This window comes from Nocardia abscessus NBRC 100374, from assembly GCF_000308455.1.
Taxonomy (GTDB): domain Bacteria; phylum Actinomycetota; class Actinomycetes; order Mycobacteriales; family Mycobacteriaceae; genus Nocardia; species Nocardia abscessus.
In genome coordinates this window covers 1-115,343 of record NZ_BAFP01000031.1, presented here as the reverse complement: position 1 = coordinate 115,343, position 115,343 = coordinate 1, and the positions used below count along the sequence as shown (strand labels likewise).

Genomic DNA, 115,343 nt, shown 5'->3' with positions numbered 1-115,343 from the left:
ACAATCGACTTCGAGCATTCCTCGTCGGCGAACCTCCGCCCGACGAACCGCCCGTACCGTGGCACGCGCTTATGCAGGAGACCACTGGTCGCGGGATATCGGTGAGTCGGGTCCGTGTCGTGAGCGTCCCACACTCGGACTACCACCGTTGGTTGCTGTCGGTGACCGGACGCAACATTCAGTCCGGGGAGGACATCCGGTACTTGCCCCGCCACGCGGCCGGGAAGGTGCCACCGGATGACTGGTGGCTGTTCGATGACGAACGAGTCGTCTACAACCTCGTCGATGCTGATGGCAAACCGGCAGGTGCGGCGATAACCACAGATCCAGGAGTTGTGGACTACTGCCGAAGTGTCCGCGACCGTTTGTGGGAGTTGGCGACGCCGTACGCGGAGTACGCCCGCACGTGACCGACTCCATTCACCAGCAGCGCGAAGCTCTCGGAAATCGGCTCCGGGAGCTTCGACTCAACGCGGGATTGTCCGGCGCAGAGTTGGCCCGGCGAAACGAGTGGCACCAAACCAAGATCTCCAAGATCGAGTACGGACGGATCAAACCGTCACGCGATGACATCCGCGCCTGGTGTGAGCACTGCGACGCCGTAGATGAGGTGCCGGACCTGGTAGCCAACCTGGAGAACATCAACGCCGCATATCTGGAATGGCGGAAAGTGCTCGGCACCGGCACTCGACGACGTCAACATGCGCTGGTGAGCCTGAGCGAGACATCTCAAATCGTACGAATCTACAACCCGTTCTTCATCCCCGGGTTCTTGCAGACCGCCGAATATGCGACGGGAACGCTACGGAACGTCAGCCAGTTCTACCAAATACCCAACGATGTAGAGGCGGGGGTCGCCAAGCGGCTGGAGCGGCAACAACTTCTCTATCGAGGAAACCGGCGGTTCCACTTCCTCATCGGAGAGCAAGCGTTGCACACAACGGTCAGCGGTGCCGATGTGATGGTCGGTCAGTTGGACCGGTTGCTCGCTGTAGTCGGGCTACCCAGGGTGACGCTCGGAATCGTGCCGGCCGTGGCGGAACTTCCATTCGCTCCGACGAACTTTTCAGTGTTCGACAACAAAATAGTGCTCGTCGAAGCGATAACCGCAGAACTCACTGTGACCCAGCCGAGGGAAATCCAGCTGTATCACCGTGCGTTCGACACTCTTTCCGGCCTGTCGGTCACCGGCCACGCTGCGCGGGAACTGATAGGCGCAGCGCTTCGCATACATGGGGATAGATCGATCGAGGACCACTGAGGCTGGCTCAACTAGACCTTGCGGCCAACGAGACAGCGGTCGAAGTTCCGAAGATCAGGAGGACGTTCTACGGTGCTCTACCTTCAGCATGAGCCGCCGGATTGGGTGGCCCTGTTTCGTGATTGCAAGGCTGAGGCTTTTCACCTGGAAGTGAAGGACGCCTACGCTGTGCCCACGGAGTCCGACCGGTTTCGGCGCTTCCTCGCCGGAGAGCCCGCCTTGCCGGACGAACACAAGAACCGATGGAACGATCCGGTCGAGGAAACGACCGGTCGGGGAGTAACGGTGAGCCGGGTCCGCGTTGTGACGGTGCCGCACACCGACTACCACCGCTGGCTGTTGAGTTCCTAACGGATGTCAACTCGGTGGAAGGCTCGTAGCCTTGGTTGTTGACGGGCCGATCGGTGGAGCGCTGCGCGACTCCTTGTGTCGTCGGCCCGTCCGCGCACTGGTGATGCGGCGGGCGGCGCGGATCTCGGCCGGGACGGTGTATCGGTTAGCGACGATCTGACGGCCTTGTTCGGGTGTGAGTGGGCTGCCGTCGACGTCGCGGATGACGTAGTGCTCGCTGCGGCGCCAGCAGGCGGCGATGCGGGTGAGCAGGGTCGTGGAGAGATGGCAGACCGCGGAGTTGTGGTGTTTGCCGGTCTCGGTCATGAGCCGGTGGTATTTCGCCGCCAGCGATGGATCGCTGCGCCGGGCCTGTTCGGCTGCCATGAACAGTGCTTCGCGCAGGCAGGCGTCTCCGGATTTCGTTGGACCACCGTGTCTTCCGCTCAAGCCTGAGGAATCGAGCTTTGGCACCAGTCCACTGAAGGAACGGATCGCGGCCAGGGAATCGAAGCGGTTGGGGTCACCCAGACGTCCCAGGATCTGGGCTGCGAGAATCGGGCCGACCCCGGGCGCCGAGCAGACGATGCCGCCCGGGTCGGCCTTGTCCAGCAGTGCCGCGATACGGGTTTCGAGTTCCTTGATCTCGTCGGTGAGCTGCAAAGCCAGCCGGGCCTCGATCGCGATGTCGTCGGCCAACTCCGGGAAGTCCAGTCCATCGGCCCAGAGGTCGAGCGTTTCCCGGGCTGCGGCTATGAGCTGGTCGGCTTTCTCCTCGCGCCAGCTGCCGCGAGAATGGCGAGTGAGGAATCGTGACAGCCGCGCCCGGCCCAACCGGATGACTACGTGCGGGTCGGCGTAATGCGCGAGGAACCGCAGTGGGGTCTTGTTGGCCAGGTCCGCGCCGAGTGCCGCGTGCCAGCCTGGTCCGAGGAGTTCGAGCAGCGCATCCAATCGCGCGAGGATGCTGGTGCGGCGTTTGACCAAGTTGGAGCGCAGTTTGACCGCTCTGCGCATCGTGTCGCCGGGCCCGAGCCCGGTCGCGGTGTGCATGCCCTCGGGATGCAGAAGCGGGATCCGGGCAAGGATTTTCGAGTCCAAGCGGTCGGATTTGGTGTGTTTGCAGTAGTAGTCGCGCAGATCGGCAGATTGTTCTGGCGGCACCAGAACCACAGTGGCGCCCTGACGGCGGAACCAGGCCGCCAACGGCACCCAGGCGTTGCGCGTGGGCTCCATGATGATGGTGATCGACGACGAGTCCGCCCCGGCCGGCAGCATCGACCACAGTCGCTGCAGGTCGCTGGTGGTGGTGCGGAACTTGCGACCTGACCATAGGAATTTGCCTTGCTCATCGGCCAGGCTGGCCTGGTGCGCTGCCCGACAGGCGACATCGATACCCAGCCGCAACTCCAACGATCCAACTCCCGTCGCTCGACGATCTCTGTCCCATGTCCGGCGTGGGAAATTCCGTCGCGGGAGTCGATGCAATACCAGACATTCACCAACAGGGATCTCCGCATCACGCCTGCACAACGGCAGATGCCGAGTCGCCGGGTTCCTAACAGGACGCATCTCACCCGGCGATGGCCCTGCAAGCCCCGCGATCAACAGGCAAGGAGCACAACCCCACTCGGTCATTGAGCGGTAGCAAGCAGGCGCCGGAGTCTCGAATTCTCACCCAGCCGGCCGTGCCGGACGAGAGCTTCGAGACCATCACCAAGTTTGAATGTCGGTCACCGATACCAATACAGCGGCCGGTGAGGATATCCGGTACGTACCCCGGCATCTCGCAGGCGAGGTGCCACCCGATGATTGGTGGCTCATCGACAACGAGCGGGTTGTCTACAACTTGATCAACGAGAACGGGAAGCCAGCGGGGCTGGCCGTGACCACCGATCCGGGGATCGTCGGCTACTGCCGGAGCGTGAAGCAACGACTATGGGAACTGGCGACCCCGTACGCGGAGTACGCCGACCAGTGACCAACGTTCACGATGCGCGGGAAGCTCTCACCAGCGCGACCACCGGTTCCACTTCCTCATCGCCGAGCAGGCGCTTTACACCACCGTCGGCACCGACGCCGTCATGATCGGCCAGCTCGACCGGCTGGCCTCGATCCCGGGGATGCCGCGTGTCACGCTCGGCATCGTTCCAGCCCTGGCTGAGGCGCTGGTGGTGTCCACCAACTTCGCCATGTTCGATAACCGGCTTGTCATGGTGGAAGGAACAGCCGCGGAGTTGATCATCACCCAACCGCGAGAGATAGCAACCTATGGCAGGGCGTTCAAAACGCTCGCCGGGCAGTCTGTCACTGGTGAAGCCGTGCGGAAGCTGATCAGGACAGCGCTCGACCGGCGTCAAGCTCAGAGACGACGTCGTCTATCGGCATCGACGGAACATGACGGTGGCTGATTGTGACTCCGGTCATAAAAGCCACGGTGCTGCTCGCCGCTATCTGGGCACTTACCTGAACGTTTGGAACTGCTCCCGAAAGTGCGTACTTGTCGTTGTCGCCGGGTGGGCAAACACTCGGTCCTTGTCACGTGGCCATGAGTCTCACGTACAGCGCGCGATTGGAGTCGCATGAGTGATCAGAAAACCGCGGTATCCGTGCTCGGCACGGGTTCGATGGGTTCCGCCCTCGCGGAAGCCTTCCTCGCGGCGGGACATCCGACCACCGTGTGGAATCGCAGCCCGCAACGGGCGGCTGCGCTGGTGGCCGCGGGCGCGCACCAGCAACTCGCCGTCGCCGATGCCATCGCCGCCAGCCCGCTGATCATCACATGCTTGACCACGTTTCAGGCGACCCGCGACAGTCTGACCGCTGCCGAGACCGAGCTGAACGGGCGAGCCCTCGTCACGCTCAACAGCGGCACCCCTGCCGACGCGCGGGACTTCGCGCGGTGGGCGACCGGCCGAGGGGCGCGTTTCCTCGGTGGCGCGATCAAGAACGTACCTTCGGCTGTCGGAAAGCCGGACACACTGCTGTACTTCGGCGGCGAACAGGACGTCTTCGACGAGCACAGGGAAACACTGCGAGTACTCGGTGGTGACCTCGTCCATCTGGGCGACGAACCGGACCTGGCCGCTCTCTACGAATCCGCCGTCGGCGCCACCCTTCTCCCCGCACTGCTCGGATTCTTCGAAGGCGCTGCGGTACTGTCCGCGCGCGGTCTGGCAGCGCGCACAATGGTGCCCTATTCGATCAAATGGCTCCAGATGATCGAGTCACTGCTACCGGTCATGGCCGACGAGATCGACAACCGGGACTTCACCCGGCTCGGCTCATCGATCGCGCTGTTCCACACCGCGATCGGCAACGACGAGCAGCTCGGCGCGGAGTCGGGCGTCGATATGTCCTGGCATGCTCCGATGCACGACCTGCTGCATCGAGCGGTAGCCGACGGCCTGGGCGAGCAGAGCATCACAGCGCTGATCCAGCTACTGGCACCCGACCGCCCGCGGAACAGTATCCACGGAGCCTGACATCCGCGCCCGGTCCGGGATACCGCCTCTCGCGCCGGATCAAAAGTGTTGTCGCTCAGTGATGTTGATGCCCCTGAAAACAGGGGCACACTCGGGAAGCTGACAACATGTGGATCATGACCGCTCGACGACTTCCTTTTCTCGCCGCCGCGCTTCCGGCCGTGGCGATGGCGCTCGGCTCCGGCGCCACCGCGACCGCGACCCCTCCGCTGTCGCCTCCGGTGATCGAGGAGGTCTTCTCGGTGCCCGGAACCGTGTCGGCGAAATTCCACAACCCGAACGCCGAGGGCGTGTGCTGGGTGTACAACGACGACACCGGCGAGATCTTCGGCGGCAACAACCCCACATCGTTCGCCATCGCGGACGGCAAGATGGTCCAGTCGTCGCTCGGCAACGGAAGTCTGCCCGCCGGACAGATGCGTGTACGTGGCGCATGCGCCTGGGAGCGCCCCACCGGTGATCCCCGCCACGGCTACACGTCGATGACAGACGTCATCACCGTCGACGTGATCGGCAAGCCGAGCACGGGCAGCTTCGGCTGAGCATGTGCCGACGAGTCCCGGCGCCCGATCGACTGGACCGTCTTCCGCCTGATGGTCCACAAGCATGGAATTACCATTCGCAGAGCGTCAGCGACGGCATGACAGCCCGGGGTATCCGGTGCTACGGCAGGGATAGTGCGTACTCAGCGCTGTAGCGTGCAGTTCTCACTACAATCGATCCCATGACCGCAGCGTTCGACTACGAAGATCTACATCGTCTGGTTGATCGGCTCACGCCGGACCAGGCGCATGCGCTGCGGGCTGTCGCGTTGCAGTTGGTCGTCACCGATACCGCCGACCGAGGCCCCGCCACCGACCCTCCGGGCGAGCGGCGTCGACGCCTCTCGTTCGCCGGCGTGATGCACGCCGAGCCGGATCTCGCGGCAAGGTCGGAAGAGTTGCTCCGCGAAGAACGTGGTAGACAAGCCGAGTGATCGTCTGCGACACAGGCCCGCTCGTCGCCGTACTGAACCAGAATGACGCGGATCATCGGCGCTGCCTCGATCTCCTCGAGACCCACCCCGGGCCTCTACTGGTCCCAGGTCCAGTTCTCGCAGAAGTCTGCTACTTCTTGGAAACGCGGGTCGGACCTACGGTCGAAGCCAGGTTCCTGGAATCTATCGCCAATGAGGAAATCGAGCTTGTCGATCTCACCCGGGCCGATCTACGGCGGATGGCCGAGCTGGTTCGGAAGTACGCCGACTTCCCGCTCGGCGCGGTCGATGCCGCGGTCCTGGCCGTCGCCGAACGACTGGACGTGAAGGAAGTCGCGACATTGGATCGCCGACACTTCAGCGCGGTCCGAACCCATCACTCGGTTCCTCTTCGACTGCTGCCCGACTGACCGACGGTGTCGGTGGCTCTCGGCCACCTGGTTGACTGACACGTGTGTTCCATCTGATGTTCCACGAGCCGTGCATTCCGCCGAATACCGGTAACGCGATTCGGTTGGTCGCGGGGACCGGGTGTCATCTGCATCTGATCGAGCCGCTGGGGTTCGAGCTGTCGGAGCCGAAGTTGCGCAGGGCCGGGTTGGACTACCACGATCTGGCGTCGGTGACGGTGCACGCGAATCTGGCGGCGGCGTGGGAGGTGTTGCGCCCGGAGCGGGTCTTCGCGTTCACCACGCAGGCCCGCACGCGGTTCACCGACGTGGCCTACCGCGAGAACGACGTGCTGCTGTTCGGGACCGAACCCACCGGGCTGCCCGCGGAGGTTCTCGCGGACCCGCGCATCACCGACCGGCTGCGCATCCCGATGCTGCCCGGCCGCCGCTCCATGAACCTCTCCAACGCGGCCGCGGTAACCGTCTATGAAGCCTGGCGTCAGCTCGGCTTCCCCGGCGGCGTCTGATCCACCCCGCTTCGCGAATAATCTGCGAGACAGGGCGATCGACGCTCAGTCGTCGATCTCGAATCGTTTGAAGCGGGAGGTCGCGCCCGCGGTCAGGCGGACAGCGGACTTGGGGACTCCGTAGTGCTCGGCGAGCAACTCGATGGCCGCTTTGTTGGCCTTGCCCTCGACGGCGGGAGCCCGCACGTACAGGTGCAGGCTGCCGTCGTCGAGGGTTTCCACCAGCGGGCCCTTACGGCTGTTCGGCTTGATCGTCGCCCTTACCACCGTCGGCACGTTTGCCTCCTGTGCTGGTTTCCGCGCCTGCCGAGGCGCTGCTCGCGGGCTCCGCGGGAGCCGGTGCCGATTCTCTCGCGCCCGACGCGGGCTTCCCACGGCGCACAACCCGGACGATGCCCCACAGCACAGCGGCCGCCACCGCGAGGAAACCGAGCCACGGAATCGCCTTGCCACTGAACACGACCGCGTCCTGCAACCAGTCCACCAGGGAATTCCAGCCCGAGACGATGCCGTCCCAGAAGCTGTCGGGGTCGTCGTCGGACTTCTTCTGATCGGTGGTGATCTCGATGGTCAGCGTGGACAGAGCCACTTGGTCGTCGAGCCGCCGCTTCTGCGCGGTGAGGCTGTCCAGCTCACCCTGGCGGCTGGACAGCGCCTGCTCGGCGGTGATCAGGTCGGAGGTGTTGGTGGCGCCTGCGATCAGCGCGCGCAGCCGCTCGACCGAGGCTTGCAGCGCCTTGATCCTGGCGTCCAGGTCCTCCCACTGCATGGTGACGTCGTCGCGGTTGGTGCTGACCCGGGTGACCTGCCCGATCCCGTCGAGGTCGGCGATGAACGCGTCGGTCTTGTCCGCGGGCAACCGGACGACGAGGGTAGCGCTGGCTCTGGTGTCGTCGGTGCCGGGCTGCTCGGTGCGGCTGTCGACCCGCCCGCCCGCCACACGCACCCGCTCGATGACCGTGCCCGCCGCGGCGACCGGCGCGTCGGCGGTGATCTCGACGCTGCCGGTGACCACCTCCTTGCGATCGGACATCGGTTCACCGCCGGAGTTGTTGTCCCGTTTCGGCGGCGCCTGCTCGTGCAGCCCTGGCGGCACGAGCGCGGAGGCGGGCCCGGGGACGGCCACCGACGTCCGGTCCCGAGCGGGTTTCGCGTCCTCGTCACCGCAGCCGGCGAGCAAGATCAACCCCAGCACGCCGACACACAGCACAGCAAGCTTCCTCATGCCTGGCACAGTAGCCGTTTACGCTGCGCGGACACCCCCGCATAACAGTTCTCTAGAACGCTTCTAACACTTCTCTAAAGCACTCGCTCAACGGAAGTCGCGCGACTTGGACACCATCCGCAGATCCATCCGCTGCAGATGTTCGGCGACCACGCTGACCACGCCCTCGGCATTCTGCACCCGGCCGCGGATGAGCAGGGCGGCAGCGCCCTGGGCGAGGCTCCGGTAACGCCGCCACAGCCCCAGCGAGCAGACGATGTTCACCATGCCGGTCTCGTCCTCCAGGTTGAGGAAGGTGACGCCTTCCGCGGTGGCGGGACGCTGCCGGTGCGTCACCGCGCCGCCCACCAGGACACGGGAGCCGTCGGGCACCTGCAGCAGGCTCGAGGCCGGAAGGACACCGAGGGCATCCAGGCGTGGGCGCAGGAACTGGGTCGGATAGCTGCCGGGTGAGACTCCCGTGGCCCAGACGTCGGCGGCGGCGGTCTCCAGATCGCTCATCCCGGGCAGGGTGGGCGCGGTGGTGGCCGCGCCGGTACCGGGCAGCCGGTCCGGGCGCTCGCCCGCGGCCGCGCCCGCCGCCCAGAGCGCTTCGCGGCGGGTGACGCCGAGGCTGCCGAGCGCGCCCGCCGTGGCGAGGGATTCCGCTTGGGCGACAGTGAGTTCCACCCGCCCGGTCAGGTCGAGGAAGGACGTGTAGGGCCGCTCACCCCTGGCGGCGACGATCCGTGCGGCGAGATCCTCGCCGATCTGCCGGACCGCGGCGAGACCCAGGCGCACCTCGGTGCCCTCCGCCTCCAGGGTGGCTTCGGCGCGGCTGGCGTTGACATCGGGGCCGTGCACCGCGACCCCGTGCCTGCGCGCGTCGGCGACCAGGGACTGCGGCGAGTAGAAACCCATCGGCTGGGCGCGCAGCAGACCCGCGCAGAAGGCGGCGGGATGGTGCAGTTTGAACCAGGACGAGTAGTACACGATCGAGGCGAAGCTCTGCGAATGGCTTTCCGGGAAGCCGAAATTCGCGAAGGCGTAGAGCTTCTCGTAGATGCGGTCGGCCACCTCGCCGGTGATGCCGTGCCGTTCGCGCATGCCCTGATAAAGCCGGTCTTTGAGGCGCTCCATGCGTTCCGGAGACCGCTTGGAACCCATGGCGCGGCGCAGCTGATCGGCCTCGACGGCGGTGAAGCCCGCGACGTCGACGGCCATCTGCATGAGCTGCTCCTGGAACAGCGGCACGCCGAGCGTGCGCTCCAGCGAATTCTTCAGCGCCGGATGGTCGTAGGCGATGTCCTCCACGCCGTTGCGCCTGCGGATGTAAGGGTGCACCGACCCGCCCTGGATCGGACCGGGGCGGATCAGCGCCACCTCGACCACCAGGTCGTAGAAGCTGCGTGGTCGCAGCCGGGGCAGGGTCGCCATCTGCGCGCGTGACTCGACCTGGAAGACGCCCACCGAGTCCGCGCGCGAAAGCATCGCGTAGACCTCGGGTTCGGCCAGGTCGAGCGAGTGCAGCTCGACGGTCTCGCCCTTGTGCTCGCGCACCAGGTCGATCATGTAGTGCAGGGCGGAGAGCATGCCGAGGCCGAGCATGTCGAACTTCACCAGATCGATGGCGGCGCAATCGTCCTTGTCCCATTGCAGGACGCTGCGACCGGACATGCGCGCCCATTCCACGGGGCAGACGTCGGCGATCGGCCGGTCGCAGATCACCATGCCGCCGGAGTGGATGCCCAGATGCCTGGGTAGCCCCTCGATCTCGGCGGCCAGTTCCAGCACCTCGGCGGGGATGTCGGTGTTCGTCTCGGCGCCGACGCCCGTCCAGCGGCTCACCTGCTTGCTCCACGCGTCCTGCTGGCCGGGCGAGAACCCCAGCGCCCGTGCGGCATCGCGCACCGCGGACTTGCCGCGATAGGTGATCACGTTGGCCACCTGCGCGGCGTACTCGCGGCCGTACTTGCGGTAGACGTGCTGGATCGCTTCTTCGCGGCGGTCGGATTCGATGTCGACATCGATGTCCGGCGGACCGTCGCGCTCCGGGGAGAGGAAACGCTCGAACAGCAACTGGTTGCGTACCGGGTCGACGTTGGTGATGCCGATCGCGTAGCAGACCGCCGAGTTGGCCGCCGAACCTCGGCCCTGGCAGAGGATGTCGTTGTCCTTGCAGAAGCGGACGATGTCGTGCACCACCAGGAAATAGCCGGGGAACTCCAGGTCGTTGATCACCGCGAGTTCGTGCTCGATCTGCCGGTAGGCCTCCGGGTTCTCCTCGGGGGAGCCGTAGCGCGCCGCGGCGCCGGTCAGGGCGAGTTCGCGCAGCCAGGATTGCTCGTCGTGCCCCGCGGGCACGTCGAACGGCGGCAGATGGGGGGCGATCAGCTGCAGATCGAAAGCGCATTCGCGGGCCAGGGCCGCCGCGTTCGCCACCGCCTGCGGGCAGTCGGCGAACAACCGCGCCATTTCCGCCCCGGATCGCAGGTGCGCGCCGCCCGCGGGGGCCAGCCAGCCCGCCATCTCGTCCAGGCTCTGCCTGGCCCGGATCGCCGCGAGCGCCATCGCTCGGCGGCGCTGGCTCGGGGCGGCGAAGTGCGCTCCGGTGGTGGCGAGCACGGGCAGGCCGAGGCGGTCGGCCAAGGTGATGAGGTGGGCGTTGCGCTCGTCGTCCTCCGGGACGCCGTGGTGGGTGAGTTCCACGCTCACCCGGTCGGCGCCGAAGCGGTCGGTCAGCTCGCGCAGCGCGGCCTCCGCCCGGTCCAGCCGGGTGCTTCCCGCGCGCAGGTCGAGCTCGAGGGCCTGGCGCAGGTGTCCCTTCCGGCATCCGGTCAGGATCTGCCAGTGTCCTTCGGCCGCCGCGGTGAGCGTATCGAGGTCGTAGCGCAGGATGCCTTTCTCTCCCGCGGCCATGTGGGCGGCGGCGATCTCGCGGGACAGCCTGCGGTAGCCCTCCTGGCCACGGGCCAGCACCAGCAGGTGCGGCCCGGCCGGGTCCGGCGCTCCGGTGCGCGGCGCCGAGTCGGGGGCGGCGGCGTGCCCACGCTCGGTGCCGGGCACGCGCGGCTCGAGTGCCGTGCCGAGGGACAGTTCGGCGCCGAAGACGGTGGGCATCCCCCATTCCTTGGCCGCCTCGGCGAAGCGGACGGTGCCGTAGAAGCCGTCGTGGTCGGTGAGCGCGATCGCCGCCAAGCCGAGCCGCACCGCCTCCTCCACCAATTCCTCCGGATGACTCGCCCCGTCCAGGAAGCTGTAGGCCGAGTGCGCGTGCAGCTCCGCATACGGGACCGACGGCCCCTCGGCGCGGCGCACCGGCTCGGGCCGGTACTCCTCGCGTTTACGCGACCACGCCGGGCTGTCGCCGCCGTCGCCCGGATACCTCGCGTCGGGGTTCGTCCGCCCGGACAGCACCCGCTCCATCTCCGCCCAGCTGGGCGGACCGTCGCTCCAGCCCACGACTTCTCCTCCTCGCCTCGAACATACATTCGAAGACAGAGGAAGTACAGGCAGGTCAGGACGCCCGAAGCCGCTCGACGGACCCGGCGGCCAGGGCGGCCTCGACGCCCTGTAGACGACCCCGAATGAGCGCGCCATAGGCATCGGAAGCCAGCACGTCGAGATGCCCGCGAGCGATGGCCAATTGCATCCGGGCCACTTCGAACTCGCCGACCCGGCGATGACTGTCGGCCAGATTCAGATAGAGCGACGGCAGGAAGCCGCGCAGGCCTTCATCCAGCGGCACGCCGGGCCCGAACACCGCCGCCAGCGCGCGCTGATCCCAGCGCAGCGCCTCGGCGGCATTCTCCTGAAGGTCGGCGAGATGATGCGCGACCACACAGCGTTGCAATGCTCCGCCGTGTTCGCCGAGTTCGACCCAGAGCTTTTCCAACGCCCGTCGCCCCGCCGCGGGGTCGACGCCACCGAGCCGCACCGCGGCAAACACCTCCGCCATCCGATCGTCCGACATGCGCCGAGTATCGCACATATGTTCGAACGTTTCGAGCGTTGTTCGATGCGTTTCGTACACCCGGAAAACCGCACGCCCGTGCGGTTCTCGAACGCATCCACCACACCGGACGACGCGCCGCGGCGGCCGGCACGGGCATTCTCGACCTGTGACCAGGACTACTTGGCAGTTAACTTACTTCGGAGTAAGTTCTTGGCCACCAGACCTGCAAAGGAGCAGCGATGACCGACGCAGCCGCTGAGCCCGCCCGGCGCCGCAACCGTGACCTCACCGGACGGCACGTCCTCATCACCGGAGCGTCCTCCGGCATCGGCCGGGCGGCGGCGGTGGCCGTCGCGAGCAAGGGCGCCGCGGTGTTCCTGCTCGCGCGCCGCGGCGACGAACTCGCCGCCGTGGTCGACGAGATCAGGGCCGCGGGCGGCTCGGCCCACGGGTACGCCTGCGACATCACCGATTCCGACTCCGTCGACCACGTCGTCGAGACCATCCTGGACGAACACGGCCAGGTGGACATGCTGGTGAACAACGCGGGCCGCTCGATCCGCCGCGCCATCCACCGCTCCACCGACCGGCTGCACGACTTCGAACGCACCATGGCCGTCAATTACTTCGGCGCGCTGCGGCTGACGCTGGCCCTGCTGCCGCAGATGCGGGAACGCAAGTTCGGGCACATCGTGAACATCAGCAGCGCGGGGGTGCAGATGGCCACGCCGCGATTCTCGGCATATCTGGCCAGCAAGGCGGCGCTGGACAAGTTCACCGAGGTGGCGGCCGTGGAGACCATGGCCGACGGCGTCACGTTCACCACCATCCACCTGCCGCTGGTGCGCACGCCGATGATCGTCCCGAGCGGCGATCAGGGCCCCGCCGAGTCTCCCGAGTGGGCGGCGGCGACCATCGTGCGCGCGCTGATCGAACGGCCCAAACGCATCGACGTTCCGCTGGGCACCATCGCCGAGTACGGCGCCCTGCTCACCCCGAAGATCCGCGACCGCGTCCTGCACCGCTACTACCGCTCCCTGCCCGACTCCCCCGCGGCCAAGGGCGAGCAAACCGCGCTCGACGACGAAACGGCCGAACCAGCTGATGTGCTTCCCCCGCGACGGCCCCGGTCGGCCGCGCGGCGGGTCACGGGCACGGCCTTGCGGCGCGCTGCCCGATGGGTGCCCGGCACGCATTGGTGAACCCGGCGGTCTCGCACCGAGAAGCCAGGACGAGCGTGTAAGCCGCGCGTTGGGCGCTAGCCGGACGCGGTCAGCCCGCCAGGAACGGCCGGACGGCCGCGGCGAACTCCCGGTAGCGGTCGCGATGGATGCTGTGACCGCAGGTGAACATAGTCACCGTGCAGTCGGCGAGACCGGCCCGCAGGACGGCGAGCTTGTCCGGATCCCCCATGCCGCCCGGTCCGCCGCACAACACCAAGGTGGGTGCGGTGATGTCGGAGAGCCGGTCCCACCACTCCGGGTTCGGCTTACGGAACTGCTCGAGCGCCGTCTTCGTCATGGATCGGTCGAACGCGAGCACCGCGCGTGGGTGCCGGACCAGGCTGGAGGTGGCGTGCCACAGTTCGGGCACGGTGGGGAAGCGACGGGTCAGGCGCAATTCCTCGGCGCCGGACTGCAACGGGAGCGGACACTCCTCGATGACCAGCCTGCGCGCCAGCTCCGGCCGCTCCTGCGCCACGCGCGACACCGCGTAGCCGCCGAGCGAATGCCCGACCAGGTCCACCGAGGGCAGCTCCAGCTGGTCGCAGAGGCGCAGCAGATCGTCGCCGAAATCGTCGAAGAGATAGGAATCGGTGTGCGAGCTGCGGCCGTGTCCGCGGAGGTCGGGGATGATCACACGACGTCCGGATTGCACCAGGACACGCGCGAACCGGTCCCAGGTGTGCCCGTCGCCGCCCATGCCGTGCACCAGCAGCACGGGGATGTCGCTGACCGCGCCCACACCCGAATCCCGATAGGCGATCCGCACGTCACCGAAAGCCACTTGGCCCACCGTCAGATCCACGACGAACGAGAATACCGGCTGTTATGCACTCGACCTGCGCGGTGTAGCACGGATCACCTGCCGGTGAAAATGCGGTACGAGTGGCGCTTGCACCCCGTAATCAGTGAACTCCCGCGCGGCCGAGGATGTTTCGAGCGGCTCGGTAAATGCCTGGCGTGGGAGCGAGCTCGGAACAATACTCGCGGCATGCCCTCCTTCGCCGATTTCGACCGTCGCGACTACCGCACCGTCGACGTCGCCACGGGATACGACGGGTGGGCGTCCACCTACGAGCAGACGGTCCTGGACGAGATGGATCTCGCGCTGCTCGGCCGACTGCGACTGGACCTCGGCCGAGTGCGGCGCGCGGCCGACCTCGGCTGCGGCACCGGGCGAACCGGAACTTGGTTGCGCGAGCGCGGAATCCCGCACATCGACGGGGTCGACGTGAGCCAGGGAATGCTGGCGTTGGCCACCGAACGCGGCGCCCACACCACGCTGACCCGCGCGGACGTGCGGGCCACCGGCCTGCCGGAGGGCGCCTACGACCTGGTGATCGCCTCGCTGATCGACGAGCACCTCCCGGAGTTGGCGCCGTTCTACGCGGAGGCGTGGCGCCTGGCCGCACCGGGCGCGCGCTGCGTTCTGGTCAGCTATCACCCCCAATTCATCATGGTGTCCGGAATGCCGACGCACTACACCGATCCCTCCGGCGAGCCGGTGGCGATCAGCACGCATCTGCATCTGATCAGCGAGCACCTGTCGGCGGGTCTGGCCGCCGGGTGGACCCTTACCGAAGTCGCCGAGGCGGTGGTGGACGACGCGTGGCTGGCGCGCAAGCCGAAATGGGCCGCCCTGCGCGGACATCCGTTCACCTTGGCGACGGTGTGGTCACGCCAGGAGTGACTGGAGCCGATCACCACCCACTCGTCACTGCGCGTCGGCGGTCCCGCGGAGGATCGCGAGGTATCCGTGCCGGTCGTGCAGGAGAGTCGCAAGACCGGACGGTGACGCGGCAGCGCTGGTTCCCGACGCCGATTCCGTTCAGCGACAAGCCTGTACCGGCCGAGAGCAACCCGAGCTCGGCGGGTGTGTAGCAGCGCGATGCGGTCGAACAGAGCCGACGCTTACCGATCACACGATCCTGCTGGGGCCGGTCAATCGTAAAGGCCCTCGGCACACCATGTTTCGTCGTGATAGACCAGCAGCAGGACCTTGTCGGCAGCGGGGGCGTCATCGAGTTGGACCTGCGCGCGGGCGGTGAACTCCGTGTCGTCCGAATCGGGCGCCCACCAGCGCTCGTCCACCGGCCACGGTCCCGCCCAGCCGGTCAGCCGCCACTGTCTGCTTCCCCAGCGCAGCAGGGCGGGGTCGGCGTCGAACATGGCGCGATCGGTCACTTTGACGAGCGCGCCGTCGGCGGCTTCCAGCCGCACCGGTGGACGGTTCAGCAGGAGCACGGCGGGGGCGGGCTCGGGCAGCCGGCCCGGCCAGGGCTGCGCGGGGTCGGCCGCGGGGACGAGTTCGTCACCCAGCGCGACCATGGTGATGCGTTCGGCGGGTCCGCGGCCGCCGCTGAGCACGCCGACCCGCACCGCTTCCCCGCCGAGCAGCCCTTGCACCCGGATCAGCGCCCGGCGGGCGCGATCGTCCTCTTCCCCGGCCCCGCCCCACAACCCGAGTTGCAGTGCGCCCGCCGTGACCACCTCGACAGGTTCCAGCCGCAGCACGGTGATCGGCGCGGTGGGCCGCGCGCCGTCGCGCCGGGTGAGCCAGCCGTCCAGCTGCCAGCGCACCCGGTCCGCCGTACCCTCCGGCGTGAGCGGCTCCGCACAGCGCCAGATCCGCGAAAGATCCTCCCCCGCCGCGGTTTCCGCGTGCACCGAGAGCCTGGTGCAGGCCAGCCCGGCGTCCGCGAGCGCGCTGTGCAGCCGGGTGGCGAGCAGGCGCCCGGCGAAGGCCGCCGCATCGACCCGCTCGATCGGCGGATCACAGCGGTACTCCACCACCAGATCCGGCGGCGGTTGCCGCGCGGAGGGCGGACGCTCCGGCTCGGCCCTGGCACAGCGATACGCCAGCACCGCGTCGGTCCCGAACCGGGAGGCGACCTCCGCCGCGGTAAGGGCGGCGAAATCACCGATCCGGCGCAAGCCCAAGCGGTGCAGCAGGTCGACCAGGTCGGCGCGTTCCGGGGCGGCCAGGCTCGGCTCGACCGCGAGTTCCCCCACCGGCAGCGGCGCGAGAAACCGCGCTCCGGCGCCCGCGGGCACGACAGCGGCGCGCCGGGCGGCGATCACCGCCGTGGACAGCTCGTCGGCGATCCCGATCTGCGCTTCCGCCCCGGCCGCGGCCACCGCGTCGACCAGGCGCTCGGCCGCCGCCTCCTCGGACCCGAAGTATCGCGCCGCACCGCGCGCGCCGAGCACGAGCAATCCGGGACGCAGCACCTCCACGCCGGGCACCGTCTCGGCCACCGCCGCGACCACCGGTTCGAACAGCCGCGCGTCCCGATCCGGGTCTTGCTGCGCGAGAAACAGCTCCGGGCACCTCGCCTGCGCCTCTCTGCGCTTCAGGCCGCGGCGCACCCCTTCGGCTCGCGCGATCGCCGAACACGCCACCACCCGGTTGGCGAACAGCACCGCCACCGGCCGCGTCGCGGGCAGCCCCGCCATCGCCGCCGCGGCGACCGCGGGCCAGTCCGGGCACCACAGGGCCAGCACCCGCTTCGACCCCGGCCGGATCACGGCGACGCGCTGCCTTCCTCAGCCGCGCTCACGACACCGCCTCCTGGGTATCGATGGCTTCCACTGGCCGAGCCGCCTTTTCGCGCAGCACCCATTCCACGCGACCCGCATTCGGGCACAGATCCAGCCGTCCGCGCCGGGGTGGTCCCGCCTTGCCCCGCACCTCGACGGTCAAGCCGAGCGAGCGCAAGCGTCCGCGCCCGCGGCCGAGACCGGTGTAACCCGCGACGCGGGCGTCGAGCTGGAGGGACGCGCCGGGCCAGCGACCGTCGGCGACCACGAGGGTGGCGCCCTTGTTGCGGGCGCGAGCCGCGATCACCCGGCTGCGGGCGGGCGCGACGGCGCCGCCCCCGAGCCCGAGCACGACCAGATCGAGCCCGTCGAGCAGCACCGCGGCCACCTCCACCGGGTCGGGGCCGGGATCGCTGATCACGGCCAGTCGCCGCAGTTGCGCCCCCATTTCCACCGCGGCCAGCAGACCGAGCCGAGGCATGCCGACCACCGCGGCATGCCCACCGCTCTCGGTCACCGCGGCCAGCAGACCGGCCAGCAGCGAACTCGCACCCGTGTACGCCACGACGGAACCCTTGACCAAGCCACCATCGGGCAACAGCGGAGCGAGCGCCGCGGGCACCGGCAACGCCGCTCTCCGTGAACCGCCGCTGTCGAGCGGGAGCCGCTGCGCTGCCGATTCACCGCGCCCCGGTACCGCTGCCATGCGTCTACGCAGCTCATCCAGGGTGGGAGCGCCCTGCCGCCCCCCACCGCGCGGCAGCGCGTCCCGATCCACCCCTCCCTGCGACATCGCATCCGAACCCATCTCAACCACCTACTTCCCACGATGGACCCGAGGCGAAGCATGCGGAGCGGCCCTCGTGATTCGAGCGGCAGCACCGATTCAGCTATCGATCGATATCGAATATACGTTCGATACGGACTCAGTAGAAACCGACCCCCGGGTTTCGTCAAGAGTTCCGGCCGAGTGTCGCGGCCGCGTCTCCTCTTGCGCAGTGATATGGGCCGATGCGAGCTGCGACCGGGAACGCGGCGTGCCCCTGGCTACTACGTCCAGTCCCCGTTTATCGGTATGGTGGGCGGCACGCATCCGAACCGAGAGTCCGAGGGCGGGCGCGGCGCGCGATTCGTGCGCATGTCCCTGGCATGCGCGAACACGAATCAGGCCAGCTAGCCCCATTTTCCGCTACCCTCGCACCGTGACCGAACGCGCTCGTCCCACTGTCGGCCCTCAATACCTCGTCGCAGGCCGCTACCGCCTCCAGTCGAAGCTGGGTGGGGGCGGCATGGGCGCAGTCTGGTTGGCGCACGACCGCCTGCTCGACCGGGACGTCGCGATCAAGCAGGTGCTCACCACGGCCGGGCTCGACGAGGAGGAAGCCGAGGCGGTCCGCAACCAGATCATGCACGAGGGCCGGGTCGCCGCGAAGCTCTCGCACGACCACGCGATCGCCGTGTACGACGTGGTGCTCGAGGCCGGTGAACCCTGGCTGGTGATGGAGCACCTACCCTCGCGCAGCGTCGCGAAGGCACTCGCGCTGGTCGACACGCTGCCGCCGGTCGAGGTCGCGCAGATCGGCGCCCAGGTCGCCGACGCGCTGGCCGCCGCACACGCGGTCGGCATCGTGCACCGGGACATCAAACCGGGCAACATCCTCGTCGCCGACCGCGGCCCCGGCCTGGGCATGGCGAAACTCAGCGACTTCGGCATCTCTCGCGGTGCGGGCGAGGCATCCGACGAACCGGACGGCGTGATCACCGGCACCCCCTCCTACCTGCCCCCCGAGGTGGCGCGCGGAGCGCAGCCGACCAAGGCCAGCGACGTCTTCTCCCTCGGCGCCACGCTCTACACCGCGATCGAAGGGCAGCCGCCGTTCGGTTTCGACGAGGACAGCGACGTCATCGTGCACCGCGCCGCCATGGCGCAGATCATCCCGCCGACCCGCAGCGGCGTGCTCACCCAGGCGCTGCTGCACATGATGGAACCGGCGCCGCAGCGGCGGCCGACCATGGCCGAGGCGCGGGACGAAATCCTCACCGCCGCTTTCGGCCCCGGCACCGGACCGTACATTCTCGGCGCGCCCGTGCGCACCGAGGACGGAACCATCCCGGCCTGGGCCGCGCGCAATTCGGCGTCCGGGATCCGCAGCCCCCACTCCACGCCGCTCCCCCGCCCGCACCGCAACCTCGCCGGGGCGGCCGCGGCCCCGCCCGCGCAGCGCGCCAAGAACCCGCAGCCGAGCAACGCCCCCCTGGCCATCGCCGTAGGCCTCCTGATCGGCCTGATCATCATCATCGCGATCATCGTCGCCGTTCTCTGACGTCCTCGCACGTATCCGAAACGCCGCGGCGATCCGCGCGGCGCGGTCAGTCGATGCGGCGGTGGTGGGCCCAGCGGGTCAGTGCGTTGCGGTTTGACTGCTGGGTTTTGCGCAACACGTTGGAGGCGTGCGTTTCCACGGTCTTGACCGAGATGAAGAGGGCTTCAGCGATCTCGCGGTAGGTGTAGCCGCGCGCGAGCAGGCGCAGCACCTCCAGCTCGCGCGGGGTCAGGGAGTCGAGTTCGGGGTCAAGGGGCGGTTCGGGTACCGGAGACTTCCCGGTGAACGAGTCCAGGACGAAGCCGGCCAAGCGCGGACTGAAGACCGCGTCGCCACCCGCAACCCGGCGGATGCCGTCGGCCAGTTCGGCGCCCGAAATCGTCTTGGTCACATACCCTCTGGCTCCGGCCCGGATCACCGCGATCACGTCCTCGGCCGCGTCGGACACGCTCAGCGCCAGGCACACCGGCCCCGGTTCGATGCCGGCCAGCACCGCGACCCCACCCCCGTCGGGCATGTGCACGTCGAGCAGGACGACGTCCGGACGCTCGGCGTTGATCCCGGCCACCGCCTCCGCCACCCCGCCGGCCTCCCCGACCACCTCCATGTCCGCCTCCCGGCTGAGTTCCGCACGCACACCCGACCGGAAAACGGCGTGATCATCGACGAGAAAGACCCGCACGGCCACCTACTTCTCCTAACTGACCCTTGACCCCCAACCCGTACCACACCCATCCCCCACGCGCTCCGCACACACCGCACGCGCTCCGCGGAGCCGCGAGAACCCACCTGGACCGGTGCGGAACCGACGACTAGCGAGCAGCTCGAGCGGGCTCTTCGTCCGGGAGCCGGCAACCGGAGTCCGTGCGCGGCATGGTGATCCGGACTTCGGTGCCGCGGCCCGGCGTCGACACGATGTCCACCTGACCACCGCGGCGCTCGATCCGGCCGCGGATGGATTTGGCCAGACCGCGGCGGTCTTCCGGCACCGACGCGAGGTCGAAGCCCGAGCCGCGGTCGCGGACGAAGACGCTCACCTGATGCGGCTCGGCCTCGGCGAACAGGTCGATCTCCGGGACGCCCGCATGCTTGGCCGCGTTGACCAGCGCTTCCCTGCTCGCGCCGAGCAGAGCGGTGAAGTGTTCCTTGGGCAGACCCGAACCGGAGCCGTCGACGTCCATCGATACGTCGCCGACGGTCACCGGCGTCACCTTCACTCCGTGCTGGTCCTCCACCTCGCCCGCGATGGTCCGCAGGGCCGCGGCCAGGCTCGACTGCGCCGGACCGGAATCCTCGAACAACCATCTCCGCAGTTCCCGTTCCTGGCTGCGGGCCAGCCGCAGCACCTCCTGCGGGTCGTCGGCCTGGCGCTGGATGAGGGCGAGCGTCTGGAGCACGGAATCGTGCAGGTGCGAGGCGATCTCCTCGCGCTCCTCGTTGCGGATACGGGCGGCGCGCTCGGTGTTCAGCGCGCGCATCATGCGCAGCCACAGCGGAACCGTCAGCAGTCCGGCGCCGATCAGTGTGACCGCCACCGCGAGCAGCGCCGACCCGAGCGAGCTCAGGTCGATCCGCGCCAGCACCACCACGCCGAGACCGGCCACGATCAGCGTCGCCCCGGCGACGATGCGCGACCAGGTCACCACCGAGGGCCGCGCGGGCAGCCCGAGCAGCGAACGCGGCCCGTCGACGTCGTACTCCCGCCACACCAGCGCCGCGCCGACCGCGACCACGATGATCGGCGCGATCACCTTCGCCGCGGTCCCGCTGAACACCCAGGACACCGCGACCGCGAGCCCGAGCCCGAGCATGGCGAGCCCGATCGCCTGCCGACGCTCCGCACCCGACGGTTTCACCTGGTCCGTGCCGCCGGGAGTGAATATCCAGAGCAGTCCGTAGGCCATGATGCCCGCCCCGGCCAGCGCGGACAGCAGCACGAATGCCATCCGCACCTTGAACACGTCGACGCCGAGATGGTCGGCCAGACCGCCCGCCACCCCGCCGACGATCCGGCCACCGGAACGGCGGACCATCCGCACCTGCGGCGGCCCGGGAACCGGCGCGGGCGCGGGTCCCAGCCCGCGGGCAGCGTCGAACCCCCGGGTGTCGAACGCGGGAACAGACGGATACATGTCTTCGATACTGGCACGGTTACGCAGCTGCCAGCCATCGGTAATCACCCTGATCTTGCTGGTCGGCACCCGCCTCGACCAGGCCGAAACGGCCGCGCGCCACTGACCGCCGCACATAGCTGGATGATTGCTACATCGGTGGATCGGTCCAAAGTGTTCAGGCGGTTTTTCAGGGTTCCCCCCGATGCGCCGACACGGGAGTCGGGCACACCATGAGAAACATGACGAAAACGAGCTTCGGCGACCAGGTCCAGCAGATATGGCAGACCCGGCCGGTCCGATTGCCGCGACAGGGACCGGTCGCGGGCGTCGCGGCCGGGTTCGCGCGGCGCTACGAGATCGACCCGGTGCTGGTGCGCGTCGCGTTCGTGGTCTCGACGATCTTCGGCGGCGCGGGCATCGTGCTGTACCTGCTGGCCTGGCTGCTGCTGAGCGCGGTGGGCGACCAGGCGTCCGCGGCCGAGTCGCTGGTCGGCAAGGGCTCCAGCTCGCAGTCCCAGACCAAGACCATCGTGCTGATCGTGGCGCTGGCCATCGCGGTCAGCACGATGGGCCCGGTCGGCGTCGGCCTCGGCGGATCCGGCCTGATCAGCCTCGCGCTGATGCTGGCGGGCTGGTGGATGCTGCACCTGCGCACGCCCAACCCGCCGCCCGGTACCGCCGAAGCGTTCGGCGGATTCGTCCCCGACGGCGGGATCACCGCCACCGGCTACCCCGGAGCGGTCTTCCCGCCGGGAACGCCCCGGACCGTCGGCGACCTGTACGTGCCGCCGACCGCCATGTACACGCCGTACACCAAGCTGCCGGATTCGTACGTCCCCGAGGCGCCCGTACACGCCGCGAACGGCGATGCGGCAACGGTCCCGTTGAACAAGCCCGCGGCAGACGAGCAGGACCCGGCGACCGTGGTGCTGGACAAGTCGGCAACCTCCCCTGCTGGGCTCGAACCGAGCGCGTCCGCCGACGACGAAAGCCGATCGGACGCGGCTGTCCGCGACCAGGCCGGTTCGCCCACGGTCGGCGATCCAGCCGGACCGGTCACAACCGACAGCGGCCGAGCCGATTCGGCCGCACACGAACCGGCGGCCGCCCCCATCGCGAGAACGTCACCGGTCGCACTCGGCAAAGACGCCGCCGACACACCGGCGCGCACTCCGAACCCGCACCGCCCCGTGGCCGCTCACCCCGCGATCATCGGCGGTCCCACCCCACCGTCTTGGGACCCGCTCGGCGTCGCTCCGCTCGCCTGGGACCTCCCGGAACCCACCCCCGCCCGCACCGTCGTCGCCCCGCCGCAGAAGCGCCCGCGCTCACGGCTGACGCCGGTGGTGATCGGCCTGGCCATCCTGGCGGCAGCAGGCGCGGGTGCGGCAGCGGCCTCGGGCGTGGAGTGGATGACACCCGGCCGGATCGCCGCGGCGGCGCTGGCCGTGATCGGTCTCGGCCTGGTGCTCGGGGCGTTCCTGCGGCGCGGCTACGGCTTGCTGGTGCTCACCGCGCCGCTCGCCGGGTTCGTGCTGCTCGCCTCCGCGGTCGGTCCGGTCGAGTTCGACCAGGCCGCGATGGGCGACCACAACTGGGCGCCGGCCTCCGTCGCCGACCTGGCGGCGAACTACAAGGTGACCATGGGTGCGGGCACGCTGGACCTGCGATCGGTGAAACTGACCGAGAACCGCACCGTGGACCTCGACGTCCGGATGGGCGAAGCCCGCATCCTGCTGCCCGCCGACATGACCGTCCGCACCCGCTGCACGGCGACCATGGCCGAGGCGCGCTGCGTCGAGGGGATCAGCGGTCCGAATACTCCCGGCGCGCCGGTGCTCGATCTCGACATCGACGTCCGCGCCGGAAACGTGGAGGTGCAGCGTGGCTGAAACCGAGAAGAACGAGACGACCGAATCCCGCCGCGGCCCCGCCGCGTCACTGCTCATCGCGGGTCTACTGGCCCTCGCGGTCAGCGCGTGGGCCTTCGTCGGCCCCGCGTCCTGGCCCGCGGCCAGCATGATTCCGATCGGTTGGATCATCGTGCTCGCCGCGATCGTCATCGGCATCGTGCTGGTGATCTCCCCGCGCAAACGACCCTGATCACGCCGAACGGCCCGTCCATCCGGACGGGCCGTTCGGTGTTCGTCCCCGAGCTGGAGCGCTGGATATCCGAACCGCGCTCCCCTCGTCGTTGTACGACAGGAGAATCCGAATGAACCCCGGCGAACCCACCGATCAGGCGCCCCCGGCCGAGCGGACCGCACCGCCGGATCCCCGCCCCCGGCCCGCCGCCACCCATGGCTCGCTTCTGGGCCATCTGATCCTGCACAGCGCCTTCCACCGCCCCCGCTGAGCTCGTCACCCACTCGCCCGATGACGGCGCGCGGCTACCGCCCGCTGTGCGGCCGGGAGATCACTCCCACTCGATGGTGCCCGGCGGCTTGCTGGTCACGTCCAGGACCACGCGGTTGACCTCCGCCACCTCGTTGGTGATGCGGGTGGAGATGCGTTCGAGCACCTCGTAGGGCAGCCGGGTCCAGTCGGCGGTCATGGCGTCCTCACTGGAGACCGGGCGCAGCACGATCGGGTGGCCGTAGGTGCGGCCGTCGCCCTGCACGCCGACGCTGCGAACCTCCGCGAGCAGCACCACGGGGCACTGCCAGATCTGCCGGTCCAGACCCGCCGCGGTCAGTTCCTCGCGGGCGATGGCGTCGGCCCTGCGCAGCGTCTCCAGCCGATCCGCGGTGACCTCGCCGACGATCCGGATGGCGAGGCCCGGACCCGGGAACGGTTGCCGGGCAACGATTTCCTCGGGCAGACCGAGCTCGCGGCCCACCGCGCGGACTTCGTCCTTGAACAGCAGCCGCAGCGGTTCGACGAGTTCGAATTCCAGGTCGTCGGGCAGGCCGCCGACATTGTGATGGCTCTTGATATTCGCGGTGCCGGTGCCGCCGCCGGACTCGACGACGTCCGGGTACAGCGTGCCCTGCACGAGGAACTCGACTTTCGGCGCCTCGCCGTCGGCGTCGCCGTGCTCGAGCACCACCTCACCCACCGCGTCCTCGAAGGACCGGATGAATTCCCGCCCGATGATCTTGCGCTTCTCCTCGGGATCGGTCACGCCCTTCAGCTCACCGAGGAACTTGTCCACCGCGTCGACGGTCACCAGCTTGGCACCGGTCGCGGCGACGAAATCCTGCTGAACCTGCTCGCGCTCTCCCGCCCTCAGCAGGCCGTGGTCGACGAACACGCAGGTCAGACGGTCACCGATGGCACGCTGCACCAGCGCTGCCGCCACCGCGCTGTCCACCCCACCCGACAGCCCGCAGATCGCGTGCTTGTCACCGACCTGCTCGCGTACCGAGGCGATCAGCGAATCCGCGATGTTCGCCGGGGTCCACGTGGCCGGAATGCCGGCCAGCTCGTGCAGGAACCGGCTCAGCACCTGCTGCCCGTGCGGCGAATGCAACACCTCCGGGTGGTACTGCACACCGGCGAGGCGGCGCGCGCGGTCCTCGAACGCGGCGACCGGAGCGCCCGCGGTGGTGCCGGTGACCTCGAAGCCCTCCGGCGCGTCGGTGACCGCGTCACCGTGGCTCATCCATACCGGCTGAATGGTGGGCAGGCCGCCGTGCAGCAAACCGCCGTCGATGTTGAGTTCGGTGCGCCCGTACTCGCGGGTGCCGGTGTGCGCGACCGTGCCGCCCAGCGCCTGGGCCATCGCCTGGAAGCCGTAGCAGATGCCGAAGACCGGCAGCCCCAGCTCGAACAAGCGCGGATCCAGCTGCGGCGCGCCCTCGGTGTACACGCTGGCCGGGCCGCCGGAGAGGATCACCGCGAGCGGCTGCTTCTCGGCGATCTCCTCCACCGTCGCGGTATGTGGAACCACTTCGGAGTACACGCTCGACTCACGAACGCGCCGTGCGATCAGCTGGGCGTACTGTGCTCCGAAGTCGACGACGAGGACCGGTCTCTGGGTTTGTGCCACCCACCCAGTTTAGTGAGCGGCGAAACGAGCGAATCATCGGCACAGCGGCCAGCGCGGGAGCCGAGCCGACCGCCCGAATCGTCACGCGCGGCCCGGCTCGCTGGTTATCCTTCTGCTCGTGCCCTTCGCCCGCGCGATCGATGCCGACATCCATTACGAGGACAGCGGCGGGGACGGCCCGGTGGTACTGCTGGCGCACGAGTTCCTCATGGACCGCACCATGTTCGCCGCCCAAACGGCCGCGCTCGCACCGGAATTCCGGATCGTCTCCTGGGATGCCCGCGGCCACGGCCGCACCAGGGACGAGGGCCTACCCTTCACCTATTGGACCGCGGCCAGGGACGCGCTGACCGTGCTCGATCATCTCGGCGCCGAACAGGCCGTCATCGGCGGCACCGCGCAGGGCGGCTTCACGGCGCTGCGCACCGCGCTGATCGCGCCGGAACGCGTCTCCGCGCTGATCCTGATCAGCACCGAGGCCCACGGCCCCACCCCCGAGCAGTCGAGCGCCACGCAGAAGTTCCTCGAGCGGTGGTACGACGACGGCTCCCGCGAGCGCGCCGTACACCAGCTGGCTTCCTGGCTGATCGGCGATGACGAGTGGTACCGCTCGATCTGGACCCAGCGGTGGCTGGTGCGCGACCGCCGCGGCATCGAGGTCGCGGCGGGCTGCCTGCTGAGCCGGGACTCGGTGCTCGATCGCCTCCGCGAAATCTCCTGCCCCGCTTTGGTGATTCACCCCACACACAGCGGCCTGGACCGCGCGCGCGCCCAGGAACTGGCCCACGGGCTGTCCGGCGCCACGTTCATCGAGATCGCGGACGCGCGACTGGCGGTGACGATGACCCACCCCGAGCCGGTGAACCACGCGATCCAGCAGTTCCTGCGCGTCAGGACGAAACCGACCCGCGTGCGGTGAACCCGTTCACGCGCGCACGCTCAAACCGACCTTCTGGAATTCCTTCAGATCCGAGTAACCGGCCTTGGCCATCGAACGACGCAGTCCGCCAACGAGATTCAGCGATCCGAACGGATCGTCGGACGGACCGAAGAGCACCCGCTCCAGGCTCGGGCGCACGGTGTCGCCGACCGGCTCGCCACCCAGATCCCACGGATCGTCGACGTGCAGCAGCGAACCGCGCGGCACCGACGGGTGCGCGGCCGCCGACGGCCAGTACCAGCCGCGACCCGGCGCCTCGGCGGCCAGGGCGAGCGGAACGCCCAGCATGGCGGCATCCGCACCGCACGCGATCGCCTTGGCCAGCTGCCCGGAGGTGGCGACGTCACCGTCCGCGATGACGTGCACGTAACGACCGCCGGTCTCGTCGAGGTAGTCGCGGCGGGCGGCGGCGGCATCCGCGATCGCGGTGGCCATCGGCACGCCGATGCCGAGCACCTCGCCGGTGGTGGTCGCACCGGGGTAGGAGCCGTAGCCGACGATCACACCCGCCGCGCCCGTGCGCATCAGGTGCAGGGCGGTGCGGTGATCGCTCACGCCGCCCGCGACCACGGGCACGTCCAGCTCGGCGATGAAGGTCTTGAGGTTCAGCGGCTCACCGTCGCCGACGTGCTCGGCGGAGATGATCGTGCCGTGCACCACGAGCAGGTCGATGCCCGCCTGCAGCAGCGCCGGGGTGAGCGTGCGCGCGTTCTGCGGGCTCACCCGCACCGCCACGGTGACACCGGCGGCGCGCACCTGCGCGACGGCGGCGGCGAGCAGATCCGGCTGCATCGGCGCGGCGTGCAGCTCCTGCAGCAGCGCCACGGCGCGCTCGTACCCACCCTTGCCGACCAGCTCGAGCAATTGATCGATCTTCGCGCCGACATCCGCATGCCGCGCCCACAGTCCCTCGCCGTTGATCACGCCGAGACCGCCGAGGCGGCCGAGCTCGATGGCGAACTCCGGTGACACCAGGGCATCGGTGGGATGCGCGAGGAACGGGATCTCGAAGCGGTAGGCGTCCAGCTGCCAGGACAGCGAGACCTGCTTCGACGAGCGGGTCCGGCGCGAGGGGACGATGTCGACGTCGTCCAGCTCGTAAGTACGCCGGGCGGTCCGGCCCATGCCGATCTCCACCATGTCGCGCACGCGAAATCTCCTTAATATTGGCAGCGCCTGCGGCGCTGCGTGTTCGCGGCCCCTTGGTGGCTCGCGTTCCAGCGGTCGAGACTCGCGACTCCGTCGCATGCGCTTCGACCGCTGGAACGCGAGCCGGGCCGCGAACGGCGCTCGTAAGACTCGCGCCTCCAGTGGTTACTTATGGGGGCAGGTGGGCAGCACAGAACGCGCCGCCAGCTGCCGCGCAGCGTGCTCACCGCCACAGCCGGTGGGCACGCTCAATCATGCACGGACCGGTTGGTCCTGTACATGAACCTAGCGGGCTAACCCCGTCCGGTGTAGTTAGGGGCCTCGACGGTCATGGTGATGTCGTGCGGGTGGCTCTCCTTGAGGCCCGCCGCGGTGATCTGCACGAACTGGGCCTCCTGCAGGTGCGCGATCGACTGCGAGCCGGTGTAGCCCATCGCCGCGCGCAGGCCGCCGACCAGCTGGTGGATCACCTGGTTGACCGGGCCGCGGAACGGCACCCTGCCCTCGATGCCCTCGGGGACCAGCTTGTCCTCGGCCAGCACGTCGTCCTGGAAGTAACGGTCCTTCGAGAAGGACTTGGCCTGGCCGCGGCCCTGCATGGCGCCCAGCGAGCCCATGCCGCGGTAGCTCTTGAACTGCTTGCCGCCGACCAGGATCAGCTCGCCGGGGGACTCGGCGGTGCCCGCGAGCAACGAGCCGAGCATCACCGTGGACGCACCCGCGGCGATGGCCTTGGCGATGTCGCCGGAGAACTGGATGCCGCCGTCGGCGATCACCGGGACGCCCGCGGACTTGCACGCGGCGACCGCCTCCAGGATCGCGGTGATCTGCGGTGCGCCGACACCGGCGACGACACGGGTGGTGCAGATGGAGCCGGGGCCCACGCCCACCTTGACCGCGTCCGCACCCGCTTCGACCAGGGCCGCGGCGCCCGCACGGGTCGCCACGTTGCCACCGACCACCTGGATCCGGTCGCCGACCTCGGTCTTGACCTTGGTCACCATCTGCAGCACCTGCGCCTGATGACCGTGCGCGGTGTCCACCACCAGCACGTCGACGCCCGCGTCGGCCAGCGTCATGGCACGCGACCACGCGTCCTCGCCGACACCGACCGCGGCGCCGACCAGCAGGCGGCCGTCGCGGTCCTTGGTGGCGTTGGGGTACTGATCGGTCTTGACGAAGTCCTTGACGGTGATCAGGCCGCGCAGGCGCCCGTTGCCGTCGACGATCGGCAGCTTCTCCACCTTGTGCCTGCGCAGCAGTCCCAGCGCGGCCTCGGCGGTCACGCCCTCCTGCGCGGTGATCAAGGGAGCCTTCGTCATCACGTCGGCGACGCGGCGGTCCTGATCCACCTCGAAACGCATGTCGCGGTTGGTGATGATGCCCACAAGCGCACCGGTCTCGTCCACCACCGGAAGCCCGGAGATGCGGAACCTGGCGCACATGGCGTCCACCTCGGCGAGGGTGTCGGTCGGACGGCAGGTCACCGGGTCGGTGACCATGCCCGCCTCGGAGCGCTTGACCGTCTCCACCTGGGAAGCCTGGTCGGCCGCCGAGAGGTTGCGGTGCAACACGCCCATACCGCCCGCACGGGCCATGGCGATCGCCATCCGCGCCTCGGTCACCGTGTCCATGGCGGAGCTGACCAGCGGGGTGCGCAGACGGATCTCCCTGGTCAGCAAGCTGGAGGTCTCCACAGAGCTGGGGATGAGATCCGAGGCGGCAGGCAGCAACAGCACATCGTCGAATGTGAGGCCGAGCATGGCGATCTTGTTCGGATCGTCGCCACCCGTAGGAGGGCGGACTGCGATTCGTTCGCCCGGTACGGGATTACTCATTCGGATCGACCCCTCCTGGACGTCGATAGCGACCGGCGCCGGCAGAACCGGCGCCGTGACGGCTGATGGGATGGACGGTGGCGTTCGGCGGCGATGCGGTGGTGGCCCGCCGTAGCCTGTGCTCCATGGTATCTGTCCGGTGAACTCGCCGACGAAGTGAGCCCACCACCGAAACTGGCAGGCCGCATAGCTGGCGCAGACCACCCTGTTCTGCGTACCGTGGGGATGTGCGTGACCATCTACCACCTGGCTTGCCGCCGGATCCGTTCGCCGGAGACCCCTCCGACCCGTCCGCCGCGCTCGACGCCATCGAGCCCGGTGAACCGCTGGATCCCCACGAGCGCCTTGCGGTCGAGGAGGATCTCGCCGACCTCGCGGTCTACGAGGCGCTGCTGGCCCACCGCGGGATCCGCGGACTTGTGGTCAGCTGTGAAGACTGCAGGCAGGACCACTACCACGACTGGGACATGTTGCGCGCCAACTTGCTGCAGCTGCTGGTCGACGGCACGGTCCGCCCGCACGAGCCCGCCTACGACCCGACGCCGGAAGCGTACGTCACCTGGGACTACTGCCGGGGATACGCGGACGCCTCGATGAACGAGGCCTTCCACGGCGACGGATTCGACGGATTCGACGGCTGAGACCGGCCCGGCCTGAACGCACGCGGCCTCTTCGAGGGCCGCGTATCTCACGCTTGCCGCTGTGATTTTCGACGCACACCATCACGGCGCCAATCGTTTGCCGAAACCCGGCCCGCCGCCAGTACCCCTCTGATGCGCGGATTCTCGCACTGTCCGGCCCGAGAAAGACAAAAAGCCGATCGCCTGGCTGGCGATCGGTTCGTGTCTTGTTCGAAATATTCGGTCAGCGGCCGGGCGGCGTGAACGAGCCCGGGTTGGGAATGACCGGCACGCTGAAGGTCGGCGGCACGTTGTTGTCCTGCGTCGGCGGCCGCGTGGCCGGTTGCTGCGGCGGCGGCGCCACCGTCGGATTCCCGGTATCCGCGGTGGGCTCACCCGTGGGCGGCTTGACGTCCGTGGTGGGCGGCTGCTGCGGCGGCGCGGGCTCCCCGGTCGCCGGCGGTGTGGTCGCCGCAGGCGGCGGCGTCGTCACCGGAGGCGCCGTGGTCGGCGTGCCGCCACCGTTCGTGGTGCCACCGCCGTTCGTCGTGCCACCGCCGTTCGGCGCGGTCGCGTCGGCCGAGGGCGAGGGCTTGTCCGGCTGCTCGCCCGGCTGCTGCAGGATCGTCGATCCGCCGGTCGTCGAGTTGGGCTTCGTGGTCCCACTGGTGCCCGGGGTGGCACGCGGGTCGGTGGTCTTGGGCACCGTCGACCCGAGCTGGTCGGCCAGATCCTTGTTCACCTTGCTCAGCTCCGCGAGCAACCGCTCCCACTCGGTCATCAGCTCGGCGCGCTTGACCGGATCGCTGACCTGCGCGGCGTTCTCCTTGGCGCGCTCGAGGCGCACCTTCGCCTGCGCCGGGTTCTGCGTCACGAGCGTCGACGCCTCGCTCAGATCGGTGTCCGCCCGCTGTACGACGGTGGTCTGGGCCTGTTCGCTGAACACGACCTCCTTGACCCGCCACAGCGGATCACCCGGCTCGGCGTTGTACGAGAACGCCGTCATACCGCCGATGACCAGGGCCAGTGCGGCCGCGGTGCCCATGATCGGGCGTAGCAGCCGCAGTCGCCCGCCGCTGTGCGCCCCGATGCGGACCTGCCGCGCGCCGATCTCCTGGTTGACCGCGGCCACGATCGCATCCAGGTCCGGTTCGGCCGGCATCGGAGTCGTGATCAGCTCCGCCCGCCAATCCGCGAGCAGCGTCGCGAGCTGATACTCCTCGGCGCTGTCGGTGTGCACCGGACCATCGCTGGCGATGGCGTCGATCAGAGCATCGTCGCGGCGTACCGCGGCGATGTCGACCGGGCCGCTGTCACCGGACGCCTCGGCGTAGGGACCGCTGTTTCGCGATCCAAGCCGCGCCTTCCAGTCACCCCGACCGCGCTCGCCATCCCTAGCCATACATTTCACCTGCCCTCGCCACTTGTGACTTGAGTTTCGCGAGTGCCCTGTGTTGGGCCACCCGTATCGCACCCGCCGTACTGCCCACGGCGACTGCGGTTTCTTCCGCTGACAAACCCATGACCAAGCGCAGGATCAAGATCTCCCGATGCTTCTCAGGAAGCGTCGCGAGCAAACGGTTCATCTGTCTGCTCGTCTCGGATTCGAGAGCTCGTTGTTCCGGTCCCTGGTCGGTGGATATGACATCTGGTACTTCGGCCATCGCCTCCGCCTTGTTACGGGCGGCGTTGCGATGCGCGTCGGCGACCTTGTGCGAAGCGATTCCGTATACAAAGGCCATGAAGGGCCTGCCCTGGTCTTGATACCTGGGCAAGGCTGTCATCACAGCCAGGCAAACCTCCTGCGCAACGTCGTCCGCGGAGAGCTGCCCACGCTCCGCGGCTCCGATCCGCGCGCGGCAGTAGCGCACCACCAGCGGACGGACCATCTCCAGTACCTGAGCTAAAGCGGATCTGTCGCCCTGCGCAGCGGCAGCGACGGCGAGGTCCAACTCTTCGCCCGTGTGCGTCATCGTCAGAGATATTCCTGGCGTTACAAAGTGGCACGGTCCGGTGACGACCAGTGCTTCCACCGAAGGGGCGGAACGGAACTAACAATAGCGACCCGTTGCCGGGAACTGGGCAACACGGTGGTCTCCGTGATCAGCTGCCCGCCACCAAGGGGCGCAATGTCCCGCCACCACGGGCGATTGCCGCCGCGCACTCGGCCGCTTCGGCCGCCGCGTTCTCCTCGCCCGATCCGGCGCGGAGCATGGCGCAAGCCCACTGCAACGGCAGCAGCCCGTGCTCGCGGCACCGCTGGGCGACCTCCTCGGCCGACACGCCGGATCGCTCGTGCGCGCCGCGCGCCGTGTCGGCCGCGGCGACCAGCAGGCGTGACTTCACCTGGTGCCGCACCGAGGGGGATCGGTCGGCCAGCTCCAGCGCGGCCGCCGCGTGCGCCGCCGCCGACTCGGAATCGCCTGTCGCCAAGGCCGTTTCCGCGGACACCCAGCACAGGCGAATCGCCGGACGCCAGCCGGCCTCGTACCGGCGCGCCGCCGACGCGCTGCGCCGCAGCAGCCGATCCGCCAGGGCGAGCCGCCCGGTGCCCAGCGCGTCGGCGGCCAGCCCGGTGAGCGCGTCGCAGATCGCGTCGGCGCGGCTGGGCCGGTAGCCGCCCACCTCGTCCGCCGCGTCGCGGGCGGCGCCGGTCTCCGTCGCGGCATCGGCGGCGAGGATCAGCGCGGCCGCCCGGCCGTCGAACGCCGCCGCACGCTCGTGCCAGCCGAGCTGGCGGAGGAAAGAGCCCTCCGTACTTCTCGCCAGTGAGAGGAGTACGGGGTCGGTGCTGTGGTTGCATACCCTTCGCAATTCGGCGCGCGCCGCGGCGTAACGTCCTTGGCCGCCGAGCACCACCGCGCGATACCACCGGCCGAGCGGGTCGGAAGCGGGCGGCAACTCGGCGGCGGCGCGACCCGGATCGGCGCCGAAGGCGGCCTCGGCGAGGACCGCGACGTGAGGATCTCCGAGCGGAGCGGGCGCGAACACGGGCGCACTCTATCCTGACCGCCGCGCGCGCCGGGACGACGAAAGGTGATCGACGACCCGGTCGGCATCCGCTCCGCATTTCCGCGCCCAGCGGATGTTGCCATTAGGTAAATCTAGTCCCGGCAATCGCCCGGCTGCCGCGTCGGGAATTCATGCGCGTTTCGCGTAATTAACCTGCCGGCCCCGTTTCCGCCATCTTCGGATCCACGTCCCGCGAAGGCTGTCGGCGTCCGGAGTGACGGCCGGCATACGCCCGACGTCCCGGCCGTAGCGGCGCTACACCGCAAAAACAGCTGCTACCTGCGAAAACTCTCTGGCACACGGCACAAGTAGGACCAAGCCGCCTACGGCCAACCGAACAGTATCGCCGGAACCGACACGAAAAGTAAACAGTTCGGAGGTTAAATTTGACAGCGCGAGATTTGGAAAAGTGCTGCGTCGAACTATTGACGGAATTTCGCGGCTGGACCTAACGTAGCTCATCGCCACGGACGGCGCCGCGCGAAATTGCAGCGACCGCGAGGGGCGAGCCCCCCGGGTACCCCCGCCGACACGGCGTCGTGGCCCACGAACTGTTGCAGAACAACTGCTCGACAACGCTGACGAGCTCGCACCACGAGGAGTTCACCATGCCCATGCCGACCCACCTCCCGGGACCCAACGCCGATGTCTGGGATTGGCAGATGCGAGGATCGTGCCGCGGGCAGGATTCCGCGGTGTTCTTCCATCCCGACGGCGAGCGTGGCCGAGCCCGCACCGCGCGCGAGATGCGCGCCAAGGAGATCTGCCGCACCTGCCCGGTGCTCATGCAGTGCCGCACCCACGCGCTGAAAGTCAGCGAGCCCTACGGCATCTGGGGCGGGATGTCGGAGACCGAGCGTGAGATGCACGCGCGGCGCAACCGCCGCCGCATGGCCGTCTGAACCAATCTCCTCCCATCCGCACGCCAACGGGCGTCGAATCCCTAGCAAATAACGGGCCACTGCAACAGTGCTTCGGCCGAACCGCTCACGCGACACGCTGACCGGTTCATCGCCGAAGGTCGGCGTGTGGGTTCCGATCGGTCACCATCGATCGGCCGGCCGCCGTGGCGAAGGCCGGAAGCCGTGCACCCGCCGGTTCCGGCCCGGTGCGACAGCGCTCGGCGTGTCACGGCGTGTCTCTTCCCGAGATGTCCGGCGTGTCGGCGCTTTTCGCCACGCGGCGCCGACCCCGTGACGAGCTTGTGGGCACCCCACCGGAAGGGAGGTCATAGCGGCGCGCTACGGTAGTGACCGATGACACAGAATGGAGCGTTGTGACAACGCGGCCGCCAGCCGCAGAGGGCGACTCGTTCCGAAGAGATGCCTTCCCACCCCCGGTGGATTCTGCGGTTACGGCACGCGCAGCCGAAAGTATCGAGCTCGCCGCGCTTTTACATCGATGCGGCCGGGCCGACCAGGAAGCATTCGCCGAACTGTACGACCGAACGTCCGCGCGCGTCTTCGGTCTGGTATTGCGCGTCCTGCACGATCCCGGATACGCCGAGGAAACCACGCAAGAGGTCTATCTGCAGATCTGGCGGGTGGCATCGAGTTTCGACCCGGCGAAGGGTTCCGCGGTCACCTGGTTGATGACACTCGCGCACCGGCGCGCCGTCGACCGGGTGCGCGCCGAGCAAGCCCACACCCAACGCGAGGTCGCGTACGGGATCCGGGTCCTCGGCAACGAATTCGACGAGGTCACCGAAGAGGTCGAGCGCAGGTTCGAACAGCAGGCCGTCCTGGCCGGTCTCGCCACGCTCACCGAAACCCAGCGGGAAGCCATCTCGCTCGCCTACTACGGCGGGCGCACCTATGCGGAGGTAGCCACCTACCTCGACGTAGGGTTACCTACGGTTAAGTCCCGGATTCGGGACGGATTGACACGACTGAAGAAAAGTTTGGGGGTGACGTGAGATGAACGAACGCCAGATCGATCTCGCGCACACCGTCGCGCTCGGATCGATCGACGACGAAGACCATCGGGAAGTGCAGGAATTGCTCGACAACGAGGACCCCGTGCTACGCGCGGAGTTCGTCAGAGAAGTCAGAGACACGAAAGAAGCGCTCTCCGCTCTCGCCGCAGCCACGGCGGCCACTCCGCCGCCGTCGCTGCGTGCTCGCCTACTCGCGGCCATCGCCGCCGAACAGCCCCCGGTCGCCAGCTGAATCCGGCGTTCCGCCAGGCATTCCCCGCTCCGCGCGTACGGGCCGACCCGCCCGGATCATCCGGTGACCTTCGTCCCGCGGCAGATAGCGCGTCGAGCTTCGGAACACCCTCGCCTACCAGCGGTAGTCACGCCGCGGCCTGGGCTTGTCGCCAGGACGGGCAAGGCCCCCGAACCACGTGGTTCGGGGGCCTTGTCGACGGTGTGCCGCGCAGCGGCACTCCGCTCAGTGTGCGTGGCCGTGGTGGCCGTGATCGTGCTGCTCTTCGGCGGGCTTGTCGACGACGGCGCTCTCGGTGGTGAGCACCATGCGCGCGACCGACGCCGCGTTCACGACGGCCGAACGGGTCACCTTGACCGGGTCGACCACGCCGTCGGTGAGCAGGTCGCCGTAGGTGAGCGTGGCGGCGTTGAAGCCCTCCTTGCCCTCGGCCACCTTGTTGACCACCACCGCGCCGTCCAGGCCCGCGTTGGTGGCGATCCAGTACAGCGGCGCCTGCAGCGCGGTGCGCACCACCTCGACGCCGACGGCCTCGTCACCGGACAGCGAGTCGCGCAGCTCGACGAGCTTGGCGCTCGCCTGCACCAGCGCGGTGCCGCCACCGGGCACGATGCCCTCTTCCACGGCGGCCTTGGCGGCGCTCACCGCGTCCTCGACGCGGTACTTGCGCTCCTTGAGCGCGGTCTCCGTGGCCGCGCCGACCTTGATCACCGCGACGCCACCGGCCAGCTTGGCCAGCCGCTCCTCGAGCTTCTCGCGATCCCAATCGGAATCGGTGGACTCGATTTCGCGGCGCAGCTGCGCCACGCGCGCCTCCACGTCCGCCGCGGAACCGGCGCCGTCGATGATCGTGGTGTCGTCCTTGCTGACGACGACGCGACGCACCTTGCCGAGTACGTCGAGGCCCGCTTCACGCAGGGTGATGCCCAGGTCGGGGTTCACCACGGTGCCGCCGGTGACCACGGCCAGGTCGTCGAGGAACGCCTTGCGGCGGTCGCCGAAGAACGGGGCCTTCACGGCCACGGCCTTGATCGTCTTGCGGATGGCGTTGACCACCAGGGTCGACAGCGCCTCGCCCTCGACGTCCTCGGCGATGATCAGGACCGGCTTACCGCTCTCGGCCACCTTCTCCAGCAGCGGCAGGAAGTCCGGCAGCGAGCTGATCTTCTCGCGGTGCAGCAGGACGAACACGTCCTCCAGGACGGCCTGCTGGCTGTCGGGATCGGTGACGAAGTAGGGCGAGAGGTAACCCTTGTCGAACTGCACGCCTTCGGTGACGACGAGTTCGGTCTGCAGCGTCGAGGACTCCTCGACGGTGACGACGCCGTCCTTGCCGACGGTGGTCAGCGCCTTGCCGACCATCTCGCCGATCTCCTCGTCCCGCGAGGACACCGTCGCGACCTGCGCGATGGCCTGCTCGCCGGAGACCGGGGTGGCCAGCGCGAGCAGCGCCTCGGAGACCGCGTCGACGGCCTTGGCGATGCCGGAGCCGAGGACGATCGGATTCGCTCCGGCGGCAACGTTCTTCAGCCCGGCGCGGACCAGCGCCTGGGCCAGCACGGTGGCGGTGGTCGTACCGTCGCCCGCGACATCGTTGGTCTTGGTGGCGACGCTCTTGACCAGCTGCGCGCCGAGGTTCTCGAACGGGTCTTCCAGCTCGATTTCGCGCGCGATGGTGACGCCGTCGTTGGTGACGGTCGGACCGCCGAAGGACTTCGCGAGCACGACATGCCGTCCGCGCGGGCCGAGAGTGACCTTCACCGCGTCGGCGAGCTTGTCGACGCCGCGTTCCAGAGCCCGGCGAGCCTTCTCGTCGAACTCGATCTGCTTTGCCATGAGGATTCGCTCCTGTAGTGGATTGCGGCGCTCCGGACGCCTACGGGCCCGTCGCTCGCACCGCGTGATTCAGTGCCGGGATGTCGGCGCCGAACGCGTTCCGCCCCGGGTCGCGAAAGACACCGGGGCGGAACGCATGCGTGCCTGATCGGCTACTTGGTGACGACGGCCAGCACGTCGCGCGCCGACAGGATGAGGTACTCCTCGCCCTGGTACTTGATCTCGGTGCCGCCGTACTTGCTGTAGATGACGGTGTCACCCTCCTGGACATCCAGCGGGATGCGCTTCTCGCCCTCGTCGTCCCACCGGCCGGGACCGACGGCGACAACGGTGCCCTCTTGCGGCTTTTCCTTCGCCGTGTCAGGGATGACCAGGCCGGAGGCCGTCGTCGTCTCGGCCTCGTTGGCCTGGACGAGGATCTTGTCCTCGAGCGGCTTGATGTTCACGCTCGCCACGTTGAGCCCTCCACTTTCAGGGGATTCGGTCGTCCGGGACTGTTGCCCCGGACTCATCGGTTGGTCACGGTGCTGACCCTGCGCATAGCCCCGTCGTCGCGGGTGCCGGGACCCCTGCCCAGTGGTCAAGCTGCTGGCACAAGCACTACACACAGTGCCGACTAGCACTCTATACATGAGAGTGCCAGCGCTCAAGGGTGGGCGGTGCCAACTTTGCGCGGCGCGCCCATTCAGCCTCCGGCTTGGCGATAAGTTCGGAGAAACAGTAACGTTCGGATAACGGATTGTGACACTATTGACGACGGTCGCTGTCCGGCCGCCACGTTCCTCGCCCGCGCGGGCGCGGGCGAGGCCGCACACAGGTACCACAGCGCCGCCGAAACACGCAGCGTCGCAGCACGATCGTCTCGCACTACCAGCTTCACCAGAGAGCAATACACACGTGATCCATGGCCGGTCCCCGCGACCCACCCGGACGAGGGGCCGGTTCGTTTCCCGGTCCGGGTCGCGCGTCATCCACACGGCGGTCCGGCAGTCCATTCGAGATGGTCGGCGACACCATGACCATCCGCTCGAAGGGAGGTGAACATGCGAACATCCCTCGGCATCTCGGCCGGGGCGGAGGTGGTGTGCTCGGCGTTGGTCGCCACCGCTTCCAACGGCGCGCAGAGCTTCGATTACCGCGTCGTCTCCGCCGACGCGGCCCATTCCGATCTCGGTGACCTGGTGGCCTCCTCGATCGAGCTGATGACCACCCAGCTGCCGACCACGCAGCCGCCACGCGAGATCATCGGTCCGATCGGCGGGCGGTTCGCGGGCGCGCCGCGTGATGCCGAACCGATGACCGGTCATCCGCCCACCAGTGTCGCGGTCGCCTACCGCACCAAGGAGCAGGCGCAGATAATCCGTTCGGCCACCGGCAAACAGCGCGACCTGCGGCTGATCCCGGAAGCCACCGCCGCCCTGACCTACCTGAAGCACACCGGCCTGCTGGACCGCTACGACACCGTCGCCATCGTCGACCTCGGCGCCTCCGGCCTCAGCGTCACCGTCGCCGACCGGACCGAGGAATCCGTGCTGCGTTCCGATCGCACCGCGGTCGTCAGCGGCAAGGTTATCGATGACCTGATCTACCACCATCTGGTGGACATGCACTTCGCCCGGCGCGGCACCCGGCCCAACCGCGGCATGCTGACCAACCGGGGACGCGCGGCGAAGGAGCATCTGTCCATCGCGCCCGCGGTCACCATCGACCACGTCGCCGGGCGTCCGCTGAAGCTGACCAGGGCCGACTTCGAAGAGTTGATCGCCGACCTGCTGCGCGACCTGGCGCTGTTCGTCACGGCCGCGTTCGCCCGCGCGCCCATGCCACCGCAGGCGGTCGCGGTCATCGGCGGCGGCGCCAACATCCCGGCGGTGCTCGACACGCTCACCGCCGCGCTGGAGGTCCCGGTGTTCACCGTGCCGGACCCCGAGGCGGTGACCGCGAAAGGCGCGGCGCTGATCGCGGATTCGGTGCAACCTTCGGTGTTCCCGGTGAGCGCGCTCGGCGGCGACGCGCCGGCGGGGACGGTCACCAAGGTGTTCGGCACCCTGGCCGGAGCCCTCGTGGTCGTCGGCCTGATCGTCGGTTACGGCGTGAAGACGTTCGCGCCCACCTCGGACGACGAGGTCTCCCCCGCGGGCACCACGAGCAGCGCTTCCCAGCTGCCGCCCCCCACATCCGCACCGCCGTCGACCGCGGCGGCCACCACGCACGGCCACACCGTGGACAGCGCGGGCAGCGCGCCGACGACCACCGAACGCGGGCCGCAGAGCGCGACCGCCGTTCCGCCGACCACGCAGGTGATCACGCCCACGCAGCCCACACTGCGGCCGGACCCGAACCTCCCGCCGATACCGTTCCCCGAGCTACTCGGTCCGCTGTTCGGCAATCCGAATGCGGCGCAGACCGGTTCGCCCGAGCCGCCGTCGAGCCGCACACTGTCGCCGACCGGGCCGAGCGCCGCGGCTCCCGGCACGAACTCGGCACCGAATCAGGCGCCCGCGCGGTCGAGCCTGCCGCCTCCGCCGCGAGAGAACTCCGGGTCGGCGTCGAACCCGGGACTGTTCCTCCCGAACTGAGCCGGCCACAGTTCGATTGCTCCGACAAGCCCACGAAGGCGTGCCGGGACATCACCGGCCGCTCGCCGGGATCGAGCAGGTCAGCGGACCATGCTGACCGACACCGGCAGACCGGGATCGGTAGCGACCGTCAGCGGCGAAGGCGCCGCGCCGCCCGCGATGACATGCGCGCCCAGTGCGGCGATCATCACCCCGTTGTCCGTGCACAGCCGGGGCTTGGGCACCCGAAGGGTCAAACCGGCCGCGGCGCAACGCTCCTCGGCCATCGAGCGGATCCTGGAGTTGGCCGTCGCGCCTCCGCCGAGCACCAGCGTGCCGACACCGACGTCCTGGGCCGCGCGAACCGCCTTCATGGTGAGCACATCCGCGACCGACTCCTGGAACGAGGCCGCGATATCGGGAATGGGCAGATCCTCGGCGGCGACGCCGTCGCGCTGGGCTGCCTCCACGTAGCGGGCCACCGCGGTCTTGAGTCCCGAGAAGGAGAAGTCGTAGCGCGGATCGCGCGGCCCGGTCATACCCCGGGGAAAGGCGATGGCGCGCGGATCACCGCTCGCCGCGGCGGCATCCAGGGCCGGACCGCCGGGGAAACCCAGCCCGAGCAGGCGCGCCACTTTGTCGAACGCCTCGCCCGCCGCGTCGTCGACGGTGCTGCCCAGCTCGACGATCGGCTCGGCCAGATCCGTGACGTGCAGCAGGTGGGTGTGCCCGCCCGACACCAGCAGGGCGACGCACGGCGGCATCGGCCCGTGTTCCAGGGTGTCCACCGCCACGTGCCCGCCCAGATGGTTGAGCGCGTAGAAAGGCACGTCCCAGGCCGCCGCATACGCTTTCGCGGCGGCGACGCCGACCAGTAGCGCACCGGCCAAGCCGGGGCCGATGGTCACCGCCAGCGCGTCCGGCTTCGCGATCCCCGCCGCCGACAGCGCGCGGCGCATGGCGGGCACGATCGCCTCCAGATGGGCGCGCGAGGCGATCTCGGGGACGACGCCGCCGAAGCGCGCGTGCTGCTCCACGCTGGAGGCGACCTCGTCGGCGAGCAGTTCGCACGTGCCGTCGGGGTGGCGGCGGACGATGCCGACTCCGGTTTCGTCGCAGGAGCTTTCGATGCCCATGATGATCACGACAGCACCTCGTCCGGGGTGCGCCAACGCCGGTCCTCGGTGCTCAGGGCGGGCCTGCGCATCGTGTACGCGTCCGCGCCACTGGGGTGGTAGTAGTTCTTGCGCAAGCCGATGATGTGGAAGCCGTGCTTGGCGTACAGCGCGATCGCGGGCGCGTTGTCGGTGCGGACCTCCAGGAACACCGGTCCACCGCGCCTGCCTGCCTCGGCGAGCAGCGCCTCCAGCAGCAGGGTGCCCACACCCGCGCGGTGGCAGCGGGGATCGACGCCGATGGTGTGCACCTCGGCCTCGGGGTGTTCGGCATCACCCAGCAGGGCGATACCCGCGTAGCCCACCATTCGCCCGTCGTCGTCGCGTGCGGTGATGTAGCGGTTGTGCCGGCCGGCCAGCTCGGACCTGAACGCCACGGCGGCCCACGGATCGTCCTCCGGGAACAGCAGCTGCTCCAGTTCGACGCAGCGGGTGATGTCGGCGGCCACCATCGGCTCGATGCGGAAAGCCACGGACGTCACGCTCCCGTCCGGTCGAGTCGGCGGTAGGCGTTCTCCACCGCGTCCGGCCTGCGCAAGTACAGCGGAACCAGCGGCTCGGGCACGCTGCGCGACAGCAGCTCGGCAGCCGCGACGCGCACCAACCCGATGGGCGACGGCGTCTCGGCGGGGACTACGGGAAGGTCGAAGAAGTCGACGTGCGAAGCGGATCCGGCGATAGCCGTGGCCTGGTCCGTGTCCAGATCGGAGGGCTTGCACACCTCGGGTCCGGCCACCCGGTCGCCTTGCCGATACCGCGCCCAGTACACCTCGCGCCGCCGCGCGTCGGTCACCACGAGCAGTTCGGCGTCGGCCGGGAGGTCGACCGTAGGCGCCACGGCAGGGTCGGCGGCAGCGTCGGCGGCGATCGCGTCGAGGCTGCACACGCCGTAGACCGGGATGCCGAGCGCGTCACCGAAGGCGGCCGCGGTGGCCATGCCGACGCGCAGGCCGGTGAACGGCCCCGGACCCACGCCGACGACGATCGCGTCGACTTCGGTCCTGGAACGGCCTGCCTCGGAGAGGCATTCGAGGATCTGCGGGGTGAGCACCTCGGCGTGGGCACGGGGATCGACGCGCACCCGGGAGGCGACGGTCCGTGCCCGGACGGGATTCGCCACGTCGGCGCCCGGCTCCAGCTCCACCAGTCCCGCTGTGACGGCGGGTGTCGCGGTGTCGACGGCTAGTACAAGCATGATTGGCCCAACGATACCGGGTGGTAAGCGTCACCGACGCATAGCTACCCGATAGCTAATCCACCCATTCCCAGATCGCGGTGCGCACATCCGAATCCGGCGTACGCGACAGCAGCACGCGCAGGTGACGCTCCGCGAGGTGCTCCACCACGCCGCGGCCCCACTCCACCACCACCACCGCCTGATGCAGATCGGTGTCCAGATCCAGTGCGTCCAGCTCATCGAGATCGCCGCCGAGCCGATAGGCGTCCACGTGCACCATGGGCACCGGCGGCCCGCCTTCGCGCTGCCCGGCGCGGTGCTGGCGGGCGATGATGAACGTCGGCGAGCTGACCCGTCCCTGTACGCCGAGCCCCGCCGCGATGCCGCGGGTGAGCGCGGTCTTGCCCGCACCGAGCGGCCCGTCCAGCACCACCAGATCACCGGCGCGCAGATCCGTGGCCAGTTCCCGGCCGAGCGCCTCGGTGTCGGCGACGGTGGGCAACACCCGATACCCCGGATCAGCCACCGGCCACCTCCGAAGCGTCCCCGGCCACCGGCTCGATCGCACCGGCGCGTACCAGCAATCGCTCCAGCGCGGCGTTGACGATGTCCGGGTACTGCATGTGCGGCATGTGCGCCGCGCCGTCCAGCCGGATGAGCTCGCTGCCCGGCAGCGCCTCGGCCAGCGCACGCGAATTGCGGAACGGGATCACCAGATCGTGGGCGCCGCCGAGCACCAGCACCGGTGTGTCCGCCAGAGCCGGCAACGCGGCCGACTCGTCGTGCAGCTCGATGGACTGGAGGAACTTCACGATGGTCTCCACCGGCGTCCGGTCGATCATCAGCGTCGTGAAACGCGACAGGGTCGGGCTCACCGGACCGTGGAACGAGCTGACGTGCAGGATCGGCGTGATCACGTGCCGCGCGGTGACACGTCCGGCCTGCACCAGCGCGGGCGCGGTGAGCACCGCCAGCCGGAAGCCGTCGATCGCCGGATTGCGCAGCAGCTGCCCGATGCCCGCCGCGGTGACCTCGGCGGCCGCGGTCGACAGCAGTGCGATCCCGATCACCCTCGCCGCGAACAGATCCGGGAATCGCGCGGCCGCGGCCAGGATCGCCATCCCGCCCAGCGAATGCCCGACCAGCACCACCGGTCCGGTCGCGGCGGTGGCGCGCAGCACTGCCGCGAGGTCGCGCCCGAGCTGGGCGATGGTGCAGCTCGCCGCGCTCGGCACGCCGGAACGGCCGTGCCCGCGCAGGTCGAACAGCACCATGCGAACCCGTGCGCCCCACCGCCTTTCCAGGTCACGCCGCTGAAAGTGGAACGACGCCATGCTGTTGCAGAAGCCGTGCACGAAGATCACCGTCACCGGCGCGTCGTCGGGGCCGCAGGTCCGCGTGGCCAAGGCAACGCCGTCATCGGCGAGCACCGTGCCCGCGCGGTCGGCATCGATCAGCCCGAAATCCTCGTCGCGGTGGTCGTCGCCGCGCGCGGGCCACAGCACGCGCGCGCCGGCGCGACGCAGGGCGTGGGCGCCCGCCAGCGCACCAACGACACCCACAGTGGCCAGCCCGCCTCGCAGCGGGGTCACCCGGAAGCGGCTCATCGCACGTCACCGATGAAGCGCCGGGTGACCCGGCCGCGCGGCGAGCACACCACTTCGTAGTGGATGGTGCCGAGCAGGTCCGCCCATTCCTGGGCATGCGGTCGCGCGCCGAAGAGGACAGCGGTATCGCCTTCCCGGACACCGGCCGCGTTGTCACCCAGGTCGACGACGAACTGGTCCATGCACACCCGGCCGACGTTTCTGCGCCGAGCCCCGCCGAGCCAGACGTCGAATCGTCCGCTCAAGGGACGGAACACGCCGTCGGCGTAACCCGCCGGGATCAACGCGACGGTGGTGTCGTGCGGCGCGATCCACTGGTGCCCATAGGAAACGCCTTCACCTGCGGCCACCCGCTTGACCAGGGCCACCCGGGCCTGGAACGTCATCGCCGGGCGCAGGCCGAAATCGTTGTCCGGTATCGGCGACAGGCCGTACATCGCGATGCCCGGCCGGACCAGGTCGAAGGCCAGGTCGGGCCGGGTCAGGGTGGCGGCGGAGTTGGCGATGTGCACCAGCTCCGGCTCCAAGCCGTGCTCCTTGGCGGTGGCGATCGCCTCCAGGAAGCGGGCGCGTTGCACGTCGTTGTTCGGGTGCTCCGGCTCGTCGGCGTGCGCGAGGTGAGAGAAGATCGCGCGGAAACGCACCGCCTGCTCGTCGACCAGCGTGCGCAGCGCGGCCAGTACCTCCGGGTACTCGACCGGCGACACGCCGTTGCGGTTCAGGCCGGTGTCCACCTTCACGGAGACCGTCGCCGTACGGCCCACCTCCCGCGCCGCGGCCTCGACCGCTCGCAAGTGGGAGAGCGAGGAGATGCCGATCTCCACATCGGCGGCCACCGCGGCCGCGAAGTCGGTTTCGGTGTTGTGCAGCCAGCACAGGATGGGTGCGGTGATCCCGGCCGCGCGCAGCTGCACGGCCTCGGCCACCGTGGTGACGCCCAGCTCGGCCGCCCCCGCCGCGAGAGCAGCCCTGCCCACCTCGACCGCGCCGTGGTTGTAGGCGTCGGCCTTCACCACCGCCAGCACCGCGGCATCGCCTGCGTGTTCCCGCAGGATCCGCACGTTGTGGGCGATGGCATCCAGGTCGATGACCGTTTCCACTTGCGCATTCACGGCAGTCGGTTCCGCCTCTCCGGGGATTCGAGCCGTACCAGTGAGGTGGTACAGGATCAGCCGAGTCTATTGGCGCGCTCGGTTCCGGTTCCACTCGGTTTGCGCGCCGGTCGGCACGCGTGATCGGCGCCACGACGGGCGCCGATTTCGACAGCGCGATAGACGCGGACCTCAGCAAACCGGGTCGCTGGGCAGCCGTCAAGGCTTCGAATACGCACCGAACTCCGGCCCGCGACGGCACGGCCTTTGTCGGACCATCGACTTCGACACCGTCGTTCCGCCGACACATCAGCGCATGCTCGGTGCTCGCGAAGTCGCGCCGGGGCTCAGTAGAAGCCTGCGGCTCCGGACCGAGTGGATCGCCGCGCACGGCGGCGACCTGCGGGTGGCCTCGGCTCGATAGTGCTGTCGCCGAGTGAGCGACCTGCGTGAGCACGCCGACCCGGTGGCCAGGGCGCGGGAAGGACTGAGGACAAGTCAGAAGGGGTGCGCGAGGCGACGCAGGACACCGATCGCGGGACGGACATGAGCTGCCAGGACACTGGCGGAGATGGGGGCTCCCGAGGGCGCGTCGTCATGGGCGGCGAGGTTCGCGGCCAGCGCGTGCACCCGCGCGGCCGCGGCGGCCGACCAGGCAGGGTCGCGGCCCGCCGCGAGCAGCGTCCCGATGATGCCGGAGAGCACATCCCCCGCGCCCGCGGTCGCGGCCCACGAACCGCCCGCTTCGTTGACCAGGACGGGACGGCCCGGTGCTGCCACAAGCGTGGCGCGGCCTTTCAGCAGCACCGTGACCTGCCAGGAATCGGAGAGCTCCCGGACCGCGGCCACCCGGTCCGGGCCGAGTTCGCGGCCGGTGAGGCGAGCGAACTCGCCCGCGTGCGGGGTCAGGACCGTAGGGGCCGCGCGGCCACGCACCAGTTCCGGCTCCGTGGCCAGCAGGGTCAGACCGTCGGCGTCGACCACCACCGGGAGGTCGGTTGCCAGGATCGCGGCAAGGCGCTGCCCGGCGTCGGCGTCGGTGCCCGCGCCGGGGCCGAAGACCCAGGACTGGACGCGACCGGTATCGGCGATCCGCTGGGTGGCGATCACCTCGGGGAAGTGGTTCAGCACCTCGGCCGCCGCGGTTCCCGCATACCGCACCATGCCCGAAGTCGCGGCCACGGCGGCGCCCGCGCACAGCACCGCGGCGCCGGGATATGTTGCGCTGCCCGCGCAGATACCCGTCACACCCTGCGTGTACTTGTCGTCGGACGGACCGGGAACCGGCCACGCGGCGCCGATCGATGCCGGCTCCAGCGCGACCAGACTCGGCTCCGGCAGGTCCAAACCGATGGGGACCAGCTCGATTCGGCCACACTGCGGCGCAGCGAGGACGTGCACGGGCTTGTACGCACCGAAGGCCACCGTGACCTCCGCACGGACGGCCGGGCCGTCGATCGCGCCGGTGCCCGGGTCGACGCCGCTGGGCAGATCGGCCGCGACGATCGGAGCGTGCAGCGCCGCAACGATTTCCGCCGCTTGCGGCCGCAGCGGGCCACGACCGGAGATGCCGACGATGCCGTCGATCACCAGGTCGGGGTCGCCCGGGTCGTCGGCGACCCGTCCGCCCGCGTCGCACAGCGCCGCGAGTCCTTTCGCGTGCACGCGCTCCGGGTTCAGCAGGACCGCGGTGACCGCGACGCCACGGCGGCGCAACTGCGCTCCGGCCCACAGCGCGTCGCCGCCGTTGTCGCCGGACCCGACCAGCAAGGTGACCGCTCGTCCCGCGACCCCCCCGGTGCGCTCCCGGAGTTCGCCCGCCACCACCGTGGCCAAGCCGTGCGCCGCACGACGCATCGGCACGCCGTCCGGCACGCGGGTGAACAGCTCGGCCTCCGCCGCGCGCACCTCCTCGACCGTGAAATAGCCCCGCTGCGTGGACATCGCCGCTCCCTCCGTCGGTGTGGGCTACTACGCTTGGCCATCATGCCAAGCGTCCGTCACCGCACCGGGACCCTCCGCGCCATCACGGGAGCCGCCCTCGCCGGGGCGCTGCTGCTGTCCGGCTGCGGTGGCGACGAATCCGGTTCGGCCGCCACCACTACGAGGAAACCGGCTCGGCCGACCACCACCGCTCAGCAGACCGGCGAGCGCAAGCCCGCCGCCGCCACCGTCGCGGTGGACGACATGAAATTCTCCCCGGCGGAAGTCACCATCGAGGTCGGCGACACGGTCACCTGGAAATTCGACGACAAGGTCCCGCACAGCGTGCAGGGCATCGGCGACAAGGCGATGGGCATCAACAGCCCGATCTTCGACCAGGGCGAGTGGAGCTACACCTTCACCACCCCGGGCAACTACCGCTACCTCTGCTCACTGCACCCGGAGATGCGCGGGTCGGTCACCGTCCGATAGCGCGCACGTGCCGAACGATCCGGAATTGCTGTTCACACCGGACGGTAGTCCCGGGGGCGGGCGCCGCGGGCCGAGCTGGTGTTCAGGGCTTCGACCGCGGCTACGAGGGGAGCGAGTTCCGGATCGGCGGCGGCTTGGCCGAGGGCGCCGGCCAAGGCGGCGTCGTGCGTGGGACGAGCCTGTTCGAGCAGATCCAGGCCGGCCGGAGTGACATCGGTGTAGATGCCGCGGCGGTCGTCGGGGCAGAGGTAGCGCTGGAGCAGGCCGCGGTCCTCGAGCCGGGACACCAGGCGAGTGGTGGCGCTCTGGCTCAGCACCACGGCCTCGGCGACCTGGTTCATCCGCAGGTGCCCGCCCGGCCCGTCGTGCTGACGGCTCAGGACGAGCAGCAGCGAGTACTCCCGAACGCTCAGGTCGTGACCGGATTGCAGCGACCGTTCGATATGCGCCTCGATCCGGTCGTGCAGCAGCGAGAGTGCGTACCAACCATCGGCCAGGCCGGTCAGAGCGGCATCCGCGGTCATCGGCGTTCCTTCGCGTCGGGGATCAGGCCTCCAGGATAGACGGGCTACGCAGTAGCCCGCGCTTGCAATTAAAGTGCGCCTGCAATTATTGTTGCCGCTTGTAAAGTTTGGACGCAACGTTCCTGGAGGCTCATATATGCCCCTCGCACTCCTCGCCCTCACCCTCGGGGCGTTCGGAATCGGGACGACGGAATTCGTCGTCGTCGGTCTGCTTCCCGACATCGCGGGCACCTACGCGGTATCCATCCCCACCGCGGGCCTGCTGGTCACCGGGTACGCGCTCGGCGTCGTGGCGGGTGCGCCGCTGATGACCGGGCTCGGCACCCGGGTATCGCGCAAGCGCATGCTGCTCGGCATGCTGGCGCTGCTCGTCCTCGGCAACGTCCTGTCCGCCGTCGCACCGACCTTCGGGTTGATGCTCACCGGGCGGATCGTGGCCTCGCTCGCCCACGGCGCGTTCTTCGGGATCGGCGCGGTCGTCGCGGGAACACTGGTCGGCCCCGACCGGCGCGCCGGTGCGATCGCGATCATGTTCACCGGGCTCACCGTCGCCACGATGGTGGGCGTTCCGCTGGGCACGCTGCTCGGGCAGTACTTCGGCTGGCGGCTGACCTTCTTGTTCGTCGCGCTGGTCGGGCTGATCGGCCTGGTGGGCGTCGCGGCGCTGGTTCCGGCGCAACCCGCGCCCGCGGATGCCGCGCTGCGCACCGAACTCGCGGTGTTCCGCAATCCCCAGGTGCTGCTCGCCATGGCGATGACAGTGCTCGGCTTCGGCGGCGTGTTCGCCGCGATCACCTACCTCGCGCCCATGATGACCGAGGTCACCGGCTATGCGGAAAGCTCGGTCACCTGGCTGCTCGTGCTGTTCGGTCTCGGCTTCTTCCTCGGCAACCTGATCGGCGGCAAGTTCGCCGACCGGCACCTGATGCCGATGCTGTACCTCACGCTCGGCGGGCTCGCGATCGTCCTCGCGCTGTTCACCGCCACGGCGCACAGCAAGGTCGGCGCCGCGGTCACGGTCGTGCTGATCGGCGCCCTCGGCTTCGCGACCGTCCCGCCGCTACAGAAGCGCGTCCTCGACCAGGCAGCGGGCGCGCCCACCCTGGCCTCCGCGGTCAATATCGGCGCGTTCAATCTCGGCAATGCCGTGTCCGCCTGGCTCGGTGGGGTGGTGATCGCCGCGGGTCTCGGCTACACCTCCCCCAACTGGGTCGGTGTGGGCTTGGTCCTGGTCGCGTTGGTACTCGCGGTCACGTCCGGCTACCTCGAACGTCGCGCCCCAGCCGAGCCGGCGCAGCCTTTGGCCACCGTGCACGCATAGGCGCCTGACCGCGGAGCGGCGGCCGCGCACTCGAGGGTGCGTGGCCGCTGAACTATTCCACGGTGACGGATTTGGCCAGGTTGCGTGGCTTGTCGACGTCGTAGCCGCGCGCCTGGGCCACTTCGGCGGCGAAGATCTGCAGCGGGACCGTCGACAACAGCGGCTGGAACAGCGTCGGCGCGCTGGGGATCTCGATGAGATCGTCGGCGAACGGGCGAACGGTGTCGTCGCCTTCCTCCGCGATCACGATGGTGCGCGCGCCGCGAGCCTGGATCTCCCGGATATTGCTGAGCAGCTTCGAGTGCAGTACCGCGCGCCCCTTCGGCGACGGCATCACCACGATCACCGGGAGGCCGTCCTCGATCAGCGCGATCGGCCCGTGCTTGAGCTCGCCGGCCGCGAACCCCTCCGCGTGCATGTAGGCCAGCTCCTTGAGCTTGAGCGCGCCTTCCAACGCCACCGGGTAGCCGACGTGACGTCCGAGGAACAGCACCGTCGGCACCTGCGCGAGCTCCCGCGCGATCGCCCGCACCTGCGGCGCGGTCTCCAGCACGCGTTCGACCAGCTTCGGCATAGCCTCGAGTTCGGCGAACTCACGGGCGACCTCGTCCGGGTACTTGGTGCCGCGCGCCTGCGCCAAGGCGAGCCCGACCAGGTAATTCGCGGTCACCTGAGCCAGGAACGCCTTGGTGGAGGCGACGCCGATCTCCGGCCCGGCCCTGGTGTAGAGCACCGCGTCGGACTCGCGGGGGATCTGCGCGCCGTTCGTGTTGCAGATCGCGAGGACGCGCGCCTTCTGCTCCTTCGCGTGTCGCACCGCCTCCAGCGTGTCGGCGGTCTCGCCGGACTGGGAGATCGCCACCACCAGCGTGGAACGGTCCAGCACGGGATCGCGGTAGCGGAATTCGCTGGCCAGCTCGACCTCGACGGGCAGCCGCGTCCAATGCTCGATGGCGTACTTCGCCAGCAGACCGGAGTGATAGGCGCTGCCGCACGCGACGACGAACACCTTGTCGAAGTCGCGCAACTCCTGGTCGGCGAGGCGCTGCTCGTCCAGCACGATCCGGCCCGCACCGTCGTGGTCGGTGCTGAAATGGCCCATCAGCGTGTCCGCGACCGCGGCGGGCTGCTCCTCGATCTCCTTGAGCATGAAGTAGTCGTGGCCGCCCTTCTCGGCTGCGGCCAGGTCCCAGTCGATGGTGAACGGGCGGGTGCGCGAACCGGCGTCGTTGCCCGCGAAGTCGGTGACCCGGTAGCTGTCCAGGGTGATCACGACGGCTTGGTCCTGGCCGAGTTCGACCGCCTCGCGGGTGTGCTCGATGAACGCCGTGACGTCCGAGGCGATGAACATCTCGCCCTTGCCGACGCCGACGACCAGCGGCGTGGAGCGGCGCGCGGCCACGATCGTGTCCGGGTGGTCGGCATGAGTGAAGACCAGGGTGAACGCACCCTCCAAGCGGCGCAGCACGGCCAGCGCGCTGGCCGCGAAATCACCGGCGGTCGGGCCGTTGGCGTACGCACGGGCCACCAGGTGCACGGCGACCTCGGTGTCGGTGTCGCTGCTCAGTTCGACACCGGCGTCCTCCAGCTCACGACGCAGCGGAGCGAAGTTCTCGATGATGCCGTTGTGCACCACGGCGACCTTGCCGCTGTCGTCCCGGTGCGGATGCGCGTTGCGGTCGGTCGGCGCGCCGTGCGTGGCCCAGCGGGTGTGCCCGATTCCCGTGGTGCCCGCGAAGCGGTCCATCCCGGATTCCGCGAGTTCGGCCTCCAGATTGGCCAGGCGACCCGCCTTGCGTTCCACCGCCAGCGCGCCCGCGCCGTCCAGGATCGCCACACCCGCGGAGTCGTATCCGCGATATTCCATGCGGCGCAACGCGTCAACGACGACGCCGAGCGCGTCTCGGTACCCGACGTACCCCACGATTCCGCACATGGCTCACCACACTACTTATCGGATAACGTTCACGTCGTGTCGGCGTCTGTGAAATCGCTACTGAGCACCCTGACCAGCCGTGGCCCGCACCGCGTGTTGCGTGGCAATCTGGCCATCGCCGGCCAGCCGGGGGTGGTGTTCACGCCCGAGTCCGGGCGGAATCTACCTGCCGTGGCGTTCGGACACGGCTGGCTGACCGGGGGAGCCACTATCGCACCCTGCTCGAGCACCTCGCTTCCTGGGGAATCGTGGCCGCCGCCCCGGACACCGAGCGCGGGCCGATTCCGTCACATCTGGGCCTGGCCGCCGATTTGCTCACCACGCTCGACATCTGCACCGGCGTGCGGCTCGGCGACGGCGAGATCAGCGTGCATCCGGAGCGCCTCGCCCTGGCCGGACACGGCATGGGCGCGGGCGCCGCCGTGCTCGCGGCCTGCCGCCGCGACGTCGCCACCGTCGCGGCGCTGTTTCCCGCGCCGACGGCGCCCGCCGCCGAGGCAGGCGCGCCCGAACTCGACATTCCGGCGTTGATCCTGGCCGGCGCGACCGACATCACCTCGGTCAGCTCCAACGCCATTCCGCTGGCCACCGCGTGGGGCGGCTCCGCCATCCTGCGCGCCGTCGACAAGGCCTCGCACAACGGCATCATCGAGGGCCGCCGCGTGCTCGCCGCCGTGGGCGCGGGCAAGCACGAAGCCAAGACCGCCCGCACCACCCGCGCGCTGCTGGCCGGTTACCTGCTCGCCACGCTGGCGGGCGACAAGACCTACCGCGCCTTCGCGGACCCGGACGAAGTCATCCCGCACACCACCGTCGTCGACCCGGACGCGCCCCAGGAGGATGAGGCGCCGAAGCTGAAGGTGGGGCAACTCGCCGCACTGCTGCGGCGGTAGCGCGGACGCCGAAGGCCGCCGCGCCGGTCAGATCAGCCAGCTCTTGCGCTGGTAGAACTTGGCCTCCTCGTCCTCATCGTCGACCGGAGTGACCGTCTGATTCGCCCGGCGGGCGGCCATCGACCGGGCGATGGCCTCGCGCTGCTCCCGCGCTTCGTCTTCCAGCCGTTGCTTCTCCGCCTCGACCGCGGCCTCGTCCGGTTCGCCCGCATGCGCAGTCCAGAATTCGTTCATGTCGGCGACCAGGCGGTCGGCGAACTCCCGGCCGGTCGCCGCGGTCTCCTCGTTGATCGCCTGGATCTCGTCGAGCAGCAGTGACATTCGGCGCTGGTTCTCGGCGCCGAGTTGCCTGGCTTCCTCGGCGTAGTTCACCATGTCGCCCCTCCTCGCTCGTCCGGTGTGGCGGCAGTCATCCGGCCGCGCTCACAGTGGGCCCGCCTCCGCGAGCTCCGCACCCAGCGGCCCCGCTTCGGCCAGTTCCGCGCCGCTGTCCACCGGCGCGTCCGATTCCGGCTCGCCCTGTTTCGGCATCGGCTTCGGGTAGTGCTCGCCGTCTTCTTCGCGCCGGGCGCTCGGCGGGGTGGCGCCCGGCAGACCGGGTTGCTCCGCATCGGTGTCCGGGGCGGGAGCCGGGCTGGGTGCCGCCTTCTCCTCCGACTCCGGCGCCTCTGACTCCGGCACCTCGGACTTCCGCGCCTCGGACTCCGGTGCTTCGGACTCCGGAGCCGCAGGCTGGGCATCCTCGGACTCCGGAGCCGCAGGCTGCGCGTCCTCGGGTTTCGGCTCGGTCGCCGAGATGATCGGCATCCCGTGCTCGTTCAGCTCGACGGTGAACTCCCGCACCTCGCCCGTCGCCTCGGAGAGGAGGAGTTTCACCTGGCCGTCCGGCCCCATCTCGAACCGCACGTGCTTGTCGCCGAGATCGAATTCCGCCTTCGGCCGGTGAGTTTCGTCCTTGTCGTCATCGACGCCGTCGTCGGCTTCGGTGCTCTGCATGAGCTTTTCGATCACGTCGTCGACTCCGCTGGTGATGGCGCCACTCAGCGCGGACAACCCGAGATTCAGTGCCTCGCCGACACCCGTTGCCACCGAGGGGAACTCCCGCGCCACCTGGCTGATCGCGGCCAGTCCGTCCAGCGACGGCAGTCTGGGCTCCGGGGTGGTGGGCATGCTCGGCGTCGCCGGCGTGCTGGGCGTGACCGGAGCGCTCGGAGTGGTGGACGTGGGGATGCCGCTCGGTGTGGCGCTCGCCGGGACCGTGGCGGCGGGCGCGCCGGGCGGCCCGGGAGATCCCGTGGCCTCGGGCTCGTCCTGGACGGCGGGCGCCCCGGGCTGCGGTGCCGCCGGGGCTTCCGGGTACGGGTAGGACCGCTCGGCGACCTGCGCCAGCGCATCGGCCAGATTCTTGTACTGATCCGTGAACAGGCGGTCGACCTCGGCGCAGACGTCGACATAGGACGTCAGTTTCCGATCGAAGTCGGGTCGGAAAGTCTTGGTCAGCCACTCCTCGGTGACGCTGCGGACCCGGTCCCCGTACGCGCCGGTGAGCAGATTCCTGCTGTCGGAATTGATGAAGCCGAGCACACTTTTGTTGATCTTGTCCTCCGGCACCGCCAGCGCCGGGAAGATACGGCCGAGTGCGCGCACCTGGTCCGCGTCGATCCACTCCCGCGCATTGTGCACATCCACAACGACTTTCACGTCTTCGGGAGTCTTGCCGTCGATCCGGACGACTTTGCCGCCGCCTATCGGGCCCTCCAGCAGCTCCCTGGTAGCGAACGCTTTCGCGGCGACCGCCGAGCGCAACGCGGCCGCCATGTCGGCGATCACGGCCATGGCCGCTCGGGCGTGCTGCCGGTCCTCGTCGGCCAGAATCGACTGCTTGCCGAGCATGTCGAGCGCCGCGGTGGCCGCCGCGCCCTGCCACAACTCGGGCAGCCGGCGGGTGTAGCCCTGCTGCGCGTCCCATTGGCGATCGACCTCGGACAGGGCGACTTTCAGCGCCTCGCCCGCCTGCTCCAGCTTCTCCAGCCGCATGCCGCGCTGCGCGTCGTACATCGCCAGCAGTTCGGCGACATTCCCGCGCCCGCCATCGCCGCCGAACGCCGCCTCGTACAGCGGCATGAACTCGATCCAGTACCGCAGCCCCGCGGTGCCCTCGTCCAAGAGGGTGTCGATCGACTTGCCCTGCCAGGAAACCGTCATGATTCCGACTCCTCGAATGTGTGGCGTCGCCGGTGCGAACACGGGTCATTCGTCGGTCTCATGTCTTGTTCGTCTCGCCGGCGCGCTGCTGGTCGGTCTCGGCGTAGGCCACCACGGCGGCCCCGAGCGCGTCCGCGGTCGCGGTGGTGGCCTCACTCCACGTGCGTAGCCACGCACTGATCCGTTCGAGACCCTGATGCACCGCGATTCCCTGCGGCGCGTAGCCGCGACCCGCCTCGTCGCCGATGCCGAACGGATGGTCGGCGATTCGCTTCGCCTGGTCGCGGACCGCGTCCGCCGATCTCCGGTAGTCGCTGCCCAGCGCACCGAGCTCCCCCGTCCGCACACCGACCGTCTCCGACCCGCCCACGATTCCCCTCCGTGCTCGTAGTGTCATTGCGCCGACGCGAATCCCGTTCGCGCCGGATGCCGCCGTACTTCCTTCGACGCAACACGCCGACACCCGGTTCCCCTGAATTCCGCTCCCGCGGCGAAGACTAGCTGCCGATCCTGCCCCGGTCGGTGCGAACCCACTCGGAGGTGCCGTCCGGGTGGCGATGGAATTCCCATGCGGCGTAGTCGCCGTCCTTCTCCACCACGGTGACGTGATCGGCGAAGCCGTCGTGGTCGTAGTCGGTCCAGACCTGCATCGCCTCCTCACCCGTCGTGGTGATGGTGTCCAGGGTGCCGTCGCCGTCGATGTCCTGGGTCGGGTGGTGCAGTTCGATCGCACCCAGCCCATCGAGTGACGAGGACGCGTCGATTCCGGGTATATCCAGTCCGGGGAATTCGCCCGAGGTGATCATGACTCCTCCTCAGCGGGACTCATACGGTGGTGCGGTGCCGCTGCAGCGGCATCGTTCCATCCTGACACTCACGCGGGCCCGACGCAGCCTCCCAGCTCACTTCTTCGGCATCAGCAACCACAGGACCAAGTAGATGACGAACTGCGGACCGGGCAGCAGGCACGACACCACGAACAGCAGACGGACGACGTTGGCGTTCCAGCCGAGGTACTCGGCGAGGCCACCGCAGACGCCTGCGATCCACTTGTCGTGGGTGGAGCGGGTGAAACGGCGGGTCGGTGCGGTCATTGGTCTTCCCTCTCTGGCGGTGATGGCTACGACCTCCACTGTGCCCCGCTCCGCGGGCCCCGCCATCGGCCCGGCGGCCGATACCGACCCTGATTTCTCCCGGGGCGAGGTCAGGGTCCGACCCCGAGCACGGCAGACTCGTGCAGGTGAGCACCACTCTGCATGCCCGCGGCCTGTCGGCCGGTCACGGCGAGCGCACGCTGTTCGCCGAGCTCGATCTGACCCTCGCGCCGGGCGACGTGATCGGCTTGGTCGGCGTGAACGGCGCGGGCAAGTCGACCCTGTTGCGCATGCTCGCCGACCGGCACGCGCCAACGGGCAGCATCACGCTCAGCCCCCCGGACGCCACGGTCGGTTACCTGGCTCAGGAGGCACAGCGGGTCGACGGCGAGACCGTCTTCGAATTCCTCTGCCGCCGAACAGGTGTCGCCGAGGCGCAGCGAACCATGGACGCCGCGGCCGAGCGCCTCGCCGAAGGCGGGCCGGACGAGTACTCCCCCGCGCTGGAGCGCTGGCTCGCTCTCGGCGGGGCCGACCTGGACCAGCGCGCCCACGAGGTCGCCGCCGACATCGGCCTGGCCGACAGCCTGCCCGGCGGGCTGGACACCCCGATGACCGGGTTGTCCGGTGGTCAGGCCGCGCGCGCCGGACTCGCCTCCGTCCTGCTGTCCCGCTTCGACATCCTGCTGCTGGACGAGCCGACCAACGACTTGGACCTCGACGGACTGGCCCGGCTGGAGCAGTTCGTCGCGGGCGTGCGGGTGCCGCTCATGGTGATCAGCCACGACCGGGAGTTCCTGGCGCGCACCGCGAATCGCATCGTGGAGCTCGACCTCGTCCAGCAGCAGGTCGGGCTGTACGACGGTGGGTACGAGGCGTATCTGATGGAGCGGGAGATCGCCCGGCAGCACGCGCGCGAGGCCTACGACGAGTACGCCGACACCAAAGCGGGCCTGGAGGCCCGCGCACAGATGCAGCGCAACTGGCTCGAACACGGTGTCCGCAACGCGCGGCGCAAGGCGCGTGACCCGAGGAAGCTGGACTCGGACAAGGCGGGCCGCAAGATGCGCGCCGAATCCACCGAGAAACAGGCTGCCAAGGCCAGGCAGACCCAGCGCCGCATCGAACGACTCGACGCGGTGGAGGAACCACGCAAGGAATGGGAGCTGCGCATGAGCATCGCCGCGGCTCCGCGCAGCGGCTCGGTGGTAGCGACGCTGTCCCGGGCGACGGTCACCCGCGGCGACTTCACGCTGGGTCCGATCACCACCCAGGTCGACTGGGCCGACCGCATCGTGCTCACCGGGGCGAACGGCTCCGGAAAATCCACCCTGCTGGCGATGCTGCTGGGGAGGCTCCAGCCGGACAGCGGTTCAGCGAGCCTGGGCTCCGGCGTCGAAATCGGCGAGGTGGACCAGGCGCGCGGACTCTTCCGCGGGAACACCGCGCTGGCCGACACTTTCGGCGCCGAACTGCCGGACCTGCCGGAGGCGGACATACGCACGCTGCTGGCCAAATTCGGCCTGCGCGGCCCGCACGTGCTGCGACCGTGCGACACACTCTCCCCCGGTGAACGCACCCGCGCCGCCCTCGCCCTGCTCCAAGCCCGCGGGGTGAACCTGCTCGTGCTGGACGAGCCGACCAACCACCTGGACCTCCCCGCCATCGAGCAGCTGGAACAGGCCGTCGAATCCTTCAGCGGAACACTCCTGCTCGTCACCCACGACCGCCGCATGCTCGACACCGTCCGCGCAACCCGCCGCTGGCACATGACCGCGGGCGTACTCACCGAAACACTCTGACCGCAGCCATCGCCCTCTGGCGAGACCGACTGTGCCACACAACCGAAGTCAGCTCCCCGCCCCCACCCGCATAGCCGAGACCCACAGCCGCACGATGCAACCTTACAAAAACACCGGCTCACCTACAGATTTCGAGCGCGGGGCATACACCGTTCGCGGCCCGGCTCGCGGCCGAGCGGCGACCGCGTACGCGACGAGTCACCAATACCAGTCCACCTGCGGCCAGCCACACCAACCGCCTGCACTTAAATCCTGAACTCGGAGAGCGACGCGCCCTGCTCACCCAGACCCCGGTTCCGAGCGCTGCGAGAGCACAGTCTGCGCCGCCCAGGACGAGTCCCACGCCCCGGATACAACAAACCAACCAGCACTGGCCAACCTACGACCAGCCACCACCAACCGCGCGCACTAAATCCTGACTTCGGAAACCAACGCCCCCGCGCACCCCAACCCCAGGTTTCGAGCGAAGCGAGACCGAGCATGCGCCGTTCGCGGCCCAGGCGCTGGAAAAATCACACAGCCGCGACCCGCTTGGCCAGGTCGTCCGCCAGTTGGCGCGCCTGGGCCGGGTCGGTGGCCTCCACCATCACTCGCACCAGTTGCTCGGTGCCGCTCGGCCGCAGCAGCACGCGCCCGGAGTCGCCGAGCGCCCGCTCCGCCTCCAGCACCGCGTCTCGGATCTCGGGTGCGCGTGCGACCACGGCTTTATCGCTGACCGGTACGTTCACCAGGATCTGCGGCACGGGCTGCAGCACGCCCGCCAGGTCGGCCAGGGTGCGCCCGGTCTGCGCCATCCGCGCCATCAGGCGTAGCCCGGTCAAGATGCCGTCGCCGGTGGTGCCGTAGCGCGGGAACACCACGTGCCCGGACTGCTCGCCGCCCAGTGTGAAGCCGCCGCGCCGCAGCTCCTCGAGCACGTACCGGTCGCCGACGGCGGTGGTGCGCAAGGTGATTCCGGCCGCCCGCATGGCGATGTGCAGACCGAGGTTGCTCATCACCGTGGCGACCAAGGTGTCCGCGGTCAGTTCGCCCGCCTCGTGCATGGCGAGGGCCAGGATCGCCAGGATCGCGTCGCCGTCCACGATATTGCCGTAGGCGTCGACGGCCAGGCAGCGGTCGGCGTCGCCGTCGTGCGCGAGGCCGAGATCGGCGCCGTGCTCCACCACCGCGGCCTGCACCTGGTCGAGATGGGTCGAGCCGCAACCGTCGTTGATGTTCAGCCCGTCCGGCTCGGCGTTGATGGCGATCACCGTGGCGCCGGCCTCGCGGTACGCGTGGGGCCCCACCTCGGAGGCGGCGCCGTGCGCGCAGTCGACCACGACGGTCAGCCCGGACAGATCCCGCCCGGTGGCCTCCACCAGGTGCTCCACATAGCGCTCATGGGTGCCCGCGAGGCTGTACTGGTCCGGGATGGTCAGCCCGTGGTCCCGCGCGCCCGCCGCGTTGCGCACCCGTCCGATGCCTGCGCCGGTCGGGCGGAACGGCGTCTCGGCGGCGACGAGCGCTTCGATCCGGTCCTCGATCGCGTCATCGAGTTTGTGCCCGCCCGCGGCGAATATCTTGATCCCGTTGTCGGGCATGGGGTTGTGCGAGGCGGAGATCATCACGCCCAGGCACGCGTCGTACAGGCCGGTGAGGTAGGCGACGGCCGGCGTCGGCAGCACCCCCAACGAGAGCACGTCCACACCCGCCGCGGTCAGCCCCGCGGTCACGGCGGCCTCGAGCATCTCGCCGCTGGCCCGTGGGTCGCGGCCGACCACTGCGAGCGCGCGCTTCTTGCCCCGGCTCAGGATCTGCGCGGCCGCGCCGGAGACGCGCAGCGCGAACTCCGGACTCAGCGACTCGTTGGCAAGCCCGCGGACTCCGTCGGTGCCGAACAACCGTCCCATACCTCGCCCCTCATTGATGATCTGTGGCGTGAGCGTCGGCCCTGGAGGCACCGGCCTGTGCACCTTGAAGGCCCTGCGAACGCCGCGTCTTCATACAGCGCGAGAGCAGGCGACCAGCTGTTCGCTGGGAGCCTGCTCTCGTACAGCTGCCGCGACGACCGTACCGCGTCCGGCCCCGCGAGGGTGCCGGACGCGGAAGGTCGACGATGCCGAAATCAGCGCTTCGAGTACTGCGGCGCCTTACGCGCCTTCTTCAGACCGTACTTCTTGCGCTCGGTGGCACGCGGGTCACGGGTCAGGAAGCCGGCCCGCTTGAGGGCGGGACGATCCTCCGGGGTGACCTCGATCAGGGCGCGGGCGATGGCCAGCCGCAGGGCGCCTGCCTGGCCGGACGGGCCGCCGCCGACCAGGCGGGCGTGCACGTCGAAGGACTCGGTGCGCTCGACGGTCACCAGCGGCGACTTGACCAGCTGCTGGTGCACCTTGTTCGGGAAGTAGTCCTCGATGGTGCGGCCGTTGAGCACGAAGTTGCCGGAGCCGGGCAGCAGGCGCACGCGCACGACGGCCTCCTTGCGGCGGCCGACGGTCTGCACCGGGCGGTCGATCACGACCGGCGGGTAGGACGCCGAGACCTCGGAGTCCTCGTAACCCGCACCGTCCTCGACCGGCTCGGCAGCGTCGAATTCCTCGACGAGGTCCTCGTTGAATTCCTCGGGAGCGGTCACTGGGCCACCTGCTTGATCTCGAACGGAATGGGCTGCTGAGCGGCGTGCGGGTGCGTCGGGCCCGCGTAGACCTTCAGCTTGCCCGCGATCGCGTTACCGAGCTTGTTCTTCGGGATCATGCCCTTGACGGCCTTCTCGACCAGCCGATCGGGGCGGGTCTCCAACACCTGACCGACGGTCCGCGACTTGAGGCCGCCCGGGTGCCCGGAGTGGTGGTGGATCAGCTTGTCCTGCCGCTTGTTGCCGCTGATGGCGACCTTGTCGGCATTGATGATGATGACGAAATCGCCACCATCGACGTGCGGGGCGTAGGTCGGCTTCGTCTTGCCACGCAGCAGATTCGCTGCCTGGACGGCGAGACGGCCGAGCACTACGTCAGTGGCGTCGATGACGTACCACTTACGGGTCACGTCACCCGCCTTGGGGCTGTACGTAGGCACAGTGCTTCCCTGTCTGTCGTCGGTGTTGCCAGCCGAGCGTGTGGTCGAGCTGTTTTCCCGGCGGCCGGTGGAGACCCGGGACTCGGTGGACGCACGGCGATTCACCAGGAATCGACCGGACGTTCCACACGCCAACGAGCCACGATACCAGCGGGGTATCGCGGGAAGAAATCGCGTCAGATCTCGATCGGCGGGCCGAGGTCGATGGCGCCGGGCGGGCCGGGGACCAGGTACCGCAGGGTGTCGACCTCGGGCCGCCCGCACTCCGCGACGCTTTCCTGGGCTTCCGTCTGGTTTCCCCGTGCGGTGGTGACCCCCGATCGGGGCTGGGTGATGGCGTAAGGAACGGCCGGGCACGCGACGGGCTCGGCGAGTTCGTCCGAGACGATCGATCCCGCGTCGCGGACGACCGGCTGCGCGGTCAGCTCCACCCGATCACCCCCGGACGGAAGCGCGACCACAGCCAGCGCTACCGCTCCGACGACGGTATTGGCTCCGAACAAGTTGCCTTTCATCTTGTTCCAGAGCTTGCCTTTGCGGTGCTGGTCCTCGTCCTCGGACTCCGTGCCAGGGGCCTGCCATCCGCCTTGGTGCTGCTGCCCGGGGTAGGGCTGCTGCTCCGCCGCTCCCGGATAAGGCGGCCGCGGGCCGAGCGGCGGCACCGGCCCGCCGGGCGGGGGCCCGGACGACGGGCCCGCGAGGTCGCCGGCCGGAGGCCGACCGGCCTGATCGTCGGGGGAACTCGGCGGCCGGGTGAAGCGGCTGCCCAGCTCGGCGAGGTTCGGCGGGAGACCGCGGGGCACTTCGTCGCGCCCGAGCCTGGTCGTCGCCTCGTCGGGCTGGGTGGGGTATCCCGGTCCGTACTGGACGCCGGGCACCGGCCGGACCGTCGACTGCTCCTGGGAGTGCTGCCCAGCCTCGGCCTGGCCCGGCTGCGCCGGTTGCTGCGGGGCGTACTCGGCCTGCGGCCGGGCTTCCATCGGGCGCTGCGGGGCGTGCGCGGGTTCTGCGTGCCTGCCCGCAGGCTCCGGTTCGTCTGCTTCCGTGTCGCTCACCAGCAGGTGCGCCGCGCCGAGCACGAGCGCGTGCATGGGATGGTCGGCCACTTGCAGCCGATGCCCGAGATGGTTCTGGAAGGCCAGGCGCAGCGCGTCGTTGAAGCGCACGTTGCCCGACAGCAGGACCGTCGAGGTGTCCGCGCCGATCGAACGGGCCGCCGCCATCACCTCGATCACCACGTCGTCCGCCGACCGGGCATCGCGCATGGCCGCAGCGTCGACCGGGACGTCGACCGACTCGGTGGGCTGCTCGTCATCGCCGTGCACCGCGACCACCAGCATGCTGCGGCCGTCGGAGTACACGCCCGTCGCGCCGATGCCGCGCGGCATCGTCCGGTCCGGCGGCTGCACCAGTCCGAGCGCGCGGACGTAGCCGGACAGCGCGACGCTCTCCGGCAGCGGTTCCACGACGACGTCGAGCTGTTCCACCATCGCGGCGTACATCTCCACCTTCTCGTCCGGCCAGTTGTCGGGGAAGGGCAGCGCCACCAGGTCCGGTTTGCCGCGCAAGTGCTTGCCGATCTCCGCGAGCGGGTTGTACATGCGCGCGCGGAAGACCAGTTCGGCGGGCCAGGTCGCGCCCGCCACCACGATCTGCGGATGCCCGAGGATGTCGCGCACGTCGGCGATCGCCATCCCGAGATCCGGCCTGTTGCGTTCCACGCCTGCCGTATGCAACCGGCCCGACGAGTCCGCCAGCAGATAGGCCGGCGGCGTCCACATGCCCTCCAGCTGCACCGGGCGGATGGGAATCCCACCGCCACCGGCGGCCACGGACACCACATCCCAGCCGAGATGCACTGCCCCTACTCGCACCGTCACAGGCATAAGTGTGCCCGGTCCGCGGCCGAGATGCTCGTCGTTGCCTTCCCGCGCCGTTCGGCGCCGTTTCGGCGCACCGGGGCGCTCGCGAACCGTTCGGACCGCCTCACGCCGCCGACTTCTTCAGTCGCAACCGGCGCCAGGTGAAAACCGCGAGCACCAGGGTGATCAACAGCAGCACGCCGGCATCCAGCGCCCATATCTCCGGCTTGTGCTGCCAGAGCGTGTCGGGCTGCGCGTTCAGGAACAGCTCGCGGATGTTCACCGTCGAGGCACCCGTCGCATATCCCCAGCGAGCCGGGAACAGCCAGGACACCTGCTCGAGCACGACGCGGCCGGTGACCGGGATCAGGCCGCCCGCCATCACCAGCTGGGCCATGATGGCCACCACCAGCAGCGGCATCACCTGTTCGTTCGATTTCGCCAGCGAGGAGAGCAACAGGCCGACGACCACACAGCAAATCGCGGTCAGTGCGATATCGATGTACAGCTCCGCGCTGCCGGAGGCCAGCACCGCCCCCTCGCCCGGGCGCTTCTTACCCGCGAGCACGATGCCAACCAGCACCGCCGATTGCAGCAGCGCGGTCAGGCTGAATACGGCGATCTTCGCCATCAGGTACGCCGAGGGCAGCAGGCCGACCGCGCGTTCGCGGTAGAAGATCGTCCGTTCACCGACCAGGTCGCGCACCGTGAGTGTGGAGCCCATGAAGCAGGCGCCCAGAATCAGCACCACCAGCAGCTGCTGCGTCTCGCTGCCGCCCTCGGGCACGAAGCTGCCGTCCGGCAGCGCTTTCAACGCGCCGCGTTGGAAACCGTTCTTTCCCGGCACCACCAGCGAGAGCCCGCCGAGGATGAACGGCAGGATCACCAGGAATGTCAGATAGCCGCGATCGGCCAGGATCAGCCGGACCTGACGGCGCGCGAGGGTGGAGAACTGCTTGCCGCGGCTGGACTGTGGCGGACTGCCCGCGGACCCGTACGGCTGCGGGGGCGGCGGGGGCGGCGGCGCGAACGCCTGCCGGGAACGGTAGGCCGCGAACGCCTGATCCGGGTTGGCGGCGACGTTGGCGAAGATCTCCGCCCAGTCGCTGGTACCGAGCGCCGCGCCGACGCCGGCCGGGTTGCCGCAGTAGGCGGTCTTGCCGCCGGGCGCCAGCAGCAGCACCTGATCGCACATGTCCAAATGCGCCACCGAGTGGGTCACCACGATCACCACGCGGCCGGCGTCGGCCAGTTCTCGCAGCATGACCATGACCTGGCGGTCCAATGCCGGGTCCAGGCCCGAGGTCGGTTCGTCCAGGATCAGCAGCGACGGACCGGTCAGCAGTTCCAGCGCCACCGATGCCCGCTTGCGCTGGCCGCCCGAAAGGCGGTCGACCCTGGTGTCGGCGTGCTCGGTGAGCGAGAGCTCCTGCAGCACACCGTCGATGACCTTCTGCCGGTCCGCTTTGCTGTTGTCGCGCGGCAGCCGCAGCTCGGCCGCGAAACCGAGCGCCTGGCGCACCGTGAGCTGGCGGTGCAGCACGTCGTCCTGCGGCACCATGCCGATGCGGGAGCGCAGCGCCTCGTACTCGGCGTGCAGATTGCGCCCCTCGAAGGTGACCACGCCGCCGGAAGGCCTGGTGGTGCCCGCGATCAGGCGCGACAGCGTCGATTTACCCGCACCGGACGGGCCGATCAGCGCGGTCAGCGTCCCGCGGCTGGCCGTCATGTTCACGTCGACGAGCAGTTGCTTGTTGCCCTCGACGGTGAAGCCGACTCCGTGCACCGCGAGCCCCTGCTCGGCGACCGGCTTCTGCCGGTGCACCAGCGCGCCCTGCTGGACGACGAAGTCGACGTTGCCGACGGTGATGATGTCCCGCTCGCGCAGCACCACCCGTTGCTGGCGGTGCCCGTTGACGAAGGTGCCGTTCGCCGAACCGAGGTCCTCGATGACCAGCCCCTCCGCGGAGGAGACCAGGCGGGCGTGCTTGCGGGAGGCCAGCGGATCGTTGACGACGATCTGGTTGTCGGTGGTGCGGCCGATGCTCAGACCGGACTGGGGAATCCGGTCGGCGCGGGCGATGGGCGCGGTGCTGGCCCTGGCCCGGACCGGCGGCATATTCGAGGTATCGGCCCTGGTCGTCATGTTGACGTTCAGCGCGGGCGCGGGCGCGGGCGCGTCCTGCGGCGCCGGGTACTGCGGGCGCTGGAACTGCTGCGGCGGCCGCCGGACCGCGTGTGGCGGCGGACCGGGCTGCGCCGGCCCGGGCTGCGGCGCCTGCTGCGCCGGGCGCACCGAAGGCCGTTGCGGGGGCTGCGGGTTCGCGGGCAGCAGGTGCAGCAGCGGACCGCTGATGGCGTCACCGAGCCGGACCTGGGTGGGCCGGTCGATCGACACCGGCTGGGTCAGCCTGCGCGCGTCGACGAACACCCCGTTGGTGCTCTTGTTGTCGGTCAACACCCAGGCGCTGCCCTGCCAGGCCAGCGTCGCGTGCACACGCGAAACGAGCGGGCTGTCGACGAACAGCGTCACCTCCGGCGCGCGGCCCATCGTGACCTGCTGGCTCGAATCGAATACTCGTTCGTTTCCATCATGGCGCACGGTGATGGTCTGCGCCCCCGGTGAAGACATGCAGCGGATACTATTCCATCGCCCGGACATCGGCGGTGCCCCCGATGCGCCAATTGCCCCGATCCGGAGACCGATGTGAACGCTGTGCCGGCCGACCGAGGGGGAGCCTTGCCGAGAGTCGACGCGACCGCGCTTGTCGCGGCTCTGCTGGGGATTCTGGTGCTGGCCGGCGGGTGCACCCGCTCGGTCGACGGCCACGCCGTCTCCATCTACGACGATCCGTTCAAGGTCGCCGGACTGCCCACCACGAGCGGCCCGAGCGGCCCGCGCACCGGCGTGCCCGACAGCACGCTGACCGCGTCCAACGGCGACAGCGGCCCGGTGGACACCCTGGCGCTCAACGCCGTCGACGACATCCAGACCTACTGGCGCGACGCGTTCGGCAAGGAGTTCCAGGGCGAGTTCAAGCCCGTCGAGAAGCTGCTGTCCTGGAGCGCGAAATCCGCCAGGGGCGACGCGGTCGAGTTCTGCAAGGAGACCACCTACCGCTTGGTCAACGCCGCCTACTGCCGTCTGGACAATTCCATCGGCTGGGACCGGTCGGTCCTGCTTCCCACCATGGAGGAGACCTTCGGGAAGATGGCCGTGGTGATGGTGCTCGCGCACGAGTACGGGCACGCCGTGCAGACCATGGCCAAGCTCGTCGGACCGAAGGATCCGGTGATCGTCAAAGAGCAGCAGGCGGACTGTTTCGCGGGCGCGTTCATGCGGCACGTCGCCGAAGGCAAGGCCGCCCACTTCACGATCAACACCTCCGACGGCCTAAATTCGGTGCTCGCCGCCACCGTCGCCATCCGCGACTCCGACCCCGACGACCCGGAGAGCGTGCACGGCTCGGCCTTCGAACGGGTCACGGCCGTGCAGATCGGTTTCACCGACGGTCCGCGCGCCTGCAAGGGCATCGACATCGACGAGATCAATCAGCGCCGCGCCGAACTGCCGCAGACCTTCAGCGACGACGCGGGGCACGGCGAGCATCCGATCACGAAGGAACACTTGATCGAGCTCACCAAAGCGCTCAAAGCGATCCTGCCGGTCGAGGACGAGCCGACCTACAACTATTCCCGAGCGACGATCGAATGCCGCAACGGCGTTGTCACCGCCCCGGTCTCGTACTGCCCGGCCGAGAACACGATCGCGACGGATATACCGGGGCTCGCCGAGCGGGGCACGTCCAGCGTCGACGAGGACGACCCGCTGCCGCTCAAGGTGACCGGCGACTACAACGGCTATGTCGTGTTCATCTCGCGATACACGCTGGCCGTCCAGCAGAGCCGCGGCCAGAGCCTGGTCGGCGCCAAAACCGCACTGCGCGCGGCCTGCCTGTCCGGAGTGGTCACCGGCAAGCTGGCCGAATCGGGGCGGCCGGTCGACCAGGGCGATATCAAACTCGCCGCGGGCGATCTCGACGAAGCGGTTTCCGGCCTGCTCACCGACGGCCTGGCCGCGAGCGACGCGAAAGGCAAGACCGTCCCCAGTGGCTTCTCCCGGGTCGACGCCTTCCGGGCGGGCGTCCTCAACGGCGAAAGCACCTGTATGGCGCGCTATTCGTAGATAGAAGTAACCGAATGGCTGGGCTCTACCTATCGGTAGCCGACCACATGGTTCATGCGGGCGACGAACAGGTCGTCGGCGAGAATCAGCGGCCGAACGGTGGCGGCGCGGCCAGTTCGAAGCGGAGCACGCGGTTGCCGAGCATGATCTCGGTACCCGCCACGAGCACCATGGACTGGCGCGGCGCCAGGCGCATCCAGTCGCGGTAACCCGGCAGCCGGGTCCTGGTGCCATTGGTCGAACCGCTGTCCACCACCGTCACGTCCCAATTCACCAGGCGTATCTCGGCGTGCGCCCGGGACATGCCGCCGGAGGTGTCGTCGACGCGTAGCGGGACCAATCCGCTCTCCGCGGCGGGGGAACGCTCCGGATCGCGGCCGATCACCGCGTCCGCGGCGAGCATGTAGGTCATGCCGTCGTCGAGGATCAGCATGCCCAGCGGCGGGCGGACCACTTCGATCAGCGCCTGGGTCTGGTCCACCGGCATGCCGCAGACGGTGCAGAACGCCGACCGCGGATCGCTGGGATGCGCTCGCGCGCACTTGAATCCCATCACCTTGACGGTGAGCGCGGTGGCCTTGGCGGTCGCCTCCAGCCGACGCTGCAGTTCCGGGTCGGGCCGCGGCGCGGGATTGGTGCCACCCACCTGGGTGGGCGCGTGGTGCGGGTCGATCGGCGTCTGCTCGGCCTCCGCGTCGAGCATCGCGGTGGACGGCGCGGTCGGGTACCGCGGTTGTCCGGCCACGTGCCGCGGTTGCGGCGCGGGCTGCGGCTCGGACCGCTCGGATTCGGCGCGCTGCCCGGATTCGATGCGAGCCGTCGGCAGCGGCGCGGTCTCCGGGCGGCGATGCGCTCCCTCGGGACGGGACGCCGGGCCCTCGCTCCGCCCATCGGCGCCGGAGCCCTCCGACCAGACGATCGCACCACCCGCCTGCGCGATGCCCTCCACCAGCCGGCCGATGCCGCGCTCCGGTGGCAGATCCGGGATCCGGCCCTTCCCGTCGTCCACGAACAGGGCCGCCGCCCGCGCGGGCACCGCCGCGACCCGATCCACCGTGAACGCGGCGTCGCTGCCGCGGTATCGCTCGAACACGCCGTCACCGGCCAGCACGGCGGTGACCGCCCCGTGCAGGAAGATCGCCACGCCACCGTGCTCGGCGGTGGAGAGGATGCCGAAGTCGATCGGTTCGCCCGGGCTGATTCGCTCGGCGTGTTTCATGAGCCAGCGCGTCGCCTGCCGCGCCACCAGGGCGCCGGGCCCGTCCGGCTCCTGATCGGTCGCGTCGCGCACCAGTTCGGACAGTGATTCGAGGGCGACGGCGGCGGGCGAGTCCCGGGTGGGCCTGCCCGGTCCGCGATGCGCGACGACGACGACCGCGCCCGCGACCCTGGCCACGGCGTGGCTGCCTACGACGACCTCGACCTGCCGATCCATCAACGGTATCGGCCTCCACCGGGGGTGCAGTGCGGGGTCGTCGCCACACCGACAAGGGTATGGCAATACGAACACCATCGGTCCCCCTCCCCGCCCTCCGTCGGGTAACTTCATGGTCAGCAACGGGAGGAACGAGGGGCCTGAGATGGTTCGGACGCAACGCATCGCACTCACCGCGTCTTGCCTGGCACTGGCAGGGATGCTGGCCGGTTGCGCCGGGGTGCAGGGCACGCCGACCGCGGGTGAGATCGATGTACGCATGCTGGAAGTCGGCACCTATCCCGTCGACAAGCACGAATACAGCCAGGAGTCCGGCGGCAAAGGCGCGCTGTTGGAAGGCATGCGGATGTCCGATGCCGTGGTCCCGACCGTACGCATCGACCCCACGCTGAAATTCGGGCGCGGCAGCACCGTCGTCGTGGACGCCGAGCAGGCGCTCGACTTCGTCGCCAAGGTGTCCAAGCCGGTCTTCGACAATCGCAAACTGGTCGTCGGGTACGCCGCCAGCGGCGCCGACCGGCCCGATCCCGCCGGCCAGACCAACCCGGCGCCGGACACCACCGCGGTCACGAACGCCGTGTTCCGCTTCCCGGACGAGGCCACCGCGAAGCTCGCCGCGCGCGAACTCGAGGACGTCGACATCGCCGTCTCGCCGGACAACCGCAAACTCACCTCGACGAAATACCCCGACGCATTCGTCCACTGGCGGCCGGGCGTCGCCAACGTCGGCGCCTTCATGGCGCACAAGGAATTCGTCATCTCCTTGTTCATCCAGCGGCCCATCGCGGATGGCGACGACCTGGTGAAGTGGGTCGACAAAACCCTCGCCGCCGAGGTCGCACAGCTGGACAAGTTCACCGCGACCCCGGTGAACAAGCTCGACAGCCTGAAGGTCGATCCCGACGACCTGCTCGCCCGCGTCGCGGTGGCCGAGCGCAAGAACCGCGCTCCCGACCCGGCGGCCTTCGCCGTCTACGGCGGCTACCACACGGTGCACCGCGCCGACGACGAGTCCGTCCACCTGCGCCTGATCGAGGACGCGGGCGTGGATCACATCGGCCTCGTAGACGACAGCTACGTCGCCCGCACCCGCGACGCGGCCGCCGCCCAGAAGCTGGTCACCGGCCTGCTGGAGAGCGAAGGCGCCCACTACGACCCCATCGGCGCCCCCAAGGACGTTCCCGGAGCCAAGTGCCTGCAGCTCAACAGCAAGGGTGACCCGGACCGGGAGTACAAGTACCGGTGCTACGTCGCGTACAAGCGGTACGTCGGAGTCGTCACCAGTGATAAGGAACCCGACGTGCGACAGAAGGTCGCCGCGGAGTATGCGCTGTTGGCGAACAGTTTCTGAGTTCAGGACCGGTAGGCGCCTGCGCTCTCGCGGTCCCCGATCGCGGGTGAGCGAAGTAGGATTCCGGCGCAACTACCGCAGTTAGGGGAGGGAAGTGCAGCACGGCGTCATGTCGAAATCGATTCGAACCGCCTGTGCCCTGGTGCTGGCCGGAGTCGTCGCTGTCGCGGGTGGTGCGTGCGGCGACTCGGAGGCCGGACCCGAGCAGTCCGCGCCGCCCGCCGACTTGGCGCAGCTCGACGTGGGCAATTACGCGACTCAGCCACGCACGTTGGGGACCGCGAAGAATCCGGAGCAGGCGCGCATGATCGAGGCGGAGCGGCTGGCGAACTTCGTGCCACTGCCGTCGGACATCGACCCCGCGTTCGTTTCCGCGAATCCGTCCATCGCCAAGGTCTTCCTCGAGCCGAAGGGTTCGCTCGGGCGCATCATGGACGTCTCCCGGTTCGCCGAGGCCGCACCGGATTTCGTGTCCGGATTCCTCAGCAGCGCGGGCAGCGCGCCGGACAACCGGGGCACGGACCTGGTCAACGCCATCCTGATCTTCCCGGACGAGCAGAAGGCGACCGCCGCGGCGGCGGCCCTGGAACGCGTCGACTTCGAGGCCAACAACCGCAACACACCCGTGCAGATCCCGAAGTACCCCGCCGCGCACGCGCACTGGCAGCCGACGGACCAGTCGATCGGGTCGTGGTTCGCCACCGGGAAATTCGTCATCTACACCTGGGTGTACGACTACGCGAAGGTCTACCTGGAGAAGGTCGACCTACCTCAGCTGCTCACCCTGGTCGAGAAGAGTCTCGACACCATCGTCCCGGCCATCGGCAGGTTCACTCCGACCCCCGTCGACCAGCTGATGACCTTGCCGATCGATATGGACGGCATGCTCAACCGCGCCCTGCCGCGGCCAAGGGAAGACTCCTGGATCGACCCGCCGGGGGCGTACACGGGCCAGGGCGCTCTGCACTTCACCACCGATTCGGCCGAGGACCGCAGGATCATCGAAGCGGCCGGAGTGGACCGGTACGCCACCGACGGGACCGATCTGTTCCGCGCACGCGACGCGGCAGCCGCCGTACAGCTGCGGGAAGAGCGCGGTGGTCTGACGAAGAAGTTCCGCGCCACCGAGTCGCCCAAAGGGCTGCCCGCGGCGCGCTGCAAGGAGTACATCGGCAACAAGACGGTCGTCGTCCGGTTCTACTGCTCCGTGAGCCACGACCGCTACACCGCATTCGCGTGGTCACATCAATTACTCGATGCGCAGCAACGCATCTCCGCCCAATACGCCCTGTTGGTGAATGCCGCATGACCACATTCCGCACCGCCACCGCGGCACTCGCGTGCACACTGGCCGCCGCGATCCTCACCGGTTGTGGTTCCACCATGCCGGGCACCGCGCACCCCGGCGAGATCGACGTCCGCCGTCTCGACACCGGCAACTACCCTACCGAGCCGCCGAACGCGCACGACGACGATTACCAACCGCTGTTCATCGACATGGGCAAGGTCGCCGCGATGCGGCTGGCCGATCACGTCGCGTCCGCCTATGACATCGATCCCCGGATGAAGTACAGCTGGACGCCCTCGAGCGTCAGCACAGGGGTGCTGCCCGGCGAACTCGGACGCCCCGAGGACATGAAGCCGATCGCGGAGCGGAACCGGATGATGTACGGGTTCCATACCAACGGCTCCGACCAGAACATCAGCCTGTTCGCCTCGGGGTGGCCGACCAAGCCCCGGCCCAACTCCACGACGGTCGCCACGACCGTCATGCAGTTCCCCGACCCGGAGCGTGCACGCCAGGCCGCGACCGAGTTCCACGACGCCGATCTCGGCGCCTACCGCGACCAGAACGAGCCGGTCGCGCTGCCGCGGCAGCCGCAAGCACGAGCGCACTGGCGTCCCGGCTCGCCGTTCCTGCGCACCGTGCGCGCGCACGGTTCCTATGTGGTGGCGTTCCTCGTCTCGGCGAACGCCCCCGACCGCAACGCCCTGATCGCGTTGGCGGAGAAGGCGTACGACGTCCAGCTGCCGATGCTGGACCAGTTACCCGCGCTCACCGAAGAAGAGATGCTGCGACTGCCCTGGGATCCCGACCATCTGCTCAGCCGTACCCTGAATCCGGCCAAGGTCCAATCCCCGAGCTACGACGACTCGCACGCCCTTTTGGGTCTTCGCGGAATCATCCAATATGCCGAAGACCGTGATTACGCGAAACAACGTTTCACCGCGATGGGCGCCGAGAAATTCGCGGTCTCCGGCGGAACGCTGGTCATCCGCACCGCGAGCCCGGAGGCGGCGCGTCGGGTGGCCGCCGAACGCATCACCCCGACGGTGGTCGCCACAGCGGTGGATCCGCCGCAGCATCTGCCGGATTCGGCCTGTGTGGAGAACCGGTCCGGGCTTTTCGACGACCGGCGATTCACCTGCGTCGTCGCGTACAAAGAATACGTCGGATTCGTCGCGGCGAATCAACTGCTGGACGCTCAGCAGCGGGCTGCCGCACAGTATTCCGTTTTCGCGAACAGCCGATAATGCCGCACTTTCGTCGCGACCCGGTTCCGATATGCTGCGTGGCGAACGCAGCGGCCCGCGTCCAGTCAGGAGATCGTGAAATATGGCGCTGAGCCCCGGGACCATCGTCGGCGGGTACCGCATCCTGCGGGTGCTCGGCGCGGGCGGGATGGGCACGGTGTACCTGGCCAAACATCCCAGCCTGCCCAGGACCGACGCGCTGAAGGTGCTCGGTGGGGAACTCAGCCGCGACTACGAGTTTCGTACCCGATTCGAGCGCGAAGCCAATCTCGCCGCCGGGCTCGATCATCCGAACATCGTCTCGGTCTACAACCGCGGTGAGGAACACGGCCAGCTGTGGATCGCCATGCAATACGTGGACGGCACCGATGCCGCCGCCGAACTGGCCCGCGATCCGCATGCGATGAATCCGCTGCGCGCCCTGCGTATCACGACCGAGGTGGGTAAGGGCCTCGATTACGCACACCGCAAGGGTCTGCTGCACCGCGACGTCAAACCGGCGAATTTCCTGCTGTCCACCCCCGCCGACGGTGAAGAAGAACGCGTCCTGCTCACGGATTTCGGCGTCGCCAAAGCCAATGACGACACCACCGAACTGACGCAGACCGGCAGCTTCGTCGCCACCATCGCCTATGCTCCGCCCGAGCAGCTCACCGGTAGCCCGCTCGACCACCGCGCCGATGTCTACAGCCTCGCGTGCTCGTTCTTCAAACTGCTCACCGGCCGCAATCCCTACCCCGGAACGCAACCCGCGCTGGTGATGATGGGGCACCTGCACGAGCCCCCGCCGCTGGCCACGGCGGTCAGCCCCGGCCTGCCGCCCGCCATCGATCACATCTTCGCCCGGGCCATGGCCAAGAACCCGGCCGAACGCTTCCACAGCTGCCGGGAATTCACCGACGCGGCCGCGAGCGCTCTCACTCCCGGCTACAACCCCGTGGCCACGAATACTTCCCCGACCTATCCGATCCAGGTTCTCGATCCGCGACCGCGGACCGATCCGCGCGTCGCCGTCTCCGGCCAGGGCAGCACCAGCACGCCGCCCGCGCGGCGGAACTGGCTGCTCGCGGCGGCCGCAGGCATCGTGACGGTCGCCCTCGCCGCGGGAATCGGCATCTGGGCACTGAATCGGGACGGATCCGCCCCCGGCCCCGCGGGCGCCACACCGACCAGCACGACCGCGCTGTCACCGCTGGACCAAGCACGGGCGGACAACCCGGTGTTCCGAGGCAAGACGATCACAATGGTGGACGTGCCGCGCGGCACGCAGGTCTCGATCTTCCTGAGCGGCACTCCACAGACCAAGTTCCTGGAGGATCTCGGGTTCGTCTACAACTTCAACTACGGGCGGCAGGGCGACGAGACGTCACCGAGGGAACTGACGTCCTCCACCCGGCTCGAGGTCGCGCCGGACGGCTATGTGCTGGCCGTGCGCAGCGACGAAAAGGCCGGCGGCGGTGGTCTGCTCGGTCTGCCGTACCAAGTAGCGGGCACGCGCGCGACGGTGATTCCGCTGGACGATCCCGCAGCCGTGGCGGCGGTTCGCAATTGGAGCGAGGCCTCGCAGCAAACATTGCTCGACCGCCTGGTGCCGGTGCTGCGCAATCGGGTGAAGTAGTCCCTCTCGTCGTTCATCGACGCAGCCGTGCGCAGAGAACATCGGTAGTTCGACGGAGGAGACCGCTTCGTTCCAGCACGGGCTTCGACCGCTAACGGCGCAGGAGGTCCACGACGCCGGTGGTCGACTCGTTCCCGCCGCCTTCGGCGACCCGGCGCTGCATCAGTGCCATGAAGGGCGTGAGAAGTTCGGGGCTGACGCCCTGTTCGGCGGCGGTACGCAGCAACGTCGCGTTCGTCGTGACCATCATCGCCAGGTTCGACTCCACTCCCTCGGCGTAATCGCCGCTCGCCAGCTGCACGGCGGTGCCGTACGCGTATCCGGCCATCGCCTGCTGGTAGCCGACCAGGAGCGGCGCGAACTCCACCGGTGAGATGTCCTCTCCACCGATCAAGGCGAAGGCGTGCGCGGCACCGGCGAACATGCCCCACATCCCGCTGAGGAGAGCGATGTCGTACAAGGCCGCGAAACCGGCGTCCGCGCCGACATAAGTGACACCGGCGGGTACGGCCAGAGTCTCGGCATGGGTCTCGTGCAGCTCGGCCGAACCACTGTAGAAAACGTATCCGCCGGAGCCTGCGACACCGATCATGGAGGGCACCGCCATGATTCCGCCGTCCAGGAAACGTCCGCCGCGAGCGGCGACCCAGCCGGAAAGCTCGCGGGCTTCGGCGGGGGTGCTCGTGGTGAGGTTGACGACGTCCCGGCCGGTCAGGTCGATGCCGTCCAAGGTCGCACGGACCGAAGCGTCGTCGAGGAGGCAGACGACGACGAGAGCATTCGCGGTGACGGCTGCACCGGCGGTGGCCGCGACCATCGCGCCCTCCGGAGCCCGTCGCGCACTGCGGTTCCAGACCGTGACGGCGTACCCGGCGGCGAGCCAGGAGCGGACCAGGGCCGAGCCCATATCGCCGAGGCCGAGGACGGTGAGCGACTTCTTCGAGTGATCGGACATGAGAGCTACTGTTGGCGAGGCATCCGGGTCGATCAAGTACGCACATGGAAGTGGGCACGTACTTCCGGGTAAGAGAACAGGCAGCTGGAAGGGATAGTCGTGCCGATCACACGCAGACCGGGCGCATACACGTGCGGGCTCGATGCCACGCTGGCGGTACTGAACGGCAAGTGGAAGATGATGATCCTGTGGCCCCTGAGCGAACGCCCCCACCGCTTCGGTGAATTACGCCGCCAGGTACCAGGCGTCACCGAGAAGGTCCTCACCACGCAACTGCGCGAACTGGAGGCCGACGGGATCGTCCACCGCGAGGTGTACGACGAGATGATCCCGCGTGTGGAGTACTCGCTGACCCCGCTGGGCGAACTGCTCAACCAAGCCTTGCTCCCGCTGGAAGCGTGGGGCCGTGAACACCTCATGGACGAGTCCGTACCCTCTGATCGTCAATGACGATGCTCGGCGGAACAGCGGCCGGCAACATCGCCTTTCGCCGCGGCCGAACTGCAATCTGCTGGTAGCGGCGGACTTAGGCGTTCGGTAAGGTGTACCGCAGCCAGCCCACTCGCCGATCATTTCAGCAGCGAGCAGGGGGAAGGAGGGGAGCCGAGCGCTGGCGTTACAAGTCATGCAGACCCGGACCGCATCGTGGTCTTCCGAGCAGGCCCGTGCGTGGCCGCCGAAACCACGGACGAGCCGGGCTCAGGGGCGCAGTGCCCTGATCCCGTGGGGCGAAGCCGAACTTTCTCGAGTCGGATGGAACCGATCAGACCCGCACCGCGTCCAACCAGATGTACAGGCCAACTGAGGCTTCCGCCGTTGGCCGAGACGGGAACCGAAAGGAGCCGAAATGGCAGGACAGCTCGAAGCGAGCGAAGAGGCGATCTCGAAGTTTGTAGACAACTGCCGGCAGCGGCATGGGGATCTGCAGACCGCGATCACCGCACTGAACAGCAAGTCGGATCAGACCACCGCCACCTGGAGCGGTGCGGCGCGTCAGGCGTTCGACACGTTCATGGACAGCTACTTCGCCCAGGCGCGGAAGCTGAACGACCAGCTGGATCAGACGTCGGACAAGCTCGCTCACGCCGGCCGGAAGTTCGCGGACCAGGACCAGCAGTTCGCCCAGCAGGTGGCGGCGCAGTCCTCCAGCCTGGACCTCCCCTGATCCGATAGCCGTACCACAGACAACAAGGAGCTCCCCATGGTAGCGAACGACCCCGGTCGGATTGCCTCCAACTTCGGCGAGGTCGACGCGGGCGCACAGGCCATCGTGGCCGAGGCGCGCAGCGTCATGACCATGCTCGAAGATTTCCACAAGCAGGTCACCGACTTCGTGACGAACTACTGGAAGGGTGACGCGAACGACGCGTTCGCCTCGCTGCAGGCCCAGTGGAACACGCAGGTCACGCAGCTGAACACCACGCTGGAAAGCGCGGGCAAGCTGGTCAGCAGCGGCAACTCCGATCTGCAGGGCACCGACACCGCGCTGGCGGGCCTCTTCTGAGATCCCGTCTCGGCTGATTCGAGCCCCCGGTACTTCGGTGCCGGGGGCTCGAATCGCTTTACGCTCGAATGCTTTCCATTACCTGCGACACCCCCGCACGGCAGGTCACGGGACGACGCGGACCGAGTCTCCGAAATTCGAGCACGGCGTTTCCAACTGGCCCCAGCCGTCTCCCGCGTACTGACAACCGATGCTGACCTGAATCCCGGACTCCAACAGCACATGCCACCGGACGGTTGATCCGTCGCCGGGGCGTTCCGAGTAGGCCAGGCCGGAACGGCCCCCGAATACGACATCGCGTTTCAGGTCGGTCAGCACCCCTGGCGGGCGCTGCGCGATCTGGGCCTCCAGCTTCGCGGCGACCTGTGCATAACCGGAACCCGCCGCCAGAGGCGTCTGCATCATCGTGATCCGCTGCCGGGCACCGGCTTCGGGCACCAAGTCGACACGGGCACGTCCACCTTCCGGCGACGGAGCAACTCGCCAGCCCGGCGGAACCTGAAATCGGATGCGGCCGAACGCTTCAGGTGCCGCGCCGGTCGAGGTGCCGACCGGCGGCGGCGTGGCGCTGGTCGCCGCTTCCGTGGCCGGCGCCGCGGTAGCTCCGTCGTCTGCACGACCGGACAAGACGACCGCGCCGACCACCGCCAGGGCGACGGCAACCACGGCCACGATCGCGGCGATCGCGAAACCGGCTGTGCGATAGCGCGGCTGCCGTTGTGCGGCGGCGCGTTCTCGGAGCGGTTGCATCCATTCGGTGGATGCGGGCGCGGCCGACAGTTCTGGTGAATCGCCCGGTTCCAGCCGACGGCCACGGACGAGATCTACACCGGCGACCGGACGCAGCTCGACGGCAGCGCCCGCGGCCTGCTCGATCGCGGACCGGAGAAGGTCGATTTTCGCGGTGTCGGCGAGGCCGACCACTTGGGCGAGGTCGATCGGGCCGCCGTCGAGCAGCCGAGCCACGAGCGCGCGCAAGCTCGCGAACCCCGGAGATTCCGCGGTGACGTCGTCGAGCGCGAGGGTGGGCTCGAGTTCGCAGGATTCGACATGCACGCCGCGATGGCCCCGGATGACGGCGGACGCGGTGGTGGTCAGCGTGCCGAACTCCAGCACCAGCGTGCGCCGGCTGTGGCTGGTACCTTCGTCCGACGCAACCGAGCGCACCGCGATCTGCTCGAACACGACCTTGGGCGTGCAGCGGCGCGCCGCGTGTTCCAGCACATCGCGCCGGTCGGCGCCCCATTCGGTGGGGCAGATCAAAGTCATCCGGGCGCAGGGAGCCGGAATGCGCAGATTCTCCAGCACATTCGCGAACACGGCCGCCATCGCGTCCACCACCGAGGGCGTGCGGGGCGGCAAGGCAATGGCGTCGGCGGGCACGAACTGGACTATCGAGCCGACCTGCGTCCGCGGATTCAGCGGCTGCCCCACCACGAGATCGAAGCCGTTGCTGCCCAGCACGACCGAGGGCGGCACGTCCCAGTGTGTGTCGGCGCCCCGCGCCCAGATCCGCGCTTCGGTGACGACGAGCTCGACCTCGGACATCAGAGCGACGGCATCCAAGCCGTCTGCACCAGGCCCTCGGTGTTCCGGGTCACGTAGGTGCCCCGGCCGGGGGGCATCGGGCTCGGACGCTTCGTGCCCATCAGGACACCCTCGTCCTTGCTGCAGCTCAGAATCAGGCCCGCGGAGCCCAGATCCCGCATCCTGGCCAGTGTGGCCTCGAACATCGCCCTGCTCGCGCCGCCGGAACGCCGGGCGATGATCACGTGGAAGCCGAGATCGCGAGCGTGGGGCAGGTGTTCGAGCAGCGCCTGGACCGGGTTGCCCGCGGACGAGGCGACCAGGTCGTAATCGTCGACAATGACGTACAGTTCCGGCCCGCTCCACCACGAGCGATCCCGCAACTGCTGCGGAGTGACGTCGGGCCCCGGAGTGCGCTTGCTGACATAGGCGGCCAGGTCGTTCATGTTCTGGGTGAACTGCGGCGCCGTCGAGCCGTAACCGGCCAGGTATCCCTCCGGGACCAGGCCGAGCATGCCGCGCCGGTAGTCACCGAGGATGAAGCGAGCTTGGTCGGGGGTATTGGACGCGGCGATGCCCTCGATCAGCGAACGCAGCAGCGTCGTCTTTCCCGATTCGGTGTCGCCGATGATGATGAAGTGCGGGCTCTCCGCGAAGTCGATGTGCACCGGCGCCAGTTCGGACTCGTTGATGCCGAACGGGATGCGCAGGCACTTCGTGTTCGGGTCGACCTGCGACGGCCAGTCGCCCGCCAGGTACAGCAGTTGCTCGCGGGAAAGCTGCTCGGGCAGCATGCGGACCTGCGGGGCATGCCGGCCCGGCGTCAACCTGGCGATGGTGGCGACCGCGTCCGCCACGGCCCGGGTGAGGTCGGTGGGGTCGGCGCTGCCGTCGATGCGGGGCAGACCGGTCAGCATGTGCAGGCACTCGGGCGTCATACCGCGGCCCGGCCGCCCCTGCGGAACCAGCGAGGCGAACTTGCGACCCAGATCGGAGTCCATCGGATCGCCCAGCCGCAGCTCGATCCTGGTGCCGATCTGATCCTTGAGCGCCGGCCGCGCCTCCGCCCAGCGATTCAGCGCGATGACCACGTGCACGCCGTAGGACAGGCCCTGTACCGCGAGATTCATGATGGTCTGCTCGAGCATCTCGAAGTCCTGGCGGATCGAGCTGAAACCGTCGATCACCAGGAACACGTCGCCGAACGGGTCCTCATGCGCACCGGCGGCGCCCGGGCTCGCGGCCGGGTCCATCGCGCGCAGCCTGCGGAAGTCCGCCATCGATTCGATGCCCAGCTGGCGGAAGCGCGCCTCGCGCTGACGCACGATGGTGGTCATCTCGGCGATGGTGCGGCGGACCTGGTCCTCGTCCAACCGGCTGGCCACCGAGCCGACGTGCGGCAAGCCCTGGAGGCTGGCCAGGGTGCCGCCACCGAAGTCGAGGCAGTAGAACTGCACCTGTTCGGCGGTGTGCGTCAACGACATCGCCATGATCAGGGTGCGCAGTGCGGTCGACTTGCCGGACTGCGGGCCGCCGACGATGGCGACGTTGCCGCGGGCGCCGGACAGGTCGACGACCATCGGGTCGCGACGCTGGTCGTAGGGCCGGTCGACGATGCCGATCGGGGCACGCAACGTGGACACCGCGGAGTACTCGCCGGTGAGGATGGAGCGCGGGAGAAGCTGGTCGAGCGTGGGCGCCTCGTCCAGCGGCGGCAACCAGATCTCGTGCGCCGGGCGGCCGTGGCCGCGGATCCGGGAAACCAGCATGGTCACGTTGGACAGCTGCTCGCCCTCCTCGTCCTGGTGTTCCTGTTCCAGGCTCGGTTCCGGTGGCAGCGGAACGCGATCCGCGGCGCGGAAGTCCACGTGCGTCGCGGTGAAAGGCCGTGCCTTGACGTCGATCTCGCCGGACTGCGTGGCCACGATCATGTCGCGCTGCGAGCCCCCGCCCACGTACGGGCCGGAGACATAGGAAGCCTGGAAGCGCTGGATCTCGCCGGAGTCCGCCTTCAGGTAGCCGCCACCTGGGTTGTTCGGCAGGTTGTAGGCGTCCGGCACACCGAGTACCTGTCGCGATTCGTTGGCGGAGAACGTCTTCAGGCCGATCCGATAGGACAGGTGGCTCTCCAGGCCCTTGAGCTTGCCTTCCTCGAGGCGCTGCGAGGCGAGCAGCAGATGCACGTGCAGCGAGCGGCCGAGCCGGCCGATCATGACGAACAGCTCCGCGAAATCCGGATGCTGGGTGAGCAGTTCGGAGAACTCGTCCAGCACCACGAACAGCGCGGGCAGCGGATCGAGGTCGGCGCCCGCGGCCCTGGCCTTCTCGTATTCCGAGACGTTGGCGAAGTTGCCCGCGGCCCGCAGCACTTCCTGACGGCGGTTCATCTCGCCGGCCAGCGCGTCCTTCATGCGGTCGACGAGGTCGGCCTCCTCCTCCAGGTTCGTGATGACGGCGGCGACATGCGGCACTCCGTCCAGTCCGAGGAAGGTCGCGCCGCCCTTGAAGTCGACCAGCACCAGGTTCAGCTGGTCGGGCGAGTGCGTGGCCAGCAGGCTGAGCACCAGCGTGCGCAGGAACTCCGACTTACCGGAACCGGTGGCGCCGATGCAGAGACCGTGCGGGCCCATGCCGTTCTCGGCGGCCTCCTTGATGTCCAGTTCCACCGGAAGGCCGTCGGCGCCGACACCGAACGGGACGCGCAGGCGCTCCCGTCCGTAACGCGGCCGCCAGGCGTGCTCCGGGTTGAAGGCGCCGATGTCACCCAGGCCCATCAGCTGCGCCCAGGTCGAGATCACCTCGGAGTCATCGGTTTCCACGTCACTGCTGCGCTGTGTGGCCGCACGGTACGGTGCGAGCCTGCGCGCCACCTGCTGCGCCTGCTCGGGGCTGATCCGGTCGATGAGCGCGAAGCGCTCCTGATTGCCGGTGGCGCCGCGGCCGACGCACTCGCCGTTCTCGACGATCATCTTGATACCGCGGGACACCGCCAGGCGCGGCGCGTAGCCGCACAGATCGATGATGGTGACACCCTCGTACCCGGATTCGCGCAGCTGATCGTCCTCGGCCTCGAGCAGGCCGCCGTCGACCACGAAGACGATGTGCACCATGTTCGCGTTGGCGGGCTGGTTGCGCGAGTAGCGGACCCGGTTGCCGAGCAACGGGTGCAGCCCCGTCATGGCCTCCCGGATCGAGCCGTAGAACATGCGCTCGGTGCCGATGCCGTCCTGCGCGTCGGGGTGCTGAGTGTGCGGGAGCCACTTGGTCCACTCCCATTCCGCAGCGGTGTCCGGGCCGCAGACCACCGCGACGAGTACCTGGTCCGGCGCCTGGAACATGCACAGCTGCACCAGCATCGCGCGGGTCATGTCCCGTGCCTGGGCGCGGTCACCGTCCAGCGCGATGGTGGCGAAGCCTTTGACCGCGATGGCGGTCGGCAGGTCGGGCACGGTCGAGTGCGCGCGCACGAAGCGGCGCAGCGAGACGGCGGCGATCGGCTCGAGCTCCTCGACCGGGCCGGTCTCCGGGGCGACCAGCCTGGTGGCCAGGCGCTGGCCACCGAGACCGATGCGGGCGTGGCAGAAGTCCTTGTCCCCCGCGCGGCGCTCCCACATGCGGCTGGTACCCGCGAGCATCCAGACCAGGCCGGGCTCCGGATGGCTCCACTCGACGGAAGCGCGCTGCTGGCCCGCGGTCTCGTTGACGTCCTTGCGAACCTGGTCGAGATAACGCAGGTAGTCCTTGCGGTCCTCGTTCGCCTCGGCGGCCTTCTGCCCCTTGCCGCCACCCTGACCGGCGAACATGCCGACCATCGAGAACAGCATCATCAGCGGGAACATCATGCTCATCGGATTGGAGGCGATGCCGCCGCCCTGAGTGAACAGCAGGGCCATCATGCCGACCATGCCGATCACCATCACGACCGGCATCAGCTTCATCACCAGGTTTCCCGGTGTGACCCTGGGGATTTCGGGCGGGGGCTGGAGCGTCACCTCGCCACCGGGCGTTCGAGGCATCTCGCGGCGCGCACGGCGCTGGAAGCGGACAGTGCTCATCGACGAGAATCCCCCTTCGGCCAGCTGTGATCCGGCCTCAGTGTAGAGGTGACAGCCGACATGTCGTACAGTTCGACCAGCATTCTGCTGCCCGGACCCTGGGTTCGCAAGCTCGCACTCGGCCCGCGAGGCTGCGGAATCACGAGGTAGAAGACCGAGTTGGGGGAAGCTTGACGCACGCGCGACTTGACCACATCGACGAAGAATCCTCGCGCGGGATCGTCCGCGCGCCCGACCTCGCCCGGGTGACGATTCTGGCCAAGCACACCCAGGTCGACATGGCCATACCGGTCGACGTGCCGGTCGCGCTGGTCATTCCGAGCGTGGTCGACATGGTCGCCCAGCACAGCCGCAGCAACGACTTCGACAACGAGGGCGAGCGCTACGAGCCCGCGGAATGGGTGCTCGCGCGGATCGGCCATCCGCCGTTCTCCAACTCGCTCAGCCTCGGCGAGCACGGAGTCCGCGACGGCGAACTGCTGATGCTGGAAAGCGCTTCGCATACCGCGCCGACGCCGCTGTTCGACGACATCATGTACAACGTCGCGATCGCCGACACCGACCATTACCGCAGCTGGACCCCGCGAGTCGCGCGGATCACCGGCTCGGTGCTCGCGGCGGTCACCATGATCGTCGGCTGCCTCGGCCTGCTGCTGTCCCCCGGCTCACTGCCGATCGCGGTGGGCGGTTCGATCGCGCTGGTGGTCGCGATCCTGCTCGTGGTCGCGGCGATGGTGCTGAGCAGGATGTACGGCGACACCGGCACCGCACTGGTGCTCGGCGGCTGCGCACTGCCCGCCGCCTTCAGCGCCGGCATGCTCTTCGTGCCGGACCATTACGGCTGGGCGCACGTCCTGCTCGGATCGGTCCTCGCGGGCGCGACGGCGATCCTGGCATGGCGGGTCACCGGCGTCGGCCTCGCGCTGTTCATCGGCGTGGCCACGCTCGCCGCGTACGCGGTGCCCGCGGCACTGGTCGGCCTGCTCACCGGCCAGCCGGAGCGCGCGATCGGCGCCGGCGCGGCGGCGCTCGGTCTCGTCGGGCTCTCCCTCGCCCCACGGATATCCATGCTGCTGGCGAAACTGCCGCTGCCGCCGGTCCCTTCGCCGGGCACCCCGATCGACCCGACCGAGGACGATCCGGACGATCACCGCGCGCTGCCGACCATGGAGGCGCTGCGGGTGAAGTCGGAACGCGCCCGCATGTACCTCGCCGGTCTCGTCGCGGCGACCACGCTGGTCACTGCCATCGGCGCGCTCGCGGCCACCGACCCGGCGTCCGGCGACCCGTACTGGCCGGGCATCGCGCTCGCGCTGGTCTGCGCCGCGGTACTGATGTTCCGCAGCCGCACCTACGCCGGTGCGGAGCAGGCCGTCGTGCTCATCGCGGGCGGCGCGGCGATCGTGCTGATCATGCTGGTGGGCGCCGGTTTCGCGATGCACCAGCCGCTGGCCGTCTTCGGCGCGGCGATGGTGGCCCTGGTCGCGGCGCTGATCCTCGGCATCGTCATCCCGAACCAGTCGGCCACCCCGCCGATGCGCCGCGGCGTCGAACTGCTCGAGTACACCTTCGTCGCCGCCGTGCTGCCGCTGGCCTTCTGGGTAGCGGATCTCTACTCACTCGTCCGCGGCCTGTGAGCTGGGATCGATGATCCAGAAACCCTTGGACCGCCCTCGTTTCCGTGTGGTTCGAACGGGAGCGGCCGCGTGCGTTCTCGCGCTCAGCATGTCCGTCGGATTCGGCGCGACCGCCGCAACCCCGCACGCGCACGCGGAGAAACCGATCGTGAGCCCGGATACGGCACCGCCCCCGGGCGATCCGGCCGCTCCACCGGACAAGACCGAGCGGGCGTCGAACACCCCGTGCGTCAGCACCGGGTCCGGCGGCAACGGGCCGTCCATCCCGGAGGCGCAACGCGCGCTCAACCTCGAACACGCCTGGCGATTCTCCCGGGGCGCGGGCCAACTCGTGGCGGTGATCGACACCGGTGTCGCCCGGCATCCGCGACTGCCGGGGCTGATCGCGGGTGGCGACTACGTCAGCAGTGGTGACGGAACCGAGGACTGCGATGCGCACGGCACATTGGTCGCGGGGCTGATAGCGGCGACGGAGGTCGACGGTCAGGGCTTCTCGGGAGTCGCTCCGGAGGCGCAGATACTCACCATCCGCCAGACCAGCAGGCTGTATCAGAAGGAGGGCGCGAACCGGGACAAGGGCCCCGACGCATTGCCCCAGGGATACGGCACCACTCGCACGATGGCTTCGGCGATCCGACGCGCGGCGGACATGGGCGCCACCGTGATCAACGTGTCCGAAGTCGCGTGCAGGCCGACTTCCGAACCATTCGAGGACACCGATCTGGGGGCGGCGGTCCGGTACGCGGCGATCGAGAAGAACGTGGTCGTTGTGGTAGCGGCAGGCAACAGCGGAGAGAACAACTCCGACAGCTGCAAGGGCACCAACGCGGTGATCGATCCTCTCGACCCCGCAGCAGACCCATGGAGCAAGGTAGACCTGAACGTGTCGCCGGCGCGCTATGACGACTACGTGCTCACTGTCGGTTCCGTCAACGGGAACGGACAGCGGTCGACGTTCACCGTTCCCGGGCCATGGCTGGGCGTCGCGGCGCCCGGCGAGAACATCACTTCCCTCGATCCACTGTTCAACGATCCGAACAGCAGAGGAACCGCGGTCCAAGTCGGCAGCGTCAATCAACAGGGACGGCTCGGGCCGATTCAAGGCACCAGTTTCGCCACACCGTTGGTTTCGGGTGTTGCGGCCCTTGTGCGAGCGCGTTTCCCGGAGTTGAGCGCGCTGGAGGTCATCAAACGGATTCAGGCCACCGCCCACGCCCCCGCGGAGGGATGGAACCCCTACGTCGGCTACGGCGCTGTCGATCCCGTTCAGGCCTTGACCGCAGAGGTAGGCCGTACATTGCCGCCGAAGCGACCGTCTCCGGCCAAGAGTGTTCAGCTCCCGATACCTGCGCCGACACCGCCGCCGAACAATCGCGCCCGCGATGTCGCGCTGATCGGAAGTGGGGCCGTCACCTCACTGCTCGTCTTGGGAATGCTCGCATCGTTCCCCATCCGGCGCAGATTCGGCATCCACGGCGACGATACGTAGCCGGTCGTCGGCCCGCTCGCGAGCGGGCCGACGACCGGCCGAGCATGATCAGTGGCACATGGCTGCGCTATTTCGCGACAACAGGTCTCCGCCATGTGCCACTGATCTTGAAACTCGGGCGGACTTACTGTCCGGGTGCGAGCTCCAATTTGTAGTACCCGTAGCCGTCTCCGACGCAGACCGCTTCCTTGTGGTACATCCGCCGGAAACTGTCCTTGCCCGTTGTCATGCACTCCTTGTAAGTCATGCCGTGGCTGGTACGCATCGGTTGGGCGGCGGCGGTTCCCGCAGTCGACGCGGCGACAGTGCCGGCCGCGATCGCGGCGGTGAACCCGATCGCCAATTTGTATGCGGTGCGCTTCATCTTGGTGAATCCCCTCCATATCTGTGGCGAGAACTCCCTCTCGCCGACTCGGAGGGTACCGGAATCGGCAACGGCTACCAATCCGGGGGTACGTGCTCTTGCCGCTTCAATTTTCGTTTCTCCCAAGCCTTTTCACGAGGCGCCTATCCGGCGTCATAATGGGCCACCATCACGTCCTGCTGATGCTTGTACCCGAGACTGGTGGCGGCTGTAGTAGACGGTGATCGAAGGCCACGCGCCCTCGGACGTGATTTCGTTGTGCAGGACAAGGTCCTGGACCGAAACGTCGCCGAGCTGCTCGATCGAAGCCGCGATCGTCCGAAGCAACGCCGCAACATCCCCCTGTCCTGGACCAGCCGGGTTCGACTGCGAAAAATGGTTGATCTGGTATCGGTCGCCTGCCATGACTCCTCCTCTGGATTGCGCCCTCATCGGCGGTTGCGGTTCTGCTTGTCTCTGTCCCCGTTGTACGGGCCGCCGGCCGTTCGAGCGCTGCTTGCCGCACCGCGCTGACACCGCGCACGCCAGGATCGGACCGCCCGAGCACTCGCCTATTCCTCCCCCGAACGGTGCTCACGCCCGCCGAACGCAGTACAGTTCCCGGGGACTGTTGTTCAGCTCGGCCACAGTGGAGCGGCCGATATCGGGTACTTGGGGGACGACGATGGCGGAACCGGCCGGCGCGGGACCACGACCGTTGCTCGGGCGCATCTCGATGCAGAACTTGCTGGCCGCGCAGCTCATCGGGTTGGTTGTCGGAGTCGTCGCGCTGTTCGCCGGTCTGCCGGGGTTGCCCGCGTTCGGCGTGGCGGTGGTCGTCGCGCTGATTCCACTGATTCCGGTCGCCAAACGCACCATGCTGGACTGGATCGCCACCTGGGGGCGCTACCTCACCCGCCGGGACTACGAGATCGGCGACACCGTCGACTACCGCGGCACGGATGGACGTTCGCTCGGCCTGTACTGGGACGGCAGCCGCGTGGTGACGGTGGTCGAGGTGCTGCCGCCGCCCGGCGGGCTGACCAGGATCGCACGCACCACGGTGCACGCCTCGCACCTGCTTCCGCTGGCGGAGCTGGCGAAATGCCTGAACCAGCACGACATCCTGCTCAGCGGCATCGACATCATCAGCCACGGGCACCGCAGCCGTTCCGGCACGCCCGCGGGCAAGATCTACGAATCGCTGCTGGGCCCGCTGCCCGCCACCGCCCACCGCACGGTGTGGCTGGCGATCAGCTTCGACGCGGTGGCATGCCCGGAGGCCACGGCCCGCCGCGGCGGCGGGGCGGAAGGCGCCTCGCGGGCGGTCACCATCGCCACCCAGCGGATCATGCGCACGCTCGAGGACGCCGACTGCAACGCCCGTATCCTCACGGCGCCCGAGATCCGCAAGGCGGTCCTGCAGATCACCAGCGGTTACGACCCGCGCGCACTCGAACATCGTTGGCGTTACGCCGAAATCGGCAACAGCGTGAACGTCGGCAGCGCCGTCGACCCCAAGCGGCTCGACTCCGATCTGCTCGCCCAGCTGTGGGTCGCACCGTCGCGGGGCACCACCGTGGCTGTGCGCCTGCGCCCCGGCAATTCGGCCGAGTCGGTGAACATCGGCGCCGCCTGGCGGCTGACCGCCCGCGAGCTGCCGGAGCGCTCCGAGCTGCCGGGCATGGTCTCGATGAACGGCCGCCATCGCGACGGACTGCTGGCCCACCTGCCGATCGCGGTGCCCGGTGTGGACCACACCGTCCCGATGATCGAGCACCTGATCGACGTGGTCGACGATCTGCACCTGCCCTCCTCCGGCTGCGGGCAGCTCATCGGATCGGACGACGAAGGCAATGGCGTCGCGGTCCGCATCGTCGGCGTGGGCATCTCAACGGTGTACGTCGCGGGCGAGCTGTACCTGGCGCAGCAGTTGGTGTTCCGCGCACTCGCGGTCGGCGAACGGATCCTCATCCGCACCGACCGGGCGCGGGCATGGGAGAACTTGGTCACCACGATCGGAAATCCGGAGCGGCTGACCATCGCGGTCGAAACCCACCAGTCCGACGCGGGATTCACCGCCACGGTGGTGGACGGGGTGCTCGCCCCGGCCCCGCACGCGGGCGTCACCACCATCTACGTCACGGGCGATCCGATGGGCTGGCCCGCCAGCCGGCCCGACCTGGCCATCCATCAACCGGGCGCGATCGGTAACCACGTGGTGCTGCGCACCGGCACGGCGCAGGTCGATCTGACGCTGGTGTCCATCCCCAGCGAGGCCACCTACATCGGCCAGCCGCGCGGCCGCCGCGCCATGGCGACCCACTAGCGGCTAACCGGGATACGGATCGGCGCCCCGAGCGGCTCGCAAAGTGCGGGCCCACCAGGCCAATTGGCGCAGCATCCGGCCCGCCGCATCGATAGCGGCACCGTCGCTTGTGTCACCGGTGTCGTCGAATCGCTTCTTGGCCTGATGAAAACTGACCGTCTCGCGGACCGAGACCATATGGATCTCGGCGACGACTTGGCGCAGCTGCTCCACCGCCCGCAGGCCACCGGAGAGGCCCCCATAGGAGACGAAAGCGATGGGTTTTGCGCGCCACTCGTGTTTCGCGGTGTCGAAAGCCGTCTTCAGCGACGCCGGGTAGCCGTGGTTGTACTCGGAGGTGACGACGACGAACGCGTCCGCATCCCGCAGTCGTGCGCGATAGGCCGTGGTCTCCTCGTTCTCGGTGAGCTCGACCGGCAACGGCGTGTGCGCCAGATCAATGACGCCCGTGTCGAATTCGGGATGGCCACGCACAGTGCGCAGGAACCAGTCCGCGACTACCGGCGCGAACCGCTCCGGACGCACACTGGCCACGATGACCTCGAGCCGCAACGGAGTATCCACCGGGCGAGCCTAACTCGGGACCTATCCACAATCGGTCACCGCCGCACGCGGAAGCATGCGAAACCGGTCGGCTGAACCGCGCACCGCAAAGTGCTCGACGCGCTCCAGCGGCTCGTACAGCGCCACCCCCACGTTCGCGGCGCGGGCGATCTCCCGCCGACGTGCACGTCCTGCGCGATCCCACCCGCGGCTGAGTCGCGGCTGCGCTCACACGGCCGGTGGATGCAACGCGCAAGGAGACGGAGCCGCCGAGCACCGCGCACGCCACCACGACCCGCACGACACCACGACACCACGACACCACGACACCACGACACCACGACACCACGACACCACGACACCACGACACCACGACACCACGACACCACGACACCACGACACCACGACACCACCACACCACACCACCCGACGCCACCACGACGCCACCACGCCACCATCACCCTGGCGGGCTGCCACCTCGACGCCGATCACCCGATCCTCGTCGACTCAAAACACCGGGTGATCATGGTGATCCACACCTGCGATCCACGCACCGACCGACACCGACTCACTCGAAACTGCTCCGGCGCAACACTTCCCGACATTGACAAATACCTGGTCTCGAGGGCACCGGATACCCTATGGCCGACAGAAACCATTACCCGTTCGCGGCACCGCAGCCGCAACCCGATCACACCCCCGAGCCAGCGTCATGGGCACTGCAGGAACACCCCAACTCACGGGGCGCTGCAGGAACACCGCAACTGGACGGGTGAGCACTAGATGCCGCGTGTGCCCCCACACGCAACCAGCATCGGCTCAGCCCCGTCTTCCGAGCGAAGCGAGACCGAGCATTGTCCGTTCGCGGCCCGAGCCACCAGGGGGCCGCGAACACGCAGCGCCGAAGGCGCTGCAAATCGAACACGGAGTAGAAATGATTCTGGTAACCGGCGCCACCGGGAATGTCGGCGCGGAACTGGTGCGGACCCTGAGCGAAGCGGGCGAACAGGTGCGAGCGCTGGTGCGCGACCCCGCCAAGGCGGCGCTCGCCCCCGGTGTCGAGGCCGTCACCGGTGATCTCAACCGGCCGGAGACGCTGGCCGACGCACTCGAGGGCGTGGACGGAATGTTCCTGCTGCCTGGCTACAACGACCTGTCCGGTCTGTTGGATCGCGCGAACAAGGCCGGGGTGCGCCGGGTCGCTCTGCTCTCCGGTGGTTCGGCCGCGCTGCGGGACATGGACAACGCCGTGTCCCGCTACATGACGCTGTCCGAGGACGCGGTGCGCGCCTCCGAGCTGAGCTGGACGTTCCTGCGGCCGCGGTCGTTCATGTCGAACGCGCTGCGCTGGCTGCCGCAGCTCGCCGCGGGCGACGTCGTCCGCGTGCAGTTCCCCGGTGTCCGGGTCGGCGCGATCGACCCCGCCGATATCGCGGCGGTCGCGGCCGCGGCGCTCACTCGGGACGGACTGGAAGGTCAGGTGCTCGAGCTCACCGGCCCGCAGGCGTTGCGACCGGCGGAGCAGGTCGCAGTGCTCGCCGCGGTGCTGAACCGGCCGCTGGTGGCGCACGAACTCGGCGACGACGAGACCGAGGCCGAACTCGCCGCCACCATGCCCCGGGAGTACGTCGATGCGTTCCTCAACTTCTTCGTCGAGGGCGCGCTGGACGAGGCGACGCTCTATCCGACCGTCGAGCAGGTGACCGGCCGATCGCCGCGCACCTTCGAGCAGTGGGCGACCGCGCACGCCGGCGAGTTCGCGCCCACGCCGAGCTGAGCGGCCGCATCCGGCCGACCGGGCGGCGACGAATCAGTCGGCGGCCGCGAACTCGGCCAGTCCCTGCGCAGGCGCCACGGTGGCCGTGAAATCCAATGCGTGTCTCGCCCTTTCCGGGTCGGCGACGAAATGCCGGACGTCGCCGATCCGGTATCGGCCGGTCACCACCGGCGCGGGGCCGCCGCGGGCGCGCGCCATGATCGAGGCCACCTCCCACACCGTGATCGGCCGCCCCGAGGCGATGTTCACTGCGACGAAGCCGGGCAGCGCCCGCTCGACCGCCGCGACGGTGGCCGCGACCGCGTCACCGACGTGGAGGAAATCCCGGACCTGCCCGCCGTCTTCGAACACCTGCGGCGCGAGTCCCTGCGCCAGTTCGGCGCGCAGCCGCCCCACCAGTCCCGCGCGTGCTCCGGGGCCGTAGACGTTGTGCATGCGCAGCGCGGTGACCGCGCCGCCGGTCGCCAATCCCCAGGCGAGCGCGTAGTGCTCCTGCGCGACTTTGCTCGCCGCGTAAGGGCCGCGCGGACGCAACGGCGCGTCCTCCCCGACCGGTTCCCAGGTCAGCACCTCGCCGGTGCGCGGAGCGCGATGGTCGAACATGCCGCGGTCGAGATCGGCTCTGCGACGCAGGGTGGGGAAGAACGGGCCGCTGTGCGCGCCGCGATAGCGGCCCTCGCCGTAGACGGCGATCGATGAGGCGAGCACCAGGCGACCGACCCGGGCCCGCTCCATGGCCCCGAGCAGCACGGCGGTCCCGAGGTCGTTGTGCGAGGCGAAGTCGGCGGCCTGCGCGCCCGCGGTGATGCCCGCGAAGTGGCAGACCACGTCCACGCCGTCCAGCAGCGGGGCGAGCGCTTCGGCGTCGCGCACGTCGACTCGCGCAACCTCTTCCGGCGCTCGCGCGTCCGGCCCGTGCACTTGGTCGAGCAGCAGATCCGCCCCGGCCACTCGGTGCCCCGCGGCGGTCAGCGCCCGGGACAGGTGCCCGCCGAGGAATCCGGCCGCGCCGGTGACCAGCACCCGCATCGGACTCAGGGCAGTTCGAACGGCAACGACACTCCCGCGTGGACGCGGCACCGGTCACACGTCTCGGTGCCGTCCACTGCGGCCACCGCGCGGCGGACGAGTTCCTTGAACGGCGCGAGGTTGCGTTTGAACTCGGCGAAGACGTCGACGGCGTGCACTCCCTCGCCCTCCTCCAGCCCCGCGTCCAGATCGGTGACGAGAGCCACGGCGGCGTAGCACATTTCGAGTTCGCGGGCGAGCACCGCCTCCGGGTGGCCGGTCATGTTCACCAGGTCCCAGCCCTGCGCGGCGAACCACCGGCTCTCGGCGCGGGTGGAGAAGCGCGGTCCCTCGACCACGACCATGGTGGCGGCGTGCATCATGTGCAGCTCGTCGGACTGGGCCTTGATGGCGGCGGCGCGCAATTCGTCGCAGTACGGATCGGCGAAGGACACGTGGATGCCGCCCCCGTCGAAGTAGGTCTGCGGGCGGCCGGAGGTCCGGTCGACCAGTTGATCCGGCACCGCGACCGTGCCCGGGCCCCAGTCCGCCCGCAGGCTGCCGACCGCGCAGGGCGCGAAGATGCGACGCACGCCCAGCGAGCGCAGCGCCCACAGGTTGGCCCGGTAGGGCAGGGTGTGCGGTGCGAATTCGTGGTTCTTGCCGTGCCGCGGCAGGAACGCCACCGGCCTGCCCTCGACCTCTCCGACCGCGACGCCCGCACTCGGGGCGCCATAAGGGGTCTCCACCTCGACGATGGTCGCCTCGTTGTCGAAGAAATCGTAGAAGCCGCTGCCGCCGATGACGGCGAGCGCGGGCCGGGGGTGCGAACTCATACCTCGATTGTCTCGTCCCGCCGCGTCGCTCGCGCGGCGGGATCGGCGTTACCCTGCGTCCACCCGGCAGCCAGGCCTGGTCAACGGCCGATCCGCCTGGCAGGCTGGGCGGGCGCGGCTCCGCCCGACCTGACAAGCCGAGCCGCACACTGTACCCTAGGGGGGTATGATCCGGATTTCCGGACCGGCAGGCAGCGAGGAGACATCGGTGGCAGCTTCCCCCCACGACCACACGGCGGCCGACCACGCGACACACGGCTACATCACCGCCAAGGACGACTACCTCAAGCGGCTGCGCCGCATCGAGGGTCAAGCGCGCGGTCTACAGCGGATGGTCGAGGAGGAGAAGTACTGCATCGACATCCTCACCCAGGTGTCCGCCATGACCAAAGCCCTGCAAGCGGTGGCGATGGGCCTGCTGGAGGACCACATCAGCCACTGCGTGGTGGACGCGGCCGTCGCGGGCGGCCCGGAGGCCGAAGCCAAGATCAAGGAAGCCACCGACGCCATCGCCCGCCTGGTCCGGTCTTGACCAACGGACCAGCGGCTCGTTCACACGGGATAGATGCGGCGCCCGGTCGACGAGCAACGTCATCGAAGCGTTGACCAGTATCCAACGGATTGCAATACTGAACGCGCTCAACAACTTCCACAACCAGATGGAGTAGTTCGAGCCGAGCCGCGAGAGCGGTAACCAGGGGGGCGTTCTAATGAGCCGCCAAGTTGCCACATCATCAAGCTGCGCTCGCACGTTGTGTTCGTGAGCAAAGAGGGGTTCATCATGCAGAAATATCGCCAACTCGCTGTGGCCGTCGGCGCTGCGCTGGGCACACTCATCGTCCCGATGTCATTGGCTGCCGCCACGCCGGCCACTGGTTATCAGGCGACGTCTACACCGTGTGGATTTCGGGAAGAGGCCGGCCTGCCTACTGAGCTGTGGTGGAAAAACTGCAGCGACCAGGACGAGTTGATCAAGATACACCGTCCCGCGTCGCCGGATGGGACGTACTGCGTGCCTGCCCACAAGGACGAATGGGTCGCCAGCTTCGACTACGACAACCCGCTCGGGAACGCTACCAAGCTGACCCTTATTCGTAAGGGCTGCTGAGCGCTGCAACCTGCCCGGCTGCCGGACCGCCAGTCCGGCAGCCGATGGACACATGGCACTGGCGCGTCCCGAACAGTTGATCGCACACAGGTCACCCGTGCCAGCGTCGATAGACGCCAGCCGCTCCTGGGTGCAGCGGTATCGGACCGGTGCTGACCAGCGATCGACCGTCGAGAAACTGGGTTCCCGCCGCCTCGGTGGGCACTAGCGCGTCCGCGTACCACACCAGTAGTTCCACGATGGACGCTGCGATTTCCTCCGGCATGGAAGTCGCGGCCAGCAATAGGTTGGCCACCCCGATCGTACGTACGGCGGCGCTGCCGGGATAAGCGTCGGCGGGAACTGCGACGCTGTCGTAAACCGGTCCGAACCGCTCCCGCATCGGGGCGGCTAGATCGCCCATGTCCAACAGTCGCATCCGGCCCGGCACCGCGAGTAGCGCCGTCGGCACACCACCCGCCCACAACAGCGCATCCGCCTGACCGGCGGACAGTGCAGCCACCGCATCGGCCAACGGACGGTGCGAAACCGCGACATCCACGGCCGGGTCAAGGCCCGCGACGCGCAGGATCCGTTCGCCGGTCAGCGCCGCGCCCGACCCTTCCGCACCCAGGCTCACCCGCGTTCCGCGCAGATCCGCGACCGATCCGATCGGACTGTCCGCGCGCACGACCAGTTGCAGGTAGTTCTCGTAGACCCGGCCCAGCGCCGACACCCGGCCGGGGTTCTCCCGCAGCGAATCCGCGAGCGTCAGCGCGGCATCGACCTCACCGCGTGCGAGCAAGCTCAGATTGTCTTGTGAACCGGAGGTGGTGACCCGCTCGATGCGCACGTCGCCGATGTGCGCGGCGGCGAGGCCGAGCAACCCGGCGAAGGCGTAGTAGAAGCCGCCGACCTCGCCGGAAGCCAGCCGCACCGTCGCACCCCGGCCGTTGGGAGCGCAGCCCGCGACGCCCGCCGCGGCGGCCAGCGCGAGGAAACCACGTCGGCCGATGCCGCGCCGGACGATCGATTCTCGACCGGTCATCTGGCCTCCGCCGCAGGCAATCGCACTGAAACCGCGAGACCGTGGGGATGCACCGACGCCACGGTGAGAGCGCCGCCACGCGCCTGCGCCAGCGCCGCGGCGATCGGCAGGCCGAGCCCGGAACCACCGGTCGCGGCCGCGGAGCCGCGGAAGAAACGCGTGGTCAGCTTGTCGATCTCGTCGGGGCGGACACCCGCGCCGTCATCACGGACGGTCACCGTGACCCAGCCCGGCTCGGTCTCTACGATCAGATCGGCGTGCGCGCCCGCCCCCGCGTACCGCGTCGCGTTGCTCAGCGGGACGTCGAGCATCTGCGCGAGCACGTCGGCGGGCGCCGCCACGTCCGCGCGCTCGGCCGCGGGCGCTACCCGCAATCGCTGTCCCGCGGCCTCGAACGCCGAGCACCAGGCGTCGAATCGATCGGCCACCACCTGCACGGCGTCGCACTGCTCGTCGTCCTCGGCGGTGCGCGCGACGTCGAACGCCGCGGGCGTCTCGGCCACCGCCAGGTTGAGCAGGCCGTCGAGCAGCGCGGTCAAGCGGTCGACCTCGGCGCTCGCGCTGCGGAACGTGCCCGCCGCGCTCGCCGGGATCGCCGGTTCCAGGGAATCGAGCCGGATGGTCAAGGCGGCCAGCGGGTTGCGCATGGCGTGCGCGGTATCGGCGACCAGCTGGCGCTGCGCATCCGCTGAATCGGCGACGGCCGCGGCCATGGCGTCGAAGGATTCCGCCAGCGCCCGCATCTCCGGCGGCCCTCCGTACCTACCCGAGATCGATACCGGGGCGACGGTGTCGGCGCGCGGCTTCGGCAGCGTCGCGGTCAATTCCGCCACACCGTGCGACAGCGCCGCCAGCGGACGCAGTACCCAACGCCCGATTGTCACCGCCAACAGCACGAACAGCGCCATCGCGCCGCCGCCGCCGAGCACGATCACCGCCCAGGCCCGCGCGATGTCGCCCCGGGCGCGCGCCGTCGACGCCTCGATCACCACGGCGCCGTTCACCTGCACACCGGTGCCGACCGGCCGCGCCACCAGCACGGTCGGCGCGCCCCACGGCGTCAGCTTGTCCACCGTGTGCGGGCGCTGATTGCGCCGGGCGGCCACCACCGCGGCGGCGATGCCGGGATCGTTCACGTCCGCGCCCGCGTTCACCGCCGTCGCGCCCCTCGCGTCGACCACCAGCACGTTCTCGCCGTACAGCTCGTGATAACGCAGTACTTCGTCGGCCAAGGCGCGGCTGTCCCCCGCCGTAACCGCGTCGTCGGCGAGGGTGGCGAAGCGGTCGGCGTCCCCCGAACGCGCGAGCACCAGCTGCTGGGTGCGGTTGGTCGCGATGGTCAGCGAGAGCGGCACCGCGAACGCCAGCACCGCGATGGCGGCGAACAGCGTCAGCGCGACGAGCAAGCGACGCCGCATGACACACCTCCGGCCCGCTGGGCCGCGCTCACTGCCCCCACCGGTATCCGTACCCGCGGATGGTGGTGATCAGGCCGGGCCGATTCAGCTTCGCCCGCAAGCCCGCCATGTGCACGTCCAGCGAACGCGAGACCGCGACGAAGGCGTCACCCCAGATGCGATCCATCAGCAGCTGACGGCTCACCGCCGCGCCCGGCCGTTCCACCAGCGCCTCGACCAGCTCGAACTCCTTCTGCGTCAGCGACACCGGCGCGCCGGCGACCTCCACCACGCGGGCGCCGAGATCGACCCGCACGTCCCCGGTGACCACCACCGACGGCGCGTGCTGGGCCGCGGCCGCTGCCCGCCTCGTCACCGTCTCCAGCCGCGCGACCAGCTCCGCGATCCGCGGCGGCTTCACCAGATAGTCGTCGGCGCCGCCGCGCAGACCGCGCACGATGGAGCGTTCGTCGCTGCGTGCGGTCAGGATCAGCACCGGAACCGAACTCACCTCGCGCAGTCTGCGCAGCACGTGCAGACCGTCGCCGTCGGGCAGTCCGAGGTCGAGCACGACCGCGTCGTAAGCGCGATGCGCGATCAGCAGATCCGCGCCGCGGCGCATGCGTTCGGCGCGGTAACCGCGGGCGTTGAGCGCCTCGACCAGCGCGTCTCCCACGCCGTCGTCGTCCTCGACCACCGCAAGCCGCACGCGCCGATCCTCCCACAATGGGCGGACCGGCGCGTGTGCCGGGCGGTCAGTCACGCAGGGTGACCAGCGGCCGTTCCGGCTCGGCCGCCGCGGCGCCTGTCCTGGTGTTGGCGCCCGCAGTCGGCTCTCCCGCGTCGATTGCCGACGAGGTCGAGGTTTCCCGCATGAAGCAATAGGTGATCAGCGAGATCGCGATACAGCCCGCGACGTAGAAGAAGAACACCGCCTCCAAGTCCGCTTTTTTCAATGCCAGCGCGATCAGTTCTGCAGTGCCGCCGAAGATGGCGACGGTCAGCGCATATGGCAGCCCGACGCCGAGCGCACGAATCTTCGTTGGAAACAGTTCTGCCTTCACGATCGCATTGATCGAGGTGTATCCGGTGATGATCACCAACGCTGTCATCATCAGACCCCATGCGGCGACCGGATTGGTGGTATGCGCAAGCAGCCCCATGATCGGCACCGTCAGCAGAGTTCCGGCGACGCCGAAGAAGATCAGCAACTTGCGACGGCCGATGCGGTCGGACAGGGCACCTGATAGCGGCTGCAGCACCACGAAGACCAGCAGCGCGAGGAAGTTGATCCAGGCCACCGTCGGCTTGGAGATGCCAGAGGTGTAGACCATGAACTTCTGGATGTAGGTCGTGAAGGTGTAAAAAGCGACAGTCCCACCAAGAGTCAGACCGACTACCAGCAGGCATTCGCGCGGATACTGCAGCAGCACACGTAGTGAACCGCGTGCCTCACCGGACTTGTGCTCGCCATGCGCCGCTTGTGCACGGAATGATTCCGACTCGTCCATCCCTCGCCGGAGCACCATTACCACGATTGCACCACCCGCGCCGATCAGGAATGGAATTCGCCATCCCCAACTGTGCATCTGGTCCGTGGTCAGCGTTTGCTGCAAGATAATTTGCACGCCGAGCGCGGTGAGCTGCCCGGCTACCAGCGTCACATACTGGAAGCTGGAATAGAATCCGCGCCGCCCCGCGGAGGCCACTTCGGACAGATAGGTTGCACTTGTAGCGTATTCGCCGCCAACGGACAGCCCCTGCAGCAACCGCGCGAGCAGCAGGACTATCGGCGCCATCAATCCGATCGTCTCATACCCGGGAGTCACTGCGATCAGCAGTGACCCCGCCGCCATCACTGTCACCGACAGAGTGAGTGCTGCACGCCGCCCGAACCGATCCGCATACCATCCGAGCACCCACCCCCCGAGCGGGCGCATCAGGAAGCCGACCGAGAAAACCGCTGCGGTGGACAGCAGTTGTGCCACCGGATCGCCTTTCGGAAAGAACACTTGTGCGAAGTACACGCCGAACGCCGTATAGACGTACCAGTCGTACCACTCGACGAGATTGCCGATGGATCCGCGCAGAACGTTCGCGACCACCCGGCGCTCACTCACGGGCTGTGTCGTAGTCACAAGATCTCCTCCTCCGACGCCTCATCACGTCGTCGCAGATCAGTGTGTCGGCAGTCACAAGCTCGCGGAACGGCTCTCGACGCTTCCTAACAGTCCCTTAGGACGATCACCGCGAACGGCTCCGGCCCCCGGCAGCAGCCGGGGGCCGGAGAAACGCGCATCGAATCGGTCAGGAGCGCGTGGTCAGCAGCGGCGCGAGGGTGCGCAGCGCCGGGAGATAGTTGTCGCCGAGGATCTGCACCGCGACGTGGCCCGCGCCGGCATCCAGGTGCTCGGACAACTGGGCGGCGATCCGCTCCGGCGTGCCGTGCGCGACGACGGCGTCGAACAGCCGGTCGGTGGGCGGGACGGCGAGGTCGGCGTCGGTGAAACCGAACCGGCGCAGGTTCGACACGTAGTTGGTCAGGCCGAGGTAGAAGCCGACGGTCTGGTCGGCGACGGCGTGCGCCGCCGGGGCGTCGTCGGTCAGCACCACCTTGTGCTCGGTCGCCAGCAGCGCGTCCGGGCCGACGATCTCGCGGGCCTTCGCGGTGTGCGCGGCGGGTACGAAGTAGGGCAGCGCGCCCAGGGACCGCTCGGCGGCCAGCTTCAGCACGCGCGGCCCGAGCGCGGCCACGGCGCGGCGCTCGGCGGGCACGCCCGCGGCGTCGAGGTCGTCGAGATACTCGACCAGCGCGTCGTAGGGCTTGCGGTACTCACCGGTGTGTTCGGGATGTCCCGCGCCGACGCCGAGCAGGAACCGGCCGGGGAAGCGCGCCTCGATCCGATGGAACGAGTCGGCCGCCTCCTTCGCGGGCGCCGCCCAGATGTTCACGATGCTGGTGGCCACGGTGATCGTTTCGGTCGCCTCCAGCAGCGGTTCGACCACTGCCAGATCCGCCGGAGGCGAGGCCCCCAACCACAGCGCGCCGTATCCCAGCTGCTCCAATTCCCGTGCGTCCTCCGGGCTGAACCCGTTGTACGCCCGCCACACTCCGAACCGTCCGAGACTGTCGAATGCCATGTCCCGAGCCAACACGGGTCCGCGGGCGGCTATTCCGTGTCGGCGGATCTCGGCCTTCTTCGCCCCGTCAGGTCGATGCCGTTCCGATCGAAGAGGGCTACCGTGGCGATTGCACAGCTATCGGCGCCCGCCGCCGTGGCAGGCGTCGCCACTAACGAGATGGAGGTGATCGCTGTGCTCAGATTCGATCCATTCCATGACATCGACACCGTCGCCCGGCAATTGCTCGGTGAAAGCGCAGGAACCGCTCGTGCACCCCGATTCATGCCGATGGATCTGTTCAAAGCGGGTGATCACTACGTTCTGAACGCGGACCTGCCCGGTGTCGACCCCGGTTCGATCGATGTCAGTGTCGACAACGGAACGCTCACCCTGCGGGCGCAACGCACCGTGCCGAGCGAGGAAGGCGTCCAGTGGATCGCCTCGGAACGCTTCGCCGGCACCTTCATGCGCCAGCTGTCGCTCGGCGAGAACGTCGACGTCGAGAACATCAGCGCCACCTACAACAACGGAGTGCTGTCGGTGACGATCCCGATCGCGGAGCGCGCGATGCCGCGCCGCATCCGGATCTCCGGGGCGTCCCAGGAACCGAGGACGATCGAAGCGCAATCGAGGCAGTCGGAGCAGTTGTCACCGACGCAGCAGGAACAGCAGGGCGCGCAGTCGCAGCAGCAGTACCCGCAGTCCTCGAAGTGACCGCGTCGCTACCCGCACTCCGCGCCCGGTGCGGGTAGCCCGGGAACAGTCTCAATCGCCGCAGCAACCGGCGTCCGGAACCGGTACCGACCGCATCTCCCGCGTCTGCGCGTTGCGGGCGGCGAGTTCCCCGTCGGCCGGATAGTCGACGCCGATCAGGCTCAAACCGTGTGCGGGAGCGACGGTGACCGAGCTGGAGCGCTCCGTCTCCCGCAACAGGTCGGCGACCCATTCCGGAGTGCGCCGCCCCTCGCCGACGGCGAGGACCGCGCCGACCAGACTGCGGACCATCGACCAGCAGAACGCGTCGGCGCTGACGTAGGCGACGAGCAGATCGCCATCGCGCACCCAGTCGAAGCGCTGCAACTCGCGCACCGTCGTCGCGCCCTCTCTGCGCCGGCAGAACGCGGCGAAATCGTGCAGTCCGAGCAATTTTTGTGCAGCCGCGCGCATGGCCTCGACATCGACGCCGGATCGGCAGGCGACCACACTGCGGGCTTGCAGCGGCTCCGCTCCGTACGGCGCGGTGGTCAGCCGATAGGCATAGTGGCGGCGGACAGCGGAGAACCGGGCGTCGAACTCGGGCACAGCCAGGCGCGCGTCCTTGATCCGCACGTCCTTCGGCAGGAAGCGCGCCATCCGGTGCACCAGTTTTCCCGCGTCCAGCTCCCCGGCGGTGTCGAAATGCGCGACCTGCGCCTCCGCGTGGACACCCGCGTCGGTACGACCCGCCACGGTCAGCTGGATCGGCTCGCGGAACACCTTGCTCAGCGAGTCCTCCAGCACTCCCTGCACGGTGCGCAGCCCCGGTTGACGCGCCCAGCCGAGGAAATCCGTGCCGTCGTAGGCGATGTCCAGCCGGACCCTCGACACGCCCGTCCCGGGCTCGCCCTCGCGCGGCCGGTCCGCACTCGATCCCACCGATTCCTCCACGGTCACATGATCCTCTGGTCGAAACGAACGAGCCCGCCGACCCAGTACGGGTGGCGGGCTCGTACGCGAACTCCGACGCTCAGCGTCAGGCGTCCTTCTTGTCCTCGGCAGCCTCGTCGGCGGCAGGAGCCTCGGCCTCGGCGGTCTCGGTCTCGGCCGCTTCGGCCTTCTCCTCGACGACCTCGGCGGCCGGAGCCTCTTCCGTCTTCTTCGACGCGGCCACGCGACGGGCGCGATCGGCCTCGTTGGTCACGGTCTTCTCCCGGACCAGCTCGATGATCGCCATCGGCGCGTTGTCACCCTTACGCGGCAGCGTCTTGGTGATGCGGGTGTAGCCACCCTCGCGCCCCTCGAACGACGGGCCGATCTGCGCGAACAGTTCGTGCACGACGTCCTTGTTGCGGATGACCCTGAGCACCTCGCGACGGTCGGCAAGGGTGCCGCCCTTCGCCTTGGTGATCAGCTTCTCCGCGTAGGGGCGCACGGCCTTGGCCTTGGCCTCGGTGGTGGTGATCCGGCCGTGCTCGAAGAGCGCCGTCGCCAGATTGGCGAAGATCGCCTTCTGGTGCGACGCCGACCCACCGAAGCGGGCACCCTTCTTGGGCTTGGGCATTGTGGTGTCTCCTTGTATGAGGCCGGGCCGGGGCGCCTACCCCGGCGGCCTAGAGCTGTTCGGTCTCGGCGTAGTCCTGCTCGCCGCCATCGGTGTCACTGAACGTGCCGCTGTCGCTCCACGTGCCGGTGCTCGCGTCGTAGCCGACCACGCTGGACGGATCGAACGACGCCGGGCTGTCCTTCAGCGAGAGGCCGAGCGCGTGCAGCTTGACCTTGACCTCGTCGATGGACTTCTGGCCGAAGTTGCGAATGTCCAGCAGATCCGACTCGGTGCGGGCGACCAGCTCGCCCACGGTGTGCACACCCTCGCGCTTGAGGCAGTTGTAGGACCGGACGGTGAGGTCCAGGTCCTCGATCGGCAGACCGAACGAGGCGATGTGATCCGCCTCGGCCGGCGAGGGGCCGATCTCGATGCCTTCGGCTTCGACGTTCAGCTCACGGGCCAGGCCGAAGAGCTCGACCAGGGTCTTGCCCGCCGAGGCGAGCGCGTCCCGCGCGCTGATGGAGTTCTTGGTCTCCACGTCCAGGATGAGCCGGTCGAAGTCGGTGCGCTGCTCGACGCGGGTGGCCTCGACTTTGTAGGTCACCTTGAGCACCGGCGAGTAGATCGAATCCACCGGGATCCGGCCGATTTCCGCACCGGAGGCCTTGTTCTGCACGGCGGGGACGTAGCCGCGGCCGCGCTCGACGACGAGCTCGATCTCCAGCTTGCCCTTGTCGTTCAAGGTCGCGATGTGCATGTCCGGGTTGTGCACCACGACGCCGCTGGGCGGGACGATGTCACCGGCGGTGACGGTGCCCGGGCCCTGCTTGCGCACGTACATCGTGACCGGCTCGTCCTCCTCCGAGGACACGACCAGACCCTTGAGGTTCAGGATGATGTCGGTGACATCCTCCTTCACGCCGGGAACGGTGGTGAACTCGTGCAGGACGCCGTCGATGCGGATGCTCGTGACCGCAGCCCCCGGAATCGAGGACAGCAAGGTACGCCGCAGCGAGTTGCCGAGGGTGTAACCGAAGCCCGGCTCGAGCGGTTCGATGGTGAACTTCGAGCGGTTCTCGGCGACGACCTCTTCGGTCAGCGTCGGACGCTGTGAAATCAGCATTAGGATCATCCTCCTTTTTGGGCGCCCGCTATTTGACGCCTCGTCTCAGGGGTTGTGCGTGGCCGCCCGTCGAGAGCGACCACGCACCAGCAGCACGTGTGCCGTGTTACTTCGAGTAGTACTCGACGATCAGCTGTTCCTGCAGCGGCACATCGATCTGGGCACGCTCGGGCAACTGGTGGACCAGGATCCGCAGCCGGCCCGGGATCACCTGCAGCCAGCCCGGAACCGGGCGGTCGCCGACGGTCTCGCGCGCCACCTGGAACGGCAGGGTGCCCAGCGACTTCTCCTTGACATCGATGATGTCGTACTGGGTGACCTGGAAGCTGGGAACGTCCACCTTCTTGTTGTTCACCAGGAAGTGGCCGTGGGAGACCAGCTGGCGGGCCTGCCTGCGGGTACGGGCCAGACCGGCGCGGTACACCACGTTGTCCAGCCGGGCCTCGAGCAGACGCAGCAGGTTGTCACCGGTCTTGCCCTTGAGGCGGTTGGCCTCCTCGTAGTACCGGCGGAACTGCTTCTCCATGACGCCGTAGGAGAAGCGTGCCTTCTGCTTCTCCTGCAGCTGGAGCAGGTACTCGCTCTCCTTGATCCGCGCGCGGCCGTGCTGGCCGGGCGGGTAGGGACGACGCTCGAACGCCTGGTCGCCTCCGACGAGGTCGACGCGCAGACGACGCGACTTGCGGGTGATAGGGCCTGTGTAACGAGCCATTGTTCGCTATTCCTTTCCCGCTAGACGCGACGCCGCTTGGGCGGACGGCAGCCGTTGTGGGGCTGCGGGGTGACATCGGAGATCGTGCCCACCTCGAGGCCGGCGGCCTGCAGCGAGCGGATCGCGGTCTCGCGGCCCGAACCGGGGCCCTTCACGAACACGTCGACCTTCTTGACGCCGTTCTCCTGCGCCTTGCGGGCGGCGTTCTCGGCGGCGAGCTGCGCGGCGAACGGGGTCGACTTGCGCGAGCCCTTGAAGCCGACGTGACCCGACGACGCCCAGGAGATGACGTTGCCGTTCGGGTCGGTGATCGACACGATCGTGTTGTTGAACGTGCTCTTGATGTGCGCGTGGCCGTGCGGGACGTTCTTCTTTTCCCGGCGACGCGACTTCTGGGTCTTCTTGGGGCCGGAGGCCCGGGACTTCGGAGGCATCGGTTATCCCTACTTCTTCTTGCCGGCGACGGTGCGCTTCGGGCCCTTGCGGGTGCGCGCGTTGGTCTTGGTGCGCTGGCCACGGACGGGCAGGCCACGACGGTGGCGCAGGCCCTGGTAGCAGCCGATCTCGATCTTGCGGCGAATATCGGCCTGCACCTCGCGGCGCAGGTCACCCTCGACCTTGAACTCCGAAGCCTCGATGTAGTCACGCAGCTTCGTCAGATCGTCGTCGCTGAGATCCTTCGAACGCAGGTCCGGGCTGACGCCGGTGGCCTCGAGGATCTCCTGGGAGCGGGTACGGCCAATGCCGAAAATGTAGGTCAGTGCGATCTCCATGCGCTTCTCGCGCGGGAGGTCGACGCCCATGAGACGTGCCATCTGGCAGTTTCCTTAATCGTTGCGGAGGTCTGCTCCCTGTCCGTCCCCTCGTCTTGGTGGGGCACCGGCCTCCGAACCGGTGGTAGGCGCGCACGCCCAGGGCGAACCCTGATATCCGCAGCGTGCGGCTGGTGCTGGGAGTTCTTCTTGCCAATCCGAACTGCGGTTCGGTGCTTGGCTGGTGTCGCGTCGAGCGGCGCCTTCGGCATGCCTCGGGCGGGTGCGGGCGAGGTCTCCCTCGCCTCCGCTCAGCCCTGGCGCTGCTTGTGGCGCAGGTTGTCGCAGATCACCATGACCCGACCGTGACGGCGGATCACCTTGCACTTCTCGCAGATCTTCTTGACGCTCGGCTGAACCTTCACGTCCGTCCAATCTGTTGTGGTTCACAGAGGTGTGAACACAGTTTTTCCCCAGTCGGCGACTGGGGAAGCTCTGTAGTGAGTCTTTCGACTCGGCTCCGGCTCACGCCGGAACTGCCGGTTCGCACCGACCCGATCGCAGCGGGCGCGATCACTTGTAGCGGTATACGATCCGGCCGCGCGACAGGTCGTAGGGCGAGAGCTCGACGACCACACGGTCTTCGGGGAGGATACGAATGTAGTGCTGCCGCATCTTCCCGCTGATGTGCGCGAGAACCTTGTGCCCGTTCTCGAGCTCGATCCGGAACATCGCATTGGGCAGCGGCTCGACAACTCGACCCTCGACCTCGATGGCCCCGTCCTTCTTCGCCATGTCCTCCGCGATCCCGGTTACGCTCAACCTGGTTTGTTTGCCTGGTCTGCCCGGATGGACCGGCCGCCGGAGCGGACCGCTCGCACACGAACAGGCGGCGCATAGGTGCACCGCCGCTCCAGCTTACCGATCAGTTCCGGATCGGGCAAAAATGCCTCCCTGTATACCCGCGTCGTCAGGGGTTTCACAGCCGCCTTCCCACCCGTGGCGGGCGTCCGGTCCTCGGCCACGACGACGGCGGGTTGTCGCGTAAACTGGCCGCTGTCCAGGTATTTGGGTCGAACAGATCAAGGGGGATGCGTGAGCCGGCGGAGCGAGCGAGGCACCGGCGCGGCGCCCTTGATCACGGCCGAAGCTAGCGGCAGGGAGGCGAGGCCGTGAGTAAGCGTAGCGAGCGAGTCACCGGCAGAGCACCCCGTACCAGGACCCGGTCGAGCGGCAGGGCGAATACGACGGAGCCGAGCGGCAGCGAGGGGACGCCGTGAGCCGTGGTAACGACGGCCTGCCGATGCTGCCGCCGTGGCTGTCCGAGAGCGAGGTCAGCCAGAGCGGCTACGAGGCGCCGGTACAGAATCTCCCGCACGACGAACTGATCGAGGAATCCCCCAGCCGCAGACGCGGCCGGTTCAAGAACCGGTCCCCCGAAGCGGAACGCCCGGACGCCGCGCGTCCCGAGAAGCGCCGCAAGGGCTGGCGCCGGGACAAGCACGAGGGGCCCGCCGACGACGACCGAAGCCTGAGCGAGGCCGGACGCGCACCCGGGCCGGACGTGCCCGCGCCTGGTCAGCGTCCGCCCGACGCCTGGGGGCAGCAGCCCGGCCACGACCCCGCCCCGCCCGCGCGGGAAAGCACCCCGCCCGCGCAGGACAACTCGTGGGAGGCGCCGCCTCAGCGCAACGCCCTTCCGCAGTCCAGCCTGCCCACCCGCAACCCCTCGCAACCTTCACCCGGCTTCCAGCCGCTGGGCAGCAGAGCCGGGGAGCAGCCCGGTGCACAGCAGGCGCCCGCGCAGCACCGCAGGCCCGATCTGCCGCCCCCACCGCCGCTGCCCGACCCACCCCGGCAAGCGGTCGAGGAGCGACCGGCCCCGGCACCGCACGACGAGCCCGCCCGATCGGCGCACAGCGAGAGCGGCCCCGGCCAGGCCACCGGGACCGGCCGACCGCCGTTCGCTCCGCAACCCGGCGGGTGGCCGTCCACCGGCAACCCTCGGCTCGACGCCGCGCTGTCGGCGGTGCGGCCGAGCCAGTGGCCGGGCACGCTTCCGCCCGGGCAGCAGACCCCGCCGCCGAGCAGTGGCCAGCCCGTCGCACCGCCGACGAGCCCGAATCCGGGATGGCCCGCGGGCGCCGACCCCGCAGCGCCGACTGTCGGTGACAGTCCCGCGCAACCACCCCACGGCGGGCAACCCACCGCACCTGTGCCGGGCACCGATCAGGCAGCGCGGCAGAGCGCGGGCTCGTCGGCACCGGCCGCCGCGCCGCCGGCCGGCGCCGACCCGGCAGCCCGGACCAGCGCCGCACCATCGGCTGCCACCGGCCCGGCCCACGCGGCGGGGCAAGGAAGTGACCTTTCGACCGGCACGGGTTCGACGCCGACCGGGGAGCACTCGGGCATCCCGACCGACGACCGGACGCGGCACGATCCGACCGCGTCCAGCAGCGAAAGCCCGGCTGTCGGTAGCGACGGCGCGGTCCGGCAGGCGGGAAGCCACCAGGCTGCCCCGACCGCGTCGGCAGGCGTGGAGTCCGGTCAACGGCCCACTCCGGGAGCCACCGGAACCACGCCGTCGACCGAGGCGCAGCCCACGGACGCGGGCCCTGCGCCACAGGCGGGCGGTCGACCCGCCGTCGGTCAACCGTGGACGGCCGCCTTCGATCCGGATGAGTTGTCCGCGGGGTCCGATGCCGGTTCGGTCGCGCCGCCGGCCGGGGACGCCCCAGCACCGGGTCGGCACGATCAGCCCGCGACGCCGACCGATCCCGCCGCCGGCTCCGAGGGGCCGCCGCCCTGGCTGGCTGGACCACGGCCCGAGGACGCCCAGGCATCCGCGCCGGGTGCGCCGCGCCGTCTCCCACCGCTGCCCGACCCGCCCGCGCCGCACGAGCGGCCGGACAAGGGTGAAACCGGCACGCAACCACCGTCACCGGCGCACGACGAGCGGCGCCTGTCGCCACACGGCGCGGACGGTCCGCCGCCCTGGCTCGGTCACACCGCGCCGGAGCAGGCTGGCCGCCCCAGCGCACCCGGACTTCCCCCTGCGCCGAAGGCGACTGCGGCACCGGGTGTTCAGACGCCCACCGACCCGGCGCCGGAACAGCGAACGACGTCGAACGCGTGGCCGACGGATAGCGGCGCTACCGGAACGCCTGCCGCCGCACCCACGCCCGGTCCGCACGCCGGACAGAGCGGGGTCGGTCCGGTGCCGCCCGTACCAGGCAACGCCCTTGCCGCGGGTGGCCCGGCTGTGCGGCCGACCGAAGCCACTGGACAGCCCTCAGCGGCCGCGCAGGCGGATTCGCTCCGATCGCAACAGGATCCCGGCGCCGCGGCGTCGGGTTGGACCGCCGCCGCCGTAGCCGGTGGCGCGGCCGCGCGACCGATCGGTGGACGGCACCGGCTGCCTGCCGAGCCGAACTCGCCGGTCGCTCCTCCGGCATCTGCCGCGCAAGCGCCGGATTTCGACCAGGTACCGGTACCTCAACAGCGGCCTGCCCCGGCGCACAACGAGCCGAACTCGCCGCTCGGGCCGTACGCCCCGAGCGGCGAGCACGCCGGATACCCACCGCAGTTCGCGGCTGGGCAGGTACCCGGTTCCGGAACGCAGGCCCCGGCCGACCAGTGGGCCACCACGGGACACCCGGGCACCGCGGCGATCGGCCCCGATGGCCGTCCGGCTCAGTTCCCCGGCGGTCCCGCTCCTGTCGAGCAGCCCGCCGACCAGTGGCGCAGCGCCGCCGAGCGGAATTCCGCGCCCGAATCCGGTCAGGCAGCACCGCATTCCGCGCCACCGGTCCCCCCGCAGCACCCCGAACCCCAGAACTACGCGCAACCAGGCGGTCAGCAATGGGGGACGCCGCCGGGCTACGCGCAACCGCAAGCCCAGCAGCCGGGCGGCCAGTTCCAGCCTTCGCTGGACAACGTGCCGATGCGCCGGGCCAAGCGGGCGCCGGGATCCGGGTGGCGCAAGGCCGTGCATCACGTGTCCGGCGGCGCGATCAACCCCGGCATGTCCGCCGAGGAACGCAGGCTGCAGGAACTGGTCGCGCGGATCAGGCAGCCGGTGCGCGGTGACTACCGGATCGCGGTGCTCTCACTCAAGGGCGGTGTCGGAAAGACCACCACCACAATGGGTATCGGCTCGATCTTCGCCTCCATCCGGGGCGACCGGGTGATCGCCGTGGACGCCAATCCCGACTTCGGCACGCTGTCGCAGCGGGTGCCGCTGCAGACCAGGTCCACCGTGCGCGACCTGCTCCTGGACTCGTCCATCCAGCGTTATTCGGATGTGCGCAGGCACACCTCGCAGGCCACGAGTCGCCTGGAAGTGCTGGCCAGCGAACGTGATCCGGCCGCGTCGGAGGCGTTCAGCGAAGAGGAGTACCGCGCGGTCGCCCGGATCCTGCAGCGGTTCTACAACATCATCCTCACCGACTGCGGTACCGGACTGATGCATTCGGCCATGTCCGGTGTGCTGGATCTGGCGCACTCGCTGGTGCTGATCTCCTCCCCCGCGATCGACGGAGCCCGCAGCGCCGCGGCGACGCTGGACTGGCTGTCGCTGCACGGCCACGACCACTTGGTGCGCAACGCGGTGGTGGTGATCAACTCGCCGCGGGCCGGATCGCCGAATGTCGGTATCCAGCAACTACGGGAGTACTTCCTGTCCCGGTGTCGCGCCGTGCACATCATCCCGTTCGACGTCCACATGTCCGAGGGCGCCGAGATCGATCTGCACCGGCTGCACAAGCAGACCAAGCGGGCCTACGTCGAGCTGGCCGCGACCGTCGCCGACGACTTCGCCACCGATCACCGCCGGTACCGTCCCTGACACCCGCCGGGCCGTGGCCCGGCGGGCAAGGACGAGCGGATCAGCCGCTCACCAGATCAGCCGCTCACCACTCGGGCAGGCGCCGCCTGCCCGCCATGACGTCGCGCACCAGATCGTCGTAGGCGTCCGCGAGTTCGGCGAGATGATGCCACGCGTTGTGCAACAACTCGTCGTGCGCGTCCAGAGTCATCAAGGCGTGGTGCGCGCGCACCGACGACTCGGCGAGGCGGTCGATCACCGCACCCACCGTTTCGGTGTGCAACGTGGCGCCGAGCCGATGCTGGGGCACGCTTCGCATCACCCAGTCGTCGATGGCCATCACCAATTCGACTCTGCGACGCTCGATTTCGCGGATCACCGCCACGGAGGTATCCACCGATCCACCGCGGCCGACCAAGCGGCGCTCATGTAGCACTGCCAGATCACGCGCGAACCACAGAAGCGGACCACCGACCACGCGGTGCCCGCGACACGCCCGAACCAATAGGTCGGACGTGGGAAGCAATCCCGGTACCGAAGAGCGCACCGAAGGATCGACACACCTGGATGTGCCTGGGATGGCCATTACGACCGTTGTATCCGAACCTGCCACGTTGCCTCGCCGTCATCGCCGCACAACACCGGATCAGGACGTTCATTACAATAAACCTCTGAAGGCGCCTGTCAAGCGTTACCCGGCCGTAGGGAGTCACGAAGGGTACACTTCGTTACCTGCATGACCAACCGAGGAGCAAGATGGCGGACGGTCCGACGTATCACCGGATCGCAGACCTCCTCCGCGAGGAGATCCGCGCAGCCAAGTGGAAGCCGGGCGATCGTCTGCCCAGCCATTCCGAGCTTGCCGATCAAATGCAGGTCTCGATCACCACCGCTCGCAACGCGATCCAGGTTCTGGTGACCGAGAATCTGGTCTACACAGCTACTTCCCGCGGGACGATCGTTCGAAACCAAGAAGTGCTCGAATCCGTTGTGACCGACTCTATCCGCCCCGACCGGCCGCAGACCCCGCACGACATCTTCGAGGAGATCGCGCGGGCCGCGCACCGGGAGCCGTCGAAGGAGTTCAGCGCGAAAATGGAGCCGGCCAGTTCCGAGGTCGCGTCGTGGCTGGGTGTCCCCCCGGATTCCTGGGTGCTGGCCAGGACTGTGGTCCAGTATCTCGACAACGAACCGTGGTCATGGGAGGTCAGCTTCTATCCCCGAGAGCTGGCCGAGGCCACGGGAATCGACTCCCCGCACGACATTCCGGAGGGCACCACCCGCCGCCTCGCCGACCGCGGCCATGCCGAAACCGCGCACCGTGACACGCTTGTCGCACGGCCCGCGAACGCGGAGGAAGCCTTGGTGCTCGGCGTCGCCACCGGCACCATTCTGCTGGATCATCTGCGCATCGGCGCGAACCACACCCGAGTCACCCGGGCCACCCGGCATCGCTCGCTCGCCACCGGCAACCGCCTCGCCTACGAACTCGGCGACGCCGAAGGCACCGCAGTCATCCGGACCACGCTCGCCGACTCGCCCTGGTCCGGTCCGGCCTAGCCCCATGACGATCGCGCTCCGTCAGGCAACAGTGGGCGATCTCGGCACGATCTGCCGCCTGCGCGTGCAGCGCACGGCGTGGCTCACCGCGCGTGGGTCCGACCAGTGGACGGTCGCCGGGCGCGGCCTGCCCATCGAGATCTTCGCCCGCGCCGTCGGACACGCGCTGGACGCGGGCGAGACCTGGATCGCCGAGGTCGCGGGCGAGCCGGCGGGAACCATCACCGTCAACGACCGTGCCGATGCCGGTCTGTGGTCGCGGTGGGAACTCGACGATTCGCTGATCGTCCATTTCATGATCGTCGACCTGCGATTCGCGGGCCGGCGGGTGGGCCATCGCATGCTCGCCCACGCGGGAATGCTTGCCCGCCACCAGCAACGCGAGTGGGTGCGGCTGGACGCCTGGACCACCAATACCGACCTGCACGACTACTACCGCTCGGCGGGATTCCGGCTGGTCCGCGTCGCGGGGCCGCTCGTGCTCGGCCCGTCGCGCGCGCTGTTCGAGCGGCGGGTCGACAGCTGGGAGCCCGAACTCCCCGTCCCGGTCCCTGCGGTCGCGCGATCGGCAGCCTCGGCGATGTTGCGGCCACCGCAACCGAACAACTGACTCGGCGCCGACAGCGATCGTCAGCGCCGCAGCCGATTCAGCAGTACGCCTGCCTATGCCCGCGGGAGGTACGCGAGCGCGACCGCGGCCCGGTCAGACCGGCGGGAGGTGCGCGATGTGCACCATCTCGATCCCTCGGCTGCGCGACACCAGGGTTCCGCGGCCGGGCGGCAGCTTGCTCGGCCGCACGTCGCCGATCAGCTTGCCCTCGTCGCGCGACCCGCTCATGATCAGCGTCTCCACCGACAGGTTCTTCATGGTGCCCAGCACCGGGTCGTACAGCGCACGGGACACACCGCCGCTGCGACGCGTGACGACGAGGTGCATGCCGATGTCGCGGGCTTGCGGCAGGTATTCCAGCAGCGGCGCGAACGGGTTCATGCCGCTGCCGGTCACCACCATGTCGTAGTCGTCGACCACGATGTAGATCTCCGGGCCGCTCCACCAACTGCGATCCCGCAACTGCTGTGGCGTGATATCCGAGCCGGGGATGCGCTTGGCCAGATATCCGGCCACCTCCTGGAGCATCGGACCACAGGTCTGCGACGAGGTGGAGTATCCGGCCAGGTGGTCGCCCTCGACCACGCCGAGCATGGTGCGGCGGTAGTCGATCATGATGATCCTGGCCTGCTCGGTGGTCGACTGCTCGACCACGCCCATAACGATGTTGCGCAGCAGGGTGGTCTTGCCGCATTCCACGTCGGCGAACGCCATGAAGTGCGGTTCGGCGCCGAAATCCAGCACAAGCGGTTGCAATTCGGACTCGCCGAGCCCGACGACGACCTGGGTGGGGCCGAGCTCGATCCCCTGGGCTCGCGCGGAGGCCAACAACTCGTCCCGGCCGAACCGCAAAGGCAGCATGCGTACTTCCGGCGCGCGGCGGTTCGGATACAGCTGCTCGAGTTCGGTGCGCGCGCCCGCGACGCCGTCGGCCAAGCTGCCCGGATCGGAGTCGGAATCCAAGCGCGGCAGCGCGATCAGCATGTGCAGCTGGTCGGGGGTCATACCGCGGCCGGGGCGCCCGACCGGAACCTGATGCGCGGTGCGCCTGCCCATCTCCGAGTCCGACGGATCGCCGAGCCGCAGCTCGAGGCGGGTGCCGATCTGGTCCTTGACCACCGGACGGATCTCGGCCCAGCGCGAGGCGGCGATCATCAGGTGGATGCCGAACGACAAACCCTGCGCGGCGATGGCGTTGATCTGCGGTTCCAGCACGTCGAACTCTTCGCGGATCGCCGCCCAACCGTCGATCACCAAGAAAACGTCGCCGAACTTGTCGTCGGCCAACGGGTTGCCCGCTCCGGCGGTGCCGTCGGGAACGCGCTGGTCATCGGTGAACTTGCGGCGCCGGAACTCGGCCATCGACTCGATGCCCAGTGCGGCGAACCGCTCCTCGCGCTGACGCATCAGCGTGGTGAGCTCGGCGACGGTGCGGCGCACCCGGTCGCTGTCGAGGCGACCGGCCACCGAACCCACATGCGGCACCCCGGACAGGCCCGCCATGCTGCCGCCACCGAAGTCCAGGCAGTAGAACTGCGCCTGTTCGGGGCTGTGCGTGGCCGCGGTCGCCATGATGATGGTGCGCAGCGTCGTCGACTTGCCCGACTGTGGGCCGCCGACCACCGCGACGTGGCCCTGCGCGCCGGACAGATTGATGGTGAGCACATCGCGCCGCTGCTCGTACGGCTTGTCGATGACGCCGATCGGCATCCACAACTGGCCGTGCCGGTTGACCGGCGAACGCCAGTCCGGGTCCGGCAGCAGCATGTCGACGGTCGGGGATTCCTCCAGGGGCGGCAGCCAGACCTCGTGCGCCGGGCGGCCGTGCCCGGTGAGCCGCTTGACGACCACGTCGAGCAGCGTGTCCGGGATGCCCTCGTCGGCGCCGGGGACCGCCCCGGCGGCCGACGGCGGCGGCGGCAGTTCCAGCAGCGGATTCGACGGCGCCACCGGCTGCGCTTGCGTCTCGTCCTCGATCGGCTCCGGCAGTTCCACCGGCGAGGCGGTGAACAACGCGGGACGGTGCCCGGCGACCGGGCTGCCGTCCTCGCCGGTGACCGTGCCTTGCGGCGCGACGTACGGCCCGGACACGTAACTCGCGTTGAACCGCAACGGATCCGACGCATCGCTCTTCAGATACCCCGAGCCGGGCACGCTCGGCAGGTGGTAGGCGTCGGTGATGCCGAGTACCGCGCGCGATTCGTTCGCCGAGAACGTGCGCAGGCCGATGCGATAGGACAGATGCGATTCCAGGCCGCGCAGCTTGTTCTCCTCCAGCCGCTGCGAGGCCAGCAGCAGGTGCACGTGCAGCGACCGGCCGAGTCGACCGATCATCACGAACAGTTCGGCGAAGTCCGGCTTCTGCGAGAGCAATTCGGAGAATTCGTCGACGACGATGAACAAGGCGGGCAGCGGGTCCAGCGGCACACCGGCGGCGCGCGCCTTCTCGTAGTCGGTGACGTTGGCGTAGTTGCCCGCCGAACGCAGCAGCTCCTGGCGGCGGTTCATCTCACCGGCGAGCGCGTCCTTCATGCGGTCGACCAGCGACAGTTCCTCTTCCAGGTTGGTGATCACCGCGGCGACATGCGGCAGCGAGTCGAGGCCGAGGAAGGTCGCGCCGCCCTTGAAGTCGACGAGCACCAGGTTCAGCGCGTCCGGCGAATGCGTGGTGACCAGCGAAAGCACTAGGGTGCGCAGGAATTCCGACTTCCCCGACCCGGTGGCGCCGATGCACAGACCGTGCGGGCCCATGCCGTTCTCGGCCGATTCCTTGATGTCGATCTCCACCGGAGTGCCGTCGGGGGTGATGCCGATCGGCACCCGCAGCCGTTCCCGGGCCGTGCGCGGGCGCCACACCCGCGCCGGATCGATCTGGGCCGCGTCCGGGATCTTCAGCAACGCCATCAGTCCCGGGTCCGTCGTGGTTCCCTCACCGAGGCTGAGGATCTGCGCCGCCGTGGCGAGGCGATACCTGGCCAGCGAGCGGGCGAAGGACTCGGCCTCCGCCGTGCTCACCTGGTCCGCGGTGGCGAACTTCTCCACACCGGCCGCACTGCGTGCCGACACCTCGCCGTCGGCGGCGACCAGTTGCAGCCCGCGCCGCGCCGCGAGCCCGCCCTCCGGTGCGGTGAGGTCGAGCACCGTCACCGAATCCAGGCCCGATTCGCTGACCAGACGTTCGCTGCCGCTGACGTAGCCGTCATCGATGACGACCACGAGGTGCAGCCGCCCCTGGGTCGGCTGCGGGTTGCGCATGAACCGGCCGCGCTCGAGCAGCTCGGCCGCCAGCGCCGTCTCCAGTTCGCCGAGCGAGTGGTACATCATCCGCGCCGAGCCCATGCCGTCGCGCTGGGTCGGATGTTGCAGCTGCGGCAGCCATTTCGCCCAGGACCAGGCCGGACCGTCCGGGTCGGCGCAGACGATCGCGACCGCGAGATGGTCGGGACCGTGGAAGGTGACCAGCTCCATCAGCATCGCCCGCACCAGCATGTGCGCGTCCTCGGCAGGGCCGCCGATGTTGATCGCGGGGAACGCGCGCAACGACACCGCGGTCGGCAACCGATGCACCACCGAGTGAGTGCGTACGAAGCGGCGCAGCGCCACGGTGGACACCGGTTCCAGATCCTCCAGCGGCCCCGTCTCCGGGCGCGCCAGCTTGGTGGCCAACCGGTGGCTGCCGACCCCGACGCGCACGTGCCCGAAGTCCGGGTCGTTGGGCCTGCGCTCCCACATCCGCCTCGTCCCGATCATGGAGGGCAGGTCGGCGGGTTCGGGATGACTCCACCGGAGCGTCTCCAGTTGCTTGCCGCCGGTGCGCCGCACGTCCTTTCGGACCTGGTCCAAGTAGCGGAAGTAGTCTTTGCGTTCCTCGTTGAGCTCGACCGCGCGCTTGGGACCGCCGCCCCGGAAGCCCGCCATCATGCCGACCATCGACATGAGCATCATCATCGGGAACATCATCATGAACGGATTGGCCAGCATGTTGCGGCCCATCATCGCCATCATGGCGATCATGCCGACCACCGCGACCACCATGACGACGGGCATCAGCTTCATCATCAGCGGCGCGGGCAGTGCGCGCGCGATCTCCGGCGGCGCGGTCAGCGCCACCTCGCCGCCGGGTGCCCGGGGCGGTGCAATGCGGGGGCGGCGCACAAAGCCTTCGGTAGCCATGATTCCTTCGTTCGGTCGGCGACGAGCGGTCGATGCCTCGCCGCGCTACGGATCGAACTCCGCGTTCAGGTCCTGTCCCGAGCGGCGGAACGGGATCGCCACCGCGGCGCCGATGGCCAGACCGGCCAGGCAGACGATGGAGCCGATGACGGCGATCCGGCGCGGCCGCGGGTCCGGGCCGGGCGGAATCGCCGGCGCGGCAACGACCCGTGGCTTGTCGGCCCCCGCGCTGACGGGCTGTTCGGGCAGCTGCGCGGTCAGCGCCGCGAGCGGATCGATCAGGCCGTGCCCGATCCGGTCGTCGCGTCCGGTGCCCGGCCCGTGGGCGGTGCGCATGATGCGGTCCATCACCTGCTGCGCGGTGAGTTCCGGGAATCGCGACCGCACCAGCGCCGCCAGCCCGGCCACGTAGGGCGCCGCGAAGCTGGTGCCCTCCACACCCCTGATTCCCTCGGTGGTCTGGACGCCGTCGACCAATCCGTTGCCACCCGGCTTGCTGTCCAGCGACACGATATTGCGGCCGATCGCGGCGACGGCGACCCATGGGCCGTGCAGCGAAAGCTCGGACACCTGCCCCGTCGAGTCCACCGAGCCCACCGAGAGCACGTAGGGCGTGAACCAGGCCGGGCTCGCGACCGTGACCACCGAGCCCCACCCGGAGCCCTCGTTCTGTTTCGAGCACGCGCCGTCGGGCTGCAGGTTGCCCGCGGCAGCGACCACGACGACATTCCGCTCGTAGGCGTACTTCACCGCCGCGCCCAGCGAGGCGTCGGCGGTGTCCGATCCCGCTGTGGTGCAGGCGACTTCGGAGATGTTGATGACGGTGGCGCCGAGGTCGACGGCGCGGACGACGGCCGCCGCCAGCGTGAGCACGCTGCCGTAGCCGTCGCTGCTGATCTTGCCCGGCGGGTCGTCCCGGCCGCTGCGGTCCTTCGGCTCGTAGGCCAGGCTCAGCTGCCGGATGGTGAGCAGGTCCGCGTCGGGCGCGACACCGGCGAAGGCGTCGCCGGGACTCGGCTGGGCCGCGATGATTCCGGCGACCAGGGTGCCGTGGCCGTCGCAGTCGACCGTCCCGTCGCTGTCGGAGACGAAGTCACCGCCCGGTTGCAGAGAGCGCAGTCGCGGATGGGGATTCACCCCGGTGTCGATGACGGCCACCTTCTGACCCGCGCCGCGGCTGAACTGCCACGCCGACGGGAGATCGAGCACCCGCTGCGCCATCGGAGGTTCGCTGGGCGGACTGCCGGTGAGCACGGGTTCGGCGCAGACAGAGCGCTGTTCGGTCGGTTCCAGCGGCGCGGGGCGCCCGCTCAAACCCTGTGCCGCCCCGAGCGCGCCGGAATCGATCGCGGGCGGCGCGATCGCCTGCGCACTCGGCCACGGCATGCCGATCCCAGCGCCGACAACCGTTGCGGCGCAGGCCATCCGCATGATTCTCCGGCGGAAGGCGCTGCCGGTCATATGTTGCGGGCCATCGAGTAGATGTTCATCACCCACAGCACCAGCGGGATCACCGCCACGATCAGCAGGTACTCGAAGATCTCGATCATCCGCCTGGTCACCGGGGTGACCTCGATGTGCGGGCCGATCACTCCGAAGCCGATCACACCTATCGTGAACGCGAGCAGCACGCCTGCCGCGAGTTGGGTGTAATCGGTGTCGCCCGCGGCCAACCCGACGACCAGGGCGACGGCGGTCACGCAGCCGCCGCCGATCATCGTCGCGGCCTGGATGAGATCGGCGAACGAGCGGCCGCGCAACGCGAGGATGATCGCGGTCAAGACCGCCAGCGTGATGCCCTGCCAGCGTGGCGAACCCAGCGGATCGGCCACGCCGAACGCGCCGATGACGGCACTCGCGGCGCACGCCGCGATCAGGCCGGACTGGAACTGGTTGGCCGCGCGAGCCCGTTCCCCGAGCCCGGCCGCCGAGGGCAGAGCGCTGGCGCCGATCGCGCCGAT

At 69.0% G+C, this 115,343-nt stretch carries 104 protein-coding genes and 3 pseudogenes (1 of these 107 running past the window's edge); 44 read left to right on the top strand and 63 right to left on the bottom strand.

From position 1 onward, the window contains the following. From ON19_RS44625 to ON19_RS05470, 3 genes are all read left to right on the top strand, one after another. A protein-coding gene (locus ON19_RS44625; RefSeq protein WP_043687768.1) for a DUF6879 family protein crosses the window boundary here: on the top strand, positions 1–410 show its 3' portion. 103 nt of this gene lie to the left of the window's left edge; only the last 410 of its 513 coding nucleotides appear in the window; its start codon lies off the left edge, out of view; its stop codon occupies positions 408–410. Further along, on the top strand, positions 407–1,261 hold the full coding sequence (locus tag ON19_RS05475; RefSeq protein WP_051168560.1) for a helix-turn-helix domain-containing protein: 855 nt from the start codon (positions 407–409) through the stop codon (positions 1,259–1,261). The genes ON19_RS44625 and ON19_RS05475 overlap by 4 nt, the downstream gene beginning before the upstream one ends. Before the next feature lie 72 nt (positions 1,262–1,333). Beyond that, positions 1,334–1,612 (top strand): DUF6879 family protein, encoded by a 279-nt coding sequence (locus tag ON19_RS05470; protein ID WP_157229601.1) that lies wholly within the window; start codon positions 1,334–1,336, stop codon positions 1,610–1,612. Between the two features lie 6 nt (positions 1,613–1,618). Here ON19_RS05470 and ON19_RS05465 read toward each other — a convergent pair whose 3' ends face one another. Continuing rightward, the gene (locus ON19_RS05465; RefSeq protein ID WP_227954462.1) at positions 1,619–3,004 is read right to left on the bottom strand and encodes an IS110 family RNA-guided transposase; all 1,386 of its coding nucleotides are present in this window, start codon (positions 3,002–3,004) and stop codon (positions 1,619–1,621) included. Positions 3,005–3,317: 313 nt separating this feature from the next. Here ON19_RS05465 and ON19_RS05460 point away from each other — a divergent pair, with 313 nt between their 5' ends. From ON19_RS05460 to ON19_RS05430, 7 genes and pseudogenes are all read left to right on the top strand, one after another. Beyond that, positions 3,318–3,572, top strand: a complete 255-nt coding sequence (locus ON19_RS05460) for a DUF6879 family protein (protein ID WP_051168558.1) — start codon at positions 3,318–3,320, stop codon at positions 3,570–3,572. 37 nt (positions 3,573–3,609) lie between these two features. Continuing rightward, a pseudogene (locus tag ON19_RS05455) lies at positions 3,610–4,002 on the top strand (Scr1 family TA system antitoxin-like transcriptional regulator); the annotation flags it as partial. A gap of 171 nt (positions 4,003–4,173) precedes the next feature. After that, positions 4,174–5,076, top strand: coding sequence for an NAD(P)-dependent oxidoreductase (locus ON19_RS05450; RefSeq protein WP_043687765.1), 903 nt, complete (start codon positions 4,174–4,176; stop codon positions 5,074–5,076). A 116-nt stretch (positions 5,077–5,192) separates the two neighbouring features. Continuing rightward, entirely contained in the window at positions 5,193–5,618 is a 426-nt protein-coding gene (locus ON19_RS05445) for a hypothetical protein (protein WP_157229600.1), read from the top strand. Positions 5,619–5,800: 182 nt separating this feature from the next. Further along, a complete protein-coding gene (locus ON19_RS05440) occupies positions 5,801–6,052 on the top strand; it encodes a hypothetical protein (protein ID WP_043687756.1) in 252 nt (83 codons plus the stop codon). After that, on the top strand, positions 6,049–6,462 hold the full coding sequence (locus ON19_RS05435) for a type II toxin-antitoxin system VapC family toxin (RefSeq protein WP_043687752.1): 414 nt from the start codon (positions 6,049–6,051) through the stop codon (positions 6,460–6,462). Before ON19_RS05440 ends, ON19_RS05435 begins: the two co-directional genes overlap by 4 nt. A gap of 44 nt (positions 6,463–6,506) precedes the next feature. Beyond that, a complete protein-coding gene (locus ON19_RS05430; RefSeq protein WP_043687749.1) occupies positions 6,507–6,971 on the top strand; it encodes a tRNA (cytidine(34)-2'-O)-methyltransferase in 465 nt (154 codons plus the stop codon). A 45-nt stretch (positions 6,972–7,016) separates the two neighbouring features. Here the strand turns inward: ON19_RS05430 and ON19_RS05425 are convergent, their stop codons facing one another. The 4 genes from ON19_RS05425 to ON19_RS05410 all read right to left on the bottom strand — a co-directional run bounded on the left by ON19_RS05425 (position 7,017) and on the right by ON19_RS05410 (position 12,148). Beyond that, positions 7,017–7,247, bottom strand: a complete 231-nt coding sequence (locus tag ON19_RS05425) for a DUF167 domain-containing protein (protein WP_043687957.1) — start codon at positions 7,245–7,247, stop codon at positions 7,017–7,019. Continuing rightward, complete coding sequence (locus tag ON19_RS05420; RefSeq protein ID WP_051168556.1) at positions 7,204–8,196, bottom strand: DUF4349 domain-containing protein; 993 nt, start codon at positions 8,194–8,196, stop codon at positions 7,204–7,206. The genes ON19_RS05425 and ON19_RS05420 overlap by 44 nt, the downstream gene beginning before the upstream one ends. A gap of 87 nt (positions 8,197–8,283) precedes the next feature. Continuing rightward, positions 8,284–11,637, bottom strand: a complete 3,354-nt coding sequence (locus ON19_RS05415; RefSeq protein ID WP_043687746.1) for an error-prone DNA polymerase — start codon at positions 11,635–11,637, stop codon at positions 8,284–8,286. A 55-nt stretch (positions 11,638–11,692) separates the two neighbouring features. Further along, positions 11,693–12,148: a hypothetical protein gene (locus tag ON19_RS05410; protein ID WP_043687743.1), complete on the bottom strand. Its 456-nt coding sequence runs from the start codon at positions 12,146–12,148 to the stop codon at positions 11,693–11,695. A gap of 221 nt (positions 12,149–12,369) precedes the next feature. On the opposite strand from ON19_RS05410, the gene ON19_RS05405 reads away from it, so the two are divergent. Beyond that, positions 12,370–13,332, top strand: a complete 963-nt coding sequence (locus tag ON19_RS05405; protein ID WP_043687740.1) for an SDR family NAD(P)-dependent oxidoreductase — start codon at positions 12,370–12,372, stop codon at positions 13,330–13,332. 70 nt (positions 13,333–13,402) lie between these two features. Here the strand turns inward: ON19_RS05405 and ON19_RS05400 are convergent, their stop codons facing one another. Further along, positions 13,403–14,158 carry an alpha/beta fold hydrolase gene (locus tag ON19_RS05400; RefSeq protein ID WP_051168555.1) on the bottom strand — a complete coding sequence of 252 codons (756 nt, stop codon included), beginning with the start codon at positions 14,156–14,158 and terminating at the stop codon, positions 13,403–13,405. A gap of 186 nt (positions 14,159–14,344) precedes the next feature. On the opposite strand from ON19_RS05400, the gene ON19_RS05395 reads away from it, so the two are divergent. After that, positions 14,345–15,043 (top strand): class I SAM-dependent DNA methyltransferase, encoded by a 699-nt coding sequence (locus tag ON19_RS05395; protein WP_043687737.1) that lies wholly within the window; start codon positions 14,345–14,347, stop codon positions 15,041–15,043. Positions 15,044–15,294: 251 nt separating this feature from the next. Here the strand turns inward: ON19_RS05395 and ON19_RS05390 are convergent, their stop codons facing one another. Both ON19_RS05390 and imuA' read right to left on the bottom strand, forming a co-directional pair. Next, complete coding sequence (locus ON19_RS05390; protein ID WP_051168568.1) at positions 15,295–16,809, bottom strand: DNA polymerase Y family protein; 1,515 nt, start codon at positions 16,807–16,809, stop codon at positions 15,295–15,297. 100 nt (positions 16,810–16,909) lie between these two features. Next, positions 16,910–17,701 carry a DnaE2-dependent mutagenesis accessory factor ImuA' gene (gene imuA', locus ON19_RS05385; protein WP_043687734.1) on the bottom strand — a complete coding sequence of 264 codons (792 nt, stop codon included), beginning with the start codon at positions 17,699–17,701 and terminating at the stop codon, positions 16,910–16,912. Between the two features lie 394 nt (positions 17,702–18,095). Between imuA' and ON19_RS05380 the strand changes: the two genes are divergently transcribed. Further along, positions 18,096–19,217, top strand: a complete 1,122-nt coding sequence (locus tag ON19_RS05380; RefSeq protein WP_043687732.1) for a serine/threonine-protein kinase — start codon at positions 18,096–18,098, stop codon at positions 19,215–19,217. 46 nt (positions 19,218–19,263) lie between these two features. Here ON19_RS05380 and ON19_RS05375 read toward each other — a convergent pair whose 3' ends face one another. After that, positions 19,264–19,899: a response regulator gene (locus ON19_RS05375; RefSeq protein ID WP_043687948.1), complete on the bottom strand. Its 636-nt coding sequence runs from the start codon at positions 19,897–19,899 to the stop codon at positions 19,264–19,266. Between the two features lie 130 nt (positions 19,900–20,029). Then, positions 20,030–21,349, bottom strand: a complete 1,320-nt coding sequence (locus ON19_RS05370; protein ID WP_083899160.1) for a PspC domain-containing protein — start codon at positions 21,347–21,349, stop codon at positions 20,030–20,032. Positions 21,350–21,570: 221 nt separating this feature from the next. On the opposite strand from ON19_RS05370, the gene ON19_RS05365 reads away from it, so the two are divergent. From ON19_RS05365 to ON19_RS41665, 3 genes are all read left to right on the top strand, one after another. Next, positions 21,571–23,223: a PspC domain-containing protein gene (locus tag ON19_RS05365; RefSeq protein WP_043687729.1), complete on the top strand. Its 1,653-nt coding sequence runs from the start codon at positions 21,571–21,573 to the stop codon at positions 23,221–23,223. Further along, complete coding sequence (locus ON19_RS05360; RefSeq protein WP_043687726.1) at positions 23,216–23,434, top strand: hypothetical protein; 219 nt, start codon at positions 23,216–23,218, stop codon at positions 23,432–23,434. Before ON19_RS05365 ends, ON19_RS05360 begins: the two co-directional genes overlap by 8 nt. A gap of 112 nt (positions 23,435–23,546) precedes the next feature. Continuing rightward, a complete protein-coding gene (locus tag ON19_RS41665; RefSeq protein ID WP_157229599.1) occupies positions 23,547–23,687 on the top strand; it encodes a hypothetical protein in 141 nt (46 codons plus the stop codon). 60 nt (positions 23,688–23,747) lie between these two features. Here the strand turns inward: ON19_RS41665 and guaA are convergent, their stop codons facing one another. Further along, positions 23,748–25,322, bottom strand: coding sequence for a glutamine-hydrolyzing GMP synthase (gene guaA / locus ON19_RS05355; protein WP_043687724.1), 1,575 nt, complete (start codon positions 25,320–25,322; stop codon positions 23,748–23,750). Positions 25,323–25,440: 118 nt separating this feature from the next. Between guaA and ON19_RS05350 the strand changes: the two genes are divergently transcribed. Next, positions 25,441–26,241 carry an alpha/beta fold hydrolase gene (locus ON19_RS05350; protein ID WP_043687721.1) on the top strand — a complete coding sequence of 267 codons (801 nt, stop codon included), beginning with the start codon at positions 25,441–25,443 and terminating at the stop codon, positions 26,239–26,241. Positions 26,242–26,247: 6 nt separating this feature from the next. On the opposite strand, the gene ON19_RS05345 is transcribed toward ON19_RS05350, so the two are convergent. Next, positions 26,248–27,411 (bottom strand): GuaB3 family IMP dehydrogenase-related protein, encoded by a 1,164-nt coding sequence (locus tag ON19_RS05345; protein ID WP_043687719.1) that lies wholly within the window; start codon positions 27,409–27,411, stop codon positions 26,248–26,250. A 293-nt stretch (positions 27,412–27,704) separates the two neighbouring features. Then, positions 27,705–29,249, bottom strand: a complete 1,545-nt coding sequence (gene guaB / locus ON19_RS05340) for an IMP dehydrogenase (RefSeq protein ID WP_083899151.1) — start codon at positions 29,247–29,249, stop codon at positions 27,705–27,707. Between the two features lie 227 nt (positions 29,250–29,476). Between guaB and ON19_RS05335 the strand changes: the two genes are divergently transcribed. Then, entirely contained in the window at positions 29,477–29,890 is a 414-nt protein-coding gene (locus ON19_RS05335) for a DUF5319 domain-containing protein (protein WP_039795739.1), read from the top strand. 223 nt (positions 29,891–30,113) lie between these two features. Here ON19_RS05335 and ON19_RS05330 read toward each other — a convergent pair whose 3' ends face one another. The 3 genes from ON19_RS05330 to ON19_RS05320 form a co-directional block, all read right to left on the bottom strand. Next, positions 30,114–31,271, bottom strand: coding sequence for an anti-sigma-D factor RsdA (locus ON19_RS05330; RefSeq protein ID WP_043687717.1), 1,158 nt, complete (start codon positions 31,269–31,271; stop codon positions 30,114–30,116). Further along, entirely contained in the window at positions 31,264–31,842 is a 579-nt protein-coding gene (locus ON19_RS05325) for a sigma-70 family RNA polymerase sigma factor (RefSeq protein ID WP_043687710.1), read from the bottom strand. Before ON19_RS05325 ends, ON19_RS05330 begins: the two co-directional genes overlap by 8 nt. Before the next feature lie 130 nt (positions 31,843–31,972). Beyond that, positions 31,973–32,860: a hypothetical protein gene (locus ON19_RS05320; protein WP_043687706.1), complete on the bottom strand. Its 888-nt coding sequence runs from the start codon at positions 32,858–32,860 to the stop codon at positions 31,973–31,975. Between the two features lie 629 nt (positions 32,861–33,489). On the opposite strand from ON19_RS05320, the gene ON19_RS05315 reads away from it, so the two are divergent. The 3 genes from ON19_RS05315 (at position 33,490) to ON19_RS05305 (ending at position 35,049) form a co-directional block, all read left to right on the top strand. Further along, entirely contained in the window at positions 33,490–33,783 is a 294-nt protein-coding gene (locus ON19_RS05315) for a WhiB family transcriptional regulator (protein WP_040865039.1), read from the top strand. 437 nt (positions 33,784–34,220) lie between these two features. Further along, positions 34,221–34,796: a sigma-70 family RNA polymerase sigma factor gene (locus tag ON19_RS05310; RefSeq protein WP_043687700.1), complete on the top strand. Its 576-nt coding sequence runs from the start codon at positions 34,221–34,223 to the stop codon at positions 34,794–34,796. 1 nt (position 34,797) lies between these two features. Next, positions 34,798–35,049, top strand: coding sequence for an RskA family anti-sigma factor (locus ON19_RS05305; RefSeq protein ID WP_043687697.1), 252 nt, complete (start codon positions 34,798–34,800; stop codon positions 35,047–35,049). 225 nt (positions 35,050–35,274) lie between these two features. Here the strand turns inward: ON19_RS05305 and groL are convergent, their stop codons facing one another. Beyond that, the gene (gene groL, locus ON19_RS05300; protein WP_043687693.1) at positions 35,275–36,885 is read right to left on the bottom strand and encodes a chaperonin GroEL; all 1,611 of its coding nucleotides are present in this window, start codon (positions 36,883–36,885) and stop codon (positions 35,275–35,277) included. A 152-nt stretch (positions 36,886–37,037) separates the two neighbouring features. Further along, positions 37,038–37,340: a co-chaperone GroES gene (gene groES / locus ON19_RS05295; protein ID WP_028479292.1), complete on the bottom strand. Its 303-nt coding sequence runs from the start codon at positions 37,338–37,340 to the stop codon at positions 37,038–37,040. 588 nt (positions 37,341–37,928) lie between these two features. Between groES and ON19_RS05290 the strand changes: the two genes are divergently transcribed. Next, positions 37,929–39,464, top strand: a complete 1,536-nt coding sequence (locus tag ON19_RS05290) for a DUF7159 family protein (protein WP_043687687.1) — start codon at positions 37,929–37,931, stop codon at positions 39,462–39,464. An 80-nt stretch (positions 39,465–39,544) separates the two neighbouring features. Here the strand turns inward: ON19_RS05290 and tsaD are convergent, their stop codons facing one another. From tsaD to ON19_RS05255, 7 genes are all read right to left on the bottom strand, one after another. Further along, a complete protein-coding gene (gene tsaD / locus ON19_RS05285; protein ID WP_043687684.1) occupies positions 39,545–40,588 on the bottom strand; it encodes a tRNA (adenosine(37)-N6)-threonylcarbamoyltransferase complex transferase subunit TsaD in 1,044 nt (347 codons plus the stop codon). After that, positions 40,585–41,091 carry a ribosomal protein S18-alanine N-acetyltransferase gene (rimI, locus tag ON19_RS05280; protein WP_043687940.1) on the bottom strand — a complete coding sequence of 169 codons (507 nt, stop codon included), beginning with the start codon at positions 41,089–41,091 and terminating at the stop codon, positions 40,585–40,587. The genes tsaD and rimI overlap by 4 nt, the downstream gene beginning before the upstream one ends. Before the next feature lie 5 nt (positions 41,092–41,096). Then, positions 41,097–41,813, bottom strand: a complete 717-nt coding sequence (tsaB, locus tag ON19_RS05275) for a tRNA (adenosine(37)-N6)-threonylcarbamoyltransferase complex dimerization subunit type 1 TsaB (RefSeq protein WP_043687679.1) — start codon at positions 41,811–41,813, stop codon at positions 41,097–41,099. 55 nt (positions 41,814–41,868) lie between these two features. Then, positions 41,869–42,321 (bottom strand): tRNA (adenosine(37)-N6)-threonylcarbamoyltransferase complex ATPase subunit type 1 TsaE, encoded by a 453-nt coding sequence (gene tsaE / locus ON19_RS05270; RefSeq protein WP_043687676.1) that lies wholly within the window; start codon positions 42,319–42,321, stop codon positions 41,869–41,871. Then, entirely contained in the window at positions 42,314–43,402 is a 1,089-nt protein-coding gene (locus tag ON19_RS05265) for an alpha/beta fold hydrolase (protein WP_043687673.1), read from the bottom strand. Before ON19_RS05265 ends, tsaE begins: the two co-directional genes overlap by 8 nt. Next, a complete protein-coding gene (alr, locus tag ON19_RS05260; RefSeq protein WP_227954950.1) occupies positions 43,399–44,541 on the bottom strand; it encodes an alanine racemase in 1,143 nt (380 codons plus the stop codon). The genes ON19_RS05265 and alr overlap by 4 nt, the downstream gene beginning before the upstream one ends. A 450-nt stretch (positions 44,542–44,991) precedes the next feature. Continuing rightward, positions 44,992–46,437: an NAD(P)H-hydrate dehydratase gene (locus ON19_RS05255; RefSeq protein ID WP_043687666.1), complete on the bottom strand. Its 1,446-nt coding sequence runs from the start codon at positions 46,435–46,437 to the stop codon at positions 44,992–44,994. A 42-nt stretch (positions 46,438–46,479) separates the two neighbouring features. Between ON19_RS05255 and ON19_RS05250 the strand changes: the two genes are divergently transcribed. Beyond that, complete coding sequence (locus ON19_RS05250; RefSeq protein WP_043687937.1) at positions 46,480–46,908, top strand: cupredoxin domain-containing protein; 429 nt, start codon at positions 46,480–46,482, stop codon at positions 46,906–46,908. A gap of 32 nt (positions 46,909–46,940) precedes the next feature. On the opposite strand, the gene ON19_RS05245 is transcribed toward ON19_RS05250, so the two are convergent. After that, positions 46,941–47,432 carry a MarR family winged helix-turn-helix transcriptional regulator gene (locus tag ON19_RS05245; protein ID WP_043687662.1) on the bottom strand — a complete coding sequence of 164 codons (492 nt, stop codon included), beginning with the start codon at positions 47,430–47,432 and terminating at the stop codon, positions 46,941–46,943. Positions 47,433–47,568: 136 nt separating this feature from the next. Here ON19_RS05245 and ON19_RS05240 point away from each other — a divergent pair, with 136 nt between their 5' ends. Next, positions 47,569–48,753: an MFS transporter gene (locus tag ON19_RS05240; RefSeq protein WP_043687659.1), complete on the top strand. Its 1,185-nt coding sequence runs from the start codon at positions 47,569–47,571 to the stop codon at positions 48,751–48,753. Between the two features lie 52 nt (positions 48,754–48,805). Here the strand turns inward: ON19_RS05240 and glmS are convergent, their stop codons facing one another. Further along, on the bottom strand, positions 48,806–50,689 hold the full coding sequence (gene glmS / locus ON19_RS05235) for a glutamine--fructose-6-phosphate transaminase (isomerizing) (protein WP_043687657.1): 1,884 nt from the start codon (positions 50,687–50,689) through the stop codon (positions 48,806–48,808). Between the two features lie 36 nt (positions 50,690–50,725). On the opposite strand from glmS, the pseudogene ON19_RS05230 reads away from it, so the two are divergent. Continuing rightward, positions 50,726–51,582, top strand: a pseudogene (locus tag ON19_RS05230) (poly(ethylene terephthalate) hydrolase family protein). Positions 51,583–51,609: 27 nt separating this feature from the next. Here the strand turns inward: ON19_RS05230 and ON19_RS05225 are convergent. The 5 genes from ON19_RS05225 to ON19_RS05205 form a co-directional block, all read right to left on the bottom strand. Continuing rightward, positions 51,610–51,957 carry a hypothetical protein gene (locus ON19_RS05225; protein ID WP_043687654.1) on the bottom strand — a complete coding sequence of 116 codons (348 nt, stop codon included), beginning with the start codon at positions 51,955–51,957 and terminating at the stop codon, positions 51,610–51,612. A gap of 48 nt (positions 51,958–52,005) precedes the next feature. Then, positions 52,006–53,787 (bottom strand): superantigen-like protein SSL4, encoded by a 1,782-nt coding sequence (locus tag ON19_RS05220; protein ID WP_043687650.1) that lies wholly within the window; start codon positions 53,785–53,787, stop codon positions 52,006–52,008. 58 nt (positions 53,788–53,845) lie between these two features. Further along, positions 53,846–54,157: a hypothetical protein gene (locus ON19_RS05215; protein WP_043687646.1), complete on the bottom strand. Its 312-nt coding sequence runs from the start codon at positions 54,155–54,157 to the stop codon at positions 53,846–53,848. A gap of 127 nt (positions 54,158–54,284) precedes the next feature. After that, on the bottom strand, positions 54,285–54,593 hold the full coding sequence (locus tag ON19_RS05210; protein ID WP_043687643.1) for a DUF6802 family protein: 309 nt from the start codon (positions 54,591–54,593) through the stop codon (positions 54,285–54,287). Between the two features lie 96 nt (positions 54,594–54,689). Continuing rightward, positions 54,690–54,881, bottom strand: coding sequence for a PspC domain-containing protein (locus ON19_RS05205; protein WP_043687640.1), 192 nt, complete (start codon positions 54,879–54,881; stop codon positions 54,690–54,692). Between the two features lie 146 nt (positions 54,882–55,027). Here ON19_RS05205 and ON19_RS05200 point away from each other — a divergent pair, with 146 nt between their 5' ends. Continuing rightward, complete coding sequence (locus ON19_RS05200; RefSeq protein ID WP_043687934.1) at positions 55,028–56,683, top strand: ABC-F family ATP-binding cassette domain-containing protein; 1,656 nt, start codon at positions 55,028–55,030, stop codon at positions 56,681–56,683. Between the two features lie 512 nt (positions 56,684–57,195). Here ON19_RS05200 and glmM read toward each other — a convergent pair. The 5 genes from glmM to ON19_RS05175 form a co-directional block, all read right to left on the bottom strand. Further along, on the bottom strand, positions 57,196–58,572 hold the full coding sequence (gene glmM, locus ON19_RS05195; RefSeq protein WP_043687637.1) for a phosphoglucosamine mutase: 1,377 nt from the start codon (positions 58,570–58,572) through the stop codon (positions 57,196–57,198). Positions 58,573–58,787: 215 nt separating this feature from the next. Beyond that, positions 58,788–59,297 (bottom strand): 30S ribosomal protein S9, encoded by a 510-nt coding sequence (gene rpsI / locus ON19_RS05190; protein WP_051168553.1) that lies wholly within the window; start codon positions 59,295–59,297, stop codon positions 58,788–58,790. After that, complete coding sequence (gene rplM, locus ON19_RS05185; protein ID WP_040864934.1) at positions 59,294–59,737, bottom strand: 50S ribosomal protein L13; 444 nt, start codon at positions 59,735–59,737, stop codon at positions 59,294–59,296. Before rplM ends, rpsI begins: the two co-directional genes overlap by 4 nt. 176 nt (positions 59,738–59,913) lie before the next feature. Next, positions 59,914–61,623 carry a hypothetical protein gene (locus tag ON19_RS38700; RefSeq protein ID WP_051168552.1) on the bottom strand — a complete coding sequence of 570 codons (1,710 nt, stop codon included), beginning with the start codon at positions 61,621–61,623 and terminating at the stop codon, positions 59,914–59,916. 100 nt (positions 61,624–61,723) lie between these two features. After that, entirely contained in the window at positions 61,724–64,231 is a 2,508-nt protein-coding gene (locus tag ON19_RS05175; RefSeq protein WP_043687634.1) for an FHA domain-containing protein, read from the bottom strand. 108 nt (positions 64,232–64,339) lie between these two features. On the opposite strand from ON19_RS05175, the gene ON19_RS05170 reads away from it, so the two are divergent. Beyond that, a complete protein-coding gene (locus tag ON19_RS05170) occupies positions 64,340–65,785 on the top strand; it encodes a neutral zinc metallopeptidase (protein WP_051168551.1) in 1,446 nt (481 codons plus the stop codon). An 85-nt stretch (positions 65,786–65,870) separates the two neighbouring features. On the opposite strand, the gene ON19_RS41300 is transcribed toward ON19_RS05170, so the two are convergent. Further along, entirely contained in the window at positions 65,871–67,220 is a 1,350-nt protein-coding gene (locus tag ON19_RS41300) for an FHA domain-containing protein (RefSeq protein ID WP_043687631.1), read from the bottom strand. A gap of 145 nt (positions 67,221–67,365) precedes the next feature. On the opposite strand from ON19_RS41300, the gene ON19_RS05160 reads away from it, so the two are divergent. The 4 genes from ON19_RS05160 to ON19_RS05145 all read left to right on the top strand — a co-directional run bounded on the left by ON19_RS05160 (position 67,366) and on the right by ON19_RS05145 (position 72,724). Next, entirely contained in the window at positions 67,366–68,571 is a 1,206-nt protein-coding gene (locus ON19_RS05160) for a DUF7373 family lipoprotein (RefSeq protein ID WP_043687628.1), read from the top strand. A gap of 109 nt (positions 68,572–68,680) precedes the next feature. Continuing rightward, entirely contained in the window at positions 68,681–69,880 is a 1,200-nt protein-coding gene (locus ON19_RS05155) for a DUF7373 family lipoprotein (protein ID WP_227954464.1), read from the top strand. Further along, complete coding sequence (locus ON19_RS05150) at positions 69,877–71,106, top strand: DUF7373 family lipoprotein (RefSeq protein WP_043687621.1); 1,230 nt, start codon at positions 69,877–69,879, stop codon at positions 71,104–71,106. Before ON19_RS05155 ends, ON19_RS05150 begins: the two co-directional genes overlap by 4 nt. 82 nt (positions 71,107–71,188) lie before the next feature. Further along, positions 71,189–72,724: a serine/threonine-protein kinase gene (locus tag ON19_RS05145; RefSeq protein ID WP_043687618.1), complete on the top strand. Its 1,536-nt coding sequence runs from the start codon at positions 71,189–71,191 to the stop codon at positions 72,722–72,724. A gap of 91 nt (positions 72,725–72,815) precedes the next feature. On the opposite strand, the gene ON19_RS05140 is transcribed toward ON19_RS05145, so the two are convergent. After that, positions 72,816–73,679, bottom strand: a complete 864-nt coding sequence (locus ON19_RS05140; RefSeq protein ID WP_043687615.1) for an NAD(P)-dependent oxidoreductase — start codon at positions 73,677–73,679, stop codon at positions 72,816–72,818. Positions 73,680–73,778: 99 nt separating this feature from the next. Here ON19_RS05140 and ON19_RS05135 point away from each other — a divergent pair, with 99 nt between their 5' ends. The 3 genes from ON19_RS05135 (at position 73,779) to ON19_RS05125 (ending at position 75,183) form a co-directional block, all read left to right on the top strand. Next, on the top strand, positions 73,779–74,129 hold the full coding sequence (locus ON19_RS05135; protein WP_043687612.1) for a winged helix-turn-helix transcriptional regulator: 351 nt from the start codon (positions 73,779–73,781) through the stop codon (positions 74,127–74,129). Positions 74,130–74,526: 397 nt separating this feature from the next. After that, positions 74,527–74,844 carry a WXG100 family type VII secretion target gene (locus tag ON19_RS05130; protein WP_043687609.1) on the top strand — a complete coding sequence of 106 codons (318 nt, stop codon included), beginning with the start codon at positions 74,527–74,529 and terminating at the stop codon, positions 74,842–74,844. 36 nt (positions 74,845–74,880) lie between these two features. Next, entirely contained in the window at positions 74,881–75,183 is a 303-nt protein-coding gene (locus ON19_RS05125) for a WXG100 family type VII secretion target (protein WP_043687606.1), read from the top strand. 105 nt (positions 75,184–75,288) lie between these two features. Here the strand turns inward: ON19_RS05125 and ON19_RS05120 are convergent, their stop codons facing one another. Both ON19_RS05120 and ON19_RS05115 read right to left on the bottom strand, forming a co-directional pair. After that, a complete protein-coding gene (locus ON19_RS05120; protein WP_157229598.1) occupies positions 75,289–76,731 on the bottom strand; it encodes a type VII secretion-associated protein in 1,443 nt (480 codons plus the stop codon). After that, positions 76,731–80,765 (bottom strand): type VII secretion protein EccC, encoded by a 4,035-nt coding sequence (locus ON19_RS05115; protein ID WP_043687599.1) that lies wholly within the window; start codon positions 80,763–80,765, stop codon positions 76,731–76,733. Before ON19_RS05115 ends, ON19_RS05120 begins: the two co-directional genes overlap by 1 nt. A gap of 170 nt (positions 80,766–80,935) precedes the next feature. Between ON19_RS05115 and eccD (ON19_RS05110) the strand changes: the two genes are divergently transcribed. Together eccD (ON19_RS05110) and mycP (ON19_RS05105) are read left to right on the top strand one after the other, a co-directional pair. Next, positions 80,936–82,402 (top strand): type VII secretion integral membrane protein EccD, encoded by a 1,467-nt coding sequence (gene eccD, locus ON19_RS05110; RefSeq protein WP_043687596.1) that lies wholly within the window; start codon positions 80,936–80,938, stop codon positions 82,400–82,402. Between the two features lie 88 nt (positions 82,403–82,490). Continuing rightward, entirely contained in the window at positions 82,491–83,891 is a 1,401-nt protein-coding gene (gene mycP, locus ON19_RS05105; protein ID WP_051168550.1) for a type VII secretion-associated serine protease mycosin, read from the top strand. Between the two features lie 124 nt (positions 83,892–84,015). Here mycP (ON19_RS05105) and ON19_RS05100 read toward each other — a convergent pair whose 3' ends face one another. Then, entirely contained in the window at positions 84,016–84,255 is a 240-nt protein-coding gene (locus ON19_RS05100) for a hypothetical protein (RefSeq protein ID WP_043687594.1), read from the bottom strand. Between the two features lie 153 nt (positions 84,256–84,408). Continuing rightward, positions 84,409–84,660, bottom strand: a complete 252-nt coding sequence (locus tag ON19_RS39945) for a hypothetical protein (protein ID WP_083899147.1) — start codon at positions 84,658–84,660, stop codon at positions 84,409–84,411. 259 nt (positions 84,661–84,919) lie between these two features. Between ON19_RS39945 and eccE the strand changes: the two genes are divergently transcribed. Continuing rightward, positions 84,920–86,563 carry a type VII secretion protein EccE gene (gene eccE, locus ON19_RS05095; RefSeq protein ID WP_051168549.1) on the top strand — a complete coding sequence of 548 codons (1,644 nt, stop codon included), beginning with the start codon at positions 84,920–84,922 and terminating at the stop codon, positions 86,561–86,563. A 3-nt stretch (positions 86,564–86,566) separates the two neighbouring features. Here eccE and ON19_RS05090 read toward each other — a convergent pair whose 3' ends face one another. Beyond that, positions 86,567–87,127: an NADPH-dependent FMN reductase gene (locus ON19_RS05090; RefSeq protein ID WP_043687591.1), complete on the bottom strand. Its 561-nt coding sequence runs from the start codon at positions 87,125–87,127 to the stop codon at positions 86,567–86,569. A gap of 913 nt (positions 87,128–88,040) precedes the next feature. On the opposite strand from ON19_RS05090, the gene ON19_RS05085 reads away from it, so the two are divergent. Further along, a complete protein-coding gene (locus tag ON19_RS05085) occupies positions 88,041–88,883 on the top strand; it encodes an NAD(P)H-binding protein (RefSeq protein WP_043687588.1) in 843 nt (280 codons plus the stop codon). A 33-nt stretch (positions 88,884–88,916) separates the two neighbouring features. Here the strand turns inward: ON19_RS05085 and ON19_RS05080 are convergent, their stop codons facing one another. Both ON19_RS05080 and ON19_RS05075 read right to left on the bottom strand, forming a co-directional pair. Continuing rightward, the gene (locus ON19_RS05080) at positions 88,917–89,912 is read right to left on the bottom strand and encodes an NAD-dependent epimerase/dehydratase family protein (protein ID WP_043687585.1); all 996 of its coding nucleotides are present in this window, start codon (positions 89,910–89,912) and stop codon (positions 88,917–88,919) included. A gap of 5 nt (positions 89,913–89,917) precedes the next feature. Beyond that, entirely contained in the window at positions 89,918–90,727 is an 810-nt protein-coding gene (locus ON19_RS05075) for an S-methyl-5'-thioadenosine phosphorylase (protein WP_043687582.1), read from the bottom strand. 166 nt (positions 90,728–90,893) lie between these two features. On the opposite strand from ON19_RS05075, the gene ON19_RS05070 reads away from it, so the two are divergent. Beyond that, entirely contained in the window at positions 90,894–91,259 is a 366-nt protein-coding gene (locus tag ON19_RS05070) for a metal-sensitive transcriptional regulator (protein ID WP_051168548.1), read from the top strand. A 228-nt stretch (positions 91,260–91,487) separates the two neighbouring features. Beyond that, complete coding sequence (locus ON19_RS05065; protein WP_157229597.1) at positions 91,488–91,835, top strand: hypothetical protein; 348 nt, start codon at positions 91,488–91,490, stop codon at positions 91,833–91,835. Between the two features lie 91 nt (positions 91,836–91,926). On the opposite strand, the gene ON19_RS05060 is transcribed toward ON19_RS05065, so the two are convergent. The 5 genes from ON19_RS05060 to ON19_RS05040 all read right to left on the bottom strand — a co-directional run bounded on the left by ON19_RS05060 (position 91,927) and on the right by ON19_RS05040 (position 97,400). Next, entirely contained in the window at positions 91,927–92,862 is a 936-nt protein-coding gene (locus ON19_RS05060) for a TAXI family TRAP transporter solute-binding subunit (protein ID WP_043687575.1), read from the bottom strand. Then, positions 92,859–94,280 (bottom strand): sensor histidine kinase, encoded by a 1,422-nt coding sequence (locus tag ON19_RS05055; RefSeq protein WP_043687573.1) that lies wholly within the window; start codon positions 94,278–94,280, stop codon positions 92,859–92,861. Before ON19_RS05055 ends, ON19_RS05060 begins: the two co-directional genes overlap by 4 nt. Before the next feature lie 28 nt (positions 94,281–94,308). Beyond that, the gene (locus ON19_RS05050) at positions 94,309–94,968 is read right to left on the bottom strand and encodes a response regulator transcription factor (protein WP_043687569.1); all 660 of its coding nucleotides are present in this window, start codon (positions 94,966–94,968) and stop codon (positions 94,309–94,311) included. Positions 94,969–95,014: 46 nt separating this feature from the next. Then, on the bottom strand, positions 95,015–96,397 hold the full coding sequence (locus tag ON19_RS05045) for an MFS transporter (RefSeq protein WP_043687566.1): 1,383 nt from the start codon (positions 96,395–96,397) through the stop codon (positions 95,015–95,017). Between the two features lie 169 nt (positions 96,398–96,566). Next, positions 96,567–97,400, bottom strand: a complete 834-nt coding sequence (locus ON19_RS05040; RefSeq protein ID WP_043687562.1) for an LLM class F420-dependent oxidoreductase — start codon at positions 97,398–97,400, stop codon at positions 96,567–96,569. Positions 97,401–97,574: 174 nt separating this feature from the next. Here ON19_RS05040 and ON19_RS05035 point away from each other — a divergent pair. Continuing rightward, positions 97,575–98,006, top strand: a pseudogene (locus ON19_RS05035) (Hsp20/alpha crystallin family protein); the annotation flags it as partial. A gap of 141 nt (positions 98,007–98,147) precedes the next feature. On the opposite strand, the gene truA reads toward ON19_RS05035, so the two are convergent. The 8 genes from truA to infA all read right to left on the bottom strand — a co-directional run bounded on the left by truA (position 98,148) and on the right by infA (position 103,009). Continuing rightward, entirely contained in the window at positions 98,148–99,017 is an 870-nt protein-coding gene (gene truA / locus ON19_RS05030) for a tRNA pseudouridine(38-40) synthase TruA (RefSeq protein WP_051168564.1), read from the bottom strand. A gap of 97 nt (positions 99,018–99,114) precedes the next feature. Then, positions 99,115–99,642: a 50S ribosomal protein L17 gene (gene rplQ / locus ON19_RS05025; protein ID WP_043687556.1), complete on the bottom strand. Its 528-nt coding sequence runs from the start codon at positions 99,640–99,642 to the stop codon at positions 99,115–99,117. 49 nt (positions 99,643–99,691) lie between these two features. Beyond that, positions 99,692–100,750, bottom strand: a complete 1,059-nt coding sequence (locus ON19_RS05020) for a DNA-directed RNA polymerase subunit alpha (protein ID WP_039796155.1) — start codon at positions 100,748–100,750, stop codon at positions 99,692–99,694. Positions 100,751–100,856: 106 nt separating this feature from the next. Next, complete coding sequence (rpsD, locus tag ON19_RS05015; protein ID WP_043687553.1) at positions 100,857–101,462, bottom strand: 30S ribosomal protein S4; 606 nt, start codon at positions 101,460–101,462, stop codon at positions 100,857–100,859. A gap of 20 nt (positions 101,463–101,482) precedes the next feature. Next, positions 101,483–101,896, bottom strand: a complete 414-nt coding sequence (rpsK, locus tag ON19_RS05010) for a 30S ribosomal protein S11 (protein ID WP_014981768.1) — start codon at positions 101,894–101,896, stop codon at positions 101,483–101,485. Between the two features lie 9 nt (positions 101,897–101,905). Next, complete coding sequence (gene rpsM / locus ON19_RS05005; protein WP_043687550.1) at positions 101,906–102,277, bottom strand: 30S ribosomal protein S13; 372 nt, start codon at positions 102,275–102,277, stop codon at positions 101,906–101,908. Between the two features lie 248 nt (positions 102,278–102,525). Further along, entirely contained in the window at positions 102,526–102,639 is a 114-nt protein-coding gene (rpmJ, locus tag ON19_RS05000; RefSeq protein WP_011207363.1) for a 50S ribosomal protein L36, read from the bottom strand. Between the two features lie 148 nt (positions 102,640–102,787). Then, positions 102,788–103,009 (bottom strand): translation initiation factor IF-1, encoded by a 222-nt coding sequence (gene infA, locus ON19_RS04995; RefSeq protein ID WP_003418601.1) that lies wholly within the window; start codon positions 103,007–103,009, stop codon positions 102,788–102,790. Positions 103,010–103,490: 481 nt separating this feature from the next. On the opposite strand from infA, the gene ON19_RS43585 reads away from it, so the two are divergent. Beyond that, positions 103,491–107,060 (top strand): MinD/ParA family ATP-binding protein, encoded by a 3,570-nt coding sequence (locus ON19_RS43585; RefSeq protein ID WP_227954465.1) that lies wholly within the window; start codon positions 103,491–103,493, stop codon positions 107,058–107,060. A gap of 64 nt (positions 107,061–107,124) precedes the next feature. On the opposite strand, the gene ON19_RS43580 is transcribed toward ON19_RS43585, so the two are convergent. Beyond that, positions 107,125–107,436, bottom strand: a complete 312-nt coding sequence (locus ON19_RS43580) for a DUF4254 domain-containing protein (RefSeq protein ID WP_227954466.1) — start codon at positions 107,434–107,436, stop codon at positions 107,125–107,127. A gap of 359 nt (positions 107,437–107,795) precedes the next feature. Here ON19_RS43580 and ON19_RS04980 point away from each other — a divergent pair, with 359 nt between their 5' ends. Further along, positions 107,796–108,599, top strand: coding sequence for a GntR family transcriptional regulator (locus ON19_RS04980; RefSeq protein ID WP_043687543.1), 804 nt, complete (start codon positions 107,796–107,798; stop codon positions 108,597–108,599). A gap of 4 nt (positions 108,600–108,603) precedes the next feature. Continuing rightward, on the top strand, positions 108,604–109,209 hold the full coding sequence (locus ON19_RS04975; protein ID WP_051168547.1) for a GNAT family N-acetyltransferase: 606 nt from the start codon (positions 108,604–108,606) through the stop codon (positions 109,207–109,209). 93 nt (positions 109,210–109,302) lie between these two features. On the opposite strand, the gene ON19_RS04970 is transcribed toward ON19_RS04975, so the two are convergent. The 3 genes from ON19_RS04970 to eccD (ON19_RS04960) form a co-directional block, all read right to left on the bottom strand. After that, positions 109,303–113,382 (bottom strand): type VII secretion protein EccC, encoded by a 4,080-nt coding sequence (locus ON19_RS04970; RefSeq protein ID WP_043687540.1) that lies wholly within the window; start codon positions 113,380–113,382, stop codon positions 109,303–109,305. Positions 113,383–113,427: 45 nt separating this feature from the next. Further along, the gene (gene mycP / locus ON19_RS04965; protein ID WP_043687903.1) at positions 113,428–114,807 is read right to left on the bottom strand and encodes a type VII secretion-associated serine protease mycosin; all 1,380 of its coding nucleotides are present in this window, start codon (positions 114,805–114,807) and stop codon (positions 113,428–113,430) included. Positions 114,808–114,839: 32 nt separating this feature from the next. After that, positions 114,840–115,343 (bottom strand): type VII secretion integral membrane protein EccD (eccD, locus tag ON19_RS04960; protein WP_043687537.1); only part of this gene is annotated, 504 nt, incomplete at its 5' end.

What these genes read in the sequence shown, in the direction of transcription:
- ON19_RS05365 (WP_043687729.1), top strand. Translation starts at nt 21,571, where the DNA reads ATGACGAAAACGAGCTTCGGCGACCAGGTCCAGCAGATATGGCAGACC.
- glmS (WP_043687657.1), bottom strand. Translation starts at nt 50,689, where the DNA reads ATGTGCGGAATCGTGGGGTACGTCGGGTACCGAGACGCGCTCGGCGTC.
- guaB (WP_083899151.1), bottom strand. Translation starts at nt 29,249, where the DNA reads ATGAGTAATCCCGTACCGGGCGAACGAATCGCAGTCCGCCCTCCTACG.
- ON19_RS05395 (WP_043687737.1), top strand. Translation starts at nt 14,345, where the DNA reads ATGCCCTCCTTCGCCGATTTCGACCGTCGCGACTACCGCACCGTCGAC.
- ON19_RS05210 (WP_043687643.1), bottom strand. Translation starts at nt 54,593, where the DNA reads ATGATCACCTCGGGCGAATTCCCCGGACTGGATATACCCGGAATCGAC.
- ON19_RS05150 (WP_043687621.1), top strand. Translation starts at nt 69,877, where the DNA reads ATGACCACATTCCGCACCGCCACCGCGGCACTCGCGTGCACACTGGCC.
- ON19_RS04975 (WP_051168547.1), top strand. Translation starts at nt 108,604, where the DNA reads ATGACGATCGCGCTCCGTCAGGCAACAGTGGGCGATCTCGGCACGATC.
- eccE (WP_051168549.1), top strand. Translation starts at nt 84,920, where the DNA reads ATGGCGGAACCGGCCGGCGCGGGACCACGACCGTTGCTCGGGCGCATC.
- ON19_RS38700 (WP_051168552.1), bottom strand. Translation starts at nt 61,623, where the DNA reads ATGCCTGTGACGGTGCGAGTAGGGGCAGTGCATCTCGGCTGGGATGTG.
- ON19_RS05020 (WP_039796155.1), bottom strand. Translation starts at nt 100,750, where the DNA reads ATGCTGATTTCACAGCGTCCGACGCTGACCGAAGAGGTCGTCGCCGAG.
- ON19_RS05265 (WP_043687673.1), bottom strand. Translation starts at nt 43,402, where the DNA reads ATGAGCCGCTTCCGGGTGACCCCGCTGCGAGGCGGGCTGGCCACTGTG.
- rplQ (WP_043687556.1), bottom strand. Translation starts at nt 99,642, where the DNA reads ATGCCCAAGCCCAAGAAGGGTGCCCGCTTCGGTGGGTCGGCGTCGCAC.
- imuA' (WP_043687734.1), bottom strand. Translation starts at nt 17,701, where the DNA reads ATGGGTTCGGATGCGATGTCGCAGGGAGGGGTGGATCGGGACGCGCTG.
- ON19_RS05070 (WP_051168548.1), top strand. Translation starts at nt 90,894, where the DNA reads ATGATCCGGATTTCCGGACCGGCAGGCAGCGAGGAGACATCGGTGGCA.
- rpsK (WP_014981768.1), bottom strand. Translation starts at nt 101,896, where the DNA reads ATGCCTCCGAAGTCCCGGGCCTCCGGCCCCAAGAAGACCCAGAAGTCG.
- ON19_RS05330 (WP_043687717.1), bottom strand. Translation starts at nt 31,271, where the DNA reads ATGGCTAGGGATGGCGAGCGCGGTCGGGGTGACTGGAAGGCGCGGCTT.
- rpsD (WP_043687553.1), bottom strand. Translation starts at nt 101,462, where the DNA reads ATGGCTCGTTACACAGGCCCTATCACCCGCAAGTCGCGTCGTCTGCGC.
- ON19_RS05060 (WP_043687575.1), bottom strand. Translation starts at nt 92,862, where the DNA reads ATGACCGGTCGAGAATCGATCGTCCGGCGCGGCATCGGCCGACGTGGT.
- ON19_RS05130 (WP_043687609.1), top strand. Translation starts at nt 74,527, where the DNA reads ATGGCAGGACAGCTCGAAGCGAGCGAAGAGGCGATCTCGAAGTTTGTA.
- ON19_RS05100 (WP_043687594.1), bottom strand. Translation starts at nt 84,255, where the DNA reads ATGAAGCGCACCGCATACAAATTGGCGATCGGGTTCACCGCCGCGATC.
- ON19_RS05255 (WP_043687666.1), bottom strand. Translation starts at nt 46,437, where the DNA reads ATGTCCACGCAGCGGGGCTATTTCACGGTCGAGGAGGTGCGCGCGGCG.
- ON19_RS05370 (WP_083899160.1), bottom strand. Translation starts at nt 21,349, where the DNA reads ATGTATCCGTCTGTTCCCGCGTTCGACACCCGGGGGTTCGACGCTGCC.
- ON19_RS05390 (WP_051168568.1), bottom strand. Translation starts at nt 16,809, where the DNA reads ATGGCGGGGCTGCCCGCGACGCGGCCGGTGGCGGTGCTGTTCGCCAAC.
- ON19_RS05205 (WP_043687640.1), bottom strand. Translation starts at nt 54,881, where the DNA reads ATGACCGCACCGACCCGCCGTTTCACCCGCTCCACCCACGACAAGTGG.
- ON19_RS05220 (WP_043687650.1), bottom strand. Translation starts at nt 53,787, where the DNA reads ATGACGGTTTCCTGGCAGGGCAAGTCGATCGACACCCTCTTGGACGAG.
- ON19_RS05145 (WP_043687618.1), top strand. Translation starts at nt 71,189, where the DNA reads ATGGCGCTGAGCCCCGGGACCATCGTCGGCGGGTACCGCATCCTGCGG.
- groL (WP_043687693.1), bottom strand. Translation starts at nt 36,885, where the DNA reads ATGGCAAAGCAGATCGAGTTCGACGAGAAGGCTCGCCGGGCTCTGGAA.
- ON19_RS05305 (WP_043687697.1), top strand. Translation starts at nt 34,798, where the DNA reads ATGAACGAACGCCAGATCGATCTCGCGCACACCGTCGCGCTCGGATCG.
- ON19_RS05055 (WP_043687573.1), bottom strand. Translation starts at nt 94,280, where the DNA reads ATGCGGCGTCGCTTGCTCGTCGCGCTGACGCTGTTCGCCGCCATCGCG.
- ON19_RS05315 (WP_040865039.1), top strand. Translation starts at nt 33,490, where the DNA reads ATGCCCATGCCGACCCACCTCCCGGGACCCAACGCCGATGTCTGGGAT.
- mycP (WP_051168550.1), top strand. Translation starts at nt 82,491, where the DNA reads ATGTCCGTCGGATTCGGCGCGACCGCCGCAACCCCGCACGCGCACGCG.
- ON19_RS05245 (WP_043687662.1), bottom strand. Translation starts at nt 47,432, where the DNA reads ATGACCGCGGATGCCGCTCTGACCGGCCTGGCCGATGGTTGGTACGCA.
- ON19_RS05420 (WP_051168556.1), bottom strand. Translation starts at nt 8,196, where the DNA reads ATGAGGAAGCTTGCTGTGCTGTGTGTCGGCGTGCTGGGGTTGATCTTG.
- ON19_RS05250 (WP_043687937.1), top strand. Translation starts at nt 46,480, where the DNA reads ATGCCAAGCGTCCGTCACCGCACCGGGACCCTCCGCGCCATCACGGGA.
- ON19_RS05040 (WP_043687562.1), bottom strand. Translation starts at nt 97,400, where the DNA reads ATGGCATTCGACAGTCTCGGACGGTTCGGAGTGTGGCGGGCGTACAAC.
- ON19_RS05410 (WP_043687743.1), bottom strand. Translation starts at nt 12,148, where the DNA reads ATGTCGGACGATCGGATGGCGGAGGTGTTTGCCGCGGTGCGGCTCGGT.
- ON19_RS05440 (WP_043687756.1), top strand. Translation starts at nt 5,801, where the DNA reads ATGACCGCAGCGTTCGACTACGAAGATCTACATCGTCTGGTTGATCGG.
- ON19_RS05080 (WP_043687585.1), bottom strand. Translation starts at nt 89,912, where the DNA reads ATGCGGGTGCTGGTCACCGGCGCGGCCGGATTCCTCGGCGGGCACCTG.
- infA (WP_003418601.1), bottom strand. Translation starts at nt 103,009, where the DNA reads ATGGCGAAGAAGGACGGGGCCATCGAGGTCGAGGGTCGAGTTGTCGAG.
- ON19_RS05085 (WP_043687588.1), top strand. Translation starts at nt 88,041, where the DNA reads ATGATTCTGGTAACCGGCGCCACCGGGAATGTCGGCGCGGAACTGGTG.
- ON19_RS41665 (WP_157229599.1), top strand. Translation starts at nt 23,547, where the DNA reads ATGAACCCCGGCGAACCCACCGATCAGGCGCCCCCGGCCGAGCGGACC.
- ON19_RS05405 (WP_043687740.1), top strand. Translation starts at nt 12,370, where the DNA reads ATGACCGACGCAGCCGCTGAGCCCGCCCGGCGCCGCAACCGTGACCTC.
- ON19_RS05460 (WP_051168558.1), top strand. Translation starts at nt 3,318, where the DNA reads ATGTCGGTCACCGATACCAATACAGCGGCCGGTGAGGATATCCGGTAC.
- ON19_RS05115 (WP_043687599.1), bottom strand. Translation starts at nt 80,765, where the DNA reads ATGAGCACTGTCCGCTTCCAGCGCCGTGCGCGCCGCGAGATGCCTCGA.
- ON19_RS05155 (WP_227954464.1), top strand. Translation starts at nt 68,681, where the DNA reads ATGTCGAAATCGATTCGAACCGCCTGTGCCCTGGTGCTGGCCGGAGTC.
- glmM (WP_043687637.1), bottom strand. Translation starts at nt 58,572, where the DNA reads ATGGGACGGTTGTTCGGCACCGACGGAGTCCGCGGGCTTGCCAACGAG.
- ON19_RS04970 (WP_043687540.1), bottom strand. Translation starts at nt 113,382, where the DNA reads ATGGCTACCGAAGGCTTTGTGCGCCGCCCCCGCATTGCACCGCCCCGG.
- ON19_RS05125 (WP_043687606.1), top strand. Translation starts at nt 74,881, where the DNA reads ATGGTAGCGAACGACCCCGGTCGGATTGCCTCCAACTTCGGCGAGGTC.
- ON19_RS05325 (WP_043687710.1), bottom strand. Translation starts at nt 31,842, where the DNA reads ATGACGCACACGGGCGAAGAGTTGGACCTCGCCGTCGCTGCCGCTGCG.
- ON19_RS05120 (WP_157229598.1), bottom strand. Translation starts at nt 76,731, where the DNA reads ATGTCCGAGGTCGAGCTCGTCGTCACCGAAGCGCGGATCTGGGCGCGG.
- rpsM (WP_043687550.1), bottom strand. Translation starts at nt 102,277, where the DNA reads ATGGCACGTCTCATGGGCGTCGACCTCCCGCGCGAGAAGCGCATGGAG.
- ON19_RS41300 (WP_043687631.1), bottom strand. Translation starts at nt 67,220, where the DNA reads ATGGATCGGCAGGTCGAGGTCGTCGTAGGCAGCCACGCCGTGGCCAGG.
- ON19_RS05445 (WP_157229600.1), top strand. Translation starts at nt 5,193, where the DNA reads ATGACCGCTCGACGACTTCCTTTTCTCGCCGCCGCGCTTCCGGCCGTG.
- tsaB (WP_043687679.1), bottom strand. Translation starts at nt 41,813, where the DNA reads ATGCTTGTACTAGCCGTCGACACCGCGACACCCGCCGTCACAGCGGGA.
- ON19_RS05450 (WP_043687765.1), top strand. Translation starts at nt 4,174, where the DNA reads ATGAGTGATCAGAAAACCGCGGTATCCGTGCTCGGCACGGGTTCGATG.
- ON19_RS05225 (WP_043687654.1), bottom strand. Translation starts at nt 51,957, where the DNA reads ATGGTGAACTACGCCGAGGAAGCCAGGCAACTCGGCGCCGAGAACCAG.
- ON19_RS05290 (WP_043687687.1), top strand. Translation starts at nt 37,929, where the DNA reads ATGCGAACATCCCTCGGCATCTCGGCCGGGGCGGAGGTGGTGTGCTCG.
- mycP (WP_043687903.1), bottom strand. Translation starts at nt 114,807, where the DNA reads ATGGCCTGCGCCGCAACGGTTGTCGGCGCTGGGATCGGCATGCCGTGG.
- ON19_RS04980 (WP_043687543.1), top strand. Translation starts at nt 107,796, where the DNA reads ATGGCGGACGGTCCGACGTATCACCGGATCGCAGACCTCCTCCGCGAG.
- ON19_RS05075 (WP_043687582.1), bottom strand. Translation starts at nt 90,727, where the DNA reads ATGAGTTCGCACCCCCGGCCCGCGCTCGCCGTCATCGGCGGCAGCGGC.
- ON19_RS05160 (WP_043687628.1), top strand. Translation starts at nt 67,366, where the DNA reads ATGGTTCGGACGCAACGCATCGCACTCACCGCGTCTTGCCTGGCACTG.
- ON19_RS05140 (WP_043687615.1), bottom strand. Translation starts at nt 73,679, where the DNA reads ATGTCCGATCACTCGAAGAAGTCGCTCACCGTCCTCGGCCTCGGCGAT.
- ON19_RS39945 (WP_083899147.1), bottom strand. Translation starts at nt 84,660, where the DNA reads ATGGCAGGCGACCGATACCAGATCAACCATTTTTCGCAGTCGAACCCG.
- ON19_RS05175 (WP_043687634.1), bottom strand. Translation starts at nt 64,231, where the DNA reads ATGTCTTCACCGGGGGCGCAGACCATCACCGTGCGCCATGATGGAAAC.
- ON19_RS05240 (WP_043687659.1), top strand. Translation starts at nt 47,569, where the DNA reads ATGCCCCTCGCACTCCTCGCCCTCACCCTCGGGGCGTTCGGAATCGGG.